The sequence below is a fragment of the Planktothrix tepida PCC 9214 genome (assembly GCF_900009145.1).
Classification (GTDB): Bacteria; Cyanobacteriota; Cyanobacteriia; order Cyanobacteriales; family Microcoleaceae; genus Planktothrix; species Planktothrix tepida.
Map to the genome: position 1 here is coordinate 263,565 of NZ_LN889803.1, position 115,343 is coordinate 378,907.

At 40.6% G+C, this 115,343-nt stretch carries 83 protein-coding genes and 1 pseudogene (2 of these 84 cut by a window edge); 45 read left to right on the top strand and 39 right to left on the bottom strand.

All coding sequences use genetic code 11. The annotated features are described in order from the left end of the window. Together PL9214_RS18980 and PL9214_RS18985 are read right to left on the bottom strand one after the other, a co-directional pair. Nucleotides 1-1,843, bottom strand: the 5' portion of a protein-coding gene (locus PL9214_RS18980; protein WP_072720328.1) for a CHAT domain-containing protein. The gene continues 173 nt to the left of window position 1, outside the view; 1,843 of the gene's 2,016 nt are visible here — the first part of the coding sequence; its start codon is at nucleotides 1,841-1,843; the stop codon falls past the left edge of the window. 107 nt (nucleotides 1,844-1,950) lie between these two features. After that, nucleotides 1,951-2,634 (bottom strand): DUF305 domain-containing protein, encoded by a 684-nt coding sequence (locus PL9214_RS18985; protein WP_072720329.1) that lies wholly within the window; start codon nucleotides 2,632-2,634, stop codon nucleotides 1,951-1,953. Between the two features lie 118 nt (nucleotides 2,635-2,752). Between PL9214_RS18985 and PL9214_RS18990 the strand changes: the two genes are divergently transcribed. Beyond that, nucleotides 2,753-3,316: an NUDIX hydrolase gene (locus PL9214_RS18990; RefSeq protein WP_072720330.1), complete on the top strand. Its 564-nt coding sequence runs from the start codon at nucleotides 2,753-2,755 to the stop codon at nucleotides 3,314-3,316. Here PL9214_RS18990 and PL9214_RS18995 read toward each other — a convergent pair. From PL9214_RS18995 to PL9214_RS19015, 5 genes are all read right to left on the bottom strand, one after another. Continuing rightward, nucleotides 3,303-4,157 (bottom strand): GGDEF domain-containing protein, encoded by an 855-nt coding sequence (locus PL9214_RS18995; RefSeq protein WP_072720331.1) that lies wholly within the window; start codon nucleotides 4,155-4,157, stop codon nucleotides 3,303-3,305. The two genes, PL9214_RS18990 and PL9214_RS18995, sit on opposite strands and share 14 nt — an antisense overlap. A gap of 95 nt (nucleotides 4,158-4,252) precedes the next feature. Next, nucleotides 4,253-5,101 (bottom strand): GGDEF domain-containing protein, encoded by an 849-nt coding sequence (locus PL9214_RS19000; RefSeq protein WP_072720332.1) that lies wholly within the window; start codon nucleotides 5,099-5,101, stop codon nucleotides 4,253-4,255. 79 nt (nucleotides 5,102-5,180) lie between these two features. After that, the gene (locus PL9214_RS19005) at nucleotides 5,181-5,534 is read right to left on the bottom strand and encodes a slr1659 superfamily regulator (protein WP_072720333.1); all 354 of its coding nucleotides are present in this window, start codon (nucleotides 5,532-5,534) and stop codon (nucleotides 5,181-5,183) included. A gap of 50 nt (nucleotides 5,535-5,584) precedes the next feature. Beyond that, nucleotides 5,585-6,160, bottom strand: a complete 576-nt coding sequence (locus PL9214_RS19010; protein ID WP_072720334.1) for a slr1658 family protein — start codon at nucleotides 6,158-6,160, stop codon at nucleotides 5,585-5,587. Nucleotides 6,161-6,596: 436 nt separating this feature from the next. Further along, complete coding sequence (locus PL9214_RS19015; protein ID WP_245824291.1) at nucleotides 6,597-9,140, bottom strand: cache domain-containing protein; 2,544 nt, start codon at nucleotides 9,138-9,140, stop codon at nucleotides 6,597-6,599. Nucleotides 9,141-9,425: 285 nt separating this feature from the next. Between PL9214_RS19015 and PL9214_RS19020 the strand changes: the two genes are divergently transcribed. Both PL9214_RS19020 and PL9214_RS19025 read left to right on the top strand, forming a co-directional pair. Beyond that, nucleotides 9,426-10,544, top strand: a complete 1,119-nt coding sequence (locus tag PL9214_RS19020) for a glycosyl transferase (RefSeq protein ID WP_072720335.1) — start codon at nucleotides 9,426-9,428, stop codon at nucleotides 10,542-10,544. Nucleotides 10,545-10,591: 47 nt separating this feature from the next. Continuing rightward, entirely contained in the window at nucleotides 10,592-11,008 is a 417-nt protein-coding gene (locus PL9214_RS19025) for a secondary thiamine-phosphate synthase enzyme YjbQ (RefSeq protein WP_072720336.1), read from the top strand. A 422-nt stretch (nucleotides 11,009-11,430) separates the two neighbouring features. Here the strand turns inward: PL9214_RS19025 and hemL are convergent, their stop codons facing one another. After that, nucleotides 11,431-12,726, bottom strand: a complete 1,296-nt coding sequence (gene hemL / locus PL9214_RS19030) for a glutamate-1-semialdehyde 2,1-aminomutase (protein WP_072720337.1) — start codon at nucleotides 12,724-12,726, stop codon at nucleotides 11,431-11,433. A 167-nt stretch (nucleotides 12,727-12,893) separates the two neighbouring features. Here hemL and hisE point away from each other — a divergent pair, with 167 nt between their 5' ends. From hisE to PL9214_RS19060, 6 genes and pseudogenes are all read left to right on the top strand, one after another. Continuing rightward, on the top strand, nucleotides 12,894-13,469 hold the full coding sequence (gene hisE, locus PL9214_RS19035; protein ID WP_072720338.1) for a phosphoribosyl-ATP diphosphatase: 576 nt from the start codon (nucleotides 12,894-12,896) through the stop codon (nucleotides 13,467-13,469). 128 nt (nucleotides 13,470-13,597) lie between these two features. Then, nucleotides 13,598-13,753: pseudogene (locus PL9214_RS31405) on the top strand (IS630 family transposase); the annotation flags it as partial. Between the two features lie 234 nt (nucleotides 13,754-13,987). Next, nucleotides 13,988-14,719, top strand: a complete 732-nt coding sequence (locus PL9214_RS19045) for a class I SAM-dependent methyltransferase (RefSeq protein ID WP_072720339.1) — start codon at nucleotides 13,988-13,990, stop codon at nucleotides 14,717-14,719. A gap of 124 nt (nucleotides 14,720-14,843) precedes the next feature. Continuing rightward, nucleotides 14,844-15,368 (top strand): hypothetical protein, encoded by a 525-nt coding sequence (locus tag PL9214_RS19050; protein WP_072720340.1) that lies wholly within the window; start codon nucleotides 14,844-14,846, stop codon nucleotides 15,366-15,368. 347 nt (nucleotides 15,369-15,715) lie between these two features. Then, complete coding sequence (locus PL9214_RS19055; RefSeq protein WP_072720341.1) at nucleotides 15,716-17,110, top strand: NACHT domain-containing protein; 1,395 nt, start codon at nucleotides 15,716-15,718, stop codon at nucleotides 17,108-17,110. A 157-nt stretch (nucleotides 17,111-17,267) separates the two neighbouring features. After that, on the top strand, nucleotides 17,268-17,531 hold the full coding sequence (locus PL9214_RS19060) for a hypothetical protein (protein WP_072720342.1): 264 nt from the start codon (nucleotides 17,268-17,270) through the stop codon (nucleotides 17,529-17,531). A 318-nt stretch (nucleotides 17,532-17,849) separates the two neighbouring features. Here PL9214_RS19060 and PL9214_RS19065 read toward each other — a convergent pair whose 3' ends face one another. The 9 genes from PL9214_RS19065 to PL9214_RS19105 all read right to left on the bottom strand — a co-directional run bounded on the left by PL9214_RS19065 (nucleotide 17,850) and on the right by PL9214_RS19105 (nucleotide 25,129). Then, nucleotides 17,850-18,293 (bottom strand): DUF29 domain-containing protein, encoded by a 444-nt coding sequence (locus PL9214_RS19065; protein ID WP_072720343.1) that lies wholly within the window; start codon nucleotides 18,291-18,293, stop codon nucleotides 17,850-17,852. A 22-nt stretch (nucleotides 18,294-18,315) separates the two neighbouring features. Further along, complete coding sequence (lpxA, locus tag PL9214_RS19070; protein WP_072720344.1) at nucleotides 18,316-19,131, bottom strand: acyl-ACP--UDP-N-acetylglucosamine O-acyltransferase; 816 nt, start codon at nucleotides 19,129-19,131, stop codon at nucleotides 18,316-18,318. 41 nt (nucleotides 19,132-19,172) lie between these two features. Then, nucleotides 19,173-19,676, bottom strand: a complete 504-nt coding sequence (gene fabZ, locus PL9214_RS19075) for a 3-hydroxyacyl-ACP dehydratase FabZ (RefSeq protein ID WP_072720345.1) — start codon at nucleotides 19,674-19,676, stop codon at nucleotides 19,173-19,175. A gap of 81 nt (nucleotides 19,677-19,757) precedes the next feature. Continuing rightward, nucleotides 19,758-20,618, bottom strand: coding sequence for a UDP-3-O-acyl-N-acetylglucosamine deacetylase (gene lpxC / locus PL9214_RS19080; RefSeq protein WP_072720346.1), 861 nt, complete (start codon nucleotides 20,616-20,618; stop codon nucleotides 19,758-19,760). A 293-nt stretch (nucleotides 20,619-20,911) separates the two neighbouring features. After that, the gene (locus tag PL9214_RS19085) at nucleotides 20,912-22,090 is read right to left on the bottom strand and encodes a nucleotidyltransferase domain-containing protein (protein WP_072720347.1); all 1,179 of its coding nucleotides are present in this window, start codon (nucleotides 22,088-22,090) and stop codon (nucleotides 20,912-20,914) included. A 28-nt stretch (nucleotides 22,091-22,118) separates the two neighbouring features. Next, the gene (locus tag PL9214_RS19090; protein WP_072720348.1) at nucleotides 22,119-23,042 is read right to left on the bottom strand and encodes a peroxiredoxin family protein; all 924 of its coding nucleotides are present in this window, start codon (nucleotides 23,040-23,042) and stop codon (nucleotides 22,119-22,121) included. A 12-nt stretch (nucleotides 23,043-23,054) separates the two neighbouring features. Beyond that, nucleotides 23,055-23,636, bottom strand: a complete 582-nt coding sequence (locus PL9214_RS19095) for a PqqD family peptide modification chaperone (RefSeq protein WP_072720349.1) — start codon at nucleotides 23,634-23,636, stop codon at nucleotides 23,055-23,057. A gap of 43 nt (nucleotides 23,637-23,679) precedes the next feature. Next, nucleotides 23,680-24,207, bottom strand: a complete 528-nt coding sequence (locus PL9214_RS19100; protein ID WP_072720350.1) for a PqqD family peptide modification chaperone — start codon at nucleotides 24,205-24,207, stop codon at nucleotides 23,680-23,682. Nucleotides 24,208-24,253: 46 nt separating this feature from the next. Beyond that, nucleotides 24,254-25,129 carry a phosphoenolpyruvate carboxykinase (ATP) gene (locus PL9214_RS19105; protein ID WP_072720351.1) on the bottom strand — a complete coding sequence of 292 codons (876 nt, stop codon included), beginning with the start codon at nucleotides 25,127-25,129 and terminating at the stop codon, nucleotides 24,254-24,256. 591 nt (nucleotides 25,130-25,720) lie between these two features. Between PL9214_RS19105 and PL9214_RS19110 the strand changes: the two genes are divergently transcribed. Continuing rightward, nucleotides 25,721-26,560, top strand: a complete 840-nt coding sequence (locus tag PL9214_RS19110; protein WP_245824292.1) for a 2OG-Fe(II) oxygenase — start codon at nucleotides 25,721-25,723, stop codon at nucleotides 26,558-26,560. Between the two features lie 224 nt (nucleotides 26,561-26,784). On the opposite strand, the gene PL9214_RS19115 is transcribed toward PL9214_RS19110, so the two are convergent. From PL9214_RS19115 to PL9214_RS19125, 3 genes are all read right to left on the bottom strand, one after another. After that, entirely contained in the window at nucleotides 26,785-27,402 is a 618-nt protein-coding gene (locus PL9214_RS19115) for a CP12 domain-containing protein (protein ID WP_072720353.1), read from the bottom strand. Between the two features lie 629 nt (nucleotides 27,403-28,031). Further along, nucleotides 28,032-29,546: a serine hydrolase gene (locus PL9214_RS19120; protein WP_072720354.1), complete on the bottom strand. Its 1,515-nt coding sequence runs from the start codon at nucleotides 29,544-29,546 to the stop codon at nucleotides 28,032-28,034. 126 nt (nucleotides 29,547-29,672) lie between these two features. Further along, on the bottom strand, nucleotides 29,673-30,473 hold the full coding sequence (locus PL9214_RS19125; RefSeq protein ID WP_072720355.1) for an RNA methyltransferase: 801 nt from the start codon (nucleotides 30,471-30,473) through the stop codon (nucleotides 29,673-29,675). Between the two features lie 47 nt (nucleotides 30,474-30,520). Here PL9214_RS19125 and PL9214_RS19130 point away from each other — a divergent pair, with 47 nt between their 5' ends. The 12 genes from PL9214_RS19130 to PL9214_RS19185 all read left to right on the top strand — a co-directional run bounded on the left by PL9214_RS19130 (nucleotide 30,521) and on the right by PL9214_RS19185 (nucleotide 50,369). Next, nucleotides 30,521-30,694 carry a DUF2256 domain-containing protein gene (locus PL9214_RS19130; RefSeq protein ID WP_072720356.1) on the top strand — a complete coding sequence of 58 codons (174 nt, stop codon included), beginning with the start codon at nucleotides 30,521-30,523 and terminating at the stop codon, nucleotides 30,692-30,694. 33 nt (nucleotides 30,695-30,727) lie between these two features. Continuing rightward, the gene (locus tag PL9214_RS19135; protein ID WP_072720357.1) at nucleotides 30,728-31,660 is read left to right on the top strand and encodes an isoaspartyl peptidase/L-asparaginase; all 933 of its coding nucleotides are present in this window, start codon (nucleotides 30,728-30,730) and stop codon (nucleotides 31,658-31,660) included. A 375-nt stretch (nucleotides 31,661-32,035) separates the two neighbouring features. After that, the gene (locus tag PL9214_RS19140; RefSeq protein WP_245824293.1) at nucleotides 32,036-32,455 is read left to right on the top strand and encodes a response regulator; all 420 of its coding nucleotides are present in this window, start codon (nucleotides 32,036-32,038) and stop codon (nucleotides 32,453-32,455) included. An 85-nt stretch (nucleotides 32,456-32,540) separates the two neighbouring features. After that, the gene (locus PL9214_RS19145) at nucleotides 32,541-34,670 is read left to right on the top strand and encodes a chemotaxis protein CheA (RefSeq protein WP_072720358.1); all 2,130 of its coding nucleotides are present in this window, start codon (nucleotides 32,541-32,543) and stop codon (nucleotides 34,668-34,670) included. Nucleotides 34,671-34,715: 45 nt separating this feature from the next. Beyond that, the gene (locus tag PL9214_RS19150) at nucleotides 34,716-35,171 is read left to right on the top strand and encodes a chemotaxis protein CheW (RefSeq protein ID WP_072720359.1); all 456 of its coding nucleotides are present in this window, start codon (nucleotides 34,716-34,718) and stop codon (nucleotides 35,169-35,171) included. A gap of 155 nt (nucleotides 35,172-35,326) precedes the next feature. Beyond that, entirely contained in the window at nucleotides 35,327-37,411 is a 2,085-nt protein-coding gene (locus PL9214_RS19155; protein WP_072720360.1) for a methyl-accepting chemotaxis protein, read from the top strand. A 228-nt stretch (nucleotides 37,412-37,639) separates the two neighbouring features. Next, nucleotides 37,640-40,936 (top strand): HEAT repeat domain-containing protein, encoded by a 3,297-nt coding sequence (locus PL9214_RS19160; protein ID WP_072720361.1) that lies wholly within the window; start codon nucleotides 37,640-37,642, stop codon nucleotides 40,934-40,936. 219 nt (nucleotides 40,937-41,155) lie between these two features. Then, the gene (locus PL9214_RS19165; protein WP_072720362.1) at nucleotides 41,156-42,010 is read left to right on the top strand and encodes a CheR family methyltransferase; all 855 of its coding nucleotides are present in this window, start codon (nucleotides 41,156-41,158) and stop codon (nucleotides 42,008-42,010) included. 71 nt (nucleotides 42,011-42,081) lie between these two features. Next, nucleotides 42,082-43,134 carry a protein-glutamate methylesterase/protein-glutamine glutaminase gene (locus PL9214_RS19170; protein ID WP_072720363.1) on the top strand — a complete coding sequence of 351 codons (1,053 nt, stop codon included), beginning with the start codon at nucleotides 42,082-42,084 and terminating at the stop codon, nucleotides 43,132-43,134. 67 nt (nucleotides 43,135-43,201) lie between these two features. Further along, a complete protein-coding gene (locus tag PL9214_RS19175; protein WP_072720364.1) occupies nucleotides 43,202-43,831 on the top strand; it encodes a hypothetical protein in 630 nt (209 codons plus the stop codon). Between the two features lie 555 nt (nucleotides 43,832-44,386). Next, on the top strand, nucleotides 44,387-49,399 hold the full coding sequence (locus PL9214_RS19180) for a PAS domain S-box protein (RefSeq protein ID WP_072720365.1): 5,013 nt from the start codon (nucleotides 44,387-44,389) through the stop codon (nucleotides 49,397-49,399). A gap of 4 nt (nucleotides 49,400-49,403) precedes the next feature. After that, complete coding sequence (locus tag PL9214_RS19185) at nucleotides 49,404-50,369, top strand: GGDEF domain-containing response regulator (RefSeq protein ID WP_072720366.1); 966 nt, start codon at nucleotides 49,404-49,406, stop codon at nucleotides 50,367-50,369. A 74-nt stretch (nucleotides 50,370-50,443) separates the two neighbouring features. Here the strand turns inward: PL9214_RS19185 and PL9214_RS19190 are convergent, their stop codons facing one another. Then, on the bottom strand, nucleotides 50,444-53,227 hold the full coding sequence (locus tag PL9214_RS19190; protein ID WP_072720367.1) for a bifunctional acetate--CoA ligase family protein/GNAT family N-acetyltransferase: 2,784 nt from the start codon (nucleotides 53,225-53,227) through the stop codon (nucleotides 50,444-50,446). Between the two features lie 729 nt (nucleotides 53,228-53,956). Here PL9214_RS19190 and adhE point away from each other — a divergent pair. Further along, complete coding sequence (gene adhE / locus PL9214_RS19195) at nucleotides 53,957-56,626, top strand: bifunctional acetaldehyde-CoA/alcohol dehydrogenase (RefSeq protein ID WP_072720368.1); 2,670 nt, start codon at nucleotides 53,957-53,959, stop codon at nucleotides 56,624-56,626. Nucleotides 56,627-56,706: 80 nt separating this feature from the next. On the opposite strand, the gene PL9214_RS19200 is transcribed toward adhE, so the two are convergent. Next, nucleotides 56,707-61,515 (bottom strand): glycosyltransferase, encoded by a 4,809-nt coding sequence (locus PL9214_RS19200; protein WP_072720369.1) that lies wholly within the window; start codon nucleotides 61,513-61,515, stop codon nucleotides 56,707-56,709. A 468-nt stretch (nucleotides 61,516-61,983) separates the two neighbouring features. On the opposite strand from PL9214_RS19200, the gene PL9214_RS19205 reads away from it, so the two are divergent. Both PL9214_RS19205 and PL9214_RS31410 read left to right on the top strand, forming a co-directional pair. Next, complete coding sequence (locus PL9214_RS19205) at nucleotides 61,984-68,145, top strand: pre-peptidase C-terminal domain-containing protein (protein ID WP_072720370.1); 6,162 nt, start codon at nucleotides 61,984-61,986, stop codon at nucleotides 68,143-68,145. A 391-nt stretch (nucleotides 68,146-68,536) separates the two neighbouring features. Next, complete coding sequence (locus tag PL9214_RS31410; protein ID WP_072720371.1) at nucleotides 68,537-71,617, top strand: beta strand repeat-containing protein; 3,081 nt, start codon at nucleotides 68,537-68,539, stop codon at nucleotides 71,615-71,617. Nucleotides 71,618-71,848: 231 nt separating this feature from the next. On the opposite strand, the gene PL9214_RS19215 is transcribed toward PL9214_RS31410, so the two are convergent. Beyond that, nucleotides 71,849-73,075, bottom strand: coding sequence for an NAD(P)/FAD-dependent oxidoreductase (locus PL9214_RS19215; RefSeq protein WP_072720372.1), 1,227 nt, complete (start codon nucleotides 73,073-73,075; stop codon nucleotides 71,849-71,851). A 115-nt stretch (nucleotides 73,076-73,190) separates the two neighbouring features. Between PL9214_RS19215 and PL9214_RS19220 the strand changes: the two genes are divergently transcribed. Beyond that, complete coding sequence (locus PL9214_RS19220; protein ID WP_072720373.1) at nucleotides 73,191-74,456, top strand: RNA-guided endonuclease InsQ/TnpB family protein; 1,266 nt, start codon at nucleotides 73,191-73,193, stop codon at nucleotides 74,454-74,456. A 59-nt stretch (nucleotides 74,457-74,515) separates the two neighbouring features. Here the strand turns inward: PL9214_RS19220 and PL9214_RS19225 are convergent, their stop codons facing one another. From PL9214_RS19225 to PL9214_RS19240, 3 genes are all read right to left on the bottom strand, one after another. Beyond that, nucleotides 74,516-75,052, bottom strand: coding sequence for a hypothetical protein (locus PL9214_RS19225; RefSeq protein WP_072720374.1), 537 nt, complete (start codon nucleotides 75,050-75,052; stop codon nucleotides 74,516-74,518). A 344-nt stretch (nucleotides 75,053-75,396) separates the two neighbouring features. After that, on the bottom strand, nucleotides 75,397-76,872 hold the full coding sequence (glgA, locus tag PL9214_RS19230) for a glycogen synthase GlgA (RefSeq protein WP_072720375.1): 1,476 nt from the start codon (nucleotides 76,870-76,872) through the stop codon (nucleotides 75,397-75,399). 354 nt (nucleotides 76,873-77,226) lie between these two features. Beyond that, nucleotides 77,227-77,484: a hypothetical protein gene (locus tag PL9214_RS19240; protein WP_072720377.1), complete on the bottom strand. Its 258-nt coding sequence runs from the start codon at nucleotides 77,482-77,484 to the stop codon at nucleotides 77,227-77,229. A 132-nt stretch (nucleotides 77,485-77,616) separates the two neighbouring features. Between PL9214_RS19240 and PL9214_RS19245 the strand changes: the two genes are divergently transcribed. Genes PL9214_RS19245 through PL9214_RS32745 form a run of 3 tightly spaced genes read left to right on the top strand, consistent with a single transcriptional unit; the run spans nucleotide 77,617 to nucleotide 78,326 of the window. Next, nucleotides 77,617-77,973 (top strand): DUF433 domain-containing protein, encoded by a 357-nt coding sequence (locus tag PL9214_RS19245; protein WP_367400306.1) that lies wholly within the window; start codon nucleotides 77,617-77,619, stop codon nucleotides 77,971-77,973. Continuing rightward, nucleotides 77,957-78,142 (top strand): DUF5615 family PIN-like protein, encoded by a 186-nt coding sequence (locus tag PL9214_RS19250; protein WP_072720379.1) that lies wholly within the window; start codon nucleotides 77,957-77,959, stop codon nucleotides 78,140-78,142. Before PL9214_RS19245 ends, PL9214_RS19250 begins: the two co-directional genes overlap by 17 nt. Nucleotides 78,143-78,194: 52 nt before the next feature. Next, nucleotides 78,195-78,326 carry a hypothetical protein gene (locus tag PL9214_RS32745; protein ID WP_281250343.1) on the top strand — a complete coding sequence of 44 codons (132 nt, stop codon included), beginning with the start codon at nucleotides 78,195-78,197 and terminating at the stop codon, nucleotides 78,324-78,326. Nucleotides 78,327-78,452: 126 nt separating this feature from the next. On the opposite strand, the gene PL9214_RS19255 is transcribed toward PL9214_RS32745, so the two are convergent. After that, entirely contained in the window at nucleotides 78,453-78,905 is a 453-nt protein-coding gene (locus PL9214_RS19255; protein WP_072720380.1) for a hypothetical protein, read from the bottom strand. A gap of 214 nt (nucleotides 78,906-79,119) precedes the next feature. On the opposite strand from PL9214_RS19255, the gene PL9214_RS19260 reads away from it, so the two are divergent. Further along, the gene (locus PL9214_RS19260) at nucleotides 79,120-80,481 is read left to right on the top strand and encodes a helix-turn-helix domain-containing protein (protein ID WP_072720381.1); all 1,362 of its coding nucleotides are present in this window, start codon (nucleotides 79,120-79,122) and stop codon (nucleotides 80,479-80,481) included. On the opposite strand, the gene PL9214_RS31415 is transcribed toward PL9214_RS19260, so the two are convergent. Beyond that, complete coding sequence (locus PL9214_RS31415) at nucleotides 80,478-80,630, bottom strand: hypothetical protein (RefSeq protein WP_186440410.1); 153 nt, start codon at nucleotides 80,628-80,630, stop codon at nucleotides 80,478-80,480. The two genes, PL9214_RS19260 and PL9214_RS31415, sit on opposite strands and share 4 nt — an antisense overlap. 47 nt (nucleotides 80,631-80,677) lie before the next feature. Between PL9214_RS31415 and PL9214_RS19265 the strand changes: the two genes are divergently transcribed. Both PL9214_RS19265 and PL9214_RS19270 read left to right on the top strand, forming a co-directional pair. Continuing rightward, the gene (locus PL9214_RS19265) at nucleotides 80,678-80,941 is read left to right on the top strand and encodes a hypothetical protein (protein WP_072720382.1); all 264 of its coding nucleotides are present in this window, start codon (nucleotides 80,678-80,680) and stop codon (nucleotides 80,939-80,941) included. 2 nt (nucleotides 80,942-80,943) lie between these two features. Then, complete coding sequence (locus tag PL9214_RS19270) at nucleotides 80,944-81,375, top strand: putative toxin-antitoxin system toxin component, PIN family (protein WP_072720383.1); 432 nt, start codon at nucleotides 80,944-80,946, stop codon at nucleotides 81,373-81,375. Nucleotides 81,376-81,468: 93 nt separating this feature from the next. On the opposite strand, the gene PL9214_RS19275 is transcribed toward PL9214_RS19270, so the two are convergent. Further along, complete coding sequence (locus PL9214_RS19275; RefSeq protein WP_072720384.1) at nucleotides 81,469-82,596, bottom strand: quinone-dependent dihydroorotate dehydrogenase; 1,128 nt, start codon at nucleotides 82,594-82,596, stop codon at nucleotides 81,469-81,471. Between the two features lie 246 nt (nucleotides 82,597-82,842). Between PL9214_RS19275 and PL9214_RS19280 the strand changes: the two genes are divergently transcribed. Beyond that, a complete protein-coding gene (locus PL9214_RS19280; RefSeq protein ID WP_072720385.1) occupies nucleotides 82,843-85,668 on the top strand; it encodes a sensor histidine kinase in 2,826 nt (941 codons plus the stop codon). Nucleotides 85,669-85,719: 51 nt separating this feature from the next. After that, nucleotides 85,720-87,450 carry a DNA repair protein RecN gene (gene recN, locus PL9214_RS19285; RefSeq protein WP_072720386.1) on the top strand — a complete coding sequence of 577 codons (1,731 nt, stop codon included), beginning with the start codon at nucleotides 85,720-85,722 and terminating at the stop codon, nucleotides 87,448-87,450. A gap of 311 nt (nucleotides 87,451-87,761) precedes the next feature. On the opposite strand, the gene PL9214_RS19290 is transcribed toward recN, so the two are convergent. Both PL9214_RS19290 and PL9214_RS19295 read right to left on the bottom strand, forming a co-directional pair. Next, nucleotides 87,762-88,076 (bottom strand): HigA family addiction module antitoxin, encoded by a 315-nt coding sequence (locus PL9214_RS19290; protein ID WP_072720387.1) that lies wholly within the window; start codon nucleotides 88,074-88,076, stop codon nucleotides 87,762-87,764. Between the two features lie 14 nt (nucleotides 88,077-88,090). Beyond that, the gene (locus PL9214_RS19295) at nucleotides 88,091-88,375 is read right to left on the bottom strand and encodes a type II toxin-antitoxin system RelE/ParE family toxin (protein ID WP_072720388.1); all 285 of its coding nucleotides are present in this window, start codon (nucleotides 88,373-88,375) and stop codon (nucleotides 88,091-88,093) included. A 444-nt stretch (nucleotides 88,376-88,819) separates the two neighbouring features. Between PL9214_RS19295 and PL9214_RS19300 the strand changes: the two genes are divergently transcribed. From PL9214_RS19300 to PL9214_RS19340, 9 genes are all read left to right on the top strand, one after another. Then, on the top strand, nucleotides 88,820-91,939 hold the full coding sequence (locus PL9214_RS19300) for an adenylate/guanylate cyclase domain-containing protein (RefSeq protein WP_083580092.1): 3,120 nt from the start codon (nucleotides 88,820-88,822) through the stop codon (nucleotides 91,937-91,939). A 262-nt stretch (nucleotides 91,940-92,201) separates the two neighbouring features. Next, a complete protein-coding gene (locus PL9214_RS19305) occupies nucleotides 92,202-92,777 on the top strand; it encodes a hypothetical protein (RefSeq protein WP_072720389.1) in 576 nt (191 codons plus the stop codon). A gap of 174 nt (nucleotides 92,778-92,951) precedes the next feature. Continuing rightward, the gene (locus PL9214_RS19310) at nucleotides 92,952-93,137 is read left to right on the top strand and encodes a TLTLP motif-containing protein (protein WP_072720390.1); all 186 of its coding nucleotides are present in this window, start codon (nucleotides 92,952-92,954) and stop codon (nucleotides 93,135-93,137) included. Between the two features lie 123 nt (nucleotides 93,138-93,260). Continuing rightward, nucleotides 93,261-93,779: an inorganic diphosphatase gene (locus PL9214_RS19315; RefSeq protein ID WP_072720391.1), complete on the top strand. Its 519-nt coding sequence runs from the start codon at nucleotides 93,261-93,263 to the stop codon at nucleotides 93,777-93,779. A gap of 59 nt (nucleotides 93,780-93,838) precedes the next feature. Further along, entirely contained in the window at nucleotides 93,839-94,198 is a 360-nt protein-coding gene (gene panD / locus PL9214_RS19320; protein WP_072720392.1) for an aspartate 1-decarboxylase, read from the top strand. 507 nt (nucleotides 94,199-94,705) lie between these two features. Further along, the gene (locus PL9214_RS19325; RefSeq protein WP_072720393.1) at nucleotides 94,706-95,614 is read left to right on the top strand and encodes an MBL fold metallo-hydrolase; all 909 of its coding nucleotides are present in this window, start codon (nucleotides 94,706-94,708) and stop codon (nucleotides 95,612-95,614) included. Nucleotides 95,615-95,686: 72 nt separating this feature from the next. Next, on the top strand, nucleotides 95,687-96,268 hold the full coding sequence (locus PL9214_RS19330) for a hypothetical protein (protein WP_072720394.1): 582 nt from the start codon (nucleotides 95,687-95,689) through the stop codon (nucleotides 96,266-96,268). 166 nt (nucleotides 96,269-96,434) lie between these two features. Beyond that, a complete protein-coding gene (locus PL9214_RS19335) occupies nucleotides 96,435-99,227 on the top strand; it encodes a hybrid sensor histidine kinase/response regulator (protein WP_072720395.1) in 2,793 nt (930 codons plus the stop codon). 6 nt (nucleotides 99,228-99,233) lie between these two features. Next, nucleotides 99,234-100,481, top strand: a complete 1,248-nt coding sequence (locus PL9214_RS19340) for a sensor histidine kinase (RefSeq protein ID WP_072720396.1) — start codon at nucleotides 99,234-99,236, stop codon at nucleotides 100,479-100,481. Nucleotides 100,482-100,559: 78 nt separating this feature from the next. Here PL9214_RS19340 and PL9214_RS19345 read toward each other — a convergent pair whose 3' ends face one another. The 6 genes from PL9214_RS19345 to PL9214_RS30140 all read right to left on the bottom strand — a co-directional run bounded on the left by PL9214_RS19345 (nucleotide 100,560) and on the right by PL9214_RS30140 (nucleotide 110,419). Next, nucleotides 100,560-100,757: a hypothetical protein gene (locus tag PL9214_RS19345; RefSeq protein WP_072720397.1), complete on the bottom strand. Its 198-nt coding sequence runs from the start codon at nucleotides 100,755-100,757 to the stop codon at nucleotides 100,560-100,562. Between the two features lie 105 nt (nucleotides 100,758-100,862). Further along, nucleotides 100,863-102,482, bottom strand: a complete 1,620-nt coding sequence (locus PL9214_RS19350) for a 2-isopropylmalate synthase (RefSeq protein ID WP_072720398.1) — start codon at nucleotides 102,480-102,482, stop codon at nucleotides 100,863-100,865. A 191-nt stretch (nucleotides 102,483-102,673) separates the two neighbouring features. Then, nucleotides 102,674-103,195: a LabA-like NYN domain-containing protein gene (locus tag PL9214_RS19355; protein WP_072720399.1), complete on the bottom strand. Its 522-nt coding sequence runs from the start codon at nucleotides 103,193-103,195 to the stop codon at nucleotides 102,674-102,676. A 706-nt stretch (nucleotides 103,196-103,901) separates the two neighbouring features. Further along, nucleotides 103,902-104,546: a response regulator transcription factor gene (locus tag PL9214_RS19360; protein WP_072720400.1), complete on the bottom strand. Its 645-nt coding sequence runs from the start codon at nucleotides 104,544-104,546 to the stop codon at nucleotides 103,902-103,904. Nucleotides 104,547-104,883: 337 nt separating this feature from the next. Then, entirely contained in the window at nucleotides 104,884-105,321 is a 438-nt protein-coding gene (locus PL9214_RS19365) for a (2Fe-2S) ferredoxin domain-containing protein (protein WP_139295114.1), read from the bottom strand. Between the two features lie 178 nt (nucleotides 105,322-105,499). Further along, nucleotides 105,500-110,419, bottom strand: coding sequence for a DUF4347 domain-containing protein (locus tag PL9214_RS30140; RefSeq protein ID WP_083580084.1), 4,920 nt, complete (start codon nucleotides 110,417-110,419; stop codon nucleotides 105,500-105,502). Between the two features lie 928 nt (nucleotides 110,420-111,347). Between PL9214_RS30140 and groES the strand changes: the two genes are divergently transcribed. Both groES and groL read left to right on the top strand, forming a co-directional pair. Next, nucleotides 111,348-111,659: a co-chaperone GroES gene (gene groES / locus PL9214_RS19385; protein WP_072720402.1), complete on the top strand. Its 312-nt coding sequence runs from the start codon at nucleotides 111,348-111,350 to the stop codon at nucleotides 111,657-111,659. Between the two features lie 125 nt (nucleotides 111,660-111,784). Then, on the top strand, nucleotides 111,785-113,422 hold the full coding sequence (gene groL / locus PL9214_RS19390) for a chaperonin GroEL (RefSeq protein ID WP_072720403.1): 1,638 nt from the start codon (nucleotides 111,785-111,787) through the stop codon (nucleotides 113,420-113,422). Between the two features lie 131 nt (nucleotides 113,423-113,553). Here groL and PL9214_RS19395 read toward each other — a convergent pair whose 3' ends face one another. Then, nucleotides 113,554-114,480: a DUF1517 domain-containing protein gene (locus tag PL9214_RS19395; RefSeq protein ID WP_072720404.1), complete on the bottom strand. Its 927-nt coding sequence runs from the start codon at nucleotides 114,478-114,480 to the stop codon at nucleotides 113,554-113,556. A 195-nt stretch (nucleotides 114,481-114,675) separates the two neighbouring features. Beyond that, nucleotides 114,676-115,343, bottom strand: partial view of an SIS domain-containing protein gene (locus tag PL9214_RS19400; protein WP_072720405.1) — the 3' portion only. The gene runs 379 nt beyond the window's last position; 668 of the gene's 1,047 nt are visible here — the last part of the coding sequence; the start codon falls outside the window, past its right edge; it ends in the stop codon at nucleotides 114,676-114,678.

The following is a 115,343-nucleotide window of genomic DNA, read 5'->3' on the forward strand; positions in this document are numbered from 1 at the left end:
TTAATGCCTCAGCTTTAATTTTAGACCCCTGTAATTGACGATAAAACTCAGTCATTAACCCTAACGTTCCCTCATCACTAACATACCATAAACTCGCTAAAGCTGATTTTACACCCGCTTGAACCGCTAACCCTGCAAATCCGAGTTCTGCGTGTTCATCTCCTAAAGCAGTACGACAAGACGACAAAACTAATAACTCCACTGCGGGTTTATTCCATCCTAACTGTCTTAACTGATTTAAACCCAATCGTTCCTTATCCCACAATTGTATAAAAGAATTATCAGGACGTCCGGGGTTAAATTCACTATGGGTCGCTAAATGAATAATTTGATAGGGATAATCTCGCCGTTGACGAATTAAATTATTAATCGTAAAGGCTTGATTCATAAACACATGACCCGACCACATCCGTTGAGTAATTAAATTTAACTCAGTTTCTACCGCAGGTAAGGGTTGTAAATCCACAAACCGACTCGCTCCCATAGCTAAAACTTGCGTATTTTCCAGAGAACGATAACGAGTATCTAATAAACTCAAACTCGGAATTAAACTCAAACTATAATTTTCGACTAAAAAATGCTGACCGTCATGGAGTGCAGCCATCGGTAAACTGCGTAATCCAGCATCTAAACTCAATAATAATGTTTCAATATTACCCGCTTTCAATTCAGATTCAATCGGAGTAATTAACCAGCGATACAGTTGTTGAGAAGCCGATAAATAACTTTCAGAATTTCGATCTCGTGGATTCGTAATTCCAGTTCTAAACTCCTGAACTTTTGCCATTAATTCGGCATGAGAAACATCAACTCGTTTCAATTGCGGTTTTCCATTTTCCGTTAAAATCACCACATCTAAATCATTTTGTCTCAACATCACATAAACCACCGCCGCATGGGTTCCCGTTTCTCGATAAATGCGTTTTAAAACCGATGCTGCATCAGCCGTTGTTAATGAAAAACCCACCACGTCTTGACCGAAATATTCGGCAAATTCATCCCGACGTAATTCCTCTAATCCAGTAAATCCCCCCCAATTTCTATCCTGCAATTGAGTTTGATTAGCACTAAAGATTAAATTATTAACTTCACGAATGGGAATCTCTAATTTTTGTTGAGAATTAACTTCTTTTAAACCCGGAAAACCCATCATCGGAGGCATTCCCGGTGCGCCATTTCCAGGAACTAATCGCGAATCCAACTGCAAAATCCCCGGAGAATGATTTGAAAACGGCCCAGAAGTTATCCCTATTGGGGAGGGGTTAGTATTACTTAAAATCATCTGACCTTGAGGATTAACACTCACATGATTCGCCGGACTATTAAAGGGAGAACCTGTTAGTAATTCAGGTAAGGCTAACGGACTCACCGACCCATTTCCCAGAGTTGCTGTCACCGGGACTTCTAAATTTAACATTTGTCCCATTCCTGATAACTGAACAAAATTACCATTCCCCCCTGGAGTGGGTTGGGGTGCTGCATTTCCTGGTATTGAATGGGGAGAAGGTGAGAGGGGACTGGTTGAAAACATCGACGGAGAATTAGGCGGTAAAACAATATTATTTCCACCCATCGGTTGATTTTGAATCGGTAGAAAATTCCCCGGCATTGCAGAGGTAGAGTTAGGGCTAAAAATAGTGGAATTATTAACAGGAATAGCTGGAAAAAACAGTGCGGAATTTAGATTGGAAATTTGGCTAGGGGGGACAGCACGCCCCTGATGTTCCCCAGGGACAGCCATGACACCCCCAGAAACCCCAGGCATTTCAGCCATCGCCGGACAAATAAGACCATTTAAAACCAAAAGGGGGATCAATTTTGCAGTGAATCGATGGGTTTTCATGTCGTCTAAACTCCTTAGACATCCGGCGAATCCAGACGCCTATCAATAGTTTAGAGTATTTTCTGCCTAAAAAATCCGGCTTTACCAACTCTTTACCGATTGGCTATTTATTTCTTCAACCCTTGATTTAACCATTGCTGCATTAACTTAATTTCCGCTTCTTGAGATGTTAAAATAGCTTGAGCAAGTTGTTGAATTTCCGAGCGTTTTGATTTGGTTTGAGCATCTTTTGCCATGATTAATGCCCCTTGGTGATGGGGAATCATCGCGGTGAAAAATCGTTGATCAAAACCTGAATCAGCCGCCCCTAAATCAGCCATCATCATCATTGAATCCATTTGTTGGGAAGACATGGGCATACTATGACCCATAGCCGCATGATAAGCAATGGCATCTTTTGCTTGGGGATACCAAGTTTTTCGCCATTGCTGCATCTGAGCAATTTCTTTTTCTTGAGCTTTAATAATGTCTTCGGCTAATTTTTTAACTTCAGGACGAGTCGATTTTTGGAGAACTTGTTGAGCCATGTTAATAGCGCCTTGATGATGGGGAATCATGGCATCAATAAAGCGTAAATCATACTCAACATCGGCTGGGCCTAAATCCATCATCATGCCATGATTTCCTGACATCATGCTGTGATTTTGACTTAGGATTGTTTCAGAACTAACGGGAGTTGCTGTTGAAGAATTAATCGGTTTAGAAGAGGATTCAACTGTTGTACAAGCACCTAAACTTAAGGTCAGGAAAATTCCGAGGATAGAAGTTAACAAGTCAGGGTTAAATCTCATAGAGTTTGGGTTCAAAATTTAGAATGGAAAGGTGAATTTGTTAGAATAAAAGCGGAGTTAATCTCAGAGGTAAACTCCTCAGTTTTAGTTTGACATTCAAAAATGAAATCAGGATGAAATGGTCAAAAATCATCACCCCCCATCGTCTCCTTGGAAAGTCATTCAACTTTTAGCCGAGATTCATTCTCCTTGGGTAACGGTAATTGCGGAACAATTACAAGATGATCAAGGTAAAATTGTAGACTATTGGCGAGTGGAAAAAGCTGATTCTGTTGTGATTTTAACGATTCAGAATCAAACCTTGATTTTACCTCGACCTATGTATCGTCCAGGGGTCGGAAAAACTACACTTGATTTTCCAGGAGGACGAGTTTCCTCAGAACAAACACCTTTAGAAGCAGTTCCCTTAATTCTTCAAAAAGAGTTAGGGATTCAATCTCATGAAATTGCTAAAATTATCACTTTAAATCATGAGGGATGGGCAATTAATAGTTCTTTTTCTAACCAAAAATTGTATGGATTTATGGCTGAAATTTTACCAAATATTTCTATCAATCCCGAACAAATTGGAGCAATTTACCCGATTACAACTCAGGGAATTGAAGCGTTACTCAAGGATTTAGTTTGTCTTCAATGTCGAGGAATTTTATTAGAATGGAAACAGAAATTTAAAATAAATTAGCCTTTGAAATATCAACTACAATAACCCGATCTCGTCCCTGTTTTTTAGCTTGATATAAAGCGATATCTGCTAGTTGTAATAACTCATCACAGGAGTTTCCATGATCAGGAAATCCAGAAACTCCAATGGATACCGTAATTCCTTCTAAAAAATTATAGGAATATTCCTGTTTTAAGTTTTTAACTTTCAGGCGGATTCTCTCAGCAATCATTTGAGCGATTTGAAGATTGGTATTCGGTAAAATAAAGACAAATTCTTCACCACCATAGCGATAAGCCATATCAGAAATACGGAGAACATCTTTTACCGTTTTACTCACCAATTTCAGAACAATATCTCCGGCTTTGTGACCAAACTTATCATTAAACCCCTTAAAATAATCAATATCTGCCATTAAAACACTTAAACATTCTTGCACCTTTTGGGCCGAATTTAGTACCTGGGGAAATACGGTGTCTAAATATCTTCGATTAAATAATCCTGTTAGGGAATCATGAATACTATCATAATGTAAGCTTTCTTCTACCAGATTACTATGTTCAATCGTGGTTTCCAAAATTAACTCTAAATCATTTTTTTCCTGACGTAATAAACCGACTAACGATTGCAGGTGTTCTTGAGAAGCTTGGAGTTTAATTTGTGCTAAATGACGTTCGTGAATTTCTGCTTTTAGTTGTTGATAGGATTTCTGTAATTGAGCTTCTACTAAATCCCCATGAGCCGTCGTAATTTCTAATAAAATTTCTAGGTCAGCTTTTTCCTGCTTCAGGGTTTTAATCTTCTGGCGGAGTTCGTGAATATAGTTTAGTAGTTGTTTTTCAGAACAAGGATCATTTTCCATTAATTTATGCTGGTCTTAAAGGATGAAATAATAAGCAAAGTTCTCTAAATTCAATATACATTTAAAATTCATCCTATTCAAATTGGATGAGTTGATTATAGCAAGAGTTCATTAGCCGTAATCGCACAGTTTCGTCCTTTGGCTTTCGCTTCATATAAAGCGGCATCAGCCGATTCTGTGAGTTGCAAACTCGATAATCCGTGGACTGGAAAACTGGCAATTCCCAAAGAAATTGTCAGTTTTTCCCAAAATGCGTCATGCTTTTCTATCCTCAATCTTTCAACTCCTGAACGCAGTTTTTCTGCTAAATTTTTAGCTTCTTCTAAAGACGTTCTGGGTAAAATCAGCATTAACTCTTCTCCTCCATATCGACAAGCAATATCTGATTGACGAATATTATCAATCAAAAATTGACTGATTTCCTGTAGAACCACATCTCCAACTTGATGCCCCCATTTATCATTAAACCTTTTAAAATAATCGATATCAATCATAATAACACTGAGGACTTGCTGATGTTCCTGGGCATATTTAAGATGACGGTCTAAGGATTTTTCCTGATAACGTCGATTAAACAAACCGGTCAAGGGATCTCGAATACTAAGATTGTGAGTATATTCTTCAATAAAATCTCCATGAGCCGTTGCTGTTTCTAAGATAATTCTCAAATCATGATTGGCTTGGCTGACAGTTTCCAGTAAGAGTCTGAGTTGACGTTCTGATGCTTTTAATTTAGCTTCAGCTAGTTTTCGTTCTCGGATTTCAAAGTGCAATTGTCGGTTGGATTCATATAATTGAGATTCTACTAAATCAGCATGAACGGTTGTTGCTTCTAATAAAATTTCTAAATCCAACTTTTCCCGTTTCAAGATTTCTAACTCTTGAGAGAGTTTTTCCGTTTCCAAGAACAGTTCAGAGAGTGAGTGGGGGGTGGTTTGCTGCATCTTTAAAGTATCCCTCTGGTCTATAAATAAATACTTTAGTTTAGCCTTTAGCCTTCATGGGTCATGGAAATGAAAGAAATTATTTAATCTTGAGTTCCAAAGTTGGCATTAATCGTTGTAAATTTTTTAGGGATTTTCCTTGCCAGGGAATTGTATTAGAGGCTAAAATGATTAATCCCATTTCTTTCTTTTGACGAACTTTAATAACAAATTTAGACAGCATATTAATCCCCGAACTATTCAAAAACTCTAACTCTTGGAGATCCAGGGTAATCAAGGTGGGTTCTTCTAGCAAAATATCATTCAGTAACTTAATCACAGGATTAGTATCTTCAAGACCACTCAAACGCAATGAACCTGATAACGTGATGGTATGGGTATTACTCTCATAGCTCACTTGATAATCTTCCGTTTTAAATTCTTTCATTACCATTGTTATAATCCTTATATTTTGGGGGTAAATTAAACGTGGAATTTTAAAGTTTAAATGGCAAGTTGAACCATTGTTGTGACGTTGACAATTTTAGGTTCTGTTTGAATGGTTTCAAATTTCCATCCCAATCGAGCGAAGTAATCATTAATCATGGTTAAATATCCCAAGCCAGACTGGGTATCATTTTCTAAATTTTGTTCGATTTGCTTAATATACAATTCTTCGATATCAGAATTTATCAGTTTTTCAATAAACTCTTGAAAGGGTTGAACAGCTTCAGGAGTAATGCTATTCACGACAACAAAGATTAGTCTATCTGTTTTTAAATACAGTTGAATGCTAATGGGTTGATTGACTGTATCATCGCTAAATTTCATCGCATTTTCTAATAATTCATTTGCAATAAAACTAACGGAACTTTTAATGTCATTTTGTCGAGAGGAAGTCGCTTGATCATATTCACTTTTTGGGAAAAATGTTGTTACATAATCAGCCATAAAATTAGCTGACAAACCATTATTACGCCAACGCTGTTTGAGCGGCATGGAATAGGGAGAGAAACCAATCATCAGAAATTCATTGCTGACGAGAGGAACTTCAACAAAGTCGCCAAAAATCTCGGTCATAAATTCTTTAAGTGATAACAAACCAAAGGCTATTGAGCTAATCATTTTACTTTTTTACGAAAAGTAAACAAGGGTAAAATAAATAAATTTAGGGAAAAGCACTAAAACAGTGGGAGTCGAATCTCTAAGTGTAACTGGGCTAGGGTGAGTGTAAACAATCTAACCCCATAAAGCAGCTTGGTGAACTGTTGTCAACTTCCCGATTGAAATCTTAGCAAAAGCTGTGGGAGCTTATTTTATCATACAATGTTAAAAACATTAATCCAATTTTTAAAGGATAAAGAAAGATTTAATCCAGATTCTGCAATGACCTAGATTACTAAACTTGTGTACAAGCTGTCAAGAAACAATTGATCTAGATCCTCCCGGTCTAAAATTTAACTCCTTTTCTGTTTCTTTCAAGCTGAATTTGCTGATCCTGTTGAAACAATGCAGATTACCTTGAGAAAGATTGCAGCACACGCTGTAAATAAATTTGAGCAACTTGATCCGATGGATTTTCCCGCAAACAGGTTTCAAAACAATGAGCAGATTCAGGAAAAGCTTCCAGATGATAGAGGGTTAAGGCTTGTTCAAATAACGTTTTTGTTGCCACTTTTCTGCGATATAAATCGGGCGGATCAGCATCAAAAACTTCAAAAACTGATACCATTTCTGATTTTCCTTTCACCCTAACTTTATCAATCACACGGAAGGAATAGATATTAGGATCTTCCAGTCGCAAAAAGGTATGTTCACTAATTAATAAAGGGATGCAATAACGTTTACTTAATTCCTCTAGTCGAGCTCCTAAATTTACAGCATCGCTAATAACGGTACTATCCATTCTGTGTTGTCCACCAACAATCCCTAACATTAAATCCCCCGTATTAATTCCAATGCCAATTGTAATCGGAGGACGATCAGGACGTTGACGAGTGAGATTATATTCTGACAAGCGTTGTAACATTGAAATTCCAGCTTTGACGGCATCATCAGCACTACCTCCAAACAGTGCCATAATCGCATCGCCAATATATTTATCAATAAATCCTCGATTTTCAGTAATCGCAGGTTCCATCCGCGATAAATAAGCATTAATAAATTTAAAGTTATCTTCAGGAGTCATCCGTTCAGACAGTTGGGTAAAACTGCGAATATCTGAAAATAAAATCGACATTTCTTTTTGTACCGCATCCCCCGATTTAACATCCACTAAACTTTCATAGCCTAAAAACGATAAAAATTGATTCGGAACAAATCGACCCGCCGCATCCGTTAATTGTTCTTCTTCATCTAAGGCTAATTCTAAATTACAATTAATCTCAAACATTTCTTCAATAAACCGTTGCCGTTCTTCTTCGGCGCGTCGGCGTTCTGTAATGTCTTGAAACACGCCAATGGCATAGGCAATTTGTCCCCATTCATCATAAATTGGCGTTCCCCAAGTTTGTAAGGGAATAATTCGCTCTAAATATTCAATTTCTAATTGATCAACACTGCCAATTCCCTCATGCAAAGCTTTAAAAATAGGTAAATTTTCTAAGGGATAGGGTTTCTTAATATCTGAGGAGGAATTAGAATAAATATTCAATTTTAAAGGGGGATCAGAAAAGAAAACTTTGTTTCCTAATAATTCTTTAACCACTTGATTCGTATAGTATAATTTTCCGGTGGCATCCACAACCACGACTCCTAATGGAATCGCTTCTAAAAGTTGATAGAGTCGTTGATTTTGTACTCGTAATTCCGCCATTAAATCCAAATTTTCGGTTTTAAGGCGTTGGTTGAGTAGGGTAATTTCTTGATAGGCTTGGGTTAATTGAGTTTTCTGAGCTTCAACGGTTTGTTTTTCTTTTTTTAATTGGGTGAAGCTGTCTCGTAATTGAGCTTCTTTCTGCTGAAGAAGGGCAACTTTTTCTTCTAAACCTGCATAAAGACGGCGTAATTGTCGAGTCATTCGGTTAAAAGCGATCGCTAATTGTCCGATTTCATCATCGGTTGTCACTGGCGCAACTAAGGTTAAATCTCCATCCGATACTTGAGTTGCCGTCTGGGTAATTGCTAAAATGGGACGAGTAATTTGTCGAGCTAGAATATAGACTCCTACAGCTAAAATAACCGCCGAAGTTAATCCAACTGATAAAATAATCCAAGCCAATCGATGGGCAGGTGCATCGGCTTCTGATTGGTGCATTTCTACTAATAATGCTAAGTCTTGTTGATCTAACCACCGATAAACCCCAATGACTGGAATTCCTGCATAGTTTAAATAGATTTTGCGACCGTCTTGTCCCGCTAACGCCGCTTCAATTCCCCGGCTATGAATCTGAGTCGGAAAGTCATTTCGACCAAAACCTTCGGCGGTGACAAACCTCTGAGATCGATCTACTAAATAAGTTTCCCCACTCTTACCTAAACCGGTTTTATCAAAAACAATTTCTTCCATTTTTTTCAGGTTTAAATGAGTGACTAGCACCCCAAAGACATTTTGATCTTGTCCAGTAATGGGTGTGGAAATAGTTAAAGTGGGTTTATGGGTGATCGGCGAAAAATAAATATTTTGTACAAAAGTATGGTAACGACCTTCTTTAAAATATTGTTCGTTAAATCGATATTGGCCTTCAAATTCGGGATTGGTCGAAAAAATAACTTTTCCGTCCTTAGCTGTCAAAAGCTGCACTTTCTTTAAGTCTGGTTTAGCAGCTAGAGCAGAAGCCATATATTGCTTAATTTGAATATAGGCATCCCTCCATTGGGGGGAACGCGCATCCACCGTCAATAGAATCGCTGCGGCTGTTTTGAGATCGGGTAATTGTGCTAAAGAAACGGTTGCATTTTTTTGATTCTCCACCCATAGATTTAACGCTTCTTCTTTCAGGGTAGCCGTCACTTCCAATCGGTCAAACACCAACTGTTGAATGGAGGCTTTGGCGCTTTGAAAGGCGATGGCCCCCACACAGAAGACGGTTACTACAGATAACAGTAAAAAGTAGACCACAAGCCTGGACATCAGGCTTTTTGTCCAGAATTTCATTCAATTGGCCCTTCATCACCTGTCACAACTCACGTTTTCAAGGTCTTTTGTCTGGCTAAGGACTTTCTTTTACCTATATTAGCTAGTTCCGAAAGAACTCATTGCAGCAGCCTCAATTGGTGATCCTTATTTTATCGGGTTTCGGTTGACCCTTGAGTATTGAGGCTTTATTGTTGACAGCGAATCCCTCACACCTGACCCTTGAGTTCATGCCAAAATTGAAGAACTGTTAACTTGAAATTTACCTTTATGTCAAGACCTACTGTCTATTTAGCGATTACAAATCATGGATTTGGTCATGCTGTGCGATCTGCTGCGGTTGCTAATGAAATTCAAAAGCGTTGTCCTGATGTGTTATTAATTCTGGTGACAACAGCACCTCGATGGTTATTAGAATCTTATCTGGAGGGGGATTTTATTGTCCGTCCCCGTGGGTTTGATGTGGGGGTAGTGCAGTCTGATAGTTTAACGATGGATAAAGCTGCAACTTTACAGCAATGGCAACAAATTCGCCAACAAGACCGTTCAATTATTGCCGGGGAAGTCAGTTTTATTAAACAAAATAAAGTTAATTTAATTTTAGCAGATATTCCCCCCTTAGCTTCAGCGATCGCCTCATCTGCGGGAATTCCCTGTTGGATGATGGGGAATTTTGGTTGGGATTTTATCTATCGAGATTGGGGGGAAGAGTTTATGGAATTAGCGGATTGGATTTCGGGTTGTTTTAGTCAATGCGATCGCTTATTTCGCTTTCCCCTTCATGAACCGATGACGGCTTTTCCCCATACAATTGATGTGGGTTTAACGGGGGGAAATCCTCGGTTTAATTTAGAAGCTTTGAGAGAAAAATTAGGAATTACGACTCCTCCTGAAAAAACTATCTTATTAACTTTTGGCGGTTTGGGATTAAATGCAATTCCGGTTCATAATTTTGAACAATATTCTGATTATACCTTTATTACCTTTGATGTAAATTTACCGTCTTTCCCGAATTTAGTTCAAGTAAGTAATTTTTTGCAATTACCGGATATTGATTCCCATTTATTTCGTTTGCGTCCGGTGGATTTAATGCCTTTGTGTGGACGAGTTATTTCTAAACCGGGATATAGTACCTTTGCGGAAGCATTACGGTTAGATATTCCTTTAATTTCTTTAACAAGAGATGGATTTGCCGAAGCCCCCGTTTTATTAGACTGGTTACAAAATTATGGGACGCATCAACTGATCCCGTCGGCTGAATTTTTTGAAAATAATTGGGATTTTATCCATCAACCTCTACAACCCCCTCAGCTTTCTGAAAGATTAGATAAAAATGGCAATGAAGCGATCGCTCAAGCGGTTGTTGACTATCTTTTGAATTTACCTTAAAATTTAAGCATAATAAAGCCATAAAGGGCTTACTACGGGTTTTAATTATGGCGCATTATCAGGAAATTTTAGAGATTCAGACCAGTGGTAAATCATTTTCTAATATTACCCATTATGTGCAGGAAATTGTTAAAAATTCGGGGATAAAAATCGGAATTTGTCATTTGTTTTTACGACATACTTCCGCCAGTTTAATTATTCAAGAAAATGCTGATCCTGATGTTTTAAGAGATTTAGAGAACTTTTTATCGAAATTAGTTCCTGAAGGTAATTATTATATTCATGATGCGGAAGGCTTAGATGATATGCCAGCCCATATTAGAACCGTTCTCACCCATACCTCTGAACAAATCCCCATTTCCCAAGGACGATTATTATTAGGAACCTGGCAAGGAATCTATCTCTGGGAACACCGTCGCCATCGTCATAGCCGTGAATTAGTCGTACATATTATGGGGGAATAATATTAACATATTATTTGATGGCAATTATAGGTTATAATTTTGATTAATACGATTTGAGGTTAATCGTTATGGTACAATAAACCCATCCTATTCATGACGAATATCCTGAACCCAAGGGAACTTTAACCCGTTCTCTGAAATATTATGCGAGAACCCCTGAAGAACCGAAATTATTAGCTAGGGAGGTTTATTTTGTTTCTTCTGAACTCTGTTTTTATGAAATAAAACGCAGTTTAGTATTATCTATTAAAACTGGGGCTACCGATGAAGGACTCGAAAAATTAAACGCTATTAGTACCATCAATGTCAAGCATTTAGGGTTGTTTTCCAATGCTCAAGAATGGCAAAATATTAGTTATTAAATCTCTAGTAACGGTGGGGTGAGTCAGTGGATTTTTTCTAACTCACCCCAACCCCAAAACTTACAAACTAGACATCACTTCTCTAGCCGCTGCTAAGGTTTTTTCAATGTCTTCATCCGTATGAGCTAAAGACGTAAACCCAGCTTCAAATTGAGAAGGAGCTAAATAAATTCCCCGCTCTAACATTCCACGATGGAAACGGCTAAATTTAGCTAAATCGGATTTTTTAGCATCCTCATAATTGTGGACTGGCCCTTGGGTAAAAAATAAACCAAACATTCCACTAATTTGTCCCCCACAAGCCGCATGACCGGTTTCTTTAGCTATTTTTAACAACCCCTCACTTAATTTTTTGGTGATTTTATCCAAATATTCATAAGTTCCAGGTTTTTGCAATAACTCTAGGGTTTTGATTCCCGCAGTCATCGCTAAAGGATTTCCTGATAAGGTTCCCGCTTGATACATCGGGCCAGCCGGAGCGACCATTGACATAATATCCCGACGTCCACCATAAGCACCAACAGGTAAACCGCCACCAATGACTTTTCCTAATGTCGTTAAGTCCGGTGTCACCCCGAATTTCTCTTGAACTCCGCCATAAGCAATGCGGAAGCCAGTCATCACCTCATCGAACACTAATAAAGCCCCATTTTCCTTTGTCAGTACCCGTAGACCTTCCAAAAACCCAGCATCGGGAGGAATAAAGCCAGCGTTGCCTACAATCGGTTCTAGGATGACTCCGGCAATTTCACCTGGATTTTCAGCAAATAGCTGTTTGACGGCTTCTAGGTCATTGTAGGGGGCTGTGAGGGTACTACTGGTAACGGATTTGGGAACTCCAGGAGAATCAGGTAAACCCAATGTAGCGACCCCTGAACCTGCTTTCACGAGGAACATATCTCCATGTCCGTGATAGCAGCCTTCAAATTTAATTAATTTATCCCGTCCGGTGAAAGCCCGCATCAAACGCAATACGGATAAACACGCTTCCGTTCCTGAATTGACAAATCGTACCATTTCAATGCTCGGAACTGCATCAATTACCATTTCAGCTAGAACATTTTCTAATACGCAAGGAGCACCGAAACTGGTTCCTTTGTCTAAAGCGTCTTTGAGGGCGTTGATGACATCGGGATGGGTATGACCGCAAATGGCTGGCCCCCAGGAGCCAACATAATCAATATATTGATTACCGTCAACATCCCAAACATAAGCCCCTTTGACTCTATCAAAGACAATGGGTTGTCCCCCGACGGACTTAAACGCCCGTACTGGAGAATTAACGCCACCCGGCATTAGTTTTTGGGCTGCGGCAAAAATTTCTTCTGATTTTGTAGTTATTAAGGGTAGGGTCACTCTGAGATAATCTCCTTGAATGGTAAAATTGTTTAGGTTAATGCGTTAAAAGCTGTATGAATATCGCTTTTTTACAGCTTTTTAACAGGCAGGATGCCTGTTCCACAGGAAAACCAACAAGATGATATTGTAGTCAAGTTAGGGTTCTGGTTGTATTGGTTAAATTTATGTCAAGCTCAAAACCCCTAGAGTTAAGCCTGTTGAGTCCTATTGATACAATTCGTTACAATGAAAAAGGATTGATTCTGGCCGTTATCCAAGATTGTTTAGAAGGAACGGTGTTTACCTGGGTTTGGATGAATGCAGCAGCTTTAGAAAAAACCCTATCCTCTCAGCAAGTTTGGTCTTGTCAAGAGGCAGAAATTGTGTTATGGAATGCAGAAATTTTAGTCAAAGAAATTCGCTACAGTGATGAAAATCCAATGGTGATTATTGGAGTTGAAGAACAACATCAGGAATTATCAGGAAATACCTTATCAGGATTATTTGATGTGATTTGCGATCGCCGTGACTATCCCCAACTCGAATCCTATACTTGTAAATTATTAGCGGGGGGAGATAACAAAATTCTCAAAAAAATTGGGGAAGAATCCGCCGAAGTGGTGATGGCTTGTAAGGACAAAGACAAAGATGCGATCGCCGGGGAAGTTGCTGATTTATTTTATCATACTTTAGTGGCTTTAGCGTATCATGATGTAGATTTGAGAGAAGTTTATCAAAAATTAGAAGAACGACGAAAATAAACCCGTAGGATGTGTCAGCAACTTTAGAATTGTTCTATCTCAAGCCCTCTAAGTAGGTAGGCAAGAAGAAACGAAAGTATGTAAAGATAAATAAAGAGGAAGAAGAAATCTACCGAGGTCATGAAAATATGGGTGCTCGTTTAAGGGTATTTCTGACTCGTGAGCAAGATAAAACCCTGTTCAAGCTGAGAACGGCAGATGTGCCACAGAAAGTTAAAGACCGAGCGGAAGTGATTCGCTTAAGCTCACAAGGTTGGTACGTCGAAAAAATAGCAACTTATTTCAATTGAAATTTCACTCGGAGCAACAACCCCGTTAACTTTTCGTTACATACTTGTCGATTTTCTCGCCTACCTACTTAAATGCGACATTTAATTTGATAATCGACAGGTTAAAAGATTTTCTGAGAAACTGCACAGAAGTGATCGCAACTCTTATCGTGCGTATGCTCTAGTGATCTTTGCTAAATTGTAATAAATTTAAGGGAAATAACGCCTTGAAGCTAGGATATTTTCACCATGTCTCAAACCTATGAAGTCTGGAAAACTGCTGAACTCTCTCAAGCCTTTTTAGAGGGAGTCCGGGGAGCAATTCCCTTAGCGGCGGAACAAATTGATATTTTATTAAGAATACTCAGAAAAGCTCAACCTCATCTCGATAATTTTTTAGATTTAGGCTGTGGAGATGGAGTTTTAGGACGATCTATTTTAAGGGAATATCCTCATGCAAAAGGGGTGTTTTTAGATATTTCTGAAACAATGGTTAAAGTCGCACAAGAGAAAGTGGATCAGTCTTCGGGAAATCTTTCTTTTATTTTACAAGATTTTAGCCAAAAAGATTGGGTTAATCAACTTCAAAATCAGGCTCCCTTTGCTGCAATTGTATCCGGGTTTTCCATTCACCACCAACCCGATGAACGTAAAAAAGAATTATATCAGGAAATTTTTGATTTACTCAAACCCGGAGGTATTTTTCTCAATTTAGAACATATTGCCTCAGCGACCCCTTGGGGTGAGCAGTTATTTGATGAATTATTTGTAGATTCTTTATATGCCTATCATCAACAATTAGGCAATAATTTATCACGGGAGGAAGTCGATAAAAAATATTATAATCGGTCGGATAAAACTGCCAATCTTTTAGCTTCTGTTGAATTGCAATGTGATTGGTTACGCGAGATTGGATATCAAAATGTGGATTGTTTTATGAAATTATTTGAAATCGCCTTATTTGGAGGAATCAAACCCTAACTCAGGTGGATGTCTTCTGGAGTATAGGGTGTAAAATCGTCTTAATTCCTAAAGTTTTCTGGCTGATTTAGATTTGTTTCAAAAGTAAAGCCTATAATAGGAGAACTATTTTACTGGATTGATTATGAAACTTTCCTCTGATATCAAGATTCCTTTCCCCCGTCCCCTTGTCTTTAATACCTATCGAGATCGATTAATTGAGGTTGTTAATTTATTACCCCCTAAAAATACTGTGAAGTTAGTTTCTCGTCGCGTTGAAGGAGATACGGTTTATACCGTTTATGATTGGGAATCATCAGAAGATGTTCCAGCACTGTTTGAAGATATATTAAAATATGACAAACTGCGATGGACAGAATCAGATACTTGGAATGGGCAGAATTTTACCTTAGATTGGCACATTAAAACCCAAGCTTTTACAGAAGCATTCCATTGTTCAGGTAAAAATACCTTTTTAGAAGATAAAAATTCTACCTTGATTCAAACGCGAGGAGAAATTGAACTAGACCCAGATAAACTAGAGGGAATTCCTGTATTTCTCAGAAGTCAATTAGCCAATGTATTTGAGGAAGTTCTAGGAAAGAAACTTGAACCCAATTTAATCGAGATGGGGAAAGGAGTACAAAAATACTTAGAAAAACATAAATAAATTTTACTTTCCCCAGAAGTTGTTCAGTTCTGAGGGTTGGGGGATGGTTTCGACATGAGAGACTAAACAGTCATTCAGGGAACTGTCACCCCAGCCATAAATTGGGCTACACCTGCTATGATCAGTTGGCTAGGTTGAATCGATATATGGCTTAACCTTGTTTGTGGCAAATGGTGATAGCATAATTGGTGAGGAATATCTCTGGATAAAATGGCTGAGTTTGTGAATTTTAATGTTATGTTTCAGGATATCCCGATAAAATTTAACAACTGGATTTTCTAGGGATATACTAATTATAATTTCTGAAAACGGATAGGTTGTTGTTTTTTACAAATTCTAAACCTTCAATGGCAAAATTGGCTTCTTCCAAGATTGAGTTACAAAATCGTCAAAAGGTACTGCTTCAGGTTCAAAAAGAAGTAAAGCAGTATCGGTTACAGTCGTTACATCGCGCAGTATTAACCCATTTAGCGCAAGAAACCCCGCCGTTAAAAATGCGACGAATTTGGGATGTGGAGTTAAAAGTTAGCCATCAACCTAGTGTTCGTTTAACACCGGATACGGGAATTATTCAAGTTTTTGATCGCTTAAATGGGAGATTATTAATTTTAGGTGCTCCAGGTTCAGGAAAAACAACGACGTTAATCGGATTAACTAAAGTATTGCTTAGTCGCGCGGAAAGGGATACGGAAGAACCTATTCCAGTTTTACTAAATTTATTAACCTGGAAAAATCCACAACAAACTCTCGCGGATTGGATTTTAGAACAACTTCATCTGAAGTATTGGATTGCTATTAATCAGGGTGAAAATTGGATGCAGCAACTTAAAATTTTACCCTTATTAGATGGATTGGATGAACTTCCTTTAACAAAACAAGTTCAATGTATTCAACAGATTAATCAACTATTAAATGGAGAGATCGCACCGTTACATTTAGTCGTTTGTGCCAATGTTTTGAGTTATCAAAAACTTCCAGAACGCTTAGTTCTCAATGGTGCAATTTTTTTACGTCCTTTAACCTCTCTCCAAATTCAAGATTATCTGATTAATTCTCGTAGTCGAGAATTGTGGCAAAATATTGAAACCGATGAACCGTTATTAAAGTTAGCAAAAGTTCCGTTATATTTAACAATAATGACGTTAGCTTATGAAGAAATTTTAATGATGTCTTGGAAACATCTAAATTCTTTTGAAGAACAACGTCATTATTTATTTAATGCTTATATTCGTCGTCAACTGAATCAAGATATTTATAAATCAGAATATCCCCAGGGAAAAGCACCGAAATCTGAGAGTTTTAGACGGTGGTTGGGGTGGTTAGCAACTCATCTTAAAACCGATGAAGCCACAGAATTTTGTGTTAAAAAAATCCCGATCCATTGGTTAAATGATGAAGGACAAAAGCAACGTTATAAATTAACTTTAAAGATAATTTTAGGGTTAATCTGGGTGATGATTTTGCTGATTATATTAGCCGGAGTTATCTTACGTCAAACTCCACTATTAATTATGGGAATGGGTCTAGGATTATTGTTTGCAATTTTATTAGAAAAATCAGGTTTAAAGGAAAAAATAGAACAGTTTGCTATCCGATGGGTTTTATGGAAAGATGGGAATATTCCTTGGAATTATCAACGGTTTTTGAAGGATTGTAGTCGTAAATTATTGTTACAAAAAATAGGCGATCGCTATCGTTTTATTCATCGTTTATTACAGGAACATTTTGCTCATAAAATTTAAGTGTTAAACTAGAATAATTGCACTCTTTGTCATGCTGAGTGAGCGGAAAAATCAAGATAAAATTCCAAATAATGCAACCCCAGAAACCCCAGATATTTGATTTATGGGGTTATTTGGGGTAGAGTAGTGATCGCACATTATCTAATAAACAAATTCTATGGAATACAATCACATCCCTCTTGATTCTGTTGAAAAGATAAGTTCATTAGGAGGGTTGCTTTCTGAATATTATCAGTATCGGGTAATTTCCGAACAAGGTAATTACTACGAACGAGCAATACCTCGCCTGGAAGAAGGTAAGCAAGGGGTCTGTAAAGAAAATATTGTTTATGATTTTGAAAAAATCCATCCGCGTATTTATAACATGAAGAGGCCTTATTCTGTACACGAAATTAGAAGGCAGAAAGAAAAGCAGAAATAGTTTTAGCGATCGCAACTCCCTCTCTTGTCACGATTTAATAGAAATTAGCAATTGATTTATTGAGTAATTTAGGATAAAATCAAGCAAACAACAAGGAGTTAACGATGCAAATTAATCCACAGGAAATCGTTTCAAATGCTTTGGATGAGACTTTCAACTAATAGAATCCCGTTCGCGGGACTGAAACATAACAGGGAGTTATTTCACACCATTTGGAGAATACTTTCAACTAATAGAATCCCGCTTGCGGGACTGCAAAAAATCTACTATTTTATATCAAAATTGTTATTGGTTACAGGAACATTTTGCCAATCAAATTTAAACCGGAAACCATTCAATATTCAGTAATTGCTCAAGGGTGTAAGGACATTCTAAAGGAAAATTAACAGAATTTTGAGTTTTAATTTTCACAAATCCTAACGCATCTTGATAAATAGAATCTAATTCTGATTCTAAATAATTACGGAGGTTTGTTGTGATTTTTCGTCTCAACTGAACTCTAAAGGTATAAATTTCTTCTTTCCATTGAACAGAAGTATATTCAGCTTCACTTGTCCCATATTCCAGTAATAATAAATGACGAATTATCTGTTCTAAAAGGCTGGCTACCGCGTTTTTCTTTTCTCTTCCCAACTCTTCTAATTCCTCAATTAAATTGTCTATATCTAAATCTCCAAATTGGTTATTCTTAATCAATTTAACAGTTTCTTCTAACCATTGAGCATCATCAATTTCATAAAGCTGTTTTAAATCCGTAATCATTAATGACTCACCTCCTGATTCATTAATCTTCCGTTATTTTCCGTTTTCCCCCTGGAATAATTCCTCGCCGTTGGGGTTCCGTTTGAGAACATCGAATAAACTGACGCAAATGTTCAATCGACGGATTATCGGGTAATAAATATAACTGTTCTAATCCCTGAGTAAAGGAATAATCAGAGCGATATAATAGACGAAATGCCTTTTTCAATAAACTAAATTCTTCTGAAGTAAATCCGGCACGTTTTAACCCGACTAAATTGAGCGATCGCACCCGTGAAGGATTGCCTTCAACTAACATAAACGGAGGCACATCTCGATCAATTCGGGTCATCCCTCCAATCATGGCTAATTGTCCGATATGCACAAATTGATGAACCCCTAAAACGCCGCTTAATCGTGCTTTCGATTCAATATACACATGACCTGCTAAAGCAACAGAATTGGCAATCACCACCTGATCTTCAATGACACAATTATGAGCGACATGAACATAAGCCATTAATAAATTTTGATTGCCAATAATGGTTGCTTCTCCGCCATTGGTTGCCCGATTAATCGTGACATATTCCCGAATTAAATTATCATCCCCAATTTTAACTAAACTTAAAGACCCATCATATTTAAGATCTTGAGGTTCAGAACCAATGACCGCACCCGGAAAAATTTGATTACGTGCGCCGATTTCCGTGCGTCCATTAATCACAACATGGGAACTAATCACCGTATCAGAACCGACCTTAACGTGCTCCCCAATGACAGCATAAGCCCCAACTTGAACCGTTGGATGGAGTTGTGCACCAGGATGAATGACAGCAGTGGGGTGAATTAAGGTCGTCATAGGAAATTAAAATCGGTTAAAACCTAATAAGGAATAAGGGTTTAGTCCACAAGAGAGAACATTAGTTCTCCTTCACAGGCCAGTTTACCATCGACTTCAGCGCGAGCTTGCATTTTACCAAAACGGCGTTGTTTCACGGTCAATAATTCTGCGGTCATAATTAATTGATCCCCTGGAACAACGGGACGGCGGAAACGGCATTTATCAATTCCTGCAAATAAAAATAGACTGCCTTTGAGATCAGGAAGTTGCTTTAAAACCACCCCTCCGACCTGCGCCATCGCCTCCACAATTAACACCCCTGGCATAATTGGACGTCCGGGGAAGTGACCTTGAAAATGGGGCTCATTAATGGTGACATTTTTTAAGCCAACGGCTTTTTGACCAGGGATATATTCAATAATGCGATCTACCAACGCAAAGGGATAGCGATGGGGTAATAAATTTTGAATGTCTTCAATCATGAATACGGTTTGAGTCGTTTCACCGTTCAACGCCGTATCCGTATCCGATGAATTTAATGTAACGTCAGATCTCGTCATCATCAACCGTGATAATAGGGTTCACAGGGGAAAGGGGGTCAAGGACTGAGAAGACAAAACCTTTGTTCAACTTTAGAGTTCTGGTTAACACTCAACCGTTAATTTCTGATCTTGATGAATTTCCTGAACCAGTTGAACATGAAGATGATGTCCTGCTTTGTATGCCAAGTAATGAGCTTGAGGGATAACACCCAATAAACTCAAATCCCCTACTAAGTCTAAAATTTTATGACGCACGGGTTCATTTGCATATCTTAAGGGTGGATTTAACCATCCTGAGTTTCCACAGACAATGGCATTATCGAGGCTCCCGCCTTTAATCAGTCCCGCTTGGCGCAACTGTTCCACCTGTTCTTCCAGGGTAAAGGTTCGAGCCGGAGCAATTTCCTGAGCAAAAATTTCAGGGTTAGCGGTGTAACTATACCATTGATTGCCAATGGCGGGAACGGAAAAATCAATTCCATAGGTAAATCGCGTTTCTGATGCGGGATAGGCTGTGACAAACCCATCTCCTTGTTGAACGGATATGGGATGGGTGATTTTAAAAGGGTTGAATTCTTGAGATTGACCTTCGAGTATTTGGCGGCCAACGGTTGCGATCGCTTCTACCCAATTTTGAGCCGACCCCTCTAATAACGGAACTTCCGGGCCATCAATTTCGATGCGAGCGTGATCAATTCCCATTCCCGTTAAGGCGGCTAACAAATGTTCAACGGTTCTAACGGTTGCGTTTGTATGACCTAATTCTGTGGATAAAGTGGTGGATAATACCGATTTTAATTGTGCAGGAATAATCGGAGTTTCGGGTAAATCAACGCGCACAAAATAGCGTCCTTCCCCAATATTTGCAGGTAAAACTCTAACCGTTGTCATTACTCCCGTATGTAATCCCACACCGGAACAAGTAAAGGCTTCTTTTAAGGTATATTCGCTGTTGTTTCTCAAGGTTCAATCCTCGTAATTTTTCTGGATTTGTAGGTTTAAGTATTGCATATTTATTTGTTTTATGATTATCTTAAAATTTAATTAATTATTGTTAGATTTTTTTACAACTATCTTCCCCTTTCTCTCAATCTTTATCCCCCAGCAATTATTAAAGAGTATTGATAGCTATAGCAATCCTAAATGTTGCAATATATCTTGCTTGACGCTTTTGGGTTAAGTTACTCACTTGTTTCTCTCCATTTATCCTGACTAAATGCACCGCTTGAAACATAGATATATAGAAAGTGCTGAAATCATCTTAACATCAATTTTATGACTACTCGGGTGGGGCGGATTAAATAGTAGAGAAAAGATAGAGAAGTTGGCAACGGAAGGAACGCCCGATCTGTTTCGCTTGGAGCTATCCAAAGGTGGACGAGGTGGGCTAAGTAGGGAACTCGATCTTGAAAACGCTCTCTAACTTGAAAATAAAACCGTTTTTTTTCTCTGCCTCTAGTTGGGTTTTCGGCTTGACAGAACAGCCATTTACAGACTAAGGATACAAGGGATTTAACTATTTGCTCTGCTTGAACCCTCTTCAACACTTCTTCTGGAAGATTTGCTCCTAGAAGATCGTGTGCTAAGAGAAGACCAAGGAAGAGCATTCGCAAACTATTCAACTGACTAGCCCGTTTTATAACCTGTTCCCAATTCATTTCCTGGTAAACCCGGATCACTTCAGCAACATCACAAATCTGTACCAATCGTTCTCGGTCTTGCCAAGAATCCCTGGCGATGTTAATGCAGAGAATTAAGAGCAAGTCCTCTGGAGACAAACTCAGTACGTTTATACCAGCAAGAGATACTGATTTAACACCTTTCCATAAGTCATCAAAATAGATTGAAACCGGAAAATCGTTCGGTGTGATTGCCTGGTGAAGATCTACACTAATCCTGCCATCGTGTGATATGAGATTACACTCCCAACCCCATTCATCATCTAGTCTATATCCCTGAGAAATCAGTAAGTCTTTAGCTGCCAGAACGTCTTGTTGGCGTACTAAGATATCTAGGTCGCAGAACTGTCGCAATGCCAAATTGCCGTAAGCGGAAGCGGCTAGAATAGCACCTTTAAAGGGGATGGAAGGAATTTCATGAGTTGCAAATAGTTCCAAAAGCCTGAGCAGTTCCCCAGTCAAAGTAAGACTCCACCCGGCGTTAGCCTCAAAACTAGCTCGTAGTTGAGCCAAAGTAGCCTTGGGAACTGCTTCTGGGCAGGTCGTATTAAGATTCCAGTATAGAAGTGGCATTAACCCCTGAAGATTTGCTGTCTGAATCAGATACTCCCAATCAATATTTTCGTGCAGCAAAATCTTGAGCCGTTCAGCATTTTTAGAGTCCATGCAAGTTCTAGCACAGCAAACCAAGATTTCGACTTCAGTACGAATATCTACTATTGGCAAATTAGCAGAGATGGAAGTTAAGCTTTTCATAAAGCCCTCAGTTAGAACTTTTGGGGATTCAAGATGAGATGGGTTCTGTCTTCTTCAACAAAACTCTCTCATACATCTGTTTAATTCGGTCTAAATAAGCTTCAGGAAGTTCTCCAATCCATGTTTGAGTTATGACTCCATCTTCAATTAAAATAGCAGTGGGATAGGCATCTGCCATATAACTAAATAAAAGTTTATCCATTGAAACTAGGGGAAAGCGCACCATCTGTTCATCTTTAAAGGCTTCTAATTCATCAGAGGGGAGAGACATAATTCCCAGAACTTGGGGTAAATCTTTTTGGGTATTCATCATATTGAGAAAAGGAACCCATCGTTTACAGTAAGGGCAATCTTTGCTGAGGAATACAACAAAATGGGAACCCTGTTGTAAGTCGTTGGGGCTATCTTTTAACCAACGACGTTTCCAATGATTTCCAAGTTTTAGGCGAGAGAAGTCTACAAGAGGCTTCTGTCGAGATAGCCAACCGAGGGTGCTAGCGGATATTCCAACAATTAATGCAAGTATCCATTGCCAAGTTTCTGTATGGTGGTTGGGTACTGGATAAAACCATGCTATTGCTAGTAACAGAATATATCCTAAATTCAACAGGATACTTTGTTGGGGCGTGATGATTACAAGACCTCCATAGCAACCGCAATCTTCTGTTTTACCAGAGGAGGTAGACCAAAGAATTAACCCTGATGAACCGATTAAGAAAAGGATTGATATAGGAATAAGCCATTGGGGAAATTCATGGAGAATTAGAGCTAATCCTAATGCTGATTCTAAACCAATGAAGGTAGTCGCTACCTGGGGGACAATTAGGGTAGATAGCAAACCATATTTGTAATTATGATAGATGAATTCTTTAGAATTTAGAGCTTTGGCAATTCCAGTTATTAAAAAAATTGCTCCTATAATTAATATCATCAAATAATCAATTATTATCATTATTTCTAATCCTTATCTTTGTTCACAAGCAAATTCACTTTCTCCAGGCTTACGATTAGTTCTGGAGGAGCAAAAAATATTTTTTTTAGCATTTTGACAACAACCATCACGTTTGGTTGGATTTGAACCTGGTATGCAATCTTTTCCTTCTTCTATACAAGGAGGCTTTGGAGGCCCAGCCGTTGACCTGGCTCCCCCCGGATCTGGACTAGCAATTGATTTAACCCCAGGAAACATCGAACCGATCGCAAATCCCCCAACTAATGTAGCCGTCTTAATTGCTTTCCGACGTGAAATATTGGGTATAGCAATGGGTTCCTTCCGATACTCCTTAATCAGCTTATAACGCTCAAGCTCCTCTAAAGTTAACCAAACCAAACCTCGCATATCCACATCACTATCCGCCGGGAGATTAAACTCTTTTTCAAGTTTATGGGCTATATCATTGACCGTATTTTGACCATTTGATAATTCCCAAATTCTTACTGCCAGTGGCGTTAAACAATGGGAAGAATTATTATCTTGATCGTAAATGATCAATTCATTACCTATATCTTGCAGTAACAGATTTTCAGTTCTGGCAACAGGAATCATAGTTTTTCCCTTCAGTATCTTTTTAAAGATGCTAACTTTAAAATTAACAAACCGCTAGTTTACATCTCTTTCCACTGTCTGTTTGCTTGCAAATCTCATTCGATGCACAATCTGAATCTTGGGTACATATCTTTCCACTATCCGCTAAACATTTAGATACTGCGAACGCAGGTTCAGGAGCAATAATTGACCTTACCATAGGAAACATAGAACCGAGCGCAAATCCTCCCACCAATGTAGCCGTCTTAATTGCCTTCCGACGTGACATCCCTGCAATTACATTTGTAGCAGGTTGTCGTAAATACTCTTTAATCAAGGAATAGCGTTCTAATTCTTCCAATGTCAGCCAAACCAAACCCCGCATATCCACATCACTATTCCCAGGCAGATTAAACTCCTTTTCGAGTTTACGAGCTATATCATTAACTGTATTTTGACCATTTGATAATTCCCAGACTCTCACTGCCAGTGGCGTTAAACAATGGGAGGAATTATTATCTTGATCGTAAATGATCAATTCATTACCTATATCTTGCAGCAACAGATTTTCAGTTCTGGCGACAGGTATCATGGTTTTATCCTCGTTAATCAATGAATTTTTTAAACTGATAGTCAACTTAATCTTTTAAGTGTTGCAATAATGCGATCGCAACATCTTCTGCCTCATCTCGTTTCCCTTCAAAACATAAAGCACTAGAAACAGCACTTGCCAAAATAGGAAGGGCAAAATCAGGACGAAGACTCGCAACAATTGTGTTATCTAATAGTGCCAATACCCCATGTCCTAAAGACATTGGTTTTAAATTCCATTGCACTCCAGACTCATATTGAGCATGAACAATCAAACCCACTGGTAAAGGTTCTGTTCCTGCTGTACCCCCCAATTCTTCCACCGAACACCGTTTGACTCGCTGCCCTTCTCCTCGCCGTATGGATAAACGTCTCGGATAGGGATGAACCCGTCCATCAGTATCCAATACCGCATACTCATCCGAGTAATAGGTTGCTCCAGCGTTAACTAACGCCTTTACCAGAGTTGTTTTGCCACTAAAACTGCGCCCCGGAATGAGAATTGCTTTCCCCCGCCAACCCACAACACCCGCATGGACAAATAGCCAATCTTGTACGGCAATGCCAACCTGCAAGCGCAAGTCAGAGTCCAACGTCTCGAAAATAGTTTCAAGCTCTATACTTTCGGTAAGTTTGTCTTGCCCTCGATAGATCTGGTGATCAATGTAACCACTAGAACCTTTGCCAACTTCACCAACAATTAGCGAGTACAACTCATCAACTGGTGATGATGATTTCTCCCACCCAGGCGGCAGGTAATCCAAAAGCGGTTCCAAAATAGTGGGTTCGTTGACACGGATACCAATGTGAACACCATAGCTGACGAGAGAAATTCCAGCTTTCCAACTGATTTCGTCAAGTTCAGGGTAAAAGGGTACGCATTCAGTTTGTTGTTTTAATAGAGGCAAAGTAGAAGTCTGCATTGCAGCTTGTCCAAGTTTTCAAAGCTAAAGTTTTTCCTTGAACTAAACGGATAAAATTTCGGGTTTGGCACTATTCCTTTGCACCCCAACTGATAAAGTCAGACCAAATTGGATTTTTGATGTCTGACTAGAATAGCGATGTTATGCCAATAGACTTACGCAAAAACCCGATTTCTGAACATTACATCAAGCTCTTAGCTTAAAGCCAAGACGAGAAACCAGGTTTTTTAACCCTCCGGTGTGTAAGTTGTAACTCAAATCTTTAATGCTGCAATTATAAAGTGGATGAAAAAAAATACAATCGGTTTGTCTCCATCTTTACTAAATCTTTACTTTTTACAGAATTTATTGGTCTTGTTTCCACATCCTAGAAACTCTTAAGCATATTTGCTGATGCCCTTGAAGCCTTTCGCACCGCGATTTCTTTTGGATTTGTGGAGTGGCTCCAGTATGCGGAGGGATGTATTTGTAGCCTACAGACAGTTTAGGCTTGATTCGGGCTTAATCTTTGTTTTAAGTCCTATTAAAACCGAGTATATTTAATAAAGTAGTTTGAGCAAAAATTTAATGAAAAGGAGGAAACAATCTCTAATGTTATTCAATTCAGAATATAATATACAATTTGATGAGATTTTTAGTCAAGCTTTAGATTTGGTAAATTCTAGCCTTAATCAACCTGAAATTCCCTACAATGAAAGGCTGAACGCAGCCTTAAAAGTATTAGAGATCGGAATATTATCATCACAACAAAAGCAGTTGAATTCATTGTTACCCGAAGTTATCCCATCTTCAGATATTTCTCCTGATCCTTTCTTGCAGCATCAAGAAACAGAAGCCATTATTTTAAATCCCGATTATGTACAACTGGATAACTTTCTCTCAGAGGAAGATTATCAGAAACTTTTAAAGATGACTTTAGCTAATCAAGATAAATTTTTTCCTTCAGAAGTGATAAATGATCAGTCAAAATATCGGGAATCTTATATTTTACTTCCTCAACACTTTGTCGAGTTCCATGAACTTCTGACTCATCAGATTCTCTCTGCTAGACCCAATGTTATGCAGCAATTACAAATGTCGATGTTTTTAGTGTCCCATTTAGAAATGCAAATCACGGCGCATTTACATGGGGGATATTATAAAATTCATCAAGATGTGGATGCCGGAAAAGCTGCCAATCGAAGATTAACCTATGTTTATTATTTTTATCAAGAACCTAAACCTTTTTATGGAGGAGACTTAAGATTATATGAAACTAAAATTCAAGACAATCAATCTCTAATTCAAGAAAGATTTAATCAAATTGAACCGCGTAATAATAGTATTATCTTTTTTGATAGTCGTTGTAAGCATGAAGTTTTACCTGTTTATTGTCCCTCTCAACAATTTACGGATGGTCGATTTACAATTAATGGTTGGATTCATGGTTGATTAAGAATTGTTGATTTGATTCTCTAGGACATTGAAAATTAGATCCAGTTTTGTTCTAACCGTTAGCCACAACTGCTATACTATCGGCTATAAATAATTCTCAATTCCCCATATAGAATCTATTAAAAGCAGAATTCCCCCTCTATATTGATCTGTTAGAGGGGGAAACTGTGACGGTCAAGAGAAATGAGTTAAACCACAACCTGAACTGAAGTCCTCAAGGATTAGGTGTCATACACCCGAGCTTCTACAGCATCAGGATTTTCTTCACAATACAAATCAAAGGCTGTTTTTTCCAAACGTTCTGCTTTTTGGTGAGACGCTTCGGCTTGCAGTTCTTCCACGATATCCCAGGCGGCGGCACATTCTTTCGAGGTAGCTCCTTTTTCTGAACAAGTCGCTCTAGCTTCTTCAATCGCTTGTTCAATGCGTTCTTTTAACAGAATGCCCTTCGGATTTTCGACAAAATCACCTTTGCTAATAATATCGGTGACCGAAATAATTCCCAGCAATTTATCGTGAATCACTGGAGCACGACGAATTCCCGTTTGAGCAAAGAGTCTCGCCACATATTCCACACCGAGGTCAGGATTAATCGCAATGCAGGGTTTGGTCATAATTTCACAAACCCGGACTTGTGTTGGGTCTTTCCCGTAGGCGGTGACTTTGTAAACAATGTCGGTCTCAGTAATAATCCCAAAGGCATCTTGTTCGTAACGTCGCTCAACGAGCAATGCCCGTAAGCACATATCATTCATCTGCTTCACGGCTTCGGCAACCGTAGCGGAACCTTTGATCGTTACGACTTCTGTAGTCATAATATCTTTAGCTTTGAGCATCATAGTAGCTGATCCACAAAAAACTCTATACTTCTAGCTTGCCTCGAATTGGCAATAAAAAAAAGGATTGTTTTATTTTATTTAAAATGTTAGAATTGTTAAAATATAAAAATTTGTGCGAGACGTTCTTGTTAAAGTTGAAGGATAACACCTAAAACGTCAACGGGGAGACAGATATAAAACAATTGGTTAAACCCAACCGAATCTGTCTTAACTTTGAAAATGTAACCCTAAAGGAGGGTTAATCTCGGAGTCAATGGTGCGACTTTCCTAATAGAATAGACATCTCCGAAAATCTTCAAATACCCTCTCTCGCTACTTTTGGAATCTCTAGCACTCCTGTGCCGGCTTCTCCAAAAGTAACGGATTCATAAGCTTTTTCAGTCACTTTAATAATAACTAATGAATTTTATCTCTGATATGCGATCATTTATCACAATAATTTTGGCAATTCTTAGGTTGAAATTTATCGCCTTGAAAAACCTGTAGAATTGAGGAATATTCCTACAGAATTATCCAGTGAGAAGATCTGACCGGGGTTTCGTTTAAATTTATTGCTGTTTTGAGACAATATTATTGTTTGTGAGTCAACAATTTAGGGGTGCGTGCGCTGCGCTTAAACACCCTACGGTTTATTGTTGATCATCTTGGCTTTGAACTTCATCGGGAGCAGGTGAGGAATCAGAATTAGGAACAGGGTTAGTAGAGCTATCAAAATATTGATAAATCGTAGAAGAAATTTGACGAATCAATTCTTCGGCTTGGGGATCATCCGCTTCTCGTTGAACTAAAACCCCAACTAAATATCGTTTCCCATTTGGCATATCAACTAACCCAATATCCCCAGAAACCGTGTCAATATTGCCTGTTTTATGAGCAATAAACGCACCCTCTCCTAAACCACTGGGTAATAAAGAACGATTACGAGTTTGCTGCATAATTCGTAACATAAAATCACGGGATTTCACAGACACCAACTTCCCTTGATTGATTTCTGCCATTAATGTTACTAAATCTTTGCTACTGGTTTTATTGGTTCCTTCCAAATCAGGCAGGATATTTTGCATTTGAGTTTGTTTTAATTGCCAGGATACAAATTGTTGATTTAGGGATTCAATACCGCCCAAACGATCAATAATCATATTGGTAGCCGTATTATCACTATTAGTAATCATTAAAGTAGCCGTTTCTAAAGCCGTAAATTTACTACCAACAGGTTTATCTTGGAGTTCTCCAGACCCTTTCGCAATATGTTTTTCCTCCATTGTCAAAATTTCATCCAGGCGAATTCTACCTTCATCAACGGCTTGAAAAAATGAAACTAAAATTGGCACTTTAATGGTACTGGCAGCAGGAATGGGGGTTTCTCCTGAAATATCAACATAATTTCCCGTATCTAAATCAACCAGAAATACCCCCGGTTTTAACTTAGGTGAATCCTGAGCTAAAGCCAGAATTGCTGTTTTTAAATCCGCCGCTTCTTGAGTTAGTTGTAACGGTTGAACCTGAGTGTTAGACGGGTTGGAATTAGGGTTTTGTTGTTGTTCTAAAGTTAAATTAATGGTTTGATTCGCTTCTGCACTCGAACGTCCCAACGCATTTAAAATTGAAAGAATCGTCCCTGAAATCACACCAATGCCAATCCCCAAAATCAACAAACGAGTTGCATAAACCATCGGAGACACCCGACGTTTTTTCCGTATTCGTTTTACAGATTGATCCCTGGGTGTACCAACCGAAGTTGTCGCGACTCGATCCCTTGGAAGACGCCGAGATCGTTGCGACCCCGATATCGGAGGCTTCAGAAACGATAAAATAGAAGCCAGGGTCACTTTCTGGCGTGGCCGTTTACCCGGTTGAGATCGGGTTTGACGAGATTTGGGTCGCCTAGGAGGTTGTTGTCGTAGTTGAGAAACCAGGGGTTCAAAAGACTCTAAACGGCTGGGATCAACGTTCTGACGGGATTCTGGTGAGCGATCCCGACGAGGAACCGGTTGAGGTTGAGGAGGAGTTGAACGACGAGAACGGCGTCGAGGCTGTGATTTCGATGAATTGTCATTGCGGGACTTTGGCCCAGAGGACGCAGAGCCAGAGTTAGAAGAAGAAAGTTTTGAGAAGAACGACTGACGCGGAGATCGTTGAGCCACACCTAACACCTGACTAGGATTTTAAGACTGTTTTTAAGACGATGCAATCATTTTCCACCCGACCTGATGATGAGCCATCCCCTCTCCTCTAACTCATTAGTCAAGGAAAGGGGGGTCTGTTTAAACTTAATCGGGCGACGCTTTTAGGGTATCATCAATTGCAACAAAATTGTTACAGTTTATTGCCCATTCGACTTGACTGAGGATACCGCGTAACATTGTGACTTCTTCCCCCGTTAAATTAGCACGATTAAACAAACGCCGGAATTTTTTCATGCGGCTATTGCTGGTATGGGGATACAAATATCCAACCCGAAGTAACAAGGTTTCCAACTGTTGATAATATCCTTCTAAGACCTCTAAGGGAACGGTCGAAGGGTTGGGGTGTTCCATCCCCTGTGCTGGAGTCGGTTGGATTTCTAACGCTAAATATCGTAATTCATAACAACACACCCCAACAGATTGAGCTAAATTTAAAGACGGATAACAGGAACTCGAAGGAATGCGGAGAAATCGTTGAGCATAACTCAATTCATCATTATTTAAACCTCGATCTTCTGGGCCAAAAATTAAAGCTGAAGGACAATCTAATAACCAAGGTAAAACCGTTCTGGGATCTTCTAAATCAGTGGGTAACGCTTGGGATCGAGATCGGGCTGTTGTTGCGATCGCGCGTTGACATCCGGTTAAGGCTTCGGGTAGAGACGAAACAATAATGGCCTGTTCTAAAATATCAACCGCATGAACAGCCATTCTTTTGGCTTCATCCCCCAGGGGATCACAATGGGGATTGACTAATATTAATTGCTCTAATCCCATATTTTTCATCACCCGTGCAACCGAACCCACATTTAACGCTCCGGCGGGTTCAACTAACACAATGCGGATGAAAGTTAATCGGGTGTTCTCAGAAACGGTCTGTGACATGGAAATGATATGATCATCCGAGATTCAAGCAACTCCAATAACTTAGCATGGTGCGCGTGCCATCCAAATCCGACTTACCGACGAAGATTTGTCCTGTTTGCGATCGCCCCTTTACCTGGCGAAAAAAATGGGCGAACTGTTGGGATGAAGTCAAATATTGTTCTGAACGCTGCCGTCGCCGTCGTTCTTCTTCTACCCCAGAGATAGAACACCCCCAATAACACCCCGATCTTTGTTCACTTTACAATACATTCATGGTGGTTCAACCTAAACTGATTATTCATGGTGGTGCTGGCAGTTCTCTCCAAGGGAAAGGAGGGTTAAAAGCCGTTCGTAAATCCCTGTATCAAGTCATTGATGAAGTCTACGCCTTACTGCTGACAGGAGCTAGTGCTAAAGAAGCGGTGGTACGGGGCTGTCAACTCCTCGAAGATGATCCCCGATTTAATGCGGGTACAGGTTCGGTTTTGCAGTCCGATGGCCAAATCCGCATGAGTGCTTCCTTAATGGATGGAACCTTAAAACGCTTTAGTGGCGTGATTAACGTTTCACGGGTCAAAAATCCTATCGATTTAGCCGTTTTCTTACAAAACGCCTCGGATCACGTTTTATCCGATTATGGTGCGGCTGAATTAGCACGGGAACTGCAACTTCCCCTGTATAATCCCCTCACGGATCAACGATTACAAGAATGGTTAGAAGACCGTAAAGATAATTTTAAACGCAGTATGGCCAATGTCGTCTCCGAATCGGCGGGAACCGGAACCATTGGGGTTGTCGCCTTGGATCAAAATGGCCAATTAGCCGCTGGAACCTCAACGGGAGGAAAAGGGTTTGAACGTATTGGTCGGGTGAGTGACTCGGCGACTCCGGCGGGAAATTATGCTACGGATCAAGCGGGGGTGAGTTGTACCGGAATTGGGGAAGATATTCTTGATGAATGTTTAGCCGCCAAAATTGTAACGCGGGTCACGGATGGTCAAACCTTAAAAGCCGCCTTTGACAAATCCTTTGCAGAAGCTCATGATCGTCAACGGGATTTTGGGGCCATTGGCATTGATGCAACGGGTGCGATCGCTTGGGGAAAAACCTGTGATGTGATTCTAGCTGCCTTTCACGACGGTCAAAATAGAGGTGATAGCCTGGAAGCACCTCAAGGAACTCAAGTGTTTTCTGGGATTTCTTGATAGGAAGTCGGGGGAGAAAAGGGGAAGCGGAGGGGAAATCCTTAACTTCTGACTCCCCATTCCTCTATGAACAGTCAACAGCCAACACCTAGTTCTGTTAACTTTTCAAACACAATTCATAATTCCTAGAAGAGGATGATTTATAATTCAGGTGTGATTATTTTGCGAATTACTATGCCCGTTTATTCCTGGCAGGATAGAGTGCAGAAATTAATTGATTTACCCGCAAGCAATAGTGTCCTTTGATTGATCTTAAGAATCCTTTAACATCACCCTGAAGAGATCATGAAAAGATCGAGCTATTCCCTCTGTACTTATTGGGGATTGTCAAAATATCAAGCTCTACATCTATTCTGTTAATAAACGAGTATAGGAATGCAAACTATTCTTGCCTTATCCGCTCAAGGAGTGTGGATTATGAGACGGATTTTAGTGGTTGATGATTCAGCAACGATGCGAAAAATGGTAATCGCGTCTTTGCGAGATTTAACTGATGTTAGTTTTAGTGAAGCGGGGAATGGTTTAGAAGCAATTGAACAACTTGAAGTGGCTCCCTTTGATCTGATGATATTGGATTTGAATATGCCCGATATGCACGGGTTAGAAGTTCTAAAATTTGTTTTAGGGCATCCCAGTTATCACGATACACCGATTGTGATTCTGACGACCAAGGGTGATGAAAATAGTCGGAGTGAAGCCATTGCAGCAGGTGCAGCTTGTTATTTAACCAAACCCTTTCAACCTAAATTCTTAGCGAGTGAAATTCGCCAGTTACTAACTTCAGTTTCAGTGTGAAGGGGTTTTACTTCTGAGTCAATTAAACCCAAATTCTTGTTTTAATGAGAAATATTAATATCATTCTTGCGAGGAAACTTCCATTGTGTCCAATCCGCCTAACAAAAATTTTTTCGAGGATTTCCTAGAAGATTATTTTGCAGAATGCGAAGAACATTTAGCCGTCATTAGACGAGAACTTCTAACCCTAGAATCCTGGATTAATCAATCACAGATTGAGCGTTCTCATCTCAATGAATTATTTCGTTGTTTCCATTCCATCAAAGGATTATCAGGAATGGTCGGAGTGGGACTGGCGGAAGAATTAGCCCATCAAATGGAAAGCTATTTACGAGTCTTACGGGATCAAAAAATAGCTCTATCTTCTGAAGGATTTGATGCTTTAATTGCGGGAACAAAACTTCTCGAACAAGTGATCACTTGTCACCGAACTCAAGCCCCACCCCCCGATATTACCGACATTAGCACCCAACTGAGGGCGGTTATTCCTAACGAAAACGTCGAAAACCCCTTATCTGGCCTGGTTACCCCGGTAGAATTCAAACTCAAACCCCAAGAACAAGAAACATTCAACATAGCAATTAACAACGGCGAAACGCTTTGGCACTTTGTATTCTCACCGAGTACCCAACTCTCAGAACAGGGAATCCGAGTTAATACGATTCGAGAACACTTACAAACCTTCGGTCAATTAATTTATACTGCACCTCGCATGAGTGAGGGCAACAAAATTCTATTTGATTTCATCCTCGCCACCACTTTGCCAGAAATTCCCTTTCCAGAAACCGAGCAACCGGGCTTAACCTGGCAGCTTTACTTAAAAGGAAGGAAACCGGAAACAGCAGACCAGGAGACGACCCCACCCAAAGAAGATCACACAATTCCCCCCCCTCCCCCGCTCCCACTCCCCCCTTCTCCCCTTCCCCCCCTCTCCCCTTCCCCCCTGCCCCTTTCCCCCTCCTCAAATGTGGTGCGTGTAGATTTACCCAAACTGGATGATTTGATGCGAATGGTGGGGGATTTGGTCATGAGTCGTGCCCGTTTAGAGGATCATTTCAAATCCATCACGTCCTATCTTCCCTCCCCTCAAATTCGAGCCTTACAAGAAATTAACTTAATGCTAGAACGACAATTACGAGATCTGCGCCAAGGGGTGATGCAAGTTCGTTTAGTTCCCATTGGTGAGATTTTTGCTCGGATGCAATTTGTCGTTCGGGATTTAGTTCGGGCCAGTGAAAAACAAGTCACTCTGGAAATGAGTGGACAGGAAACCGAAATTGATAAATTCGTTGTCGAACGAATGCTTGACCCCCTATTACATCTGGTGCGAAATGCCGTCAGTCATGGAATTGAATCTCCCCAAGAGCGTCTTGAAGCCGGGAAACCTCCCCAGGGAACCCTCAAACTGCGGGCAACAACCTCTGGGGAAACCGTCGTGATTGAAATTGAAGATGATGGTCGCGGTGTTGATGTTGAAACGGTTATTGAACGAGTCACGACCCAGACCCAACTCACTGAAACTCGATCCTTTGTTTCTCTGCTCGAAAACAAATATGGGGAAGCCGGAAAGCCCGACCAATATAATATGATGGCGTTATTAGATATTCTGTGCAGTGCCGGATTTTCCACCAAAAATGAAGTGGATTTAGTGTCGGGACGGGGGGTGGGAATGTCAATTGTTAAAAATACGGTTCAGGAGTTAGGGGGGTTCCTGAGTTTAGATACCCATAAAGGTCAAGGAACTCGATTTACGATTCAACTTCCCCTCACCTTAGCAATTACAGATGCTTTGATTATTTCTGTATCCCAACAAACCTTTGCCATTCCCCAAGCGGCGGTGCTGGAAGTGCTAGAAGTTTCGACATCCCAAATTATTTCTTTTGAGAAGAACGAAATTGTCAGCTATCGTAACACGGTTTTACCCGTGATCCGTCTAGCCTCAATTTTCCCTCTTTCTGCGACCTATCCCCAGTCAGACCCGGCCTTGTGTTCCCTAGAACCGTCATCCTTAATGATGATTGTGGTAGGAAGTGGAGAAAATACCGTGGCTTTAGTCGTTGATCGGGTGACGGGACTACGCGAAATCGTGGTGACACCGTTAACCGATCCCTTTGTCCAAGTGACAGGAATAGCTGGCGCAACAGAACTTGGAGATCGCCGGGTGGTTTTAATTTTAGATGTGGGTGCTTTAGTCCGACTTGCCACGTTTGGTTGACCTTAACCGTCAACCGTCAACTGTCAACCTTAGACTCTAACTCCAATGTCAGACGTTTTAACTTCAACTCAACCCTATATTTTATTTGAACTGGCTGACACAACCTTTGGCATTCCCTCTCAAATTGTGCAGCAAATGGAAATGATTGAACAAATTACCCCCGTTCCTAACACTTTACCTTTTGTGGAGGGAGTTGTTTTTTCGAGGGGACAAGTCATTCCAGCGATTAATTTACGAGTCCGATTTGGACTGGAGAAAACCTCTTATAATCTACGAACTCGTTTAATTGTGATTCATTCCCATCATCGTACCGTTGGATTAATTGTAGATACGGCTAGGGAATTTATCGCAATCCCAGAGCAAACTATTCAACCCCCACCCGAAGGAATCTCTAATTTAAGCGGTCGATATTTAGCGGGAATTGCCACTTTAGGACAACGAGTTATCCTGCTCCTCAATGTTGAAGAATTACTGATCAATCAGTTATCAGTTGTCAGTTAACAGTTATCAGTTAATACTAATCCATTATCTGTGTAGAAATGTGTTATCCCCTGTTTTTACCTCAACTGATAACTGATGATGCGGATACTTGATAACTGACAACTGATAACTGATAACTGTTAACTGATGACTGATAACTAATAAAGGAGAAAATCATGGCTAAAGTCAATAATAAGCAACAAAAAAATTATAAAAATCATCAAAAAAACTTCTCTGAAGTTCCTGATAAAAACGCACCTGAGTTGATTGTTCAACAGCTACGAGAACAAAATCAGCAAATCCTGATTAAAACCAAAGATATTGTACAAACAGTAGAACATCTTTCAGAGGGGATGAAATCCCAAACTCGCCTAGCAGAAGAAAGTAGTAGCCAAATTCAGACCCTAACAACCTCATTAAAACATACGGCAACCCAAGCTCAATCCGTTGCTGTTTCCGGGGAAGAATTGGTGTCTTCTATTAATGAAATGGCAGCGTCCATCGAACAAGTAACCGCGAGTAGTGCCGAACTTGCAACGGCCATTAGACAAACCTCAACGTCCGTTCAACAAAGCAGTGTTTCTACCCATAATGTTGCCAATAGTGCTCAAGAAATGGCAACTTCAGCGTCTCAAGTCACCGCATCAATGGTACAAGTGGCTGCATCGATTAAAAGTGTCAGTTTAGACACAGAAAACCTTGCAGCCGCCGTCAACGAAACCGCCGCTTCCATTGAAGAAATGACCAGTTCCATTGGCGGGGTTGCTCAAAATGCCGATGATTTAACGGCCGCCTCCGAAGAAACCACCGCTTCAATTAACGAAATGGCAGCTTCCATTGAAGAAGTGACTGCTACCACAGAAAATTTAGCTTCTACCGTTGAACAAGTTTCAACGTCAATGGAAGAAATGGCGCAATCTGTTGTAGGTGTCGCTCAAAATGGAGAACGAATTACCGAAGCCGCCACCAGTGCAGCTACATCCGCCGAACAGTTAGATCGATCCATTCGTTCGATTACCACCCTAACTCAACAAGCCGATGAAATTACCCGTCGAGTCATGCAGGATGCCGAAGTGGGGGGTAAAACCGTGGAAAAAGCCATTCAAGGGTTAAGTCGGGTACGGGAATCAATGGTTAAATCTTCCGACGTGATTCGAGATATGGGCAAACGCACGAACGAAATTAGCAGTATTGTCGATACGATTAACTTAATCTCAGAACGTACCAATTTGCTCTCTTTAAATGCTTCAATAGAAGCAGCTAGGGCAGGGGATGCCGGACGGGGATTTGCCGTTGTTGCCGAAGAAATTCGTAATTTAGCTGATCGCGCAGCCCAAGCCACTTCCGACATTGCCTCGATTATTAAAGCCTTACAACAGGTTGCCCAGGATGCAGTTAACACGTCTAATGAAGGTTTAAGGGTAGCTGAAGATAGTGGGAGTCTAGCCGAAGAAGGATTAGGAGGATTAAAAAAAATCCTATCGGGGATTGAAAAAACCACTCAATTAGTTAGTCAAATTACCGTCGCCTCCGAGGAACAAATGATTGCGGGTCAAACCGTTGTTAATTCAATTAATACCACCGCCAACCAAGCACGAGAAGTTGCCAAAGCCACCATTGAACAATCTAAAACCACCCAAGGAATTGTGGTTTCTACCCGACAGATGCAGCAAATTGCTAAACAAGTCACCCAAGCAATGAATGAACAAGCTCGTGCTGCCCGTGATGTGATTAAAGCGGCTCAAAATACCACGAATTTAGCCGGACAAGTCCGTAAAGCGACTTTTGAGCAAAATAAAGGGGCATCCCAAATTATGCAAGCGGTAGAGTCCATGAGGCGGGGAGTCATGACCACTTCACGAGCCATTGCAGAACAGTCCGTAGCCGGGGAGCAAATCTCTAAAGAAGCCGAACGACTGGGCAGCTTGATTAATAGTGTTAGCAAAGACATGACTGAACAAGCCACAATGGCATCTCAAACAACCCAAGCCGTTGATAATATGCGGATACAGTCGGAGCAACTGGCGAAAGCCATGAGGGAACAGTCAAAAGCCATTCAAGAGATGACGGGGGCGATTCAAAGCATCACCCAACAAATTAAGTTAATTCGCAGTTCCAATGTAGAACATTCTGCTGTTTTAAGTGAGACACTGCAAGGCATAGAAAATATAGGACAAATTAGTGAACGTCACCGACAAAGCAGCAAGATTATTATGACTGCTGCCACAACCCTGCTTGAAAGTGTTCAAACCCTCATTTAATCAGTTATCAAGTATCCGCATCATCACTAATCAGTTATCAGTTGAGGGTTAGTATTAATCAATTGGATGTTAGGGAATGAATAATTAGTTAATAACAGGAGGTATTGATGAGTGATGAAGGATTGTCTCAACTGATAACTGTCAACTGATAACTGTCAACTGATAACTGTCAACTGATAACTGATAACTGTCAACTGATAACTGATAACTGATAACTGATAACTGATTATGGCTATTGGTATTTTTACAACTGATATCAATTTAACGATTCGTTCTTGGGATTCTCGATTAATCGAACTCACGGGAATTACTGCGGCACAGAGTTGTGGACAAAAAATTACCGATCTGATTCCTGATTTGGAACAACGGGGTTTACTGGAGCGATTTCAACGGGTGATTACCCAAGGAGTCATTGAAACCCTTGCACCTGCGTTCCATCAATACTTAATTCCCTGTCCCCCTCCGGCGAACTCCAAGCACTTCCAGTATATGCAGCAGCGCGTTACAATTACGCCCTTACGCGAGAAAACAACCATCGTCGGAACCATTGTCACCCTTGAGGATGTCACGGTGCGACGGGAGCGAGAAATTGATCTGGCTCAACATTATCGTCGGGAAATCATTTCCTCCGAAGTAGTTTCCTCTGACGCCGAGGCTCAAGAGCGGAATTTAATGTTTTCCATATCCGATGATCTCAATAAAGGCCTGTATGCTAATACCACAGACTTTATGAATGCCCTACAAGATAGTAGTTGGCAAGTCCGAAGGGAAGTAGTAGAGCGATTAACAGCCAGTCATAACCCAGAAATTACCACAGAATTATTACAACTTCTGCGCCAAGAACATCGAAATGCCACCATTGTCAATAGTGTGATTCAAGTTTTAGCCTTGAGTCGGGTGGATTTAATTCCCGCCTTAATTGAATGTTTGCATGACCCTGATCCAGAACTGCGGATTTATGCAACCCAAACCTTGGGACAACGGGATGATATTCGCGCCATTCCTGCCTTAGTTTTGGCTTTAGCCGATACGGATAAAAATGTTCGTTATCATGCCATTGAAGCATTAGGACGTTTAAAAGCGAGAGAAGCCATTGATCCCTTACTCGAAATTGCTCAATCTCAAGACTTTTTCTTAGCCTTTCCCGCCTTAGATGCTCTAATGCAAATTGGTGATCTCTCAATTGCAGGACGTTTAATGCCTTTACTTCAAAAAACTTTGAATTGGCGGGTACGTCGGGAAGCCGTCGATAGCCTAGCAATGCAAGACGATCCTAACTTAACCCAGGATTTGTTACGCTTGCTTCGTGAACAACACCGTAACCCCGACATTCTCAATAGTGTGCTTCAGGTTTTAGTTCTCAGTCATATCGATCCAATTCCCTCCTTAGTGGAATGTTTAGCCGATCCCGATCCAGAACTACGCATTTACACCGCCTTAGCCCTCGGAGAACGCCATGACCCCAGAGCTATTCCGGCTTTAATTCAAGCTTTGGATGATGTTGATATTAATGTTCGGTATCATACCATTGAATCCTTGGGACACCTACGGGCAACAGAAGCCGTCGATAAATTAGTCGAAATCACCCAATCTGGAGACTTTTTCCTCGCCTTTCCCGCCTTGGAAGCGTTGATGAAAATTGGAGACTCGACTATTGGTTGTCGCATTGTTTCCTTATTAGATGATGAGCTATTAGGCGATCAAGTGGCTGAGGTGTTAGGAGAATTGGGCTCTGCTGATGTGGTTACTCCTATCGCCCAGGGGCTGAACAAAACTGATATAGCCAACTCCCCCGTGAGAGCGAATAGTTTAGTCATCACCCTGGCTAAAATTTATCAACGCTATCAAACTGAATTTGGGGAAGGAAAATTTATTGCTGACCTGACCCGTCGTGCGGTAACAGAGGTGGGAACTCAAAACCTACTGGATACGATTCAACAGGCTAATCCTGAAGAACTCCAGGGGATTGCATTAATTTTGGGATGGTTAGAAGGAGAGAACGTTGCCACCGCCTTAGCCAGACTGTTAAGTTATCCTCAACTGCGAGAATCCATTATTGAAGCCTTAGTTCGCTTTGGGAGTAGCGTAACTCCGTTATTAATTGCTCAACTTGATGTTCCTGATGTCGAAACTCGTAAAGCTGCCATTACAGCCCTCGGTCGCATTGGGAGTAATCAAGCTGTTCCGGCCTTAACCGATTTACTCAGTGCCGACTCGGAATTAGTTATGGTGACAACGGCTGCCTTAGCTCAAATCGGCGATGGGCGAGCTTTTGAAGCATTATTAGATCTCTTAGGACATTCTGATTCCGCCGTGCGTTTAGGCGCGATTGCGGCTCTCAATTCCCTGGGCCATCCCGCCCTACCGCAACGGATTCTACAGTTACTAACTCACCCCAATCCCCTGATTCGGGAGTCAGCCGTCAAAATCGCAGGGTATTTTGCTTTTGGAGAGTGCATTGAAGCTTTATTTAACTGTACCCATGATCCTGAAGAAAAAATACGACGGGCTGCCATTGAACATTTGCCTTACCTGGAGGATGAACGGGTTCTTCCCTATTTAGTCCGAGCGTTAACCCAAGAGGTTCCTTCTGTGCGGGCGGCGGCGGCCCATGCTTTGGGGGATATCGAAGTGAATCAAGCTTTACCCCTTTTATTGAATGCTTTACAGGATAATGATTCCTGGGTGCGGTATCAAGCGGCTCGTTCAATTGGGCGTTTGGAATTTAATCTGTTATCAGAGTCGGAGGCAGAATCCCTTAAACAGGTCTTTGAGATTCTACAACAGCTTGTCAACCAAGATTCTGCCTATCCAGTTCGGGCTGCTGCTACCTCGGCTTTAGGCCACATCGGTGAGGAAAAAGCAATTCCTCTGTTAACGACATTAGTGGGACTGGAGGTCGGAGATGGGGACATTGCCCGGGCGGCGGTAATGGCTTTGGGACGGATTAACAGTACCGACGCTGTTGCGCCTTTGTTAATGGCGTTGAATTCTACCAATGCAGAACGGCGTTTAGATGCCCTTCATGCGTTTCGGGAACGGGGAGGAGAAGAGGCCGGAGTTGCTTTACAATGGATGGCAGCCGCTGATCCAGAGGAAAAAGTGGTTCAAGCTGCGATTGAATCCCTATCTCGGATGGGAACCCCAGAAGCGATTGCTGCTTTGTTGGAATTGTCCGTAGATCCCAGCAGTCGGGAAGCTTGTATTATGGCGTTGGCTTCTCGAAATTTGGAGCATTCCAGCCAGAAACAGGACTATATTGAAGGTATTAGCCAAGGGTTAACCCATCTCCATCCGGCTGTCCGGTGTACTGTTGTTGAAGTGTTGAAACGCCTCAAACATCCTTTTGCTTCGGAAATTTTAATCAGTGCATTGAACGACCAGGATCAAAGTGTCCGTTTATCGGCGGTTAATGCTTTGGTTTATTTGGGAAATCGCTCCTGTACTGAACAGTTGGGGATATTAGCTCGTAATGATCCTTCTGCGGCAGTTCGTCGGGCGGCTCAAAAAGGATTGCATCAATAGTCAGTTATCAGTTATCAGTTATCAGTCATCAGCCATTAATTTTTAGTTTTCAGTTATAGCCAGGAAAAACTTAATTGGGAAGTTCATAGAAACACAAGTTTAGGCTTGCGCTCATCAGTTTATGTCCTAACTGTTGACTAATTACTGATAACTGATGACTGATAACTGATGACTGATAACTGATGACTGATAACTGATGACTGACAACTGATTACTCATATGCGATTTTCTCCAGAACCCCTGAATTTAAGCGATAATATTTTTATTATTTTGCGAGATCTAATCCATGAACGAACAGGATTATTTTATACGAGTTCTAAGCAAAATATGTTGGCGGATAAGTTATCTAATCGCGTGTTTGAAAATGGGTTAGACTCGTTTTTAGACTATTATTATTTGCTGAAATATGATCCTAAAGCGGATGAAGAATGGCAACAAGTTATTAATAGTTTAAGTGTCCCCGAAACCTATTTCTGGCGAGAGTATGATCAAATTAAGGTTTTGACAGAAGTGTTAATTCCTCAGTATTTAGAGCAGTTTTATAGTCTCTCTTATCCTTGTCAACCCCTGCGGATTTGGAGTGCGGCTTGTTCTACTGGAGAAGAACCATTAACAATTGTGATCGCGTTGAATGAAGCGGGTTGGTTTGAACGAGTTCCGATTGAAATTTGGGCTAGTGATGCTTCTTCTAAGGCAATTGATAAGGCTAAAATGGGATTATATCGACAATATTCATTTCGGAGCTTCCCTGAAGCTTTGAAGCGGAAATATTTTACGGCTGAAGCAGATGGATGGCGGGTTTCTCCTCAGATTCATCGCCGAGTTCATTGGTCAGTTAATAATTTATTGAAGGAGTCTGAAATTCAATATTTAGCTCAAGCTCATTTTGTTTTTTGTCGGAATGTTTTTATTTACTTTTCCGATACTTCTATCCGCCAAACTGTTAATTATTTCTATGAACGAATGTTTAAACCCTCTTATTTGTTTCTGAGTGCTTCTGAGTCTCTCTTAAAACTGAAAACTAATTTTGAATTGGAAGACATTGAAGGAGCATTTATATATGTTAAACATTAAAGGAGCAATTGTGCTGGATTTGAGTCTAATTTATTGATTCCCCTATTGTAATAAAAAAAGGATAAAAAGTCATGAATAAAATTATTCGCGTTTTAGTGGTTGATGATTCTGCTTATGTTCGTAAAGTTATTAAACAAATGCTGTCTCGTAGCCCTTTTATAGAAGTTGTGGGAACAGCCCATGATGGGGAAGAAGCTTTAGAAAGATTAGAACGGACACCGAATGAAATTGATGTGATTACCTTGGATTTATTAATGCCTAAAGTTGATGGGGTAGAGTTTCTCAAAAGACAAATGAAACGACATCCGATTCCGGTGATTATTGTGAGTATTGCCAATGAAGGAGGAGAATTAGTATTAGCAGCTTTAGACGCAGGGGCTGTTGATTTTGTACATAAACCTACGGCTTTAGCGACGGAAAAAATGTATGAATTAGCTGAGGAATTAATTGATAAAGTAAAAGCTGCTGCGAATGTCCCTTTAAAGCGTCTTCCGGTTCCAGCTTTAGGGTCATTAACTTCGGGATTAATTCCGGCTCAACCGGTGTTTAAACCCGGTACAATTGATTTAATTACAATTGGAATTTCCACAGGTGGCCCCCAAGCTTTAGCATTTTTGATTCCTCAATTACCCAGTAATTTTCCGGTTCCAATTGCAATTGTTTTACATATGCCCATTGGTTATACGAAAATGTATGCAGAACGATTAGATCAATTATCCGCATTGAAAGTGGTTGAAGCGGGTGATGGAGAAATTCTCCATCCAGGAATGGTTTTTATTGCCCCTGCGGGACGTCATTTAACCTTTAAACGGGAAGGGAATTCTGTTGTCACCCGTCTGGCTGCACAACCCTTTGATATGCCTCATCGTCCCTCGGTGGATGTTATGTTTCAATCAGCCGCAGAAGTTTATGGTAATCGGCTTTTAGGAATTGTGATGACCGGAATGGGTTCCGATGGAAAACAGGGTGCAGCATGGATAAAATCTCATGGAGGTTTAATATTTACTGAGTCTGAAGAAACTTGTATTGTCTATGGAATGCCACGTTCTGTAGAGGAATCAGGGTTAAGTGATCATTCTTATCCTCTCAATGGAATTGCACAGGCAATTTTAGACGTTTTATGATTGTTCTTGATAACCCCAAAATTAACCTTTAATTTTAATCCTTGATTAACCCTCAATAGGTGTAAAAATGTTACTCACCGAAAAGCAAAAAATAGCCTTATCTGAATTTATGAAAATTGTTCTTTCTCGGAGAACAGCAACGGCATTATCACAATTAATTGGGTCTGATGTGACGATGAAGGTTGCGGAGGTTTCTTTATCTCCGTTGAGTAAATTAATGACCGAATTACCCAACCAGTTCAATGAAGATATTGTCAGCGTTCATCAAATGTTTAAAGGGACAATGAGTGGAGATGCACTCTTACTTTTAAACTATTCTTTTGCGGTCAAACTCACAAACTTACTGCGACCCGATCAAGAAGATTATAATTTACATTTGAATGTTTCTTCCTGTGAAGTTTTAATGGAAGCTGGGAATATTCTCTTAAATTCCTATATTAATATGTTGGGAACTTTAATGGGGAGTCAGTTTACTTTCTCGATTCCAACTTTCCAAATTGAACCCTTACCTGATTTAGTCAAATCTTTAATGATGGGAAAAAATGAAGTCCGTTATGTATTAATGGTGGATACCACCTTCCAATTCTATCATAATTCGGTTCGAGGTTCTTTAGTTTTTGTGTCTGGAGTGATTCCTTTATCTTGTTTAATTAAAGGAATTGAAGCCTCTATTGACTTAGCAATTCCTAATCCCTAATGGCAATAGGAAACAAGAGCGTTTCATTGATTGTCCCGTTTTTTGAGCCGAGTAATAATCCTTTGAGCTTCTTCTTTTCTAGTCCTGAATCCATTGGCACCCTAGAGCCGAATCAGGACGGAACTTGAACCCCATATAGATGGCTCAAATTTGGCCAACATCAGGGGATTCCTTTGATGAAGCTGCATGGGGTTAAACCTTATATTACCGCTAATTTCTCTTCAGCTTGGCGAATTTCCATGATTCATAGTAAAATTAATTCAGCGATTTTAATAAGTTTAATAAGATTTTCTTTAAAACAGTGCATTTTTTTGCTTAATTCATTGATAGCCTTTATTGTCCTTTTTAAGCGTTCCTTTCCCTTTCAATGTTGTTGTTCTTCGGGGTGAGTATAATTTCTCAAAACCGCTCTGAACTGTTGGGATTGAGCTTACGAAGAATGGACAGTTGAGGTTTGACGCTTGACTAATGGGGCGTGGGCTTTTGGCTTAGGCACCCTACAACTTGTTTCCCCCTCCCCCTGTGCTCCCTGCTCCCTGTTTTCGTAGGCAGCTTATGGCTATAATTCAGCTTAACTTGATTAAAATTCTCAGCCAAACACCCTGGAAAAAAGTGTTACCGTTGTTATTAGGTGTGCTGGCTACTGTACCTCTCTTCATTGGCGATGGGCTCCGCCCAGCCGAAGGCTATCGCTTTGATGGATTTATTGTCGGAGTTTTTCACTTCCAAACTCTATTTGATAGCACTTTGAATGTGCCACCCGGTTATAAAGTAGCGATTTATGATGGAACTGAATCAATTTATCGTCAAGCCGGATTTCCTTCTAACTCCACCTTGCAAAAAACAGTTATTGTCAGAGCCTATGGTGCTGACTGGCAAATGGTGGTTGCCTCTACAAAACAAGCAACTAGCCCTTTACCTGTTGTGGTTCTCATCGGAGGCTTAACGTTAATTGGGTTATGTTTATTAGTGGTTTATCTGATTGGAATCAATCAGTCTCAAATTCATCAATTAAAGATAACCAACCAGCAACTGCAACAGGAATTAGAACATAGACAACAGGCAGAAATAGCTCAGACTCAACTGGCTGCCATTGTTGAATCCTCAGAAGATGCAATTATTAGTAAAGACTTAAATAGTATGATTAGAAGTTGGAATCACGGAGCCGAACAAGTTTTTGGTTACACAGCCGATGAAATCCTTGGACAATCGATTAAAAAATTGATTCCCCCAGAATATTACGCCGAAGAACAGGAAATTCTGCACCGTATTCTCCGAGGAGAAAGTATTAAACATTACGATACCAAACGACTCAGGAAAGATGGAACTTTTATTGATGTTTCCATTACGATTTCTCCCCTGAAAGATAAAGCCGGAAATATTATTGGTGCTTCCAAAATTGCTCGAAATATTACCGAAAGCAAACAAGCCCAAGAATCCCTCCATGAAAGCGAACTTCGGTATCGACAACTGATTAATAACTTAAATGCCGGGTTCGTCATTCATGCTCCCGATACTAAGATTCTGTTGTGTAATGCAACCGCTTGTGATTTATTAGGACTCACCATTGAGCAAATGATGGGAAAAACTGCTATTGATCCTGCATGGCATTTTGTTCGGGAAGATGGAACCCGGATTCCCATCGAAGAATATCCCATTAATCGAGTCTTATCAACTCAAACTTCTTTCAAAAATTATGTCCTGGGAATTAATAGTGGTAAACCGAATTTAGTTTGGGTTTTAGTCAATGGTTTTCCAGAATTTGATCATCAGAATAAACTTAAACAAATTGGAATTACCTTTATTGATATTACCAAACTCAAACAAGCTGAAGCTGAACAACAAGAAATGAGCGAGGTGATGGAAAATGCCGTATCAGGGATTTCTAAACTGGATGCCCAAGGTTGTTATCTTTATGTCAATAAAACCTACGCTAAAATCACCGGTTATGAACCGGAAGAAATGATTGGAATGTTATGGCAAAAAACGGTACATCCTGATGATTTAGAGAAACTTATTGCAGCCTATGAGCAGATGCTAAAAGCAGGAAGAGTTGAAGTAGAAGCCACCGGAATTCGCAAGGATGGTTCAATTATTTATAAACAATTAGTCATGATTGCTAACTATGACGAACAGCATCAATTGTTGGGGCATTATTGCTTTATGAAAGATATTAGCGAAAAAGCCCGACTTGAAGCAGAACGCAAACAAGCAGAACTCAAGTTAGAAAAAGAACTGGTGCGAACAAAAACTTTGTTTAATACTTCATTAGATGGCATTGTCGTGATGAATAACCAAGGAGATGCAATCCAATCGAGTCCTCGTTTTGCTGAGATGATAGGTTATACCTTAGAAGAAACCCTGAGTTTAAATGTAGTGGATTGGGATGCCCAATGGACAAAAGAAGAGTTACAGAAAATACTCAAAAACCCCAATTTTATTCCTCTATTTGAAACCCGACATCGCCGTAAAGATGGTTCTGAATACGATGTCGAAATTAGTTACAGTCGCGTCACTTTAGAAGGGGAGGTGATCCACTTTTGTATTTGTCGAGATATCAGTAAACGCAAACAAGCGGAAATTGACCTCCAAATCTCCCAAGCTCGGTTTGCGGGAATCTTAGAAATTGCCAATGACGCCATTATTTCAGTGAATCACCATCAAAAAATTACGTTATTTAACAAAGGAGCAGAACAAATTTTTGGTTATCAAGCTGAGGAAATATTAGGGAAACCCCTGGCGCTGTTGATACCGGAGCGCTTTGCAAAGGTTCATCATCAACATCTTGCTGATTATGCCAAAATCGGAGGGTATGCCAGGCCCATGTCAGAGCGAGGAGGCATCTTTGGGCGACGCAAAGACGGGTCAGAATTTCCGGCCGAAGCCTCCATTTCTAACCTCAATCTCAAGGGTGAGATTATCTTTACCGTGTTCTTGCGTGATATTACCGCCAGACAGGAAGCAGAAGCTGCCTTGCGCGAGAGTGAGGAAAAATTCCGCACAGCGATCGATTTTACCTACGATTGGGAATATTGGCTCGATACAAAAGGTCAGTTTATCTATACCTCTCCCTCCTGTGAACGGATCACGGGTTTTTCACGGGACGAGTTTATCGCCAATCCTAATCTCATCAGTGAAATTATTTATCCTGATGATTTCCCAACCCTAGATAACCATATTTGTAATGACCATTCTGGGGTGGAATTTGCCGAGTTTCGGATTATGACCCGTTCGGGTGAAATTCGCTGGATTTCCCACACTTGTCAACCTGTTTTAAGTCAAATGTCCCACTGTCTCGGCCTACGAATCAGTAATCGAGATATCACTGAGCAAAAGCGAATTGAAGCCGAACGTCAACAAGCAGAACAAGCCCTTCGGGAAAGTGAAGCTCGGTTTCAAGCTTTTATGAATCATAGTCCGGCTCCAGCCTGGATTACTGATATGGATGGCTTGATCCTCTATATCAGCCAAACCTATTGTCACAGTTTCCAGTTACCGACTGAAGATCTTCTCGGTAAAACCATCTTTGAAATCTATCCCACTAACATTGCCCAACAATTTTTGGACAATATCTTAACCGTTAGTCGAACCCGTGAGGTGCTCAAAACGATTGAGATCGCACCCCGTGCCGATGGTAGCCTTGGTGACTTCCTCGTCTATAAATTTCCCATTCCTGACGCATCGGGACAAATCCTGATTGGGGGAGTCGCCATCGATGTCACCCAACAACACCAAGCTGAAACCGCTTTACATCTGAGTGAAGAACGGTTGCAACTGGCCCTAGAAGCGTCTGGAGATGGACTCTGGGATTGGAATATTGAACAGGGAGATATTTATTTAAGTCCTTGCTATCAGGAAATGCTGGGCTACCAAGCGGGTGAGTTACAGATGGATTTTAATCTCTGGGTTGAGATGATTCATCCCGATGATCGATCCTGGGCTTCGGAGTGTTTGAATGCTCATTTAAAAGATAGTTCTGTTCCTTATGCCTTGGACTATCGTTTTCGGTGTAAATCGGGGGAGTGGAAATGGATTGCCAACTATGGGAAAGTTGTGGCTTATAATGCTCAGGGTCAGCCCATCCGCATGATTGGAACTCATAAAGATATTAGCGATCGCAAACAAAAAGAAATTGCCCTGAGACAGGCGATGGAAGCCGCAGAACAAGCTAATCTTGCCAAAAGTATTTTTCTTGCTAATATGAGCCACGAACTTCGTACTCCCCTGAATGTAATCTTGGGATTTGCTCAAGTAATGTCCCATGACTCCTCTTTAACCCCTAACCAGCAAGAAGATCTACAAACCATTCGACGCAGTGGCGATCATCTTTTGAATCTGATTAATGATGTTTTGGATCTCTCCAAAATTGAATCGGGACACTGCACCTTGGAAGAAAGTGATTTTGACTTAATTGCGTTGCTGCATTCTCTTCGGAATATGTTGGCAGAACGAGCCAGTTCTAAAGGACTTGATCTTTATTTTGATATTGCTCCCGATGTGCCTCAGTTTATTAGAGCGGATGCTCAAAAATTGCGTCAAGTTTTAATTAACCTGTTGGGTAATGCGATTAAATTTACCCATCATGGCAGTATTACCTTACAAGTTAGGGGTGAGCTTAGTCCTGAAGAAAAATCGAGTCCGTGCTGGATTCTTCAGTTGGCTGTGATTGATACCGGGGTCGGAATTGCACCGGAAGAACTGGATACGATCTTTGATGCCTTTGTGCAGGCTCAAGCCGGAAAACAAGCTGTGAGTGGAACAGGATTAGGATTAACCATCAGCCGAAAACTCTTGCGACTGATGGGCGGAGACATTGCGGTTCGGAGTACAATAGGCAAGGGAACGACCTTTAGTTTTACTCTTCCGGTGAGCCTGAGTGATGGAGGTGATATTGCAAGCGAACACAATGAGCGCCTGATCATTGGATTAGCTCCCAACCAACCCCATCGTCGGATTCTTGTGGTTGATGATCGCTCCGAAAATCGTTTATTGATTGTCAGACTGTTAACACAATTAGGATTCGAGGTACGGCAAGCGTGTAATGGACAGGAAGCGGTGCAACTGTGGCAGGAATGGCAACCGGATCTGACTTGGATGGATATTCGGATGCCAATTCTGGATGGATACGAAGCGACTCGGCAAATTCGGGCGATGGAACAAGGTCAAAGTAGTATTATTATCGCCCTGACTGCACAGGCGTCCCGAAGCGATCGCACTCTCGCCCTGGCTGCGGGTTGTAATGACTATATGAGTAAGCCTTTCCGAGAACAAACTTTATTTCAGAAGATGGCCCAATACTTGGGCATTGAGTATCGTTATGCTGAAGTTGTAACACCGGAAGTTTCCCCGTCGCATTCCAAGCACTTGACTCCAGAAGAGGTAAAAGTGATGCCCCCGGAATGGATTATTCAAGTCCATGAGGCAGCACTGGATCTCAATGATCATCAAATCCTAGAATTGATTGCGGAAATTCCACCCAAACATCAACCTCTAATTGAGGCGATGACTTCCTTAGTTGATAACTTCCAGCTTGAAGCGATCGCAATTCTTACGAAGATTGAGGGGTAAGCCAATGACAAGTCTACTCAAATACCCAACTCAAACGAATATTTTGATTGTGGATGATACGCCGGATAATCTACGCTTGTTAGCCAAAATCCTAGAATCTCAGGGTTATATTGTTCGGAAATCCCTGAATGGGAGAATGGCACTGCAAGGGGTGCAGCGTGATCCACCCAATCTAATTTTGCTCGATATTAATATGCCGGAGATGAATGGGTATGAAATTTGTGAAAAGTTAAAAGCATCGGAATCGACGGCTTACATTCCGGTGATTTTTATTAGTGCCCTGGAACGTTTGGAAGATAAGGTGCGGGCTTTTGAATTGGGGGGTGTGGATTATATTACGAAACCGTTTCAAGAACAGGAAGTTTTAGCCCGGGTTAAAAATCAATTATTAATTCAACAACAACATCAACAATTAATTGAACAAAATCAACGGTTAGAACAAGAAATTAAAGATCGGTTGAAAGCGGAAGCAGAAGTGAGAAAATTGTCTTTAACGGATGATTTAACCGGACTTTATAATCGACGAGGCTTTTTTTTACTCGCAGAACAACAATTAAAAATTGCACGACGCACCCAAACGCCTTGCTGTGTTTTATTCGCCGATTTAGATGGGTTAAAGAAAATTAATGATACCCTCGGACATGAATTGGGAGACCGAGTAATTATGGATGCGGCTCAAATTCTCAAGGAAACCTTTCGAGATGCTGATATTGTGGCGCGACTGGGGGGAGATGAATTTTCTCTTTTTCTTCCGGGTGGAGAAAGTCATTCAACGGATTTTCAGGCTCGGTTACAAGCTAATCTGGATTGCTTTAATTTAACGTCAAATCGGGCTTATATCCTTTCTATTAGTATGGGTGTACAACCCTGCGATTTAAATCAAAATTATTCCCTAGAACAATGGATTTCCAAAGCTGACAAATTAATGTATGAACATAAACAGATGAAATATTTACAAAATCATGTTTGAGCGCCATGCAGAGACGCGCCAATAGCCTATCGGCATCGCTACGCTAAGGCTCGTCTCTACAAAATCCAGCAAACTCATTCCCTGTTCCCTGTTCCCTGTTCCCTGTTCCCTATCAACTGAATTTCAGCCCGAACCATCGGTTCACCGATTATCCGATTTAATGTAAATCTTAATTGTTCGCAAATATGTTGCATAATTCGATTATCACTGAGGATTTCTGCAAAAATCAGAGGCATTTTTTCCTGAGTACCAATGTTAAGCAATTGTCGTAGTAATTCCGTCCCAATGCCTTGACGTTGGTAACTATCACTCACCAGTAAAGAAAATTCTACCTCATCGTTTCCATAGCCTTTACTCAGGCGCCCGACCCCAATAATTTTATTTTCGACCGTTTCGGGGTTTTGATATTCTGCCACTAATGCCATTTCCCGATCATAATCAATAAAACACAGCCGCGATAACCGTTCATGGGTAATTCGAGAACTGAGTTTGACCAAATGAGCATAACGAAGATAGACGCTTTCCTCGGATAAACTTTCGTCAAACTTGACCATTAACGGTTCATCTTCAGGACGGATGGGGCGAATGGTAATTGCTATGCCCTGCTTTGATGTCCAATGGGTGATATATTGGCGAGGATAGGGACGAATGGCTGGTTTTGGTAATGCTTCGGGTTTCGTCTCTGGGGAATGTAACACCACTCGTGCATCTAAGGCGATTAACTCGTTTTCCGAAGCGAGTAGAGGGTTAATATCAATTTCTTTAATCCAAGGGTGTTCAACGACTAAATGAGAAAACCGAACTAATAACTGTTCTAAAGCTTCCATATCCACTGAAAGCCTTCCCCTCACGCCTAATAAAGCTTTATAAATTTTCGTTTGTTCCATCATCCGACGGGCAAGGGTGGTATTTAACGGAGGTAAAGCTAAGGCTCGGTCTTTAAACACTTCTACCAATTGTCCCCCCATGCCAAATAACAACACCGGGCCGAATTGGGGGTCAAGGCTACTACCAATAATTAATTCATAGCCTTCTAATTTAATCATCCGTTGTACCGTCACCCCTTGGAAATGTTCTGGCCCGACTTGTTGGGTAACAAAGGTTTCAATGGCGGTGTAGGCTTGCCGCACAGCTTCGGCGGTATTGAGGTTGAGTTGGACTCCACCCACATCGGTTTTGTGTGTAATCGTTTTGGATAACAATTTCAACACGACGGGATACCCTAACTGCTCCGCCACATCAACGGCTGCATCGATATTTGAGGCGATACAGGTTTGTACGGTGGGAATGCCATAGGCTGAGAGGAGACGTTTGGATTCAAATTCAGTTAGAAGAGTTCGCCCCTCGGCTAAAACAGAACCAATCAGATGTTGGACACAATCACAAACTAGACCATCATCTTCATGGATTTTGGGTAAACTGGGGGTTTCATACAAGCCTTTTAAATTGTAGGTGTAGCGCCACATATAGTTAAACATCCGTACCGCCGAGTCGGGATAGGAAAAGGTGGCAATATTGGCTTGATTGAGAATTTTAATCCCCGATGCCACATCCGCCCCCCCCATCCAACTCGCTAAAATCGGTTTATTGGGCATTTTCATACAACGATATTTCAACTGTTCCGCCGTTTTGCTGGGGTCAGTCATGGATTGGGGAGTTAATATCACTAAAATACCATCACTATTCGGATCTTGAACCACGATATCAAAGGCTTTGGCATAGCGTTCGGGGTCAGCATCTCCTAAAATATCAATGGGGTTATTATGACTCCATTGGGGAGGTAACACTTGATTCAGGGCTTCAAGGGTTGCAGAGGAGAGTTGAGCGAGGGTGCCACCTTCTCCAATTAAGGTGTCTGTGGTTAATACCCCTGGCCCTCCAGCATTGGTTAAAATCGTGAGTCGTGGGCCTTTGGGTCGGGGTTGTTTGCTCAGGAGTTCGGCAATGGAGAACAAATGGGCAATATGATAGACCCGCAGAATTCCGCAGCGTCTAAAGGCGGCATCCAACACATCATCGCTTCCCGCTAAAGCTCCAGTGTGGGAGGCAGCGGCTTTGGCGGCGGCTTCAGTGCGTCCGGCTTTAATCACAATAATCGGTTTGGTTAGGGCGACTTCTCGCGCCGCCGATAAAAAAGATCGGGCATCCCCGATGGATTCCATATAAATAACAATACTTTGAGTTTGGGGATCATTGCCTAAATAATAAATTAAATCTCCCCAACCAATATCTAACATTGAACCAATGGAAACGAAGGCACTAAATCCAACATTTTCTCGGAAACTCCAATCTAAAATAGAAGTACATAAAGCTCCACTTTGACTGATAAACCCAACATTTCCGGGTTTAGCCATTGCACTGGCAAAAGTGGCATTTAATCCCGTTAAGGGATTCATTAATCCTAAACAGTTGGGGCCAATAATTCGCAGTTTACTCGATTGAGCAATTTGCAAAATTTTCTGTTCTAATTCTAAGCCTTTTTGCCCAATTTCTTTAAATCCTGCTGATAGAATAATTACCCCTTTAACACCGACATCGACACACTCTTGGATCACGGCGGGAACACTCGCCGCTGGGGTAGCAATAATGGCTAAATCAACGGGTTCCGGGGTGTCTTTAATACTAGAATATGCTTTGATTCCCAAAATACTATTGCGATGCCGATTAACCGGAAAAACCGTGCCACCAAAGGGACTACTAATTAAATTCCAAAGGAGGGTTCTACCGACACTATTGGGTTTTTCAGTAGCCCCAATAACGGCAACTGTTTTGGGATTAAAAATAGCATTTAGAGATTGATGTTCGTAGCGTAAAACATCATGGGCTGGATCAGAGATTCGCGTTGCTGTGGTTTGCATAGACCACTCCTTATACGGGGCACTGGAATGAGGGAAAAATAACAAAAAATTTTGTAGTTTTAAGCACGTTATTCCAGCTTTTATTCTTTTCCATTATAATCTAATCTTTCAGGAAATCTCTGATCCTTATAAAGTTTCAAGATTTGTCCAGGGATCAGAAAAAGCGATCGCAACTAACCCAAAGGCTGATCACGGTTTCCCTGTAACACTGTAACAAATTTCCGGTTAAGGTTGAATGAAAACTTTCTGGGACTGATCTTTCCTGGCTGTTTCTATCCGTTTAATCAAATTAAGTTAAAAAGTATGAAAATTCTGAGAAAAAATTGTAATAATGAATAAGATCAACAGTCAATTACAGCTTGAGTCATCAGTGGGTTTAGGGCATCCATCCCCATCACCCCGTCCTTTTAGAAAAAATGGGTATCCCGGTTCAAAACTGAGGTCTTATTAAGAAAAATTAAATTAAAACTTTAATCTTAAAAAGATCTTAAATTTTACGCGGATCACATCAGATCATCAACAACAGCCATTTTCAACCCCAACCTTTGAACACACCTCTCTAGGACTGAGTTTTCCCTAGAGGTTCATCAGTTTGACTCACCACTTTAATCTTAAATTTCTATTAAAATTTTGTTGAGTTTCTGAGTTCCAGATTCCAAAATCAATAAAACCGATTATCATATAAAGTCAGGACAAAAAAACCTAAATCTAACCCGAAGGGGACGACTAATGATAGATAAAGTCACAAACATTGATGAACTTGAAGCCCTCATAAAACGGGTGAAAGTGGCAGAAGAAAAGTATGCAAGCTATACTCAAGAACAGGTAGACTATATCTTTAAAAAAGCAGCCCTCGCCGCGAATGCTGCCCGTATTCCCTTAGCAAAAATGGCTGTCGAAGAAACGGGAATGGGGGTAGTCGAAGATAAAGTCATCAAAAACCATTTTGCCTCAGAAATTATCTACAATAAATATAAACACGATAAAACCTGTGGAGTCATCGAAGAAGACAAATCCTTTGGATTCCAAAAAATCGCTGAACCCGTTGGTATTTTAGCCGGGATTGTTCCCACCACAAACCCCACATCAACGGCAATTTTTAAAGCTTTAATTGCGCTTAAAACTCGCAACGGGATTATTTTTTCTCCCCACCCCCGCGCCAAACATTGTACCGCCGCCGCCGCTAAAATAGTTCTCGATGCTGCCATCGAAGCTGGTGCCCCAGAAGATATTATGGGTTGGATTGATGAACCCACTGTTCCCCTGTCTCAAGCTTTAATGCAGCACCCGGATATTAAATTAATTTTAGCCACCGGAGGGCCGGGAATGGTACGGGCTGCCTATTCTTCTGGTAATCCTTCCTTGGGTGTTGGTGCCGGAAATACCCCCGCTTTAATTGATGACACTGCCCATATTAAAATGGCTGTTTCCTCAATTATTATTAGTAAAACCTTCGATAATGGCATGATTTGTGCTAGTGAACAATCGGTCATTGTAGTTGATTCTATTTATGAAGAAGTCAAACAAGAATTTACCCTGCGCGGTGCTTATTTCCTTACCGCAGAAGAACGGGAACGCATGGCAAAGGTTATCTTTATTAACGGACATTTGAATGGAGAAATTGTCGGTCAACCCGTGCAGAAATTAGCAGCTTTAGCCGATATTACAATTCCCGAAGAAACACGGGTGATTATTGGGGAAGGAATAAATGTTGACGAAACTGATCCCTTTTCCCATGAAAAACTTTCTCCTATTTTAGCCATGTATCGGGCAACAAATTTTGAGGATGCAGTTGCCAAAGCGGATACTTTAGTGCAGTTAGGAGGACGAGGACACACCGCCGCTCTCTACACGTCTCCGAGTAATCTGGATCATATTAAACGGTTTGAAGATACTGTTCAAACCGCACGGGTTTTAATTAATACCCCATCGTCTCAAGGGGCAATTGGAGATATTTATAACTTCCGTCTTGACCCCTCTTTAACTTTAGGCTGTGGCACTTGGGGCGGTAATTCCATTAGTGAAAACGTTGAACCTCGGCATTTACTCAATATTAAAACCGTCGCAGAACGTCGGGAAAATATGCTTTGGTTCCGTATTCCTCCCAAAGTTTATTTCAAATATGGATCATTACCCGTTGCTATTCGAGAATTAGCCGGAAAACAACGAGCATTTATTGTCACCGATAAACCCTTATTTGATATCGGGGTAACAAATTCTCTGGAGGAAGTTTTAGAAGAAATTGGGCTTAAATATGATGTATTTTACGATGTTGAACCCGACCCCTCTTTAGATACGGTACAACGGGGATTAGCATTAATGAATACATTTAAACCCGATGTGATTATTGCCATTGGTGGAGGTTCTCCGATGGATGCAGCTAAAATTATGTGGTTAATGTATGAACACCCGGATATTGAATTTGAAGGGTTAGCCATGCGGTTTATGGATATTCGGAAACGGGTTTATGAACTGCCTCCGTTGGGCGATAAAGCAATTTTAGTTGCAATTCCTACCACATCGGGAACGGGTTCAGAAGTCACACCGTTTGCTGTTGTGACAGACCGACGCACAAATATTAAATATCCCTTAGCGGACTATGCTTTAACCCCAAATATGGCAATTATTGACCCGGAATTAGTGTTAAATATGCCAAAAAGTTTAACGGCTTTCGGGGGAGTTGATGCCTTAACCCATGCCATCGAATCTTATGTTTCGGTGTTAGCTTCGGAATATACCAATGGGTTAGCTTTAGAAGCGATTCGGTTAATCTTTAAATACCTGCCCAGTTCCTATGAAAATGGGGCAAAAGATCCGAAAGCACGGGAAAAAATGCACTATGCGGCGACGATGGCAGGGATGGCATTTGCGAATGGATTTTTAGGGATTTGTCACTCGTTAGCCCATCAATTAGGCGGAACATTCCACATCCCACACGGATTAGCGAATGCGTTATTAATTAGTTATGTTATTCGTTATAATGCGACGGATGTTCCCTTCAAACAAGCGACTTTTTCTCAATATAAATATCCGAATGCCAAATGGCGCTATTCTCGGATTGCTGATTATCTACGCTTAGGCGGAGAAACGGAAGATGAAAAAATAGATCGGTTAATTCTGGCTATTGAAGAATTAAAACGGTTAGTGGGAATTCCGGCTTCCATTCAAGAGGTTTTAACGGATAAAACCGAAGCAGAATTTATGGCAAAATTAGATGAAGTTGCAGACCAAGCTTTTGATGATCAATGTACCGGGGCTAATCCTCGTTATCCGTTGATTAAAGACTTGAAACAACTGTTAATTGATGCTTATTATGGTCGTCCTTTAGTGTCATCTGATTATAATGGCGATCGCATTTTCCCCAACTTTGAACCTCAACCGATGATGATTGGCGGTTAAAGACATTAAGCTTTAACCTGCGATAGCCTAGCAACCGTCTATTGGTATCGCAGGTTAATTTTATTGATCATTTCTGATTTCTACAGATAACCTTGATAAATCTGCCCTACTAGATTTTTTAGATCATCTGATAAAAATGAATAATCAGGATGAGTATACAGTTTTTGATAAAATTTTCTCAGTTCAGAATAACCTGACTCAGCATTTTTTAAAGTTTGTTGATCAGAATGTAAACGAAAACCGGATAATTTTTGATTGATAAATCCAATTTTATAACAACCCATGAGTCTTAACCAGAGATCTAAATCTAACAACTGTTTAAATTCTGAGTCAAACCCTCCCAGTTGTTCAATTGCTGCTTTTTTAATCAAAACGGTACTAGGTTCGCCGATTTTATTCAGTGGACTCTGAAGTAACTGAGGATCAGTTAATAAATCTTTTCCGGTTTGAATTGATTTTAAGTTTGACCAATTTTGATGTAAATCTTGATAACCATAATAAGCTCTCAGCAAGATTTTATTGGCTGTTACTTCTGGAGATAGAATAATATTTCTAGGTGAAAAAACTAGACCGATTTCTGTATCTGTTTCCGCTAAATTTACCAATTCTTCAAGACAATTTGGCTCTAATAAATCATCTTGGAAGAGAAATTTAATATATTTCCCGTGAGCTTGAGAGATACAATAATTCCAATTTTTGGCTAACCCATATTGTTCATGCTGAAATAGGGATACTTTCAAAGAACAATTTTTCTGAAAAGATTGAATAATTTCTAAAGTTTTATCCGTTGAACTATCATCAGAGATAATAATTTCTAAATGAGGATAGGTTTGATCAACGACACTTGATAACGCCTCTGCTAAATATTTCTCACCATTATAGGTGGGAATACAAACACTAACTAGGGGAAGTTCTGATTTAACCCCTGTAAATTCAGGTAAAATTTTAGGAGAATCTGAAACGGGAGAACCACTTAAATAAGCTTCTTGTAAAATTTGGCGATAACTTTCTACCATTTGTTCAAAATTATTAAAGCGCTCTAAAACCTTTGAGGAATTTTGAGCGAGGTGCGATCGCAATTTTTCATCCGTTAATAACTGAGTAATAACCTTCGCTAAAGCGTCAATATTACCCGGAGGATAAAATAGCCCATTCACCCCTTGTTTAACTTGTTCTTTGACCCCAAAAACAGGTGTAGCAATAATCGGTAAACCATAACTCATGGCTTCTAAAATCACACGGGGGAAACTTTCAATTCGAGAAGTTAAAATAAAGATATCCGCCGCTTTATAATAACGTTCTGTATCAGGAGTTTCAGGAATAATATTAATTTTTTCCTGTAAAACTATCGGTAAACTCCGTACTAAAGTTTTCAATTCATCACTATAGAAACTAGGGCGATCGCCAACCATCAAAATTTTAACTTTTTTCTGCCATTCTGGAGGTAATTTTGCCAAAGCTAAGGGTAAATCTTTTTGCCCTTTTCGAGATCCCACCGTTCCCAATAGCAATAAAACAATTTCATCTTTTTTGATCTTTAAAGATTCTCTGGCTTTTTCCCTCGTCCAAGTTGCATTACTCATTGGGGATGAACTGCGATTAATCCCATTATAAATTACGGTAAAATTATTATGATGATTCAAATCTAAATAATTTTTTTGAGTTTCGGAAGCCACAAAAATAACACGATAAGGAAACCGAAAACACTCTAAAGCATGACGAGTGATTTCTTCATTTAATCCTTGAAAATAACTCTCTAAGGGTTGGCTTTCATGAATATTCCAAATACAAGGAATCCCCAATCGTTGAGCGCAGTCTACCAGAAAAAAGTTAGGCAATGTATTAATATAAAAAACATCTATCTTGAGTTTAGATAACTGCTGACTTAATCTTTGCATCACCAGATTATAGGTATCTAAATCATATTTTGCATCTAAAGGATAAGGTTTACAAATCATTACCTGTATGCCTTGTTTTTGATAGTCTGTTTGTAGTGGCCCTTCTTGAAAAGAAAATACAATCGGTTCAATCAATCCGGCTTTTGCTAACTCCACTGCAATTTCATATTGATGTAAAGGTGCACCTGTTAAATCTAATAAATGACTCGCAATTAAGACCCGCAATCGTTTTTTCATTGATCCTAATAAAAACCGCCGAGGTTGGATTCTAAAATGTTCATCAGCTAAGGATAAATGAGGACTATAATAAGGATCAACTTTATTTCCGTATAAATGTCGAAATGCTGCTACTTCTTGGGGTGAATCTTGATAACCTCTAGTTGCGCCTTCATGATGAATTAATTCTGCTGTCGGACAATAAACACTTCTCCATCCTTTATCACTGAGTCGATAGCAATAATCAACATCATTATAAGCCACAGCAAACTGTTCTGAATCAAATCCTCCAATTTCTAAAAATAAATTCCGAGGTGTCAATAAACAAGCCGCACTAACCGCCGAATAATTGCGAACAACTTGAATATAACTTAAGTAACCATTGGCTTTACTAGGTCTTAATTTAAACCCATGACCTGCTAATCCTTGATGGAGTCCATGAACAACTCCAGCGTGTTGAATTTTTTCATTGGGAAATACTAATTTTGCTCCAACAGCACCGACTCCTTGGATTTGAGCATAACCCATCATTTGACTTAACCAATGGGGAGAAATCACCTCAGTATCATTATTCAAAAATAGGATATAATCACTCTGAATTTGTTGAACTGCTTGATTATGAATTGCAGCAAAATTAAAGATTTTATCAGGAGTTTCTATTTTTAACACTTGCTGGGGAATCTGTTCTAAATAAGCTAGGGTATTAGGATCATCACTGCCATTATCAATAATCACAATTTGATAATTTTGATAGGTTGTTTTCTTTAAAGAAAATAAACAAGCTTCTAATAACTGTTTTTGATTTTTAGTTGGAATTAAAATCGTCACCGATAGCCCTTGATCGGGAAATTGATGCTCAAAAACCCCGACTTGTTTATGAATTGCCCAGTTAGGTTGTTGAATAATTCCGGCAATTCTCCGACGTTGAAACGCTTCTTGTAACGCTTGAATAGAAGCTTTAAAACTATTGGGTTTTGCAAGGGCTGAAGCGGCTGTTGAACCGGGAATTGCTCGCCAATGATATAGAATTAAAGGTAAATGAGCAATCTGATGACAAATTTCCGTTGCTCTTAAGGCAAAATCATAATCCTGCGCCCCTTCAAATCCAATTCTGAATCCCCCTAATTGTTCAAAGATTTCTCGTTTCACTCCCCATAAATGACCGATATACATATAAGATAAAAGTAATTCTGGCGACCAATCGGGTTTAAATTGAGGAGCAAAACGATTACCTTGACTATCAATTTTATCATCATCGGAATAAAGAAACTCTGTTTCTGGATGTTCCCCTAAATATAAGGCGATTTCTGCTAAAGCATCGGGGGTGAGTTGATCATCATGATCTAAAAATAGTAAAAATTCTCCGGTTGCTAAACTTGCTGCACTATTACTCGCTTGACTAATATTGCCATTTTCTGGGCGAAATATCACACGAATACGCGCATCTTGTTTTTGCCATTGGTTTAATTGTTTTTGAATTTCTGGATGGGTACTTCCATCATCTGCAATGCAAAGTTCCCAATTGACGTAAATCTGTTGAGTAACACTGGCGATCGCTTTTTCTAAATATTCTACTAAAGGGTTATATACTGGCATAATCACCGATAGTTTGGGAAGCTTTGATATATCTTTTTTTAACCGAGAATGTAAGAACATCTGGGCTCTTTGATTCCACTGATTAACATTTAACCAAGCTTCATAGGGTTTTAAACCTTGGGAACTAACAAAATCAGAGGGTTTAACTGGAATAATTTCTGATGGAATAGGTTGAGTTTTATTCAGCTTTAATTCAGTATTTAAACTCTCAATTTCCCGTTCTAAATTTCTGATTTTTAGCCAATCTTGACAGATCCAGGCTTGAGGAGGATCGGAAGGTTGCCACTGTGACCAGGATAACTGAGGTTCGGCATTTAAAGGGGAAGATTCAGCTTCTAATGCTAAATATAAATCTAAAGCTTTGGGGAAATATTGTTTAATAATTTCAGTTCTATAGTTTGGAATCGATTTAGATTTTAATAAATGAGGTTGAATGATTTGAGCATAGTTTGGATGAGATAAATTCAAAGTAAAATCTTGATTAATTTTATTAATAAGCTCGTGGTTATTATTAATTAAATAATTAATATTGATTAATACACATTTAGAAGAATTTTTACGATAAAACTCTAATATTTTTTGATTATATAAAATCCATGAATCAATCGCAAGTTGAGGATTATCTTGAATTAAATCATCTGTTCCTCGACGATACAAAGAATCCACCACTTCCCAAGGGGAGCGATAGACAAAAATAAACTTAGCTTGGGGTATTAAGGTTTGCCAAAAGTTTAAGAATAATGTCGTGCGTGGATCTTTCCATCCCCAGAGATTTCGTTGAGATTTTCGGGTGATTAAGGTTTTAGCGACTGTTACATATTCAGGTAAGATTTGTTTATGGGGTTGAATCATCCATCCCTCAATATTTAAGTTTTGCGATCGCAATACAGTTTGATGAAACTGGACGAACTCAATATCCTCAAAATGACCCCTAATATTACCTGTATTAGCTCCAATTAATTGATCCCCTAAATAGACACCAGCTTCTTGCAAAATAGTAGCAATTAAGGACGTTCCTGAACGGTGCATTCCCGTAATTACTAATACGGTTGTACGAGGAGTCGTGATCATTCCTTGTGATGGCATCAATAACTCCGTACTAGGGGGAGAAGTTGGGACAGGGGAAGAACTAGAGATAGGATGGGGTTCTAGGGAACGCAAAATATCAGATTCTCGCATAGATAGTCAGTGTTAATAATTTTACTCCTGTTAGAGTAAAACTTAAATTAATGTTAAGTTTTAGGCTTCGGCTTAAATTTAGCTTTATTAATTCTATCTTTAATAAAATGTATACTCTCATTAAATTTTGTTTCAAACCCCAAAAAAAGTGAAAAATTTTACAGCATATCCCGAATCAGATGATATACTTAGTTTCAGATTGAATACATCTTCCAACTGTTTTAAGTCTTAAACCTTACTCGTTTTGGCTTTCAAAGGGTTCCCTCCACCCCAAATTTCTCACTGACCTGCTACTGAAATTGCTGAAACCGTTCTGCACAAAAGGACGCATTATTCCTATTTAATATTTCTCTGCTCAATAAACTTTGTTGCGCTAGATAGTTTGTTGGGTTAGGGATGTTGTTGGCTATTAAATCTAATAGCCTCGACTCGACTTGCCTTTGTTAGATAATTGAGGACGAAAATATTATGCCTGATCTACCTGATCTATATGAACCCAATGACTCCCTGGGAGGGGCTAGTGACTTAGGGCTAACCAGTGGAAATTTGCAGATTCCCAACTTAAGCATTGATGCTTATAACGAAGATTGGTTTCAGTTTCAAACCACTGGTGACGGTGCAACAACTGTCGGGATTGATTTTGATTCCGCACAGGGAGATTTAGATCTTTATGTTTATGATGCTTTCGGTTATTATCTGGGCAGTTCCACAAGCATGAGCAATAATAACGAAACCGTTTATTCAAGCTATCTCCCGACGGGAACCTACTATGCCCAAGTGTACGGGTCGAACGGTGCTAGTAACCCAAACTATACGTTAAATCTTTCCACACCTTCTGCAACACAGTTTGATGATTGGTATGAGGAAAATGATTTTTTCGGAACAGGTAACTTAGGGGTACTACAAGGATGGAACCCCTACTATGGTTTAGTGCTTCAGCCTAATGATGAAGATTGGTTCCAGTTTCAAACCACGAATACCGGAACCCTGAATGTTCGCCTAGATTTCCTCAATTCTCTGGGAGATTTAGACTTTGAACTCTATAATAGCGCGGGTCAACTGGTGGGTTCCTCCGCTACTGCTGGAGATACCGAACAGATCAGCATTCCCAATGCTGCCCCAGGTATTTATCATGCCAAAGTGATTGGATATGGTGGAGCGGGTAACTCCAACTATAGTCTCACCGTTGATGCTCCCATTACGACCACCTTTGATGATCGGTATGAACCCAATGACTCCTTAAGCAGTGCATCCGTTTTGCCTTTAGTGAATGGTCAGGTTAATGAAACGAACCTGAACACGTCATGGGACGATCCCGACTGGTTCCAATTTACCGTGCCTGGAAACTTGACTCCAGGTAGCAATATTAGTGTTGATGCGGTTAACGATCAAGGCTCCCTCAATCTGATTTTATATGATCAAAATGGCAACTGGGTTAACATGGGCTATGGTTACAACGATCAAAGTGCCACAATTAACTTAGATTATCTCAGTCAGGGAACCTACTATGCCCAAGTTAGTGGATATAGTTATGATTTTGCTAGTGTCGTTAACTACAACCTTTCAATTAATGCGGTTTCTGGTGGCAGTAGCGCAATTCCCAATGATTTCTTTGAACCGAATGATACTCAAGTAACTGCGACTTCCTTAATGGGGAATACCAGCTACACAAACCTAACCATAACCCCTAATAATCCTGACTGGTTCCAATTTTATCTACCCGCAAACCTGGCTCCGAGCAGTAGCTTCGGTATTAATTTCTTAAACTCTCAAGGAGATCTCGACATCTCCCTCCATGATCAATATGGCAACTGGATTAATGGTTCATCATCGGGTTGGAGTGATACCGAAAGTGTTCCTTTAAGTGGACTGACTGAGGGAACCTACTATGCTCAAGTTTACGGTGCGTATGGATCGACCAATCCTAACTACAGCGTAACGCTCAATACACCTTTGGGTGGTACTACAGTTACGGATGATCGGTATGAAGAAAATGACTCCTTAGGAGGAGCAGCGCGATTAGAGCTATCAAATATTGGTCAATTTAATGCCAACAACTTAGTCGCCAACGATGATGACTGGTTCCAGTTTACGGTTCCCCAAAATCCGAGCCCTGGGAGTAACATTAATATCGGGTTTAGTCAGGGTCAAGGAGACGGCCTTTACCTGTACTTGTACGATCAAAATGGCAACTGGCTTAACTTTTCCTATAATGGGGGGAATAATAACCCAACCATTGCTTTAGATACCCTACCTGGTGGCACATACTATGCACAGGTCGTGGACTATTCAGCAACTAACCCCAGTTATAGTCTGAATATTGATGCCCAAGGTGGAACAGCACCTCCTACGGGTGGCGATGATCCACTTGAAGACAATGATCTTCAAACATCAGCAACTATTTTACCCGTCGGACAACAAACCTTTATCGCTTTGAGTGCTTTAGATGATGATTGGTACAAATTTACACTCAACAGTCCAGCCCAAGCCAGTGATTACGTTAGTATAGATTTTCAGCACAGTCTAGGGGATTTAGACCTGGAAGTGTTAACACCAACAGGTCAATATTTAGGTTCCTACGGCGTCAGTAACACTGAAACGATTAGTCTGGTTGGTCAACCCGAAGGGGATTACTATATTCGTGCCTATGGCTTTAATGGGGCAACAAACTACTATAACCTTAATGTTGTTACCTCAACCTCCTCAAGCAACAATCCTTCCGAGGATGATTCATTTGAAGAAAATGATACTTCAGATCAGGCTACCGATCTACAGACAAAACTCCTGAGTGGAGAAAGCAGTTTTACCGATCTGAAGATTAACTCTAATGATGATGACTGGTTCAAATTTACAACAACTCAAATCGGAGGACTCAACGATAAAATTACAATCAACTCAACCCAATCGGGAGATTTAGATTTAGAAATTCTCGCTCCTGATGGGCAAACCTATGGTTCCTATGGTATCTTCGCTAATGAAGAAGTGAGCTTGGCTTATCTTCCCGCCGGAGAATACAAAGTCAGAGTCTCTGGTTATGCTGGAGCGGCTAATTCCAATTACAGTTTATCGATTACGGCTCCGGTGACATCATCTAGTACCGCAGGAATTCAACCCGACCCACGAGAAACTAATGATAGTCGAGAGACAGCAAGCCCTGTTCTCAATAACGGGATCATTCCCAGTCTCAACATTCATGCCGCCAATAATGAAGATTGGTTCAAGTTTAACTTAGGCAGTACGGGTTTATCCTCCCATCAAGTTATTGTTAATGGTTTTGAACACAGTTTAGGGGATATCGATGTTCAACTGTATGATGCTGCGGGAACCTTCCTGCGGAGTTCGGGAAGTACCAGTAACTCTGAAAGTATCTCCTTAGAGGGACTTATCCCTGGTGAATATTATGTGAAAGTCTTTGGCTATGCCGGAGCAACGAACCCTCAATACCAGCTTCAAGTTAATGCTCCTGTGGTGGATACCAATAATCCTAACTCAAACCCTGGGAACATTACAATTAACCGAGACAGCTACGAGGACAATGATACTTTTGAAACCGCTAGTAACCTGGGTACAACTCGTAGTGCTGATCCGACGCGGGTTGTCAGTGCTATTCAAGATCAAATTGATCTCACCGATTTGACCCTTGAAGCTGCGGACGATGATTGGTTCAAATTCCGAAAAACGAGTGCCGGAAATGTCGATGTTCGACTCACTTTTGAACATGACTACGGAGATGTGGATCTTGAAGTTCGGGATAGTAATAACCAACCGATCGGCCAATCCCAAGGAACGAGCGACACTGAAACCGTTTCCTTTAATGCCGCAGCCCAAGGCACTTATTACGTCCGAGCCTACGGTTATGAGGGGGCAACTAATCCCAATTATCGGTTACAGATCACTCCCACCTTTGGAAACGGAGGTTCTTTAGATGTTGTCGCTGATCAGTTTGAACCGGGTAACAACGAACGAACCGGAGCCACCGTTCTTCAAGATTTGACCTCTACTCAAGGGAGTTTGAGTATTCACAATCCCACGGATGTGGATTGGTTTAAATTTACTCCCGCAGGAAATAGTACCGAAAACAACCAAATCTTTATCAATTACGATTCCGTCGCTAATTTGACCCTGGAATTGTATGATCAAGCCGGAAATCTGCTCCCGGATCGACCGGTTGTTTCTCAACCCAATTCCGGTTTAGCCAGTATCTCCTTAGCCGGACTGCCTGGTGATGGTAACACCCCCTACTATGCTAAGGTTTCAGGAGCGAATCCTTCGCCTTACAGTTTGTCCTTGAATGCACCGGAAACGGCAAGTGTGAACCCCGGTACATCCACGGATCAGTGGACGATTATGGTCTACATTGCCGGGGATAACAACCTCGCAGCAGCAGGTCTAGTTGACATTAATGAAATGGAATCTATCGGACTGCCCGATAATGTCAATGTTGTGGTTCAGTATGATGGCAACTCAGATTATGTCTCTCAGGACTGGGCTGATACCCGTCGGGGCGTGATTCAACAAGACTTTACCACCTCTACGGTTTCTAGCAACTTAACCAGTTTGGGTGAGTTGAATATGGGTGATCCCCAAACCCTGACTGACTTTATCCAATGGGGTAAAAACAACTACGCGGCGCAAAACTATGCCGTTGTGGTTTGGGATCATGGCGGTGGCCGCAGTGGTGTGGCTTGGGATGATACAAGCGGTGGTACTAACTTATCGGTGAATGAACTGACAACGGCAATTTCCAATGCGGGTTTAGGAGATAGTCTGCAAGTGGTCGGTTTAGATGCCTGTCTGATGGCTTTAACCGAAGAAACCTACGACCTGAAAAACTTAACCGATGTGTTTGTGGGTGCCCAAAACCCAGAGCCGGGTGATGGCTGGGATTACGCGGGCTGGTTCCAACGTTTGGCGGATGGAGGCGGTCGCTTGGATGCTGAACAAATGGGCGGTGCGATCGTTGATGCCTATGGTGACTTTTATAACAATTCTGAAACTCAATCAGCCATCCGTACTTCCGCGTTAGACAATCTTAAAACTCAATTGGATGCTTTCGTAGATGCTACGGCTAATGCCAGCGATAGTGATTGGCAAGCGATTACTCAAGCACGTTCAGAAGCCAGAACCTTTTACATTGAAGATGAGCGGGATTTGGGTGGCTTCATGCAGGCGGTTGATAATCGTTTAGATGGCCCAATTGGGGATGCGGCTCGTCAAGTGTCTCAAGCTCTGCAAGCGGCAGTCATCAACCAAGTAAACTACTCTGGAGCAAACGGTCTGAGTATTTACCTGCCTCCTGTGAATGGTTCTGGTTATCAAAGTACCTACAATGGTAATAACTTCCACTTTGCCGCCGATACCAAATGGACTCAATTCCTCACCGCTTTCGCCAGTCGTGATCGTGCTATAGCCAGCGATCGCAATCAACGGATTAGTCCTGACGCTGCCGAAACCACCGATTTAAGTGGCAATATTACGGGTAATCAAAATAACAACTCGGCCAGTGCTGCCTACTATCTGGGCAATTTAGCCGGATCGGAGTATACATTCTCTGATCTGAATCTGGATACGGCTGATGATAAGGATTGGTATCGGTTTGAAATGCCGGGTGATGGTGTTGATGGCAATAAAATCTCCTTGGTTGATACGACTCCTGGCCTCACCCTGAAACTTTACAAAGCTGAAGCCAATGGCAGTTTAGCAGCCAATTCAGTGGCAGTGGCAACGGGAACTGATGGAAGCGTCAGTCTTGTCGGTCAAACCGCAGGAACCTATTTTGTTGAGGTGTCGGGTAGTGCAGCTAACCCAGAATACAGCCTGAAGGTCAATGCCCCGGCTGCCGCTATTAGTCGAAGCGGAGAAGGGATTGTCCCTGATGCTTTAGAAGGCAATGGAAACAATAACAGTCAGGCAAAAGCGAGTGATTTAGGTGGCTTAGGGCCAAACGATTCCTTGAGTATTCCCGGTCTGAATATTACTGCGGGTGATGAAGACTGGTACACGATCACCCCAACTCGGATTCCTGAACGGTATCCTAATGCGATCACGATTAACTTTGATAACGCTCAAGGCGACCTCAATCTGGCACTGTACAAAGCCGATGGGACTCTGATTGAAAGTTCTTCAACCAGCGATCGCAACTATGAGTCTATTAGTTTCCCCACTGGCGATGATCCGGTCTATATCAAAGTCTCTGGTAAAGATGGTGCTACCAATCCCAACTATACACTTGATGTTGTGCGTCGGGAGTTGGATATTGATGGGAATGGTGCGGCAGATGCTTTAACGGATGGTTTACTCAGTTTAAGCTCGCTGTTTGGTTTCACCGAGGATAGTTTAACTGATGGAAAAGTCGCTAGTGATGGACAACGTATCTATCCAGATGAAATTTCAAATTATTTAGAGCAAGCTCAAACCAATATGCTGGATGTTGATGGTAATGGCACGCCAGATGCTTTAACAGATGGTGTCATTCAACTTGCATATTTGTTTGGTTTCCGTGGGGATCAACTCGCTAATCCTGCATATCTGGGAACAGGCGCAACTCGTACAACGAGTCAGGAATTAGAAGAATTCTTGGGTTTGTATATGCCTCCTATTGCCTCAAATAATTCAGTCTCTTTGATCTAAAGTCAATCGTAAAAGGGTGAGCATCTGATCACTCTTTTACTTTTAAAATTTTCCCTACCTAAAAAGCCATACAAAAATTATCTATTGGAAAAGCTATGGCACTTGGTAATTTTGATTAGCCATGACAATCATTGTGCTATATTTTGTAATAACCTTTTAAAGGAGCCTCGCCAGAAAGTATTTTTCAGTGATTTTAAAAATCATAAAATCTCATTATTATTTAACAATTAAAATCAAACTAATCAGTCATATTTTTTATTAAATTAAAATATTAAAATAAGTTAAGAGATGCTGATGCAATGAAAACAAAAAGTATATTATATTAATAATTCAATCGGTTGTTTTTAAAGGATCAACTCATTGATTTAATATTGTAAGGAGTTTGAATCAAATGGCAGAACAAATTATTAGAGCTAACCCAACAACAATAAATGCCTCACCGGATAATCCTATTTCATTTGATGTTACATATAACACGGCTAATCCCAGCGATCCAACCTTAACAGGGCTAGGTCTTCGATTACACTTTAATTCTCAAGAACTCGATTTCACGAATCTTAGTAATACACTCTCTGCACCTCTGACATTAGGCCCTCAAGAAAGCACTGAAACAGCGCAAACAGATGATGGCGATCCCAGTACAGACTCTTTTATCTTGTACAGTTGGACAGATTTGGGCAGTGCTTGGCCTGGAGCCACTCAAACTTATCCTGTCACTCTTTATACAGCTAACTTTACTGCTTTACCATCCTTTGATGGAGCTACCATTAACTTTACAAGATCCTCTACAGCATCCGGTTATACATTGGATGCTCAACCCCTACAAATTAATCTTTTAACGGATACACCCCCGACAATCAGCGATATTACGGCCCAAACCACCAACGAAGATACCGCAACAGCCGCTATCCCCTTTACCATTGGAGATGATCAAACTCCTGTTGCTGACTTACAAGTCACATTTACTTCTAGCAATACCACTTTAGTTCCTGCTGCTAATATCGCTTTAGGAGGAAGTGGGAGCGATCGCACGCTCACCGTTACACCAGCCGCCAATCTAGCCGGAAGTTCAGATATTACCGTCACCGTTACCGATGGAAGCAATCAAGCGACATCGGACACCTTTACCCTAACGGTGAATCCAGTTAACGACCTACCTACGATTACCGATATTGCCAACCAAACCACCGCGCAAAACACAGCAACGGCAGCCCTTCCCTTTACCATTGGGGATGTGGAAACCCCTGTGGCTGACTTACAAGTTGCTGTAACATCGGATAATTCCACCTTAGTTCCCAATACTAATATTGCCTTGGGTGGCGCAGGAAGCGATCGCACCTTAACCGTAACACCAGCAGATAATCAAAGTGGAACCGCTAATATTACCGTCACCGTTACCGATGCTGATGGTGGTACAGCCACGGATACTTTTGCCCTAACCGTTGAAGCTCCCAACCAACCCCCCACCGCCGACGCAGATACAGTTCAGGGCACACAAAATACCCCAGTTACGATTCCCGTCGCCACCTTATTAGACGGTGATACCGATCCCGAAAACGATCCCCTCAGTATTACGGCGGTTAGCAATCCTCAAAACGGGACTGTAGAACTACAAAACGGTAACGTCATCTTTACCCCGACGGCAGACTTTATCGGAAATGGAACCTTTGATTACAGTCTCAGTGATAGTATAAATCCCCCCGTCACCGGAAACGTTACTGTTGAAATTACTGCTCCTACTCCAGCCGGAATTACCGTCACTCCTGACAAAGGATTAACCACCGATGAAACAGGTAAAACAGCTACCTTTACGGTGAAGTTAGACACTCAACCGACGGCAGATGTCACCATTCCGGTCGTGAGTTCCAACACCGCAGAAGGAACTGTAGCCCCAGAAAGCTTAGTCTTTACCTCAGCTAACTGGAATACAGCCCAAACCGTTACGGTGACAGGTGTAGCTGATAATACCGTTGATGGAGATCAAGCCTATACCATTGAACTGCAAGCTGCGGTCAGTACCGATACCAACTATAGTGGCAAAGATGCCACGGATGTCTCTGTTACGAATACTGATGTTATTCCACCAACTCCAGCCGGAATTACCGTAGCCCCCACCACCGGATTAACCACCGATGAAGCAGGTAAAACAGCTACCTTTACGGTGAAATTAGACACTCAACCGACGGCAGATGTCACTATTCCGGTCGTTAGCTCCAACACCGCAGAAGGAACCGTAGCCCCGGAAAGCTTAGTCTTTACCTCAGCGAACTGGGATACCGCCCAAACCGTTACGGTAACGGGTGTAGCCGATGGTATCGTTGATGCAAATCAAGCCTATACAATTGAACTGCAAGCTGCTACCAGTACCGATACCAACTATAGTGGTCAAGATGCCACGGATGTCTCTGTTACAAATACTAACGTTGATGTTCCTATTAGTGTTGAGCCTTCAGCCGGAATTACCGTCAGTCCCACCACCGGATTAACCACCAGTGAATCCGGTACAACAGCTACCTTTACGGTGAAATTAGATTCTCAACCGACGGCAAATGTCACCATTCCAGTAGTTAGCTCTAACACCGCAGAAGGAACAGCCGCTCCTGCCAGTTTAGTCTTTACTGCTGCTAACTGGAATACAGCCCAAACCGTTACGGTGACAGGTGTAGCGGATAATACTGTTGATGGGGATCAAGCTTATACCATTGAACTGCAACCTGCTGTTAGTACCGATGCCAACTATAAGGGCAAAAATGCCACGGATGTTCAGGTTACTAATACCAACACCGATACCAACACGCTACCACCCAATCCCGACGAAATCGATACCTTGCAGGGTGGAGAAGGTGCAGATACATTTGTCCTGACAGGTACTCCCCTAACCAAACCCTCCATTCCTTCACCTACAGACTTTACCGAAGATCAACCCAATCAACTCTTTGGGACTGACAATGATGATGTGATTATCGGCAGTAGTGGGGATGAAACCTTGCTGGGTTTCAAAGGCAATGACTTCCTGAATGGAGAAGGAGGGGGAGATCAACTGTTTGGAGGTGTGGATAACGACACCCTTGTTGGTAGTAGTAGTGATGAACTCCTCTATGGCAATAAAAATAGTGATCTGGTCTTTGGTGGAGGGGGTCTTGATACTCTCTATGGCGGTCAAGACGATGATACCCTGACAGGGGAAAGTGGCAGTGACCTGATATTAGGAGATAAGGGAAATGATGTTCTCTATGGTGTAACTGACTTGGGTTACACTCTGATTTCAGACTTCACCCCCAATCAAGACGTGATTCAACTCACAGGAAGTGCAGATAACTATCGTTTGACCGATGCACCCGCAGGTACGGGTGTTGGCACCGGAATCATCCGTATTGATGATCAAGGAAATCAGCAATATATTGGTGTGATTGAAGGAGTATTGATGTCACAAACAAGTTTAACCACTAGCAACTTCTTCCAATTTGTTTAGCTTTTGAGGAGGTTTGGGGGAGCTACAAATAAATCCCCCCTGTAGAGACGTTGCATGCAACGTCTCTAGGGTTAAGGGGATCTGATCAAAGCTGTAATCAGGGCTTTTTGGCGTTAAGTTGACGGACTTTTGGCACATCTCGCCCCAGGAGATGAATTGGATTTTAAGTCATTTATACAACTGATTTAGACTAACTATAGCGCTAATTTAAGGATTTCATATAACATTTAACTAAGTTAAATTCGATTTAAGTTTTAATCTTGTCCAAATCGATACAATTTTATAGCGCAAATATTTAAACCCAGCTTTATATAATCGTTTAAAATCATAATCAAATAAAATAGCCATCATATCTTCTAAAGATAAATCTTTGAGATAGGATACCCCTTTATCAATAGACTGATCACTATATTTTAAATATTTACTTAATCCCATTTGTTCTGACCAGTTCCAAGTTCTAGCATAGCCCTGTCGAATTTCTTGACGATATCCGGCAAAATCTGTTATTTTTCCAGCGAGATAATCTTGAATATATCCACAAGCAATATTAGCATTTTGCATTCCATGACGAATCCCTTCTCCTCCTAACATATTTACCATTGAAACCGCATCCCCAATGGCAATAATATTATCTTTATAATAAATATCTTCTAACTTACTACAATATTTTAACATTCCTCCATGATGGTTAATGATTTTATAGGGAATTCCCCCTAAATACTCTGTTAATAATAACTCCACATAGGAACGTAAGGTTTGAGTTTGATTAACCCATGCGTGGGAACAATTTAATTGAGCAGAACCCACTTTTAAGCGATTATTTCCCATCGGAAAAATCCACGAATAACCCCTAGGCATCCACCGATGACCTAAAAAGAAAATTAAATCTTGAGAATACTGTTGATAATCGGTTTCTGAAAGTTCAATTAAATATTCTATTCCCGTCCCCGTTAAATAATTAGGTTGGGATTCTTTTTTATTATACATGACTGCCCTAGCTGGGCCTGTAGCATCCACTAAGATTTGCGTTTCTACTTGAATAATTTCTCCCGTAGACCGTTGCTTTAATTCAACAATCGTATTCTGATGATTTTTAATATACCGAAGATAACGACATCCCATCCAAACTTCGCCACCTTGACTTTTAACTTGTGTGGCTAAAAATTCCCGTAATTTAGCAAAATCAAAAACAGCCCCCAAAGGTTTTTGAGACTCCCATTTCTGATGAATATTCGTTGTAACAATCACTAAATTTTGCCAATAACTCCCGATAACAGTTTCCGGTAAATTGAATTTTTCCAAGGTTTCTAAGGGTGTAGTGGCACTGGAAAAATCATTTCGAGAAAAAGTTTCATGTTGTTCAATTAATAATACCCGTTGACCGACTTGGGTGAGTTGTCTTGCACATTGACCTCCTGCTGGCCCCGCACCAATGACCACAACATCGAAACATTCCATAAAAATCTCCAACAACTTTTGGGAACTCAGTATCTTTAGATCTGAGAGGAAAAACGAGCTTGCGGTTTTAACCGCCTACCCGCTATAATGATTATATCCTTAGCGGAAAGTCAAAATGCTTCTCACTCAAACCAATCGTTTGAAGCTGAATAAGCAGGAATCGGAGATTGCGAGACAACTTTGCAGATTGAGCAAAAATATGTTCAATGTAGGTCTGTACAACGTTCGCCAGTATTTCTTTCAGGAACGAAAGCATCTCCGCTACGAGGGCAACTATTATCACTCCAAAGGAAATGAAAACTATGAATTGTTAGCAACTGATATCGCTCAACAAACATTGAAAATAGTTGACCGCTCGTTTCAATCATTCTTCAAACTGCTTCAAATGAAACAGCGTGGAGAGTTAAATGTGAAGGTAAACATTCCTGGCTACTTACCGAAAGATGGATACTTTCTGTTGGTTATTCCTATTCGACCCAGAGATCTTGAAAAGATGCCTAGCAAGAATTGGGTATTCACAGTTCCAACTTCTCGTAAATTCAGGCGGGAGGTTGGAACTTTTTCTTTTACAATTCCTGAGAGACTTAGAGGCTTCAACATCAAAGAGATTCGCATTCTCCCAAAAACAGGAGGGCGATATTTTGATGCAGCTTTTGTCTACGAAGGGGCTGAAGAAAAACAAGTGGAACCATCCCAAGAAATGCTCGGTATTGATTTGGGTTTAAACAACTTTGCAACCTGCGTTAGCACTACTCAAGAATCATTTATCCTGAATGGGAGAAAGATTAAATCGATCAATCAATGGTTTAACAAGGAAAACGCACGATTGCAATCAATTAAGGATTTGCAAAAAGTCCAAGGCTTGACACATCGACAGGCAGCATTACTGAATCGTCGAAATCATCAAGTCCAAGATTTTCTGAGTAAATCTGCTCGATACGTTGTGAACTGGTGCATCAAACGAAATATCAGCAAGATTGTTGTGGGGTACAACCCTGACCTGAAACAGTTGATAAATATAGGTAAACGCAACAATCAGAACTTTACTCAAATTCCTGTTTTTACCTTTAAGCGCAAGCTGGAAAGCCTCTGCGAACGGTACGGAATTAAAGTAGTTGAACAGGAAGAGTCGTACACCAGTAAAGCAAGTTCGCTTGATGTCGATGTTTTGCCTGTTTGGAATGCTGACAATCCTAAAACCTATAAATTTAGTGGCAAGCGCATTAAGCGTGGATTGTACCGCACCGCTCAAGGATGGGTTGTTAACGCTGATGCTAATGGCGCACTGAATATTTTGCGTAAACACACAAGTAAGCTGGATGAGTTAATCGGACAGTTTAGAGGCTGTTTGGCACAGCCTTTAAGGGTTAATCTCTTTTAAGAATCCTCGTCGCTTGATTCGCGAGGAGTGTCAAAGAGGTCTATAACAATGTGCAAGGTTCAATTTTTAGGACTGATTTCAGCTTTTTGTTGAGGACTTTCTAATCGATTGACACCGGACGAAGATGGCAATATAGTAGCATTGAAAGCCGGAACTTGACAGGTGCTTATATTGGCTTTAGGTAAGCAAGCAATTGGTTGAGTTGTCAAGGAAGGAATCACAACAAATTCCCCTTCTAAAACAAAATCATCAGCATTTAAAACAACCCCTAAAATTTCCTGAGTAGATTTAATTTTAATAATGGCATCATCTGAACGTCCATCCTGATCAAAATCCATCAATTGCAGATAGTCTAAATCAGATTCAGTGAGGCCATCGGTTAAACCAATTTTATCTCCATCATTGAACCAATCAAAATTAGAAATCACCGAAACATTAGATAGATCATTGGTCGCATCTTGAGTTTTGAGGATAAATACATCGGTATTCCCATTACTACTGGGTGTTTGCGCTGTTCCTGGTATGGGAATAAATAAACTAATCATGAAGGGAAAAATGGTGGCAATTAAAAAGGTGCGAACTCGGCTTGAAATCATACATTTTCCTAATGCTTTGATTTCAATCTACGCAGGGGCTTTATTGCTTTCTGACCGATGAGTGCTACTATTCTAAGTTCTACAGTGCTCAAGGGGTTTTATCAGGGTCTAGGAAAAGGGAAAACCCTGATGTTGCTTGAGTTTGTTAGGATTTCAGATGGGTTATGGGTTGATGAGGAAGTAGACACTTGGAAAATTGGAAAATTTGACTTTACATTTCTATAGATTGATCAACGACCGTTTAATATTATTAATAGTTTTTTTACAAAACATTAGCAGAAAAGGGAGGGTTATCATCTTTATTTAGGGTTCTAAAAAACCCTGACTGAACCCCCCCTACATCATTATTTGTGCCGTATGAATTCGTAAATGGCTAAATAATCTGTTCCGGGTTGGTTCCAAGAATAGTCATAATTCATGCCTTGAATTCTCAATTTTTCAAATTCATCAGGATAGTAATTCCAAAGCCCAATAGCGCGATCCATTGCGGATTCTAAGGCTTGAAAATCGGTGTAATTAAAAACATAGCCATTGCGTTTTTCCGGTGTATGATATTGATCATAATCCCGATCAAAAACCGTATTAACTAAACCACCAACCGCGCGAACAACGGGAACAGCCCCATATTTTAACCCAATCATTTGAGTTAACCCACAAGGTTCATAATTACTCGGAACCACAATAATATCGGCAGCCGCATAAATTAAGTGGGATAATTCCTCATTAAATCCTAGTTCTAAATGGCAATCGGGGTTATCATTTAAAAAGTTCTTTTCATGCCAGAACCAAGCATTAATACCGGGTTCCGTTGCCGATCCTAATAACACAAATTGAGCTTGTCGATGCAGTGAATAATAAATGGCATGATGAACCAGATGCACCCCTTTTTGATCGTCTAAGCGACCAATATAACAAATAAGAGGTTTATCTTCATGACTTAACCATAAGCGTTCGCGTAAAGCTTTTTTATTCTTTTGTTTTCCTTCTAAAGTTTTCGGCGTATATTGTTCAGGAATAAATCGATCAACTTCAGGGTTCCAAACCTCATAATCAATCCCATTTAATACTCCACCAAATTTATGTTGATGTAGTTCTAGGGTATGTCCTAAGCCATAACCAAATTCTCCATAATGGGCTTCCCAAGCATGGTTAGGAGATACCGTTGTTACAAAGTTAGAGTAAACAATTCCCCCCTTCATAAAATTCAAGCCAAAGGGGTTAAAATTATCGCGTAAACGGTCATATTCAAAATAGTAGGATTCTCGGTTTAATCCCGTAGCCCAAAGGATATTTGTGCCAGCAATTCCTTGATGTTTAAAGTTGTGGATGGTATAACAAACTCGGATATTTTCCATGCCATGATATTTGTACATTTCATACAACATGACTGGAATTAAACCCGTTTGCCAATCATGACAATGGAGAATATCAGGACGTTTTCCAGATTTAAGTAAAAATTCTAATGCTGCTTTGCTAAAAAAGGCAAATCTTAGATGATCATCGACGCAACCATAATAACAACCTCGGTCAAAGAAATGATCTTCGGAGTGAGGTTCAATAAAGAAACACAACCGCCCATGAACCCAGCCACAAAAGACAGTACAGTGTATCGCCCCATCAAACCAAGGTACATATAAATCTTGATAGGCTTCATGAAGTCCCCAAATTTGGTCATACCTCATGCAGTCGTACTTGGGCAAAATAATCTCAATGGTATGACCCCGCAGTTCTAATTCCCTACTGAGTCCGTACACAACATCGCCTAAGCCTCCCGCTTTGATGACCGGGGCACATTCAGAGGCAATTTGTACGATGTACATCCTGTTTCCTCACTCCAAACCGTGATGTTTTGTCTCCCCCATAGTAATCAGGTTGGCTACAATAGTAAACCCCTGAAGGATGATTTTTTTCGAGGTATTGCAGGCCAGAAACCCGGTTTCTTAAGCTATCTTTCGGTGAGGGAACAAAAATCACGACAGAAACCCGGTTTTTTAAGTAGTGGTGGTCAGAAACCGGGTTTCTCTATCAATCTCTCGGTTGAGAAACAAAAGTTATGGCAGAAACCCGGTTTCTCAACGCTATTGCTAGGGGTCAAAAACCCGGTTTCTTAAGTCATCTTTATTATGTTATAATATTAGAAATTTATTAACATCTAGCGAACTTTTAGCCTAAGTTTAAACAGTGGTATATTCCCAAAATTTTGATACTGGAAAGGTTTCTCCTGTTGTAGCAAGTCGCATAGATTCTTGTAGGTCAGCTAATATTTGGGCTTTTGGTTCTTGTTCGTCAATCCAAGCTAAACCACTAACAGGATCAGAGTTTATTGTATTCATCAGTTGTTGCCAAAGTTCAATAGAAACAAGAACATCGGTTGTTTCGCCCTCGGCATTGGTGACATAACGAATAAGATGTTCAATTTGTGCGATCGCCATAGGTTTAACCCTCTTATCATGATCTTATTGTAGAGATGGAACTGTCAGCATATTGCTAATGTCCAGATTTAGAAAAATCAGGGAAAATTTATCTATTATGTAGATTAGCATAATATTTAAAATAATGCTATAATGGTAAAAAAATATCAATACTCCCATCCTACTTTTATGAAAGCAGTCATCTCACAACATATTGACATAACTCCAGGAATCTGTGGTGGAAAACCTCGTATTGCTGGACATCGAATTAAAGTTCAAGATATCGTAATTTGGCATGAAAGAATGGGAATGTCACCCGATGAAATTATTTATCACCATCCTAGTATTACCTTAGCCGATGTTTATGCAGCTTTAACTTATTACCATGACCATCGAGAAGAAATTAGACAACAAATTGAAGCAGGAGAAGATTATGCTAAAGAATTACAAGGAAATCAACCCTCTTTAATTCAAAAACTATTAAAGGGTGAAAATGTTAAACAAGATTAAATTTCATCTTGATGAAAATGTGAGTAATGCGATCGCAAATGGTTTGAGAATGAGGGGAATTGATGTCACAACTTCTCCAGAACAAGGGTTAATTGGTGTATATGATAAACAACAATTAGCTTATGCTTTATCTCAACTTGGAACCCGAATATATGTACAACAATATTAAATTTTTGTAGGAAATGTCATCTTTTATTAGCTAATATTCTATTAGGTGAGTTATGATTAAAGCGGTTATTGTTGATACAACTCCTCTTTATACTTTAGTTGATTCTAGTGATCAATATCACCTAAAATCTCGGCAAGAATTATCACAAATTCAGTTATTAAATTTGAAAGTGATGATTCCTTAAGAATAGCCAAAAAATGGGATTCGTAAATGAGTAGAGTGGTGGTCAGAAACCGGGTTTCTTAAGCTATCTCTCGGTGAGGAAACAAAGATAATGATACAAACCCGGTTTCTTAAGATTTATTGGTTACTAAGGTAAACCAGTACAAGGTAAACTAGGCGGTGGTGCTGCTTCTCCTGGTTGAGGAAAATAAGGTGTACTATTAATTAAACATAGATCTTTCGGACACTTAGGCCTAGACCATCCGTTCCCTTGTCCACGACATTTGGCATTTTCAGGTATAATAATTACATCTCCTTGGTTTGGACATGGCGCCCAGCGTGATGACGCATAATAAAAACACAGAACTTGGCCTGTGTCGGGATTAGTGTAAGTTTGGGAGGCAATTCTCTGATTCCAGGGACTATCCCCATACTGTGCTATAATACTAGGGTTATTCGATTTGAGAATAATACTTGTATTATAAGCATTAATTCTAGGGGTTTCCGGTAGATTAGCATTAGCATTTGGGCTTCCTTTGATAACAGCCCCACCTAATGCTAAAGCACCACTGAGTAACAAAATGATCGCTTTTTTATTCATTGATTTCTTCCCCACTAACGAGTAGGAACGCCATAATTACTTCTAGTTTTAGACACCTTTATTCTAAAGTCTGCTTAAAAAATTAATCCTGGGAAAAAAACAGATTTTCACGGAACTTTTATTACAAAATATTGAGCAAAAACACAGAAAAGTTAGGAAAAATTGGGATCAAGATCAGCTATAATGCTCAAAACCTTTATCCTATATACATTCGATGGATGTAAATGAAGTGTTACAATTTGTAGATCGTCTTGTTTTTGAACAAACTGGAAAACACCTTGATGATGTTCAAAGGGCTATTGTTGAAGGAACTTGGGAAAGACAAACTTATGATAATATTGCCCATGAGTGTCATGTTAATAAAAATTATGCTAGTGATGTAGGTGCGGAATTATGGGAACTTTTATCTCAAGCATTGGGTGAAGATATTAAAAAAAATAATTTTCGTTCTACATTAGAAAGAGTTTATATTGAATCATCACAAAATATTTGTATTGGTACTAATCATAATTTTACTTTTAGTTCACCAACTTTAAATAACCCCAATAAAAATAATCGAGAAACTGATATAAAATCTCAATTATTCTACTATGATTTAAACTTAGCTCCCAAAATAATAAATTTTTATAATAGAGAGTCTGAACTTAAAGCCCTTTATAGTTGGATATTAGATCATGATATTCGTTTAATTTCAGTTTTAGGATTATCTGGAATAGGGAAAACGACTTTAGTTAAAAGATGGGTTGATTTGAATTTAGATAAATTTGAGGTGATTATTTGGAAAAGTTTAAAATATCCCAAACCTTTAGAATTATTGATTGATGATTTATTGAATACTTGTGAGCAAGATTTAAAAGCAACTATAAATGGCAATTTAAAACAATTATTTGATATTTTTACGGATAAAAAATGTTTGATTATTTTTGATGATGTTCATCATATCTTTACCCCAGGTGAACTTTCTGGACAATATCAAAGTGTTTATCAAGATTATCAAAATTTTTTTAAACTGATCACAGAAACAGAACATCAAAGTCATCTAATTTTAATGAGTCAAGAACAATGTGCAGAAATGAATTGTTTGGATGAAGAACTATATCCGATAAAAACTTTAAAATTATCGGGTTTAGAGAATGAAGAAATATTGTCAGGGATGGGATTAAAAACAGATGAGGATAGCAGCTTGAAATTGATTGAACAATATCAAGGAAATCCGATGTATTTGAAAGATGTTGCTGTTTTAATTAAAGATGTTTTTGATGGGGATGTGGCTGAGTTTTTAGCTGAGGATAGTTTGGTCATTACTAAAGAAATGCGATCGCACTTTAACCAGCTATTTAACAGATTATCACCCGTTGAACAGAAAATTGTTGTAGAATTGAGCAAATTTGATCAACCTGTATCCAGAGAAGAGTTAAGACAACATTTAGACTTGTCCTCAATAGACTTAATTAATGGGTTACAATCTTTACAGCAACGGTATTTAGTTAGTAAAATTAAAGCTGATCCAATTTTATTTAATTTGTCTTTACTTTTTCAGGAACATTGGAGAACACCTGTCAATACTTCCCACTAAATTTGACTTAAATAAAGGTCGCGAATTGTCCGATTTACTAAACTTAAATAATCATCTAATTCTTCATAACCATCTAATTCTTTTTCTTCTTCAATAGTTAATACTGCTTGCTTTTGTTTCTCAAGTAAAGTTTCAATTCTACAAAGCAATGCTATAATAGGAGAAATTTATCAATATTTATTTGTGGTGAGTTACTATGCCCTCTTTAGAAGTTCGTGAGTTTGCCGAAAAAATCAATCAATTATCCCTTGAGGATAAACAATGGTTACTCCAACAATTAAGCCTACAATTAAACAGTCAAGGCTTAGAAATAGAAAAATTAAACCAGAAAAAACAAGCGAGAGAAATTATCTCTGAAACGTTGTTAGAGGTTTTATCAATGTCCGACAATTGTTATGATAAAGTTTGGGGAAGATTTGATGCAGTTTGTACAAAAATATGTCAGGAAAATCTTGAATAATAATGGCAGTAAAACAATTACCTTTAGTTATTTTAGATACATCTGTTTGGATCTCAGCTTTCCTGAGTAAAAATAGAAATAGCGCGCCTTGTCAAATCATTCAATATTGGAAACAAGGTAGATTTAAGTTGGCTATTTCACCTCAACTTCTAGAAGAATTGGTTTGTAAATTATTAGAAAAGAATATTGATAAAACTGATATTAAGGATATCTTAGCAGCAATTTTTTATACAGCTATTCATGTTAAAGGCATTTATCAGGCAACAACATTGGACAACATTGATCCTGATGATAATATATTTTTAGCTGCTGCTTATGAAATCGGCGCAGATTATTTAGTATCTTTGGATAAGCAACATATTTTACCCTTAAAACATTATCATCGGACACAAATTTTATCACCAGATTTATTCTTAAATATTCTTTTGCGTTAGGATATAGCACTACGCAAAAAGGGGTTTGAAATTTCTAAATCCTGAAAACCTTTAACAGCTTACTGTTCCCTATTCCCTATTCCCTATCTATGATTAAGGCTTAAAACCAACGGCTTCAGAAATAGATTTTAACTTATATTGATCTAATTTCTGTAAGAGTCCTTCTAATATTCTTTTAACCATTCCTGGCCCTTCGTAAACCCAACCCGTATAGACTTGAATTAAACAAGCCCCTGCGGTGATTTTTTCCCAAGCATCATCGGCGGTAAAAATTCCCCCAACGCCAATAATGGGTAACTGTCCTTGGGTATTTTGATGAATCCAACGAATCACTTCTGTAGACCGTTTCTTCAGGGGAGCGCCACTAATTCCTCCGGCTTCTTCAGTAATATAACTTCCAGTTTGGGGTAGCCATTGGGTGTTTAATCCCTCCCGTTTTATGGTGGTATTCGTCGCAATAATTCCGGCTATTTTATAGGTTTGAGATAAATGAACAACATCAGCGATCGCATCCCATTCTAAATCCGGTGCAATTTTAATAAAAATCGGTTTATTGTCTGTATTTTCCGTTTTTAAAACCTCTATAATTTTACTTAATTGTTCAGCATCTTGGAGTGATCGCAATCCGGGGGTATTCGGAGAAGAAACATTCACAACAAAATAATCTCCATAATTCTTTAACAATTTAAAACTCCCTAAATAATCTTCTGCGGCGACTTCTAAGGGAGTAATTTTAGATTTTCCTAAATTAATTCCAACGGGAATCATCAATTGTTGTTGGCGTTTTTCTTGTAACCGTTGCGCCAATATTTCCGCCCCTTGATTATTAAATCCCATGCGATTTAAGACCGCTTGATCTTCAACTAATCGAAATAATCGAGGTTGCGGATTTCCTAGTTGCGGATGGAGGGTAACAGTCCCTAATTCTGTAAATCCAAATCCCAAACTTTGCCAAATTCCCGCCGCGACCCCATCCTTATCGAAACCCGCCGCTAAACCAACAGGGTTATTAAACGTTAAACCCCATAATTTCTGCTGTAAACGGACATCTTGTAAACAAAATGAGGGTCTAAGTTGAGATTCTACCCAATTTATCGGAGACTGAGACTGATTTTGGTCAATCCAACTCAAGAGTTGTAAAGCTCGATGATGTGCCCATTCGGGGTCAAGCTTTAATCCATAGAATAAAAGGGGTCTAACAGTGCTACGGTAAATATCCAAGATCGTCTCCTCTGATCATGTCCAGAACATTAAAACTCAGGGATTTCCTAAATCCTGATTGTTAAATTTTAATTTAATGTATTTTTTGAGCAAAATCGTGAAAGACTAAGGGTAAGATGGGATGAGAAACCAGATCAACGGGGAAAGCATTTTTTGACCCCATACCAGAAGATTGCATTTGTTGAAGATCTCCATTAAATTTTTAATTTTAAACCTAAATTAGAGTATACGGTTTGGGAGTTTATTATGGGTCTATCCGAAGAATCGATCGCATTAGATCAACCCATCATGACATTAGGGCGTGTCCTCCAGACCCTACAAGACGAAGATAATGTTGATGTTTTAATCGAAACCACTTTAGACTATATCAAAACCGAGTTTAACTATAGTTTAATTTGGATTGGTTTATATGATCGCTTAGATCATCGCCTCCTGGGAAAAGGGGGAATTATCCCGACAGAAGATTCATGGTTACTCAAACAAAGATTTATTTTATCTCCTGGGGATTTACTCGAACAAGTTGTGATTGAATTGCGACCTGTGGTTGTTCCTGATTTAAGAGAAGAAACCCGTGCGGGGGAATGGCGAAAAGCAGCCCAAGCTTTTAATATTCAGGGTTCAATTTTATTTCCCATGCGCTACAAAGATCGGTGTTTTGGTGTGGCTTTATTAGGCTCAAGTGAGTGGGGAATTTCTCCGAGTTCAATGGAAAAAGAACTGATTTCAATGGTATTAGGAACCTTAGCCACTTCTTTATTCCAAATTGAAACAACTTGGATGTATCAACAAACAAAACGACCTGATCAACCTTTCTTTAAACTGTTAACTCAATTTAGAACGCTAAATACCTTAGATCGCTGTTTAGAAGTAGCCGTAGAAACTACCCATGAATTTATTGAACCTACGCGCACCAATGTTTATTGGTACTATCGAGAAGGACGGTATTTTTGGCGAAGGGCGAGTAATCAACAAAAAATGCCCGGTATCAGTTTAATGAAACAAGCTGCTTCTGGGGTAACGGTACAAGATTTAGGGGAATTTTATCAAGCTTTAATTTCCGATCATTTAGTCTCTATTGGCGAGTCTTATAGTTCGTTAAGAGCCGATACAACGGAACGATTAATGGAGAAAATTCGCGCCCGATCTTTATTAGCGGTTCCCATTGTTTTTAATCAAGAAATGTTAGGATTTATTGCCGTTGAAGGACAACATCCTCGGATTTGGCAAGAAAATGAAAAACAATTTTTGCGAGGGGTTGCTCATTTAATTTCCTTAACTGCACCCTTAGCCGAAATGGAAGCCAAAATTCGACAAATTGAACTCGATCAATCCTTAACGGCTAAAGTTACCCGTGCAATTGTGGATGATCAAGATTGGCAGTTTTCTCTAAAAACCACAGCAAATCTTTTGTGTCAACGATTAAATGCAGGGCGGTTTTTATTAATAGAATATCAACCTGAAACTGAAGACTTTAAGATTATTTATCAACATTATACGTTAAATCGAACGGCAATTCCTTCCCCTTTAAATGCTCTAACTTATCAAGATTTGCAACGCTTTAAAAATCAAACTGAAATCTTAGTGGTTGAAAATTATGAGGAAGATGAAAAATTAAAATCCTGGCGAACTCAGCTTCGGGATGCAGGAGTGCGATCGCTGATGTTGTGTCCAGTTAATGGTTATATTACAACCGGAAAAAATCAACAGCAAAAAGTTCCCCAAGAATTATTAGTAATTGGTCATGAATCTCCTCGCACTTGGGATCGAACCGAACAAGAATTAGTTAAAATTGTTAGCCAACAATTGAGTGTGATTTTACATCAATGGCAACTTAATCAACAAATTCAATCTCATGAAGACTTTAATCAAGTTTTAGAGGATTGTTGGTTAACCTTACAAAAAACAGACCAATTACCATCTATAGAAAAACAATTTACCCAAGACATAGCCCAATTATTACAAAGTCCTTTAGTTGTATTATTAACCTGGATTGAGGGTGCAAAAAAAGCTAAAATTGTCAGTTGTGTGGCACGTCAAGCAACTCTATCAATCAACACAGAACGATTAATTACGGTAGCTAAAGATCCTTTAATTCAACACGCTTTATCAACCGAAGAATTATTTTGGTGGCCTGTACAGGAATTATCAGCCTATACTCGACAATGGTTTACCAGTTCCGTTGATAAAATATTAGTGACTGCCCTTCGCACAGCCAAGAATCATCAGCCGACAGGTCTTTTAATTATTGCTGATCCAGAGCAAATTCATGATGAATCTCATATCTCTTTAACCATGTTAAATTTGTTAGTCATGCAATTTGCTTGGTCACGGCGCTATTTACGAATTCAAGACACCTTAAAAACCCAACATGAAGAATTACAATGGCTAAATTGGTATAAACAACGGCGCTTAGAAGAATTATATCGAACCGTAGGCGGAGGACTGAAACAATTAAGCGAATTAAATAATTCTCCGTTTCAAGGTTCTGATCCTCAGAAAACCCAACTTTCCCATTTACGTTATCAACAATTATTACGTCAGATGGGAAATGCTTTGGCTTCTACCAGTTCTTTAATTAAACAAGAACAATGGCGACTTCATCATCACCATGATATTGTTCCGATTACAAATTTATTACGATGGGTACGGGAACGATTGAATGCTATTATTCGTAATAAACAAATCCAATTTATTGTCAAACAAGAAGGGAATTTTAATGTCATTGGAGATCGGATTAAACTAGAACTGGTTTGTTATGAAGTTTTATTAACAACCTGTCACCGTTCTGAACCTGGAGGCATGATTGAGGTTGTTAGTCGCCTTTGTACTGATCATGAATTAGAACTTTTTATTACAGATTATGGTAAAATTAACCCGCAACTGATTATTGAGTTAAAAATGGGTTCCCATCCCGATTTACTAGCTCCCTCTCTGTTAACGTCTTCTCCGGGTCAACAGCTTTTAATTTGCCAACAAATGTTAGAAAAAATGGGAGGAAACTTATTACTAGAAAAAATAGAAAATCAACCTTTGATCACCCGGATTATTTTACCCGTATCTTCTTCAAGTTGAAGTATATTTTAAATTCATTTGAGCTTGTTTAGTTTATTTTAGTGTTTTAATATGTTGCTTTCCTTGCGAATCGAAAACTTTGCTCTCATTGATCATTTAGATTTAGATTTAGGAACAGGCTTGAATGTTTTTACCGGAGAAACGGGAGCCGGGAAATCCATTATTTTAGATGCGGTTGATGCCGTTTTAGGGGGGAAAGTAGACCGACGTTCAATTCGGACGGGGGCTACTCGATCTTTAGTAGAAGCAACATTCGAGATTGAAAAAAAATGGCTCAATTGGTTAACAGAACAAGAAATTGATTTAGTGGATGGTAGCTTAATTGTTTGTAGTCGAGAAGTGGTGATTTCAGGAGATAAACTTCGCAGTCGATCACGGGTCAATGGAGTATTAGTAAATCGTAAATTAATTGATCAACTCCGCGATCGCTTAATTGAAATTACCGCCCAAGGACAAACCTTACAATTAGGTCAACCCGAACTCCAACAGGAATGGTTAGATCTCTATGGCGGTCAAGCTTTAATCAAAGCTCGGAAAGAAGTTTCTGTTGCCTATACCCAAGCTCAAACCTGTAGCCATGCTTTAGAAAAACGCCGTCAATTTGAACAGCAACGGTTACAACGATTGGATTTATTAACCTATCAAATTCGAGAATTAGATGCAGCAACGTTAACAACACCCGATGAATTAGAACAATTACAAATAGAACATCAACGGCTGAATCATATTGTTGAACTTCAGCAACAAAGCTATCAAATTTATCAAGCTTTATATCAAAATGAAAGTGGGTTAGCCGCCGCCGATTTGTTGAGCCAAGCTGAAGGTAAATTAACGGATTTAGTTGAATATGATTCCCAACTGCAACCGATTTTAGAAATTGTCAGTGAAGCGGTGGCTCAAATTACTGAAGCTGGACGACAAATCGGCAGTTATGGTGAACAATTAGAATCCGATCCTCAACGCTTAGAAGAAGTCGAAGATCGAATTCGAGATTTGAAACAAATTTGTCGAAAATATGGGCAAAATTTAGGAGATGTGATCGAATATTATGAACGCATTCAAACCGAATTAAAAGATTTAGAAGATGAAGATCAATCTATTGAAGCTCTTGAAGAAGCTTATCAACACACCCTGCAAACCCTGAAAGAAACCTGCCAACAATTGACCAGCCTGCGTCAAAAAGCAGCCCATCAATTAGAAACCCATTTAATTAAAGAATTGAAACCTTTAGCGATGAAAATGGTTAAATTCCAGGTCGAACTTCATCCGATTTCCCCCACAGCCCTAGGGGCGGATCAGATTCAATTTTGCTTTAGTCCTAACCCCGGAGAACCCCTCCAACCCTTGGGCGCGATCGCATCCGGGGGAGAAATGAGTCGGTTTCTTTTGGCTTTGAAAGCTTGTTTTTCTCAAATTGCCGGGTCAGGAACCTTAATATTTGATGAAATTGATGTCGGTGTATCGGGACGAGTAGCCACCGCCATTGCTCAGAAACTCCACCAACTCAGCCAACGCCATCAAGTTCTCTGTGTTACCCATCAACCTCTGGTGGCGGCTATGGGAGATCATCATTTTCGAGTGACGAAAGAAACTATTCAAACGGACTGTGATCTCAACTCCGAGGGGACTGATCCTGAAACTCGAACCGTTGTTCGGGTCACTCCCCTGACTTCCCCCCAACGCCGGGAAGAACTCGCTCAATTGGCCAGTGGAGAATCGGCCCAAGAAGCGATCGCCTTCGCCGAGTCCCTCTTGAGTCAAGCGGCATTGATGAAAAAATAGGGAGACAGGGGATGTAAACTCTTTCATAACCCATAAAACTCATTAATTTGCGAACATAGTAGTGGCTGTCAGAATCTTTTTGACACCAAAAACTCTAAAATCATGACCAAATAAAGATATTAATTGGTAACTAATAATATATGAGGATAGGACTATGAATGCTTTAACTGTCAATTTGAAATCATTAATAGAAATGACTGATGAGCAGTTTTTTCAGCTATGTCAAGACAACCGCGAATTGAGATTTGAAAGAAATGCAAATGGAGAGTTAATTATAGCGATCACATTCCCCATACCCAAAATTTATCTATCTAAACTTTAACTAACGGCTGATTGTTTATAGATGAACGAGGTTGAATCGTCTTTTTAATTTCTTCTCCCGCTAACTCTTCGGCTAGGCGTAACTCATAAGCTTTTTGCAAATTAAGCCATAGTTCTGCACCCGTGCCAAACCATCGTCCTAGACGTAATGCCGTGTCAGCAGTAATACCTCTTTGCCCTTTGAGAATTTGCGTAATCCGATTTGTGGGTATATGGAGCGATCGCGCTAATTCTGATGCACTAATTCCCAGTTCTTTTAATTCATCAGATAAGATTTCGCCAGGGTGAATTGCAGGTCTTGCCATAGTTGTTTTCTCCTTTAGTGATAATCGACAATTTCGATGTTAAATGGACGATTTTCTGTTTCTGTCCACTCAAAACAAATACGCCATTTATCATTTATGCGGATGCTGTACTGCCCTTTTCTATCTCCACTTAGTGCCTCAAAATGGTTACTTGGCAAAGCTATTAAGGATTCTTTATTAGGTGCGGCTTCTAGGATTTCTAGGCGCTTGTATGCTTGTCTTTCAAATGCCTGAAATTTTTTGACACGATCGCCAGCAGCAAATTTGGCTGTGCGTTTGTCTTTATATTTTTGAGGCATAGGCAAGTGTTATGCGTTACGTTAAGCATAACATTTATATCGCAACTTCGCAAAAAATCAACCAGCGATCGCCTAAAAATCACGACTCACAGGAATAGCGATCGCAACGGTCTACGCAAGCACACTATATATAGCGTGTTTGCGTAAGTCCTGACAGATTAAAATCCGTGATATCCTCTTAAATCTGTGAGTCCGATTGCCTCTAGCCCTATTTTTTCAAAATTGGTACAACAAAACACAGACAGCAATCTATACTAAATGCAACAATAGTCCCACAAACCCCATTCACCCCAAATGAAATTAAATTGAGCAAGTTGTCTATATCCAAAGTAAACTGGTAAATAGTATTTCTGTATGTCTTACTTTCTTTTGATAGTTCAAAGCTTAAATTTTTATTAACTTTTTCCTTGGTATTGTTTTAGCCCTGGTTTATTTAAAATGACTATGAAATCTGCATCCCCAACCAATTCTGTATCGGAAGAATCCACCGTTGTTTCAGCACAAGTTGTTGATGTAACGATTGATGTACCTGCTGTTGAAGACTCCAAACCCAATCGAAATGGCAATCAACCCCAAACTTCAAGAGGGGGTGAAACCCCTCAACAAGCACCTGCTTCATCAGATAAAGGCGGGGGTTTAGTTGTTACGAAGGAACAGGGTGGAAATTTCTCCTCTTTTTTAGCGCCTTTAACTAAAGATAATTTTGTTCAAGTCGTTAAAGAAGTTGAGGACAAACTTAAAACCGTTAATCAAACCCTATCGATGCTGAATAATCTGCTCGATGCTCAAGGGTTTGAGGAAATTCTCAATGAAATGTTGCGATCAATTACCATCAAAATAGGGGAATTGCTCAATGCAGATCGCACCACTATTTGGCTAGTCGATGAAGACAAACATGAACTCTGGTCAATTGTAGCTGGAGGAGCAGAAGGAAAACCCCTAGAATTGAGGATTCCTTCAACCGCAGGAATTGCCGGAGAAGTCGCTACAACCCGATCTGTTGTTAATATTCCTTACGATTTTTACGCTGATCCGCGTTCTGCTGCGGCCAAGAAAATGGATCAGAAAAACGGATATCGGACTTATACCATGCTGGTCATGCCTCTATTAAATGATGAGGATGGACTGGTGGCAGTGGTGCAGTTACTCAACAAATTAAAACTGAATTGTGCTCCCTCACTTCCCTTAGATGAAAAAATAGATTTTGACGGGTTTACTGCCGATGATGAAAAAATATTTGAAGAATTTGTTCCCTCCATTCGCTTAATTTTAGAATCCTCTCGTTCCTTCTATGCCGCTACCGTTAGACAACGAGCCGCCGCCGCGTTAATGAATGCGGTTAATGCCCTGAGTAAGAGCAGTTTAGACTTAGAAGAAACCCTAAAAAATGTTATGGATCAGGCAAAAGAATTAATGAATGCTGATCGCAGTACATTGTGGTTATTAGATCAAGAAAAAGGAGAACTTTGGACAAAAATTCCCATTGGGGGCAAGTTAGTTGAAATTCGCATTCCTCAACACGCTGGATTTGCTGGAATTGTTGCCCAAAGTGGCGATCCGTTATTAATTCCCTTTGATCTTTACAACGATCCTCGCTCTGAAACGTCTAAACAAACTGACCAAAAAACCAAATATCGGACGTGCAGTATGTTATGTATGCCCGTGTATAATGCTGATGATCATCTGATTGGTGTGACTCAGTTAATTAATAAGAAAAAACAAGGGGATTTTCCGCCTTATGATCCCACCAATTGGCCGGAAGCCCCGGAACAATGGAAAGCCAGCTTTAATAACGATGATTTAGAATTCATGCGGGCGTTTAATATTCAAGCGGGGGTCGCGCTGCAAAATGCTAAATTATTCCAAAAAGTAAAAGAACAGGAACAACGACAAAAAGATATTTTGCGATCACTCAGTAATGGCGTTATTTCTACGGATAAAGAAGGCCGAATGATTGCCACGAATGATTGTGCAATGGAACTCTTAGGACTGCGGGAAGAAGATGTCGTTCAAGGGCGTTCAGTTCGAGATTTACTTCAGATTAAAGAAGGAGATTTTGGCAAATGGTTTGATGCAGCTTTAGCCCCGAAAGATTCCAAAGATCGGCAACAATATTATCCCGATCAAACTCTATTATCTGGTGCTTCTCAAGAACCTCGGAGTATTAATTTATCGATTAATTCCATGTCCGATATTAACAACCCTGAAAAAGTTAGTGGGGCGTTAGTCGTCATGGAAGATATTAGTGGGGAGAAAGAAGTTAAGAACTTAATGTATCGCTACATGACCCCAGAAGTTGCAGAACAACTGTTAGCGAGTGGCGATACGGGGTTAGGCGGAAAACGCAAAGACGTAACGGTTTTATTTAGTGATATTCGCAGCTACACAACCTTAACAGAAAAACTACAAGCTGAAGAAGTTGTTACCATGCTCAACTCCTATTTTGAGGAGATGGTAGACACCGTATTAGGGTATAAAGGAACCCTCGATAAATATATCGGGGATGCGTTAATGGCCGTCTTTGGATCTCCAGCCCCCTTAGAAGATCACCCCTGGATGGCCATGCAAGCCGCTGTTGAAATGCGCTACCGTTTAGCGGAATACAATGAAGGTCGAGTAGCCCAAGGGTTAATGCCCATTAGTATTGGCATGGGTCTGCATTCTGATGAAGTTGTATCAGGAAATATTGGATCAAGTAAACGGATGGAATTAACCTCCATTGGGGATGGGGTCAACTTAGCTTCCCGTTTAGAAGGAACCAGCAAACAATATGGCACGGATATTATTATTAGTGAGAATACCTATACTCATTATGCAGATCGGGTGATTGTTCGAGAACTGGATTTCATCACAGTGAAAGGAAAGAGTCAACCCGTAAGAATTTATGAATTGGTAGGAATTCGGGAAGGTAAATTGGTTCGACCGATTTCTGAAAAACAGCAAAGTATCATCGACCATTATCATCAAGGACGGGAATATTACCTCAAACCGGCAACGGAAAAATTAACGGCGGAGGAAATTGTACCAATATTAGAAGAACTGGAAGAAATCACCGAAGCTCAGATGAAAAAACTGTCCTATGATGATAAAGATTTATTAGGGCAAATGTTGTTGAAAAATTCCTTGAAAAAGCTGACCGAGATGTTAGATGAAAACACAATCAAACGGTTAGCACTAGAAGAATTTAAGCAAATGCCCACTGAAGAAGCTTTAGGGGTATTACCGGACAAAATTAAGGGATTAACTCCCCGTGAAACCAAAAAACTATTCATTGCTAAACTGAAACAGTTTACAACGGATGTCAATACCCAAGAAATGTTAGAAAATGAAGCAACGGAGATGGCTTTACCGAAACTGCGGAAAATGATTGATTTAGCTAAACGAAAATTTGCACTTAAAGCCAAAGAATCGTTGAGAAATGCCAAACGGGAATTTCTGACAGTGCTAGAAATTGATCCCAAGAATAAAGCGGCTAAATTACACGTTGATCGCTGTATTCTCTATGAAACCACACAACCCCCGGATGAAACCTGGGATGGAGTTTGGAATTTAACCGAAAAATAGCACCCGTTAATCGGGGGTGGGATTCTATGAGGTAAAATGACTGTGTAAGTTTTGTGTTGCACAACTATTGTTCAAAGACTGAGGCATGAAAATGGACGCTAATCTCATCGGGTAAAGTCCGGGTTTGACCTGCAAAGTTAAGATTTTTGAATAGGATTTAATCTGATGCAGTTGAACGTCATAAACTAAATTTTAGATCAATAGACGCACTCGTTTCCAAACTTCCCACTTTTTCTTATGATTAACAATCAGAGAGTAAGATATGCCTAGAGTTAGTTCACAATTATCCGATCTTCAGTGGGTTAAGCAAGTTCGTGACTTGTTAATTGAAGTGGCACGGGCTTCTTTAGCCGATAGTCCGAAATTGCCGGAGAGTGTCAGCACTCAAGCATTGCCTTTAGCTCAAAAAGCCCAAACTATTCTGCAAAAAAACACCAACACACCCAATCATCATACGAGTTGGCAATCTCAAAAAAGCCAATGGATTGAGGACGTGCGACAATTGTTGTTGGAACTGTCTCGAATTGCTTTAGCAGAACGACCCAAACTCCCTGAAAATATTGCTCAACGGGCGTTGACTTTAGCGGAAACCGCCCAGGATATTCAGGAAGTTTCAGATGATTCAGGACGAGATGACCTTTCAGGGCATGATGACGATGAAGCAGATGATTCTCCTCCAGAAACAGCCTTGTCCGTTAATGATTTATTCAAGCGTTTAAAAGAGAGTTTAACAATCGAATCTCAAAACAGTCATCAAGTTGGAGATGCTCAATGGCAGCAATTGTTAACATTACTTGACATGGTTCAGGATACCTATAACAGAATCCCAAAATCTTGAGCGATTCTGAGTGCATTGAGAGAGGTAGAGAAATTTATCCTCGGCTTTGAACAGCAAAAATTTCTCCCAATCTCTCTACAAAGGAGGAAACACTTTCCTTGAGTTTGTGCTATATTAGAATTTAGAGATTGTAATTTTTAAACAATTAATATCAAGCAGTCGTAGCTTTTATTTATGGAATCAGATAGTCAACCAGCCAGGTCTAGTGAAAAATCTACTGATAGATTGGCAGACCTCATTGGAACCTTGATCGCTGTGTTAACCTTAACGCTACCTTTGCTTGCGATTGCCCGCTATTCTCCCAGCCAAATTAATCCTTGGCCGTCTTATCCCCCTAATTACCCATCAATTCAGAAGTAGGGGGTATTGGCTATTAACTCCCCTTGTGATCTTCTCCCCCTTGGAGGAAATGCCCATCCCCTTTAGAATGCTATTGGGGGAATGCCCCCGATTTGATTATTGCAACAGCTTGGAGAACGACTCGTGGATTTATCAAAAATTCCGCCCCAACCTAAACCGGGTTTAATTAATGTTTTGATTGAGATTCCCGCCGGAAGTAAAAACAAATACGAATACGATAAAGACTTACAAGCCTTTGCTCTGGATCGTGTGCTGTTTGCTTCGGTGCAATATCCGTTTGATTATGGCTTTATTCCTAATACCTTAGCCGATGATGGAGATCCCTTAGATGGGTTGGTGATTATGGATCAACCCACCTTTCCCGGCTGTGTGATTGCAGCGCGACCCATTGGGATGTTAGAAATGGTAGATGGTGGTGATCGAGATGAAAAAATTCTCTGTGTTCCCGCCGCCGACCCCCGCTATGCAGACGTAAAATCCCTTAAAGATATCGCTCCCCATCGCCTCGAAGAAATTGCAGAATTTTTCAGAACCTATAAAAATCTGGAACGGAAAGTCACGGAAATTTTAGGTTGGCAAGATGTTGATCAAGTGGCTCCCCTTGTTGAGCAGTGTATTCAAGCTGGAAAACCCAAAGGTTAATTCCCGTTCAACTTTAATCCTCTAGGATGACATAGGAGACAAATCCAACTTTCACAACCATGCACCGAACACTACTATACGCTAAGATTCACAACTGTACTCTAACCGCAGCTAATGTTCACTATGTGGGAAGTATCACCATTGATCAATCCCTACTCGATGCTGCTGGAATCTTCGTTCATGAACAGGTACAAGTCGTGAATGTTGCCAATGGGGAACGGTTTGTCACCTATGTTATTCCGGGCGTGGCTGATTCCGGTGCGATCGAATTGAATGGAGCGGCGGCTCGTTTGGGGGTAGTGGGCGATCGCTTGATTGTCATGTCTTATGCACAATTTTCCCTCGAAGAAGCAACCACCCATCAACCTAGAGTCGTGTTTGTCGATGAGAATAATCGAATTGTGGAAATTCGGGGCTAAAATGATTTTAGCTTATTCTGCAACGAGTGTCTCACGCCTGATCGGTAAAGGCAACAGCCATTGAATTGCAGTCGGAACTGTCGATTGCCACAGAAATGAACTGGGTCGCTCACCTCTGTGATAAAATTCAACAGGTTGTCAACCTACCTGCACGGCTGAACAGACCCGGAGTGCAGCCCTGCTCTGGCCGTAACTCGCTAAAAAAAAATCAGGGAATCTATCAGCCCATTGACTCTCTCGGTATTTTAGTCCGATGGCAACGGCTGATAGGGAAACAGAATTGAATAAGCCCCTTGGGGTGCAGGGTGTCTCCCTATGTCATACGGGGCTATTATAGGAGAGAGTGGGATGTATAGATTGCATCACCACGATCTTCAAAGCAAAAGGTCAGCCCCAACTCGCTTTGTCGGGTTAAGGCTCATCCTAATCAAGCAGGAAGCCTACACACAATACCCCTAGGTTAGTGTAGGGTCAGTCACCGTTCTACGTCCAAGGCTAAAACAAACGATGCCAGTTTCTGATCCGCCAGCCCAGAACCCAAAGTCCTCTGATGAAGCAACCCCCATGGACAAGAACTCTTCGACCGATTTTTCCGTGCGATTCTGGGGGGTAAGAGGTAGTATACCCACGCCCGGATCTCAAACGGTTCGATATGGAGGCAATACCTCCTGTGTAGAAATGCGCTTGGGTGAAAAACGCTTAATTTTTGATGCGGGTACAGGCTTAAGAGTCTTGGGGCTGGATCTGCTCAAACAGATGCCTGTGGAAGCCTATCTATTCTTTTCCCATACCCATTGGGATCACATTCAAGGGTTTCCGTTTTTTGTTCCAGCTTTTATCCCCATTAATCGCTTTCACATCTATGGTGCGATCGCCCCAGATGGCAGTACGATTAAAGATCGTCTTTGTGATCAGATGGTTCACCCGAATTTCCCGGTGCCCATTCATGTGATGCAGTCGGATATGAAGTTCTATGACTTATCACCGGGGGATGTGCTAACGTTGGATGATATTAAGATTGAAACGGCTCCTTTAAATCATCCTAATGTAGCGGTCGGATATCGAGTCACTTGGCAAGGGCGCACGGCTGTTTACTGTACCGACACCGAACATTTTCCAGATCGCTTCGATGAAAATGTTCTCCACCTAGCTAGGGAAGCCGATGTTTTCATTTATGATGCCACCTATACCAACGAAGAATATCATAATGACAAATTTCCTAAAATTGGTTGGGGACATTCAACTTGGGAAGTGGGGGTGGAAGTCGCTAAAAAAGCTGGGGTGAAACAGGTGGTGATGTATCAACATGATCCGTCCCATAACGATGATATTCTCGATCAAATTGAAGCTCAGGTACAAGCTGTTTTTCCCAATGGGGTTGTAGCCCGCGAAGGCATGATTTTAAAACTCAACTAACAACCTATCCTCAGACAGAAGGTGTCACTTTGGGCTAGGATTTCAGGTGATGTTGGTAGATGGGTTTTGGTTATGGGTTTTCTTAGTCAAAAGCAAAATCAGCAGCAGCGCAGGCAAACCGGATGGTTTTCTTCCTGGGTGTCGGTTCTGATTGTTGGGATCTGGTGTATCAGCATCGCCTTGGGGATGGTACAATCCCTGAATGCAGCTTCTCCATCACAGAGAAATGATACGGGGCTCACTGTTGGTCAAATTGCGAGTGTAGATAGCATAGAACCCGAATATCAATTAGGATTGGAACTGTATCTCAACACTTGTTCAACTTGTCATATTCCTATTCCCCCCCAAGTCTTTCCCACCCAAACCTGGCAACAAATTATTCAAGATGAACAACATTATGGTGCGACGCTTCAACCCTTAGATGGGCCATCATTGTTGTTAATGTGGAAATATCTCCAAACCTATTCCCGTTCAATTCCGCTTAAGGAAGAAGCTATCCCTTATCGATTCAATCGTTCTCGTTATTTTAAAGCACTGCATCCCCGTGTTGAGTTTTCTCAACCGGTGACGGTGAATAATTGTACCAGTTGTCATCCCGGTGCATCGGAATTTAACTACCGCAATTTAACACCAGAGTGGCAAAATTCTCCTTAAAGAAAATTAATTTTAGTGATAAATTAAAATCAGATGGAGGCATCTATAACACTAGAATTTCTTTTAGACTGTGGCTCAATAATCTGGGTTCTATGTTTCCGTTGGCTGACTGTTCTTGATTGTCTATTCCCCAGTTTCATCTCAGAGATATCATCCTGAAGCTATTATGATATTATCATTATCCCCCTTGTTTCGTTGGTTGAATATCCGGCAAGGAATTCCCCTCCGTTGGGTACTTGTTATTCCCTTTTTATTAGAAATTTCAATTGCTGTGGGTTTAACCGGTTGGTTCGCTTTCCGCCATGGAGAAAAAGCGATTAACGAACTGGCACAACAGATTGAAAATGAAGTGAGTTCTCGGATTCAACAACACTTAAATACTTATCTTTCTACCCCCCATCAAATTAATCAAATTAATGCCGATGCTGTTAACTTAGGATTATTAGATCTTAAAGAATTTTCTCAAGTTGGACATTATTTTTGGAAGCAAATTCAAGCCTTTGATGTGGGTTATATTTATTATGTCCTCCCCACTGGGGAATATGCAGGAGCCGGATATTTTTTAGATTTGAATAAGGCAACTATTGATGAACTTTCTCCGCGTACTCAATGGAAAGCCAATACTTATGCAACGGATCAGCAAGGAAATCGAAGTCGATTAATGGCTTCCTATGATGATTATAATCCTCGAAGTGAAGCGGCATATACCGATGCTGTGAGAGATCGAAAACCCGTTTGGAGCCAGATTTATCAATGGGATAATTTTCCTGATATTATTTCTATTTCTGCGAGTTATCCCCTTTATAATACTCGCAATGATTTAGTTGCAGTCTTTGTTACAAATTTACGTTTATCCCAAATTAGTGAGTTTTTAAAACGCTTAAAAATTAGTGAATCTGGACAAACATTTATTTTAGAACGGAATGGGCTTTTGGTGGCGAGTTCATCCTCAAAACCGCCTTATAAAATGGTGAAGGGTGTGGCAAAACGGCTGAATACGGCGGACAGTCAAGATGTCATGATTCGAGAAACTTTTAACGCTTTAACGGAAAAATTCGGTCAAGTTAACTCGATTATGACCGATCAATCTCTTCAGATTTTTATTAATAATCAACATCAATTTGTTAAAATTACCCCTTGGAAAGATCAATGGGGTTTAGATTGGTTGATTGTGGTGGTGATTCCTGAATCCGATTTTATGAATCAAATTAATGCTAATACTCAAAAAACTATTATTCTTTGTATTGTTGCTGTGGGACTTGCTACCTTATTCGGATTGTTAACCTCTCGTTGGATTACTGAAAAAATTCTTTGGCTAAGTTATGCTTCCCAGCAAATTGCTAATGGAAATCTTAAACAAAAAATTAATATTAATGGAATTAAAGAAATTAAGATTTTGGGTAATTCTTTTAACCAAATGGCTCAACAATTACAACAATCTTTTACAGTTTTAGCGATCGCTAATGAAAGCTTAGAACAACGAGTTGAAGAACGCACCACACAACTCCAAACAGCTAAAGAAGAAGCTGAATCTGCGAATCAAGCGAAAAGTGAATTTTTGGCGAATATGAGTCATGAACTACGGACTCCCTTAAACGGAATTTTAGGTTATGCTCAAATTTTGCAACGGGAACCGAATCTTAGTCCTAAACATTTACAAGGACTGCATATTATTTATGAGTGTGGTTCCCATCTGTTAACCCTGATTAATGATATTTTAGATTTTTCTAAAATTGAAGCGCGTAAATTAGAACTTTATCCGGTAGACTTTAATTTAGAATATTGTTTATGGGGAATTCGAGAAGTTTGTCGGTTGAAAGCTGAACAAAAAGAATTAAAATTTATTGACCTAGAATTAACACCGTTACCTTCAGCAATTCAGGGGGATGAAAAACGGTTACGTCAGGTTTTGTTAAATCTATTAGGAAATGCGATTAAATTTACGGATGAAGGATCAGTGACTTTCTCTGTACAAGTATTATCGGAATCTCCAGAAATTCCATCCGGGGAAGGGCAATCTTTTACCCCTAAAATTTATACTCTGCGATTTCAAGTTGAAGATACAGGAATTGGGATGACTGCTCAACAAATTGAAAAAATATTTTTACCCTTTGAACAAGTTGGAGAACAGCAGCGAAAAGCAGAAGGAACTGGGTTAGGATTAGCTATTAGTCATCAAATCGTACAGATGATGGGAGGCAAAATTAAGGTTGAAAGTACCCTCGGAAAAGGCAGTCGCTTCTGGTTTGATGTAGACTTTCCCGAAGCAGAAGAGCAGCTAGTCAAAACTCCTAAAACTCAACAAAAAATTGTGGGTTATCAGGGAGAAAAACGTAAAATATTAATTGTCGATGATCGCTGGGAAAACCGAGCCGTTCTTGTGAATCTTTTAGAACCTATCGGATTTGAAGTTAGAGAAGCAACTCAAGGACAAGAAGGGTTAGAAATAGTTCAAGAATGGTTTCCCGATCTTATAATTACAGATTTAACTATGCCTGTTTTAGGTGGGTTAGAAATGACTCGACAATTAAGAGCGGATTTAGAATTTTTTGATCTGATAATTATTGCTTCTTCGGCTTCTGTATTTAGTTCAGATCGAGAAGAATGTTTAAACGCAGGCTGTAATGGTTTTTTACCTAAACCCATTCAAGAACAAAATTTATTGAATCAACTCCAACACTTGTTAAACTTAATTTGGATTTATGAAAACTCAGACACGAGCACCGTGACTCCCCGGTTATCCCCATCTGTTGATTCGTTAATGATTCCTCCACCTGAAGAACTGACTCAGTTGTACGATTTGGCAAGGGGAGGCTATATTTTAGAAGTTCAAAGTGAAGCCAATCGAATTAAGGAGTTAGATGATCAATATATTGCCTTTGCAGATTATATTCTGCAATTATCTGAAGCGTTTGAAGATGAAGAAATTATTCGGTTTATTCAACCCCACCTTATTTAAAAAATTATGAAAAATTCCCATCATTCCTATTCCATTTTAATTGTGGATGATAATCTTACCAATATTAAATTATTGCTAGATATCTTAAATCAGTCTGGCTTCCGAGTTTCCATTGCCAAAAGTGGAGAAAATGCCTTAGTTAAACTTCAAGAAAACTTGCCCGATTTAATTTTATTAGATGTGATGATGCCGGGAATTGATGGCTTTGAAACCTGCCGTCAGTTAAAGGAAAATCCAAAAACAAAAGATATTCCCGTAATTTTTATGACGGCTTTGAGTGAATTGGGAAATAAAGTTAAAGGCTTACAAGTGGGAGGAGTTGATTATATTACAAAGCCTATTGAACCTGAAGAAGTATTAGCTCGAATTCATGTACACTTGCAATTAAGAAAAATGCAGCTTCAGTTAATTCAAACTGAAAAAATGTCGAGTTTAGGTCAGTTAGTCGGAGGGGTAGCTCATGAAATTAATAATCCGATTAATTTTATTTATGGAAATATCTTTCATGCTCAAAAATATGTCCAAGATTTATTGAAAACTATCGAGCTTTATGAACAGTATCTTCCCCCTGATATTCCCGAACTTAAAGCTTGGTCTGAAGAAATTGATTTTGACTTTTTAAAAGATGATCTTCCTCAACTTTTATCTTCTATGGAAGTAGGTGCTAACCGGATTCGGGATTTAGTGCGATCGCTGCGCGTTTTTTCTCGACTTGATGAAGCACAATTAAAAGAGATAGATTTAAAAGAAGGGATTGAAAGTACATTAATGTTATTAAGTCATCGCTTTAAACCGACTTCCCATCGTCCTGAAATTGAAATCATTCATGATTATGACAAATTACCTCCCATTGAGTGTTATGCGAGTGAGATCAATCAAGTTTTTATTCATGTTTTCAATAATGCGATTGATGCGATTGATAGTAAAGCGATCATGTTAGGAAATCATTCTAAAACGCTGAATGTATTCGTCCCTCAAATTCGGATTAAAATTGAATCTGTTACTGAGCAACATCTATTAAAAATTAATATTGCTGATAATGGGATTGGGATGTCTGCTGAAGTTCAACGTCGCAGTTTTGATCAATTTTTCACAACTAAACCTGTGGGTCAAGGAACGGGTTTAGGATTAGCAATCACCTATGCTATTATTGTGGATAAACATGGAGGAACCTTAACCTGTAATTCTGAAGTTGGACAGGGAAGCGAGTTTAGGATAACCTTGCCCTTTTCTCAGGAAAAAAGGTTAAGTTAAGGGAAATTAAGGGATCAAAATTTTAAACTCTTCAAAAACTCTATAGAGAAACCTAAAACAAAACAACTCAACTAACCCTTAATTCCTGATTTCTGGGACAGGGGTTCTAGCACTTTGAGAATTCTGATAAATCCACAATCCTAACCCAGCTAATATTAAGCTTAAAATTGCCATAATCACGACAAAAACTTTTTTCATTTTCATCGTTTCGGCTTCATATTCCAACAGCATTTCCTGTTTAATTCTTTTCTTTTCGTCAAAAGGTTCTGGATTCATATTGATTCAGGATTATCGGTTGACAGCTTTGCACTGACTTGTACTGAGCGCAGTCGAAGTGTCGAAGTGTTGACGGTTAATCGTTAACCGCCAACTACCTTTTAATTAACTAACCGAAGTTTCGACAACTTCTGAAGATTGAGGATTAATTCGGGGTTGCCAATCTGCATACAAGCGATTGAGAGCATTCAAATAAGCTTGAGCCGAGGCGACAATAATATCGGTATTCGCCGCATGACCGGAAAAGACCCGACCTTCATGACGTAAACGAATTGTCACTTCGCCAATGGCGTCAATTCCGGCCGTTACCGACTGTACTGAGAACTCAATTAACTCATTAGAAACATTCGTCACGCGGTTAATTGCCCGATACACCGCATCCACCGGGCCAGTACCAATCGCTGCATCCGTTAATTCTTGGCCGTCAGGGGTGCGGACTGTTACCGTAGCGGTGGGACGCGATTGATTTCCACAGGACACCTGCACAAATTCCAAATGGAATAATTCTGGTGTTTGTTGAATTTCATCATTAACAATCGCTTCTAAATCCCAATCAGTGATTTCTTTTTTCTTATCAGCCAATTCTTTAAACCGGACAAAGGCTTTATTCACCTCATCTTCGGTTAATTCAAATCCCAACTCCCGCATCCGAGTTTGAAACGCATGACGCCCGGAATGTTTGCCCAAAACAATCAAGTTATCATTCAACCCAATGGATTGAGCATCCATAATTTCATAGGTGCGTTTATGCTTCAAGATGCCATCTTGGTGAATTCCCGACTCATGGGCAAAGGCATTAGCCCCCACAATGGCTTTATTCGGTTGTACCAACATTCCCGTCAAATTGGAAACTAAACGAGAGGTTTTATAGATTTGGCGAGTATCAATATTGGTTAAGGGCTTTTCCGACTCCTGGGGACGACCCAAGAACGGGTTAAAATATTGTCGCCGGACGTGTAACCCCATGACCAATTCTTCTAACGCCGCATTTCCAGCCCGTTCTCCAATGCCATTAATGGTACATTCCAACTGACGTGCCCCATTTTTCACCGCTTCTAAGAAATTGGCAACAGCTAAACCCAAATCATTATGGCCATGAACGGAAATAATTGCTTGGTCGATATTGGGGACATTATCTTTAATGCCTTTTATAATTGCCCCAAATTCGGCTGGAGTAGTATAACCCACCGTATCAGGAATATTAACCGTTGTGGCTCCGGCTGCGATCGCTCGTTCTAAGACTTGATAGAGAAATTCTGGGTCAGACCGTCCCGCATCTTCGGGAGAAAATTCAATATCATCCACAAAAGATTTGGCATAAGCCACCATTTCCGAGGTAATGTCCAACACCTCAGATCGGGTTTTTTTGAGTTTATATTCCAAATGAATATCAGAAGTGGCAATAAAGGTATGAATTCGGCGATGGAACGCAGGAGAAACCGCTTTGGCCGCCGCTTCAATATCCCCTTTCACAGCCCGGGCTAAACTACAAATTACCGGGCCATCTTCTGTGCCAACCGTTTCGGCAATGCGAGAAACCGCTTCAAAATCCCCCGGACTGGCAATGGCAAATCCCGCCTCAATCACATCCACGCCTAAACGGGCTAATTGTCGGGCAATTACGAGTTTTTCATCGACATTCAAGGTCGCGCCGGGACATTGTTCGCCATCCCGCAAGGTGGTATCAAAAATAATAATTCGGTCGGGGTTGGGTTGAAATTTCATGATTGCAAATCCTGTTGTAAAGGTTAAAGGTTGACCGTTACACCTGGGAGGTTAACAGTTTAAGAACTTCCGTTGCGTTTGATTAGAATCTGTGTTGCTTCCCTGGGGGGAAGGCAGCATATCAGTAGCGCGGATAGCTGATGGCCTATGGATTTTCACAATCATGGGTTTTAGGAATTTAAACGCTAATTTTAGTAATCTGTTTTTTCAATTTGGTCTCGAATATCGTTCAAATCGATATATCGATCCGTAGCATTACGGAGTTCTCTGGCAATCATTCCTTCTGTAGAAACAACAGTAATATGAGTATTTTTAGATCGTAACAGTTCAATTGCCCGTTCAAAGTCTCCATCTCCACTAAAGAGGACAACCCGATCATATTGGTCTACGGTATTAAACATATCTACGACAATTTCAATATCTAAATTAGCTTTTTGAGAATAGCGACCGGAACTATCATCATAATATTCTTTTAAAATTTTTGTGCGAACTGTATAACCTAGACTAATTAACGCATCTCGGAAACCTCGTTGATCTTGGGGGTCTTTGAGTCCTGTATACCAAAACGCATTGACTAAGGTAATCTCCGCTTGTTCTGTTTTGAAATAGGTCAAAACCCTTCGGGGATCAAAAAACCAACCATTTTTTTGTTGAGCATAGAACATATTGTTACCGTCCACAAATATAGAAAGACGGTTTTTTACGTTAGGCATAGAAACTTAAGACCTAATATTTGTAGTAAAGAATTTAATCTAAATATTCTATCTTACCATCCCTAATCAAAGAAAGTCTCTCGTTCAACAACTCCTGTTGTTTCCCCATGAATCTTTCATCGGATAGATGTAAGAATATAATTTGATCCTACCGTATGAATGCAGTACAAACTAGCCCTTAACAGAAGAAACATAAACCTTTATCAATTCGTTGGGTATTGATTGGATTAACCCTTGATTATTTAACGACTTGAGCCATTTTTTAACACACCAAGTTATATCCTGATTTTTAGTGTTAATCATTGGGCTGAGGTTAATTTTACTTCGTGTCAATAGGTGAGAAACCCAGGAACAAGGTAAAACTTCATTGGCTAGTCTTTTGAAAGATTCAGTGTTACAGGAAACTGTTCACACGAAATGAAACTTAAGATTTAGCCCTGTTTGTTTCTATCACTTCTGGGTCTGGACGATGACAACAGTTAAGGATTTGGTTGTTACTGATCTACAATATAGAAATAGTCTATAACCTTTCTAGTATACCGAATAAAGGAACAGTCCTCGTAATCTTAATCACCTCAACGTAAATTTATTGAGGGAATTAGCCATAACTCCCCAGTTATGCTGATCCTATTTCTGTTTTTCCGTCCCCTGTGCTCTGGAATGGTGATTGGATTTTTAGTGTTTCCCTCGGCTGAACCCTGATGTTCTAGGCTTTTTTGCTTTCTAGTGCCCATCGAGCTAGTTCTGTGCGATTATGAAGGCCTGTTTTTCCCAACATATTGCTCACATGGCTTTCAATCGTGCGTTGACTGACTTTCATAATCCGAGCAATATCACGGTTCGCTAAACCTTGGGCCACTAACTGTACAACCCTTAATTCCGTAGGGGTGAGTTCTACATTCCGACGCACCCGTAATTTAGGGCCATTATCCACATTGGGATTTGGGCGCTGAGTCAAACGGGATGCTTGTCGCAGGGAAGATTCCACTTGAGCCACTAATTCTTCAGGTTCAAAAGGCTTAACAATATAGACATCGGCTCCGGTATTCAAACCTTTGACTTTATCTTGGCTTTGTCCTTTTGCTGATAAAAATAGAACAGGAATCCATCCGGTACGCGGATCTTCTCTAATTTGCTTAACTAGAGTATAGCCGTCCATTTCTGGCATCATAATATCGCAGATCATCAGATCAGGAAGTTCTTGTTCGAGAATTTCCAATGCTACTCTGCCGTTCTCTGCGGTGATGACATCATATCCCCGAAATTCTAAATAATCCCTGACCAATAAGACCAGGTTGGGGTCATCATCCACCAGCATGAGTCGTTTTTGTTCTCCGTTACTATCCTTCATTTTAAATATGTTCCAATGGAGAATCCTGCAACATCAAGGACAATTTTTGAGATTGATTCAAGGAGCCGGATGAACGGCTTTTTCTTGATCTTGGGACTCAAAAACCTTGATTGTCTTATATTTTGTGACTACCCCTGAGCTAGGGAGACATTTCTCTAAAGTCAGTAGTCTCCTGATTTAGCTGTCAATAAAACAGCGTTCTGAAAAGTAGATATATAGGCAAGTTTACGACATTTTAGTAAGAAGTGATCCAATATCCATCATACCGGAAATCGGATCTATATAAGTTACAAATGCTTAAGCAAAAAAAGACTTAACGTTTCAATAGATTTCTTAGCTAATCCTTGACCTCTGGTGGGACACAAGAAAAACAATCGGGTAGAGGATGGGTGAGAAACACATACTCTTTTACTACTTGAGATCCCAAAATATGCTCTTGGAGAATTCGTTCAATCACAGTTGGTGTTGCAGAATGATACCAAACCCCATCAGGATAAACTACTAAAATAGGGCCATAAGTACAAACACGCAAACAATTGGCTTTGGTTCTGAACGTACAACCGGGTTGAGTCTCTGTCGGCTGATCCAGTTTTAACTCGGCTAATCGTTTTTTCAAATAGTTCCAGGCTTCTAAACTCTCTTCCTTAGAGCAACAGAGGGGTTTAGTTTGATCCGCACAAATCAAAATATGGCGCTGAATTTTATCTAATCCCAAAGCTTGCACCGCTTTCACCAGAGGTTGAGTCCCTAAACCCGACTCAGAAGTGGCAATCATCGCAGATTCAGACGAAGATGACATATAATTACGCCGTTTGATCTAAAAAGCCTTAAAACTATATCCTAACAGTTTTAAAGTGTACAGGTGTTAGCTGTTGATGTGTTGAAGATCGGGTTGATTGTATGAAAAATCAGTATTAGAGACGCACCGTAGCACGTCTCTACACTAATGACTGTTATCCGAGAACAAAATTGCTCTCACCGATCAAGCTACTATCGACTCCAAACAGTTCAGCCAACTGTTGTTGACTACTGGCGATTTTAATCAGAGTCGAGCCGTTAAAAGAGGTAATTTCTAACTGTTCAAAAGTTAGACCTCCGGTTAAAGCGATAATATCCTCTCCGTTAGTAAAGTCGGTAATCAGGTTCTTCCCAAAACTACTAGCTAGATAGAAGCGGTCATTACCCGCACCACCTGTTAGGGTGTCATCGCCCCCGGCTCCGACTAACCAGTCATTACCCTCACCACCAGTGAGAATATCGTTACCCTCACCGCCATCGAGGGTATCATCCCCTAAATCTCCGAATAGGATATCATTGCCCTCATTTCCATCTACAAGGTCATTGGCTTGACCGCCATAGAGGGTGTCATTACCTGCAACACCAGACATAGTGTCTTGGTCTTCTCCACCCAAGAGCAAGTCATCACCTGCATTACCTTCTAAGACATCGCTGCCAATATCTCCGAATAGGCTGTCATTACCTTCACCGCCTCGGAGGGAGTCATCGTTTTGACCGCCAAACAGCTGATCATCACCGTCGCCTCCTTGTAAAAAGTCATCATTTTGACCGCCAAACAGGATGTTATTACCGCTATTTCCGATTAGGACATCTTTGCCTTCATCCCCAAAAATGAGATCATTATCCTCACTACCGATAATATAATCATCTTCTTTACCGCCATGAGCGATGTCATCTCCGCTACCGAGGTCGAGGTAATCATTGCCTTTATACCCGTACACCTGATCATTTCCAGCACCTGAGTTAATCCAGTTATTCTCATCTGTGCCGAATATTTGGTCATCATTACTCGTCCCCTGTTGGGGTTCTCCACTGGGTTCGGTTGTGTTTAACGATAGTCCAACAATAAACTTTGAGAGATCAAATACAGCCGTTGGTTGGGGTGCGGGAGTTGGTATTGGTTCCGGTGTGGGAGCGACTGTTGGTTCCGGTGTGGAAGCTAGGGTCGGTTCCGGTGTGGGAGTTGGTATTGGTTCCGGTGTGGGAGNGCTATTTAAAACTACTGTAAATGTGGCATTTCCCCCGGCTTCTGTTGTGGTTAAACCTGTGGTGGGTGTAACAGTAATGCCTTTGATATCGTTATCGGTATTAGTAACTGCCACATCTGAAGCATCAAAACCACTATAATTAGCATCGGTACTGGTAGCAGTAGCAGTAACAATATTATAGGCAATATCTCCATCAACGATGTTATCATCTACTCCGGTAATGGTGACGGTTTGGGGAGTATTCCAGTTAGCTGCGGTGAAGGTTAAACTGGTTTTGTCTACTGTACCTTCGGCGGTATTACTACTTGTTAATGGGATGGTGACATCGGCTGTGGGTTGACTATTTAATACGACTGTAAAATTAGCTGTCCCCCCGGCTTCTGTTGTGGTTAAACCTGTGGTGGGTGTAACAGTAATGCCTTTGATATCGTTATCGGTATTAGTAACTGCCACATCTGAAGCATCAAAACCACTATAATTAGCATCGGTACTGGTAGCAGTAGCCGTAACAATATTATAGGCAATATCTCCATCATCTACGCTATCATCTACTCCGGTAATGGTGACGGTTTGTGCCACATTCCAGTTAGCTGCGGTGAAGGTTAAACTGGTTTTGTCTACTGTACCTTCGGCGGTGTTACTACTTGTTAATGGGATGGTGACATCGGCTGTGGGTTGACTATTTAATACGACTGTAAATGTGGCATTTCCCCCGGCTTCTGTTGTGGTTAAACCTGTGGTGGGTGTAACAGTAATGCCCGCCGTATCATTGTCAGTAATCGTTACACTTTGGTTAGTGGTAGTTCCTAATGCTATTCCTGTTGATGGGTTGCTAATTGTTAAAGTAGCGGTTTCCGTACCTTCAGCAATCAAATCATCCTTAACTGTAATGGTTACTTGTCCGGTATTACTCCCATCTGGGATAGTGATTTGAGTGGGAATAGTACCAGTAAAGTCAGCCGCACTAGCAGTACCCGTTAATGCTAAATCAAGGGTTTGAGCACCGACAACATTACCTTCAGCAGTAGCGGTCAAGGTAATAGCTGTTGTCCCGGCTTCACTGGCAGTATTGGTGCTAACAGTCAGGTTAACTTTTGGTGCGGGAATGGTGATATCAAAAGTAGCTATGTCGGAAAGATCGACACCACCATTGGCTGTACCACCGTCATCTTGCAGTTTCACGCTAACAGTGGCAGTACCAGGTTTACCACTGGGAGTGTAGGTCAACGTGCCATCGATTGCTACAGTTGGTTGAGCGGTAAATAAGGTATTATCGGTGTTAGTAACAGTGTAGTTGAGGACTCTTTGAGTTGATTCATCGGCGGGGCCGAAGATAACAGTATTTGCCCAGTTGCTAACAGTTTGAATTGTGTTTGTCCATGCTGTTAATATCTGGTTGCCAGCGTTACTAAAACTGGGTTTGTCGTTAACAGAGTTAACAGTAATAGTAAAGGTTTGAGTCGTGGAAGTATTCACACCGCCGTTATCAGTGTCACCACTATCTTGCACCACAACATCAAACGTCGAAGTCCCATTAGCATCAGCCGCAGGAGTGTAGGTGAGTTGACCGTTGGCGTCTATTGCTGGAGCCACTGCAAATAAACTGGGAGTGCCAATGTTACTAACGATATATGTGGCTGTTTGGGCAGTTTCGTAGGCTGAGCCAGCGTTGAAAGTTGCCCAACCCGTTACTGTTTGCGCTCCCGCATCTTCATTTACTGTTGGGTTGGTGGCGGTGAAACTGGGAATGTCGTTGACGGGGGTGACGGTGATGTCTGCGGTGTCGGTGGCGGTGCTAACACCAATATTGATGCTGGTGTTGGCTGTGCTACCATTCGTTCCCACTATTTGATCCCAGGCGCGGAAGGTGAGGGCGTTGGTGATAGTGCCGTTGTAGTTGGCGGTTGTTGGTTGGAAGTAGATATGGGTGTTGGCATCGGCTGCCAGTAAGCGAGCGCTGGTATTGGATACTGCGCCCAAGGGGTTCCAATTTGTACCGCCATCTGTCGTATAGAACCAACTGCCGTAAGTCGTGTCGGCGGCGGTGATGGCTACGCCTGCGACTGCGCCAGTGTTGGGGTCGGTGATGTTTGTACCGATGGCTGCAATAGATGAGATGAGGGTGCCAACAGCGCCAGTGGGTGCAACTGCATCTTCTAAGATACTGCTAAGGGTGACGACGGTATCGGCAAGGACAGGGGCAGTGTTGATAATTGTCCCGTAGATATCATTATTATCTGTGGTAGTGCTTGCGTTCTCAGCAGCAGCATTGCCACTGGTGCGTAGGAAACCAAGGGCAGTGACGGTGGGAAGAGCCGTTGGCATTCCCTTTGTGTTGCCTTGGGTGGTTTGTGCGGTTTGTGCGGCTGCATCCAGCACGAAAATCGCGCCTGCCAGGGCTTTGCCATTATTGTTCGATCCCGTGCCGCCTGTCGTGGTGTTGTTGGTGAAGGTGGTGTTTTGCAGCGTTAAAGAGCCTTCTCTGACAAAAATCGCGCCCCCCATCCCGGCACCACCACCACCACCAGCAATGGTACCACCATTGCCAGCGCCAAAGCCGCCTGTGACACCAGTACCATAGCCACCGCCACCGCCAAAGCCACCAAAGCCACCGGTGCTTGTACCAGCACCACCGCCGCCACCAAAGCCACCAAAGCCACCTGGTTTGCCTTGGTCGCCAGACGCACCGCCGCCACCACCAAAGCTACCGGCGTTGCCGCCGCTATCCCAGTTGTCTGCACCCTTGCCGCCAGCACCGGCAGCGCCGAATGCCCCGCCGCTTCCGCCAGCTCCGCCACTTACGTTATTGCCACTGACACCGTTGCCACCAAAGCCGCCACCACCTCCGCCGCTAGCCCAGTTGGCACTTCCGCCGTCGCCGCCAAGACCGCCGCCACCACCTAGGGCACCCGGAGCGCTATTCCCGCCGATCGCCTGGTTGCTGGTAAAAGTTACGTTATCAATTGTCACAATGCCGTTATAGATAAATAACGCGCCGCCCATACCAGCCGCGCCACCACCGCCACGCGGGCCATTTCCTCCTTGTGCCCTTCCTCCATTAATGGTCAGGTTGGAGAAACTGACGGTTCCAGACTTGACAAAGAAGGGACGAACATCACCTGCATTATTCGTGCCGCTATTATTAACATCCCCGCTAACAGAAAAACCTCCGCCAATAAAGGCAATATTGCTGTCAATTAGCTGATTTGGAGTCCCAGTCAGCCTGACATTTGTAGTAAGGGTAATCGTGTCATCGCCGGCTGCGGTATTCGCGTCTAAAATGGCTTTGCTTAATGTACCTGCTACAGTGCCAGTGCCATCATCGGTTGCTGCCGTGACATCAAAGTTAGCCAGTGTATAGTCATAATCTGCCATCGCCTCCTGATTAAAGGGTACGGTGGCTTCTATGTTGCCCGTTACTATTTCTAAATCCCAGTCCCCCCCTAATATTTGATTTCCGGTTAAGTCGTTAGAGGCGGCGATATCTGCCCCAGTGATTTCACTTAATCGTTTAACAAAATTCTTGCCCGTTTCTCCGGCGACTACGTTGCATCCATATAATAAAATATCGCCATTTTCTGTTAGAGCATTTCCCCACTGTTGTAGCTGAGTATTGAAATTTTCTATATCATTCCCATTCAGTACATCAGTACCGAGTTTTAAACTGCCTTCGCTACCATGAGAAATGATGTGTACAGATTCAATATCTTGCTGATTAGCTAAGGCATTAGTAATTTGTTCAATCCCGCTAGATATGTTATCTAAAATTACAATTTGAGCGGTATCGGCGTTATCAATTAGGCTTTGATAGTCTTCTACTGAGGAGTCTACGAAAATGATAGATTTGTTTATGGCTGGCACGTTCATAATTGCTGAAATCCCTGATATCTATGGTTTATATTTGAGTCTGGCTGGACTTTCAACCCCGGCTTCAAAGATTAAGTCCCGTTAAGCCGAAAACCTGTGATTACAGCCGAGGTTAGATCCCCCTAAATCCTCCTTAATAAAGCAGGGCTGTTTCAAAGTCGGGGGGAAAAGAGTAAAGAAATAGCGATCGCTAGCTGATAAAATCAAAAGCGGTCGCTGATTCTTTTGTAAAAATAAAGATGCTAACAACTCTAATAAAAAAACTGAAAAAAGTCAAGGATTACCGGAAAGCCCAGGGAACCAGAAGTTGGGGTTTTGTATCAATAACAGAAGGACAACAATGGTTAACGGTTCACTGGCACAAGATTTTCAGTCTGGAGGAATTGTTTGCCCTAAAATCTTGAAAATAATCGATTTTTGAAGCGATAAAAATCTAAATACATAGATGTAAGTTCTCTATATGAAAGATTTAGATAAGTTTTTGTTATTTAAAAATTAAGAAAATTATCTCCTGAGCAAAACTCCAGACAATTCAGTTAGAATTACTCAGTTTTTTCGCCTCATTCCTAAAAATTGGGGAGTCAAATTGACTCCCCAATTTGGGAAAATGAAACAGCCCTGGCAATTATTCAGAATAATCGGATCATTCGCCGGAAACGATAATTTAGGAAACAAAAAGGGAAAAAAGTAAGAAGTTTAAATTAACTATAATTTTCAAATATGAAACAGCCCTGTCTGCTTGCCCTGCTCCCTGTCCCCTGCTCCCCCTTCCCCTCTGTTCGGAAACCCGTACAAATTAGGTTGTTGCAATGGGTGGGGTATTTTCGCTAAATTAGCACTCAGGAGTTGAGAGTGCTAATGTGAAATTTCTCAAAGGAAGTAACACAACTCTCGTTCCCAATTATTGCTGTGAACTGGAGGCTAATGAATGGCTGCTGTATCTCTAAGCGTATCAACCGTTAAACCATTAGGTGAGCGCGTTTTCGTCAAAGTAAGTGCGTCTGAAGAAAAAACCGCAGGTGGGATTTTATTGCCTGACACCGCCAAAGAAAAACCCCAAGTGGGCGAAGTCGTGGCAGTTGGCCCTGGCAAACGGAATGATGATGGTTCTCGCTCCGAATTAGAAGTTAAAGTCGGTGACAAAGTTCTTTATTCTAAATACGCTGGCACTGACGTCAAACTCGGCAGCGATGAATTTGTTCTGTTAGCTGAAAAAGATATCTTAGCCATCGTCAGCTAAGTCGCGTTTTCAACCTTTTAGATCGTACACCACACTGGTGTTCTGCGATCTGACTTGTTAAACCCTCAACCCATCTTTTTCCGAATTCGTTTTTACTATTAACCTAAAACCTGAACACAACACCTATGGCTAAACGTATCATCTACAACGAAAATGCTCGTCGTGCATTAGAACGCGGTATGGACATCTTGGCAGAGTCCGTTGCCGTTACTCTTGGCCCCAAAGGTCGTAACGTTGTATTAGAAAAAAAATTTGGTGCGCCCCAAATCGTGAATGATGGCGTCACCATTGCTAAAGAAATTGAACTAGAAGATAACATTGAGAATACTGGTGTTGCCCTAATTCGTCAAGCTGCCTCCAAAACCAACGATGCTGCTGGGGACGGAACCACCACTGCAACGGTTCTGGCTCACGCGATGGTTAAAGAAGGTCTGCGGAACGTGGCTGCGGGAGCCAACCCCATTGAACTCAAACGCGGTATTGATAAAGCTACTAACTTTTTAGTCGAAAAAATCGCTGAACACGCTCGCCAAGTGGAAGATTCCAAAGCGATCGCTCAAGTCGGTTCCATCTCTGCCGGAAACGATGAAGAAGTCGGTAAAATGATTGCTTCAGCGATGGATAAAGTCGGTAAAGAAGGCGTGATTTCCTTAGAAGAAGGGAAATCTATGACAACCGAGTTGGAAATCACCGAAGGGATGCGCTTTGATAAAGGCTATATTTCCCCCTACTTTGCCACCGATACGGAACGGATGGAAGCCATTCTGGAAGAACCCTATCTGTTAATTACCGATAAAAAAATCACCTTAGTTCAAGACTTAGTGCCCGTTCTGGAGCAAGTGGCTCGTTCTGGCCGTCCGTTGGTGATTATCGCTGAAGATATTGAAAAAGAAGCCTTAGCGACTCTGGTTGTCAACCGTCTGCGCGGTGTTCTGAATGTTGCTGCGGTTAAAGCCCCTGGGTTTGGAGATCGCCGCAAAGCCATGTTAGAAGACATCGCCGTGTTAACCGGTGGTCAACTGATCACTGAAGATGCGGGTCTGAAACTGGAAAACGCCAAGCTGGATATGTTGGGTAAAGCCCGTCGCGTTACCCTGACCAAAGATAACACCACCATCGTCGCCGAAGGCAATGAAGCTTCAGTAAAAGCCCGTTGTGAGCAAATTCGCCGTCAAATGGAAGAAACCGAGTCTTCCTACGACCGTGAAAAACTCCAAGAACGCTTGGCTAAATTAGCCGGTGGTGTTGCGGTAATCAAAGTCGGTGCTGCAACTGAAACCGAAATGAAAGACCGCAAACTGCGTCTGGAAGATGCCATCAACGCCACCAAAGCGGCCGTTGAAGAAGGGATCGTTCCCGGTGGTGGTACAACTCTGGCTCACTTAGCACCTCAGTTAGAAGAGTGGGCGAATGCTAACCTCACCCATGAAGCTTTAACTGGAGCGTTGATCGTGTCCCGTGCGTTGGCTGCTCCTCTCAAACGGATCGCTGAAAACGCGGGTGTTAACGGTGCTGTTGTGGCTGAACGAGTTAAAGAAAAAGACTTTAACGTCGGTTACAATGCCTCTTCTAACGAATTTGTGGATATGTTTGAAGCGGGTATTGTTGACCCAGCGAAAGTGACCCGTTCGGCTCTGCAAAACGCCGCTTCGATCGCTGGAATGGTGTTAACAACTGAGTGTATTGTTGTTGACAAACCCGAACCCAAAGATAATGCGACCGCTGGTGCTGGTGCTGGTATGGGCGGCGATTTCGATTACTAATTCGATGATTAATTTGTAATCTTAAAGGAGGTGGCTGATGTCACCTCCTTTTGTTTTAAATAGGGAACAGGGAACAGGGAACAGTAGGTTATTGTTAAACACCTTATATGAAATCCCTGCCCACCCTAAGATTAAACTAAGGTTAAATTGGGATAGTAAGCCAACATATCATCGGTGCTGAGAGTATCCCCACTGGCTTGAGGTGTCCAGAGAATTTCTACAGCTAATAATTGTTCGCTTCCAACGGAACCTAACCGACTTAAAGCTTGACGTAAGGTTTCAGGACTATTGACTTTGGGAAGTTGAATTTGTCCTAATGTTCCGACGACTAACGTTACCACAATATATTCGTTTTCCGTTGGGGTTAAATCGCCAGTTTGATTAACTAAATTCGCGTTATTTCCCGTCAGACTCGGAGCCACCCCACCGATTAACTGATTGTTAACATTAGACAGAGTTTCTTCCGTAAATTTACTGCGTTCTGCTAATGCCCATTGATTAAATTTAGCTTCGGCGGAATTGATTCCGGTTTGTTCAGACTGGGAAGAACCATAGGCCCAATATTCGGGATGGCGTAACAACGCTAAGGTGGTTTCCTGTAAGACTTGGGCGCGACCGGCTGCGGAACCTGTATCGGCGGTTTGGGCTATGCGGTCTAAATCGGCTTGTAATGTTCTCGCTTGAGCCAGTAACCCCACTTGTAAACGGGCGACGGAAACCGTTGGGTTGCTGCTGTATCCCAGTTCATCTTGTTCCATCGTTGACCGAAAACTTCTGAAGATGAACCCCGCAATGGCCATAAAAATCAGCAGGGAAAATAACCCGCCTCCGCCAAATCCAAAGAAGGGAATAATAAACGGAAATCCAAACCCGCCCCCACCATAATATCCCCCTGGAGCACGGCTAGGGCCAGGATTATAACTACGACTCGGTGCTCTAAAGGAACCTCCACCAATGCGTCCCCCACTTCGGGCTGCTAAGGCTCCATCGGCTTGACTAAAAAATAAAACAGCAACCAAACTGAAAACAGCTAAAGGTTTTAAAAGTTTTTTGAACATAAATCACATCTCATTTTCTGAGGACTGGAAACTGGAAAATCCCATTTCAGAGGGAAACAGATAATCTGTTCATTTTTTTGATTGTGGGAGTTTTTCAGTTCTTTTATCTATAATGTAACGTTTTTTTAATTTTGGTTCATTAAGACTTAGGTACGGTATGTACGATTCAAAGGGGGGAATTTTCTCCTGGTGTTCCTAGCGGGTTTCCGTTACTTTTTGCAGTCCACGAGGTTGATCGACATTATAATGGCGTGTTAACGCTAAATTTAAGGCAAATAATTGACCCGGAATAATGGCTACGAGGGGAGAAATCCATTCAGGAATATCAGGCGGTAAAATTAACGAAGTTTGAGCAAATTTTAAGGTTTCTTGATCATCGCTAATAACAATTAACTCGGCTTCCCGTTGTTTTAAAGTTTGCATTAAAGCTTGTATTTCGGGTAAAACTTTCCCCGATGGTGCAATGACAAAAACAGGAAATCCAGGTTCCACAATGGCTAAAGGCCCATGCAAAAAGTCAGCACTGCTATAGGGTTCAACGAGAGTATAGGTTAATTCCTTAAGTTTTAAAGCCAGTTCAAAAGCCGTTGCATAGTTATAACCTCGACCAATGACAACGCAATGTTTCATATAGCGATAGCGTTCTACTAAATGATTAATTTCTGGATTTAAGGTTAAGGTTTTTTGAACTAATTCAGGAACAGTTTGAACGGTTTTTAAGATTGTTGATTGTTGAGAGAGTTCTGCACTTAAAAGAGCGATCGCTAATAATTCAGTGGTATAGGTTTTAGTCGCTGCAATGGATTTTTCTACTCCTGCATTTAAGTTAATCACATAATCTGCTTGTTGGGCTAAGGGGGAGT

Bases quoted from the DNA above. Each gene is read 5' to 3' on its own strand.
- PL9214_RS19010 (WP_072720334.1), bottom strand. From the start codon at position 6,160: ATGACCGAGATTTTTGGCGACTTTGTTGAAGTTCCTCTCGTCAGCAAT.
- PL9214_RS19135 (WP_072720357.1), top strand. From the start codon at position 30,728: ATGGTGGTTCAACCTAAACTGATTATTCATGGTGGTGCTGGCAGTTCT.
- panD (WP_072720392.1), top strand. From the start codon at position 93,839: ATGCACCGAACACTACTATACGCTAAGATTCACAACTGTACTCTAACC.
- PL9214_RS19020 (WP_072720335.1), top strand. From the start codon at position 9,426: ATGTCAAGACCTACTGTCTATTTAGCGATTACAAATCATGGATTTGGT.
- PL9214_RS19265 (WP_072720382.1), top strand. From the start codon at position 80,678: ATGCCCTCTTTAGAAGTTCGTGAGTTTGCCGAAAAAATCAATCAATTA.
- recN (WP_072720386.1), top strand. From the start codon at position 85,720: ATGTTGCTTTCCTTGCGAATCGAAAACTTTGCTCTCATTGATCATTTA.
- PL9214_RS19295 (WP_072720388.1), bottom strand. From the start codon at position 88,375: ATGCCTCAAAAATATAAAGACAAACGCACAGCCAAATTTGCTGCTGGC.
- PL9214_RS19345 (WP_072720397.1), bottom strand. From the start codon at position 100,757: ATGAATCCAGAACCTTTTGACGAAAAGAAAAGAATTAAACAGGAAATG.
- PL9214_RS19205 (WP_072720370.1), top strand. From the start codon at position 61,984: ATGCCTGATCTACCTGATCTATATGAACCCAATGACTCCCTGGGAGGG.
- PL9214_RS19350 (WP_072720398.1), bottom strand. From the start codon at position 102,482: ATGAAATTTCAACCCAACCCCGACCGAATTATTATTTTTGATACCACC.
- PL9214_RS19180 (WP_072720365.1), top strand. From the start codon at position 44,387: ATGGCTATAATTCAGCTTAACTTGATTAAAATTCTCAGCCAAACACCC.
- groL (WP_072720403.1), top strand. From the start codon at position 111,785: ATGGCTAAACGTATCATCTACAACGAAAATGCTCGTCGTGCATTAGAA.
- PL9214_RS19175 (WP_072720364.1), top strand. From the start codon at position 43,202: ATGTTACTCACCGAAAAGCAAAAAATAGCCTTATCTGAATTTATGAAA.
- glgA (WP_072720375.1), bottom strand. From the start codon at position 76,872: ATGTACATCGTACAAATTGCCTCTGAATGTGCCCCGGTCATCAAAGCG.
- PL9214_RS19050 (WP_072720340.1), top strand. From the start codon at position 14,844: ATGAAACTTTCCTCTGATATCAAGATTCCTTTCCCCCGTCCCCTTGTC.
- PL9214_RS19095 (WP_072720349.1), bottom strand. From the start codon at position 23,636: ATGATTCCTGTTGCCAGAACTGAAAATCTGTTACTGCAAGATATAGGT.
- PL9214_RS19125 (WP_072720355.1), bottom strand. From the start codon at position 30,473: ATGTCACAGACCGTTTCTGAGAACACCCGATTAACTTTCATCCGCATT.
- PL9214_RS19360 (WP_072720400.1), bottom strand. From the start codon at position 104,546: ATGAAGGATAGTAACGGAGAACAAAAACGACTCATGCTGGTGGATGAT.
- PL9214_RS19060 (WP_072720342.1), top strand. From the start codon at position 17,268: ATGGAATACAATCACATCCCTCTTGATTCTGTTGAAAAGATAAGTTCA.
- PL9214_RS19140 (WP_245824293.1), top strand. From the start codon at position 32,036: ATGCAAACTATTCTTGCCTTATCCGCTCAAGGAGTGTGGATTATGAGA.
- PL9214_RS19325 (WP_072720393.1), top strand. From the start codon at position 94,706: ATGCCAGTTTCTGATCCGCCAGCCCAGAACCCAAAGTCCTCTGATGAA.
- PL9214_RS18995 (WP_072720331.1), bottom strand. From the start codon at position 4,157: ATGGAAAATGATCCTTGTTCTGAAAAACAACTACTAAACTATATTCAC.
- PL9214_RS19280 (WP_072720385.1), top strand. From the start codon at position 82,843: ATGGGTCTATCCGAAGAATCGATCGCATTAGATCAACCCATCATGACA.
- PL9214_RS19250 (WP_072720379.1), top strand. From the start codon at position 77,957: ATGTTAAACAAGATTAAATTTCATCTTGATGAAAATGTGAGTAATGCG.
- PL9214_RS19335 (WP_072720395.1), top strand. From the start codon at position 96,435: ATGATATTATCATTATCCCCCTTGTTTCGTTGGTTGAATATCCGGCAA.
- PL9214_RS19055 (WP_072720341.1), top strand. From the start codon at position 15,716: ATGGCAAAATTGGCTTCTTCCAAGATTGAGTTACAAAATCGTCAAAAG.
- PL9214_RS19305 (WP_072720389.1), top strand. From the start codon at position 92,202: ATGCCTAGAGTTAGTTCACAATTATCCGATCTTCAGTGGGTTAAGCAA.
- PL9214_RS19155 (WP_072720360.1), top strand. From the start codon at position 35,327: ATGGCTAAAGTCAATAATAAGCAACAAAAAAATTATAAAAATCATCAA.
- PL9214_RS19240 (WP_072720377.1), bottom strand. From the start codon at position 77,484: ATGGCGATCGCACAAATTGAACATCTTATTCGTTATGTCACCAATGCC.
- PL9214_RS19005 (WP_072720333.1), bottom strand. From the start codon at position 5,534: ATGGTAATGAAAGAATTTAAAACGGAAGATTATCAAGTGAGCTATGAG.
- PL9214_RS19220 (WP_072720373.1), top strand. From the start codon at position 73,191: ATGCTTCTCACTCAAACCAATCGTTTGAAGCTGAATAAGCAGGAATCG.
- PL9214_RS19105 (WP_072720351.1), bottom strand. From the start codon at position 25,129: ATGCAGACTTCTACTTTGCCTCTATTAAAACAACAAACTGAATGCGTA.
- lpxA (WP_072720344.1), bottom strand. From the start codon at position 19,131: ATGACGACCTTAATTCACCCCACTGCTGTCATTCATCCTGGTGCACAA.
- PL9214_RS19395 (WP_072720404.1), bottom strand. From the start codon at position 114,480: ATGTTCAAAAAACTTTTAAAACCTTTAGCTGTTTTCAGTTTGGTTGCT.
- PL9214_RS19170 (WP_072720363.1), top strand. From the start codon at position 42,082: ATGAATAAAATTATTCGCGTTTTAGTGGTTGATGATTCTGCTTATGTT.
- PL9214_RS31410 (WP_072720371.1), top strand. From the start codon at position 68,537: ATGGCAGAACAAATTATTAGAGCTAACCCAACAACAATAAATGCCTCA.
- PL9214_RS19110 (WP_245824292.1), top strand. From the start codon at position 25,721: ATGTTATTCAATTCAGAATATAATATACAATTTGATGAGATTTTTAGT.
- PL9214_RS18985 (WP_072720329.1), bottom strand. From the start codon at position 2,634: ATGAGATTTAACCCTGACTTGTTAACTTCTATCCTCGGAATTTTCCTG.
- PL9214_RS19190 (WP_072720367.1), bottom strand. From the start codon at position 53,227: ATGCAAACCACAGCAACGCGAATCTCTGATCCAGCCCATGATGTTTTA.
- PL9214_RS19260 (WP_072720381.1), top strand. From the start codon at position 79,120: ATGGATGTAAATGAAGTGTTACAATTTGTAGATCGTCTTGTTTTTGAA.
- PL9214_RS19270 (WP_072720383.1), top strand. From the start codon at position 80,944: ATGGCAGTAAAACAATTACCTTTAGTTATTTTAGATACATCTGTTTGG.
- PL9214_RS18990 (WP_072720330.1), top strand. From the start codon at position 2,753: ATGGTCAAAAATCATCACCCCCCATCGTCTCCTTGGAAAGTCATTCAA.
- PL9214_RS19065 (WP_072720343.1), bottom strand. From the start codon at position 18,293: ATGATTACGGATTTAAAACAGCTTTATGAAATTGATGATGCTCAATGG.
- PL9214_RS19000 (WP_072720332.1), bottom strand. From the start codon at position 5,101: ATGCAGCAAACCACCCCCCACTCACTCTCTGAACTGTTCTTGGAAACG.
- hisE (WP_072720338.1), top strand. From the start codon at position 12,894: ATGTCAAGCTCAAAACCCCTAGAGTTAAGCCTGTTGAGTCCTATTGAT.
- PL9214_RS19045 (WP_072720339.1), top strand. From the start codon at position 13,988: ATGTCTCAAACCTATGAAGTCTGGAAAACTGCTGAACTCTCTCAAGCC.
- PL9214_RS19200 (WP_072720369.1), bottom strand. From the start codon at position 61,515: ATGCGAGAATCTGATATTTTGCGTTCCCTAGAACCCCATCCTATCTCT.
- fabZ (WP_072720345.1), bottom strand. From the start codon at position 19,676: ATGATGACGAGATCTGACGTTACATTAAATTCATCGGATACGGATACG.
- PL9214_RS19355 (WP_072720399.1), bottom strand. From the start codon at position 103,195: ATGCCTAACGTAAAAAACCGTCTTTCTATATTTGTGGACGGTAACAAT.
- PL9214_RS19310 (WP_072720390.1), top strand. From the start codon at position 92,952: ATGGAATCAGATAGTCAACCAGCCAGGTCTAGTGAAAAATCTACTGAT.
- PL9214_RS19215 (WP_072720372.1), bottom strand. From the start codon at position 73,075: ATGGAATGTTTCGATGTTGTGGTCATTGGTGCGGGGCCAGCAGGAGGT.
- PL9214_RS19115 (WP_072720353.1), bottom strand. From the start codon at position 27,402: ATGATGCTCAAAGCTAAAGATATTATGACTACAGAAGTCGTAACGATC.
- PL9214_RS19255 (WP_072720380.1), bottom strand. From the start codon at position 78,905: ATGAATAAAAAAGCGATCATTTTGTTACTCAGTGGTGCTTTAGCATTA.
- PL9214_RS19025 (WP_072720336.1), top strand. From the start codon at position 10,592: ATGGCGCATTATCAGGAAATTTTAGAGATTCAGACCAGTGGTAAATCA.
- PL9214_RS19290 (WP_072720387.1), bottom strand. From the start codon at position 88,076: ATGGCAAGACCTGCAATTCACCCTGGCGAAATCTTATCTGATGAATTA.
- PL9214_RS19165 (WP_072720362.1), top strand. From the start codon at position 41,156: ATGCGATTTTCTCCAGAACCCCTGAATTTAAGCGATAATATTTTTATT.
- PL9214_RS19090 (WP_072720348.1), bottom strand. From the start codon at position 23,042: ATGATAATAATTGATTATTTGATGATATTAATTATAGGAGCAATTTTT.
- PL9214_RS19365 (WP_139295114.1), bottom strand. From the start codon at position 105,321: ATGATTGCCACTTCTGAGTCGGGTTTAGGGACTCAACCTCTGGTGAAA.
- PL9214_RS19330 (WP_072720394.1), top strand. From the start codon at position 95,687: ATGGGTTTTCTTAGTCAAAAGCAAAATCAGCAGCAGCGCAGGCAAACC.
- PL9214_RS19160 (WP_072720361.1), top strand. From the start codon at position 37,640: ATGGCTATTGGTATTTTTACAACTGATATCAATTTAACGATTCGTTCT.
- PL9214_RS19150 (WP_072720359.1), top strand. From the start codon at position 34,716: ATGTCAGACGTTTTAACTTCAACTCAACCCTATATTTTATTTGAACTG.
- PL9214_RS19100 (WP_072720350.1), bottom strand. From the start codon at position 24,207: ATGATACCTGTCGCCAGAACTGAAAATCTGTTGCTGCAAGATATAGGT.
- PL9214_RS19340 (WP_072720396.1), top strand. From the start codon at position 99,234: ATGAAAAATTCCCATCATTCCTATTCCATTTTAATTGTGGATGATAAT.
- adhE (WP_072720368.1), top strand. From the start codon at position 53,957: ATGATAGATAAAGTCACAAACATTGATGAACTTGAAGCCCTCATAAAA.
- PL9214_RS19185 (WP_072720366.1), top strand. From the start codon at position 49,404: ATGACAAGTCTACTCAAATACCCAACTCAAACGAATATTTTGATTGTG.
- PL9214_RS19300 (WP_083580092.1), top strand. From the start codon at position 88,820: ATGAAATCTGCATCCCCAACCAATTCTGTATCGGAAGAATCCACCGTT.
- PL9214_RS32745 (WP_281250343.1), top strand. From the start codon at position 78,195: ATGATTAAAGCGGTTATTGTTGATACAACTCCTCTTTATACTTTAGTT.
- groES (WP_072720402.1), top strand. From the start codon at position 111,348: ATGGCTGCTGTATCTCTAAGCGTATCAACCGTTAAACCATTAGGTGAG.
- PL9214_RS19130 (WP_072720356.1), top strand. From the start codon at position 30,521: ATGGTGCGCGTGCCATCCAAATCCGACTTACCGACGAAGATTTGTCCT.
- PL9214_RS19225 (WP_072720374.1), bottom strand. From the start codon at position 75,052: ATGATTTCAAGCCGAGTTCGCACCTTTTTAATTGCCACCATTTTTCCC.
- PL9214_RS19085 (WP_072720347.1), bottom strand. From the start codon at position 22,090: ATGAAAAGCTTAACTTCCATCTCTGCTAATTTGCCAATAGTAGATATT.
- PL9214_RS19245 (WP_367400306.1), top strand. From the start codon at position 77,617: ATGGTAAAAAAATATCAATACTCCCATCCTACTTTTATGAAAGCAGTC.